Raw genomic sequence first — 112,590 nt, 5'->3', positions numbered from 1 at the left:
ATCGTGAAACTGTCACCCAAGCTGGAGCTCGCAGGCGTCTCCCTGCGCGAGATGACCCAAGCTGATGTCCCTGCAGTTGAAGCCCTGGAACGGCGATTGTTCCCGGTGGACGCCTGGCCCTTGCAGATGTTCTTCGACGAGCTGTCCCAGCCGGAGACACGCCGCTACGTGGTGGCCGAGATCGGGGGCCAGATCGTGGCGTACGCGGGCTTGATGTGCATTGAGCCAATCGCGGACGTCCAGACAATCGCCGTCGTTCCCGAATTCGAAGGCAAGGGCATCGGTTCTGCCATCCTGACCGAACTGATCGAGGAGGCGCGGCGGCGCCGCGCGGCGGATGTCCTCCTGGAGGTGCGCGCGGACAACCCCCGTGCACAGCAGCTGTATCTGCGTTTTGGATTCGAACAGATCCATGTCCGGCCGCGGTATTACCGGGACGGTACGGACGCGTTGATCATGCGCCTGCCCCTGAACACATGACACTGAACGAGCCACATTCCACAGAAGGAGCCCACGTGAGCGGCCCTTATTCAGACCAGCCGAAGCAGCCGTTGGTGCTGGGCATCGAATCGTCCTGCGACGAAACCGGAGTGGGGATTGTCCGCGGCACAACGCTGCTGACCAATACGGTGTCCTCCTCCATGGACGAGCACGTGCGCTTTGGCGGCGTCATCCCGGAGATCGCCTCGCGTGCGCACCTTGATGCCTTTGTCCCCACGCTCCAGGAATCGCTGCATGAAGCAGGAGTCACACTGGATGACATCGACGCCATTGCCGTCACCTCAGGTCCCGGTCTGGCTGGCGCACTCATGGTTGGCGTCTGCGCGGCCAAGGCCCTGGCTGTCGCTACGGGCAAGCCGCTTTACGCGATCAACCACCTCGTGGCGCACGTTGGAGTGGGGCTACTGGATTCAGGGCCCGACGCCGGTGCTTCCGCCGGCTTGGGTGCGGGCAAGCTGCCGGAGAACCTCGGTGCATTGCTGGTTTCCGGGGGCCACACGGAGATTTTGCGTATCCGCAGCATCACAGACGACGTGGAGCTCCTTGGTTCTACCATCGATGACGCCGCTGGCGAGGCCTACGACAAAGTAGCCCGGATCCTGGGCCTCGGCTACCCAGGTGGCCCAGCGATCGACAAGCTGGCACGCCAAGGCAACCCGAAGTCCATCCGCTTTCCCCGTGGACTTACGCAGCCCAAGTACATGGGGACCGCAGAGGAGAAGGGTCCGCACCGCTATGACTGGTCCTTCAGCGGACTGAAAACCGCGGTGGCCCGGTGCGTGGAGCAATTTGAAGCCCGCGGTGAGGAAGTACCTGTGGCCGATATCGCCGCAGCATTCCAGGAAGCCGTGGTGGACGTCATTAGTTCCAAGGCGGTGCTGGCCTGCAAGGAGTACGGCATTACTGACGTGCTGCTTGGAGGTGGCGTTGCTGCCAACTCACGGCTGCGGGAACTGACCGGACAACGGTGCGTCTCGGCGGGCATCAAGCTTCACGTGCCGCCGCTGGGGCTCTGCACGGACAATGGTGCCATGGTGGCCGCGCTGGGCGCCCAGTTGATCATGGCCGGAATCGGCCCAAGCGGGGTAGCCTTCGCACCGGATTCCTCCATGCCCGTGACCACGGTATCGGTGCCTGCGTAGCCTAAGACCCCCGTCGGGACCCATGTATCGGGACCTGTGCGTCAGGACCTACGCGTCCGGGCCTTTGCGCATCTGCTGTACGAGGTCCATGACCACTGCCTGCAGGTCGCCGTTGTGTTCGGCGGCAACGCGGCGCTGGCGCTGGTAGCTGGCGCCGCGTTCGATGATCTTCATGACATCGGCAAGTTCATCAGAGCAGCCGAGCTTGGCTGCCACAGGCTTCAAACGTGCCACTGTTTCTGCGAGGTGCTCGGTGACCAATTGCTCGTTGCCCTTGGCATCCAGGATGATGATGGCTTCCATGCCGTAGCGTGCTGCACGCCACTTGTTCTCCTGGACGTGCCAGGGCGGCATGGTGGGGATGCTGCCGCCGGCATCGAGGATAGAGGAGAACTCGTCCACAAGGCATTGTGTCAGCGCTGCGATAGCGCCCACTTCCTCAAGGGTGGCCAGGCCATCGCAAATGCGCATTTCGATGGTGCCCAGGTTTGAAACAGGCCGGATGTCCCAGCGGATCTCAGAGATGGCATCGATGACACCGGTCGTGAACATATCCTGGACATAGGACTCGTAGGCTTCCCACGTTTCGAACTGGAACGGCAGGCCAGCGGTGGGGAGTTGCTGGAACATGAGGGCGCGCTGGGATGCGTAGCCGGTTTCCTCGCCGGCCCAGAAGGGGCTGGAAGCGGAGAGGGCCTGGAAGTGCGGGAAGTAGTTCACCAAGCCGTCCAGGATGGGGAGTACTTTGTCCCGGCGGTCAATGCCCACGTGGACGTGGACGCCGTAGATGACCATTTGGCGTCCCCACCATTGGGTTCGCTCGATCAGCTTGGCGTAACGCTCTTTGTCGGTGACGGGCTGGAGCAGGGGAGGGCTGAACGGGTGGCTGCCTGCGCAGAACACCTCCACTCCCATGGGATCGGTGACCTCGCGGACCGCCGCAAGGGAACGGCTGAGGTCCTCCTTGGCTTCGCGGACCGTTTCGCAGATTCCGGTAACGAGTTCCACCGTGTTGAGGAGAAGTTCGCGCTTGATGTGGGGGTGTTCGTCGTCTTCGTTGAGGTCCGGGTGGTTCGCGGCGACACCCTTGAGGACGTCGTTCGCGACTGAGACCAGTTCCCCGGTGCGTGCATTGACGAGCGCCAACTCCCATTCCACACCCAGTGTCGATTGCCTGGATGGCGCAAACTCAATCTGCACGTAGTCCCCTCGTTGTGTCGTTTTTTACCTGGACGCAACCCGCTGCGGGGCCGTCAGCGGTCGGCTCAAGTCTAGTGCAGCCGAAGCATCGGTGATTGCGGACCGGAGGAAGTTAAGCGCGGTCACGGGACTGAAGGTTATTGAAAAGAGTTGCTAATGAGAATTATTTGCAACTAGAATCTTGCCATGCACCTCACCGTTGTCAGTTCCCTGGACAGTCAATGCCGCGAAGCGGCCACCACCCGGCTTGGCCGAACCCACACCAACTCCGTAGTAGTCCTCCACGACCTCCTGGACGGTTCCTTGGTTCTGCGGCGCGTCTACAGGGGAGGCCAGCTGTTCGAGCGCGAAACAACCATCCTGGAGCACGGATGCCTGAGCTGTACGGTCAGGTTGGATGTAGTGCCGACGGCGGAACGTCTCGCCGCTTGCGGGTTCGACCATGTGGTTCTGGGCCTACCTCCTGGCGTCGCAGCAGGGATGGCAGTCGCGGAACTCCGGCGCGGCCTCACCCAGCCGGCCCTCATGGACAACGCCATCCTGGCTTTGGACCCCGTGGATCTTGAGGATCACATCTGGGACCGTCACACCCTTTTTGAATCCGGCTTCACCTCGATGCCGGAGGATGACCGGACCAGTGGCGAATTCCTGATCGGCGAGTTCGGGCAAGTGGACACCGTCATGTTGCACCCCGGGCTGGGGGCGGAACTGTCGGGAAATCCTCGTGTGGGATCCGAAGAGTGGGTGACCGGCGTGGAGTTGCTGCGGCAGCTGGCACCCCACGCTGCAGCAATCGGTGCAGCCGATGACTTCAGATCGGGCTGCTTCGACGACGCCGAAGCGGCCGCACGTACCCGGCCCGGCGTGGTCCGCCTACCCTTGGACGATTCGCCCGGTTCCTTCCGCACGGTCCTCCACAAGGCCGGGAGGCCCCTGCATCCAGGTCGTTTCCGTGAAGCACTTCCCCAACTCGCGGCCGGAACCCACTGGCTCCGCGGACGTTTGTGGATCGCCTCGGCCGCCAAGACGCGGATTGCGGTACAGGGAATTGGGCCGCGCGTCTGGCTTGAGAGCACCGGGACATGGCTGGCGGACGCACCTACCGCGGGCGGCAACCCCAAGGTGGGGGCCGACGTCGACGCCGTCCTCGACTGGCACCCGCACTACGGCGACCGCGGTACGGTCCTGGCCATGACCGGACGTTCCGGGGACATCGACCCCCAGGAAATCCGCAGTCTCCTGGAGGGCTGCCAATTGACCGAGGCCGAGATGGAACTCGACTTTGGCGTCTGGGAGGACCCTCTGGAACTTAGCGAAGCACTGTAACCAGCCACCCGAAAAGCCAATCCACCAACAAGAAGGAGAATAACCATGAAGGTCAGGAACTCACTGCGTGCCCTCAAGAAGATTCCGGGTGCACAGATCGTCCGGCGGCGTGGGCGCACTTTCGTCATCAACAAAAACAACCCGCGCATGAAGGCCCGCCAGGGCTAACCCGACGGCAGTGTAAAAGGCCGTTGTTTAATGGGTGAATGCCAATCCTGAACAAAGACATGTCCCTGTGCATTTCGCTCGCGGCCCGGCCCAGCAACATCGGGACCCGGTTCCACAATTATCTGTATGACCTGCTCGGACTGAACTTTGTCTACAAGGCATTCGCCCCGGCGGACATCACTCTTGCAGTGGCTGGCATCCGCGGCCTCCCCATCAGGGGCGCCGCGGTGTCCATGCCCTATAAGGAAGCCGTCATCCCGCTTGTGGACGTGATGGATCCGTCGGCAAAGGCCATCGACTCGGTCAACACGATTGTTAACAACGATGGCGTCCTGACCGCGTACAACACCGATTACATCGCCATCGCGCGCCTCCTGAAGGACCACAAAGTTCCCAGCAGCCACACCGTGCTTCTTCGTGGAGCCGGCGGAATGGCGAAAGCGGTGGCTGCAGCTCTCAGGGACGCCGGATTTACGTCCGTGACCATCGTGGCCCGGAACGAAACTACTGGGCGTGCGCTCGCGGACCTTTACGGTTTCGGCTGGCAGGACGACGTCAACGGCTCCACGGCCGATCTCATCATCAACGTCACGCCCTTGGGCATGGCGGGTGCCGATGAGCAAGCCCAGTCCTTCGACGACGCAACTATTGCCGCCGCGAAGATAGTGTTCGACGTCGTGGCACTTCCCTCCGAGACGCCGCTCATCACAGCTGCCCGCGAGGCAGGTAAGCCGGTGATCACGGGAGCCGAAGTCATCGCCATCCAGGCCGAAGAGCAGTTCGTCCTGTACACCGGCGTGCGCCCAAGCGCTGACCAGGTCCGCGAAGCCTCGGAATTCTCCCGCCGCTGACGTGGCCTAGAACGTCACGGGTTCCACGACTACGGCCACTCTCTCCTCGCCGATCCTGGTGAGGACCAGGGTGGCCGTTTTTGCGGGCTTGGTGTCGCGCTTGGATGGAAGCAGTTGTTTCCGCAGTTCTTCGGGAGTGACTGCCGTGCCGCGCTTCTTGATGTCCAGTACCGTGATGCCATTCGTTTTGACCCAGGCTTTGAGGGCTTTGACGTTGTAAGGCATTACCTCCAGCACCCTGTAAGCCTTGGCAAACGGCGAGTCATGAAGTTCCGGAGCGCAGATGTAGGCGATATGTTCGTCCACCAGGTGCCCGCCCAGGCGTTCTGCGACGTCGGCCACCAAGCCTGCGCGGATGACAGCACCGTCCGGTTCGTAGAGGAACCCTTCAACAGGCCCGACGGCGGCCACCGGACCGCCGTCGAAATCCTCGCCGCTGGTGAGCTCAGCAGCGCCCTGGGAACCGATGACAAGTGCCGCGCGCCGGATCCCGGGGCGGGCCACCGCGTTGAACCACAGGGTGACCTCCGTGACGTCACCACCTACGGAGACCCACTGCGCTTCACAGTTCGCTGGAACCGAGTCGTGCGGCATGCCGGGACCCATCTTGACTCCCACCGCACGGCCGGCTGCGGCCAGGCCTTCAACGAATGACAATGGGGGAGAGAACGCTTCCGGATCCCAGATCCGTTTTGTCCCGGACGTTGAGGTTGTGCGTCGTGCGGGATCCAGCCACACGCCGTCGATCCCGTCCAGTTCTACTGACATGGCATCCGAGTGCACCACTGTGGCGTGCGGGAAGGGCATGAGGTTGATGGTGGCGCAGGCAGCGGTGGTTTCATCCATCTCCACTGCGGTCACGGCAATGTCCATCGAGGCCAAGGCCATGGAGTCGGCTCCAAGGCCGCAGCCCAGGTCTGCTACGTGGGAAATGCCGGCCTTGGCGAAACGCTCGGCGTGCCGGGCCGCGACATTGAGGCGGGTCGCCTGCTCAAGTCCTGCCTGGGTAAACAGCATCTGCCGGGCAAACTCACCGAACTTGGCCTCCGCGCGGGTCCGAAGCCGGGACTGCGTCAACACCGCGGCCACCAGCTCAGGGGAGTGGCCTGCTTTGCGGAGGTCGGCGTTGACACTGAACGCATCCGCTTCGCGGTAGGGTCCCAGCGAGGCAAGGAGTTCCCATCCTTCAGTGGTGAGCAAGGGTGCGATCTGTTCCTGCGGTGCGTGAGACATGGGATCAAGCCTAATGGCGCGCGCCTTGACGCCGTGAGTTCGGAACCAGCCCGATAGGGTTGTTTTCATGGAAGACAACGCAGCTCCGCAGCCCTCCGACACGAACAACCCGGGTGGGAACCATTCCCCTGCCCCAGGAGCCGCAGAGCATTCCTCCGGCCGTTCCCTTGTGGCATACGCCCGTCCTGCCTTGATCGTGGGCGCCGTGATCGTTGTCATCTGCGTTGCCCTGCTGATCGTCATCTTCGCCTTGGATTCATTCAACGCGGCGGCCTACTCCGTGACGGGCAAGAGCGTGAATGACGCTACTGACGAAGCCCGCGATATACGGGAGCTGTACAGCGGGGCCCGCATTGGCGGGATCATCGCCTTGGTGATCTCCGGCGTCGTTGCCCTCGCGGCCGCCGTCGTTCTGTATGTGAATCGCGGATCTGCGGCTGTGGATGAAGACGACGACGGTGAAGACTACGATCTCGATGACCTCACCGGGCGGTAACGGGAGTTCACCAACGACGAAATTCTGGCACTCACCTTGACCGAGTGCTAACGCTTACATAGAGTCTTGTTAGCACTCTCCCTCGGAGGGTGCTAATCACGCCAGGCGTCCACCGGCACCGCGACGACGGTTGCACGCCACGGCACCCTAGTTCTTAGTCCATGAATCAGCTCATGAAAAGGAGAGTCCGAGTGTCGGTCTCGATTAAGCCTCTTGAGGATCGTATTGTTGTTCGCCCGCTCGAAGCAGAGCAGACCACGGCTTCCGGCCTGGTAATTCCGGACTCCGCACAGGAGAAGCCGCAGGAAGGCGAAGTTGTTGCAATCGGCCCCGGCCGCTTCGATGACAACGGCAACCGCGTGCCGGTTGACGTAGCTGTTGGCGACGTCGTTATCTACTCCAAGTACGGTGGAACCGAAGTCAAGACCGGCGGCAACGAGTACCTCGTTCTGTCCGCCCGCGACGTCCTTGCGATCGTCGTAAAGTAACTTCCTGGAGCCCCGCACCGCAGCCGCGTTGGAATCATTCCGACCTTCTGCGGTGCGGGTTTTCTGTCTTGAAAGGACACAACCATGGCAAAGCAGCTTGCTTTTAACGATGCTGCCCGCCGGTCTCTTGAGGCCGGTATCGACAAGCTCGCCAACACTGTCAAGGTGACGCTTGGCCCGCGCGGCCGCAACGTCGTGCTGGACAAGAAGTGGGGCGCTCCCACGATCACCAACGATGGCGTGACGATCGCCCGCGAAGTTGAGCTTGACGACCCCTACGAGAACCTTGGCGCGCAGCTGGCCAAGGAAGTAGCCACCAAGACCAACGACGTCGCCGGCGACGGCACCACCACCGCTACGGTCCTGGCTCAGGCACTGGTCAAGGAAGGCCTGCGCAACGTTGCCGCAGGTGCCGCTCCTGGCGAGATTAAGCGTGGCATCGAGGTTTCCATTGAAGCCATCGCAGCCCGCCTCCTGGAGAACGCAAGCGAAGTGCAGGGCACCCAGGTTGCCAACGTTGCTGCTATCTCCGCCCAGAGCGACGAAATTGGCGAGCTGCTCGCCGAGGCGTTCGGCAAGGTGGGCAAAGATGGCGTTATCACCATCGAAGAATCCTCCACCACCCAAACCGAACTCGTCCTCACTGAAGGCATGCAGTTCGACAAGGGCTACCTCTCCCCGTACTTCGTCACCGACGCAGAACGCCAGGAAGCCGTCCTCGAAGACGCCCTGATCCTGATCAACCAGGGCAAGATCTCCTCGCTGCAGGAATTCCTGCCGTTGCTGGAGAAGGCGCTGCAGGCGTCCAAGCCACTGTTCATCATCGCCGAAGACATCGAAGGCGAAGCCCTGTCCACGCTGATCGTCAACCGCATCCGCGGCACGCTGAACGTTGTGGCCGTCAAGGCTCCGGGCTTCGGCGACCGCCGCAAGGCCATGCTCCAGGACATCGCTACGCTCACGGGCGCCCAGGTTGTTTCCCCGGACCTTGGACTTTCGCTGGACACTGTTGGCCTCGAGGTACTGGGTACGGCACGCCGCATCACGGTCACCAAGGACAACACCACCATCGTCGATGGCGCCGGAACCGAGCAGGACGTTGCCGACCGCGTGGCCCAGCTGCGTGCCGAGCTCACCCGCACGGACTCCGACTGGGACCGCGAGAAGCTGCAGGAGCGCCTTGCCAAGCTGGCTGGCGGCATCGGTGTCATCAAGGTTGGCGCAGCCACCGAGGTTGAGCTGAAGGAAAAGAAGCACCGTATCGAGGACGCCGTTTCCTCCACGCGTGCGGCCCTTGAAGAGGGCATCGTTTCCGGTGGCGGTTCCGCCCTCATCCACGCCCTCAAGGCACTGGACGAGTCGCCCGCCGTCAAGGCCCTGGAAGGGGACGCGGCAGCTGCTGTTGGCATCGTCCGCCGTGCCTTGATCCAGCCGCTGCGCTGGATCGCCCAGAACGCTGGCTTCGACGGCTTCGTCGTCGTTTCCAAGGTCTCCGAACTCGAAGCCAACCACGGCTTCAACGCCAAGTCCGGCGAGTACGAGGACCTGATCGCTGCTGGCGTGATCGACCCCGTCAAGGTCACCCGCTCCGCACTCCGCAACGCCGCTTCCATCGCTGCCCTGGTTCTCACCACCGAGACCCTGGTTGCCGAGAAGCCGGCCGAGGAAGAAGACGCACACGCAGGCCACAAGCACTAATCGCACGTTCGAAAAAGCCCTGGTCACCTTCGCGTGGCCAGGGCTTTTTTCTGCCCTGAACACGCCCCACGCAACCCAAAGAGGGTGAAAACAGGGGTCTGCGAACTAAGGAAGGTCAGGAACCCGCACGGTTCCTCACGGACGCGGGGACCTATTGTGGGACTTACGACGGCGGCGGTACCCTGACGCTAATACGGCGGCTTGGGTGCGCCAACCGGGTAGCTCCCGGTCGCGGAATGAGTGTTCACTATGTCGGTCACAGCCTTGGATCTGGGACGCTCGGCGTTCTCCGAGCATCGCTGGAGCGATGCGCTGGACTGCCTTGCCCGGGCCGATTCCGAAGGTGGCTTGCCTGCCCGGGACATGGAACTGGTGGCATCCGTGGCAATGCTGCTGGGCCATGACGATGACGGAGTGAAATACCTGACGCGGGCCCACGAGGAATTCCTGACACTGGGCGACATGGCCGGTGCGGCGCGCTGTGCGGCGTGGCTGGTGCTGTTCCTCATGGACATCGGGGAACCCGCGCGAAGTTCCGGTTGGATGTCACGCGCCCAGCATCTGATTGCCGAAATGGAAGAGCCCACAGAAGCGGAGGGCTACCTCCTCATCCCATCCGCCCTTGGTTCACTGTACGGAGGAAACCCCGCGGCCAGCCACGAGCTGTTTGGCCGGGCCTTTGAAGTGGGCCAGCGTTTCCACGACCGGGATCTCATGGCGTTGGGCCGGCTGGGCTTGGGCACGGCTACGATTACCCTCGGCTCACCGGACGAGGGATTGCAGCTCCTCGATGAAGTGATGTTGTCCGTCACCGCCGGCGAGGTCTCGCCCATACCTTCCGGGATCATCTACTGTGCGGTGATTGGAAGCTGCAGGCTGGCCTTGGATGTCCACCGCGCCCAGGAATGGACGGCAGCCTTGGAACGATGGTGCGGGGACCGGCCGGACATGGTGATGTTCAGTGGGCAATGCCAATCGCACCGCGCAGAGCTGTTCATCCTGCATGGCGCCTGGAACGATGCCTTGGCCGCGGCCCGCATTGCCCAGGACCGTTCACGTCGGGGCGATCCGGAAGCGGCCTGGGGAGCTTGGTACCAACAAGCTGAAGTCCTCCGCCTCAGGGGCAGGCTCGACGAGGCCGACGCAGCCTACGCCAAGGCAGGGGAGACCGGTTACGAGCCATTGCCCGGCCTTGCGCTTCTACGCATGGCCCAGAACAAAACGTCCCAAGCGCAGGCCATGTTGCACCGTGCAATGTCCGGAGCGGATCCGGCCAACCGGTGCAGGCTGCTTCCGGCCGTGGTCCAGGTGGAGCTTGCCGCGGGGGACCTCGTCGCAGCCAGGGCGGCGGCGGATGAACTCGCAGCGCCGCTCCACGAAGCCAGCCGCCCCTTGGAACGGGCGCTATCAGCGCAGGCCGAAGCCAGCGTTCTCTTGGCCGAGGGGAGTGCCGAGGCCGCACTGATGTCCGCCCGGAAGGCCTGGCGGCTTTGGTACAGCCTCGAGGCTCCATACGAGGCCGCCCGGTGCCGGGTGTTGGCTGGTCGTGCCTGCGTCGGGTTGGGCGATCCCGACTCTGCGGACATGGAATTCGAAGCCGCCACAGCCGAGTTCGCTGAACTCGAAGCAGTGCCGGCCATGACCGAGGTGCTCGGGCTCAGTGCGGGAGCCGGCACGGTGAGTGGCGGCGGCGATGGTTCCATGCTCACTGCCCGTGAGCTTGAAGTCCTGCGGCTCGTAGCTGACGGAAAAGCCAACAAGTCGATTGCGCGGGAACTGTACCTCAGCGAAAAGACCGTTGCCCGGCATGTCAGCAACATCCTCAACAAACTCTCCCTGCCATCCAGGGTCGCTGCGACCAAATATGCCTTCGAACAGCATTTGATCAAGTGATGTTCTCTTACATCCCACAGCTTTTCTCCCGATGTTCTCTCACATCCTGCGGGGTTTTCCCTGGATGCTCTATCACTTCCCGGGCATGCGCATTAATACCCATGCCCCATCCAACGGAATGCGTCATTTGGCCGACGCGGCGGAGGGCACCGGACTCATAGCTTGGGCTTATGAACATTCCACTGCTCGCCGGCACCGTATCCACCGTGCTCTTTGCATCCAGCATGCTGCCCATGTTGGTGAAGGCAGTCCGAACCAAGGATCTGGCCTCCTACAGTTTGAGCAACATCACCCTGACCAACATCGCCAACGCCGTGCATTCCTTCTACGTCTTCGACCTTCCGGCCGGACCCGTGTGGCTGCTTCACTCCTTCTATGTGGTGACGTCGGCCTTGATGTTGGTGTGGTGCCTGCGGTACGGGAAGGTTCCCGCTGAAACCCCAGCAACTGAAACCCCGGCAACGCGGGATCATCCAAGGCCCATGGCGGCTGCCGCCATCGCCCACGAGTGACTTCGCGTTGGATCAATAACGAGACAGGAACAGTCATGAAGAAAGAGAGTGACCCACAGTTCGATACCGTCATCGTGGGCGGCGGCCAAGCCGGCTTGGCCCTCGGCTATTGGCTGGCCCAACGGCACCACAACTTTGTCATCCTTGACGAGAATGCGAGGACTGGCGATGCGTGGCGCCAACGGTGGGATTCGCTTCGGCTCTTTACGCCGGCCAAGTATGACGGTTTGCCGGGCGCACCTTTTCCGGGAGACCCCTTGGCGTTTCCCAGCAAGGATGAGTTGGCGGACTACCTTGAAAAATATGCACGGCGCTTCAGTCTTCCCCTGGTTCACGGAGTCCGTGTTGACGAGGTGCGGGAGCATGGCGGCCGTTTCCTTGTGAGCTCTGGCGATCGGTCCTGGACTGCCAGCAACGTAGTGGTAGCTACCGGTGGATATCGCGTTCCCAAGCAGCCGGCATTCGCCAATGAGCTGGATCCGGGCACCGTCCAGCTTCACTCACAGGACTACAAGAATCCCGGACAACTCCAACCAGGGCCGGTCCTCGTCGTAGGACTCGGCAATTCCGGCGCGGAGATTGCCCTTGAGGCCAGCAGGACACACACCACGTTGCTGGCGGGCAAAGCCAGTGGGGAACTTCCTGTTCGCCATGGACGCGCTGCAGCCCGGTTTGTCCTGCCTGTGGTCCGTTTCGCAGGACTGCACGTCCTGACGCTGAACACTCCGGTTGGCCGGAAGGTGGCGCCGGCATTCAAGACCATGGCGGCACCTTTGATCCGGACGCGCACCAAGGAACTGCGTGGCGCGAAGGTGGAACTGCTGCCAAGGATAGCCGGGGTAAAGCAAGGCAAACCGGTGCTTGAAGAGGGCCGGCCATTGGACGTCGCGAACGTTATTTGGTGTACCGGATACCGTGAGGACTACTCGTGGCTGAAGCTCCCGTACCAGGACGGGGATGGAGCTCCGGCCCACAAGAGGGGAGTGGTGGAATCTGTGCCCGGACTCTACTTCATCGGCCAGGAGTTCCTGTTCGCGGCAGTCTCGGCAACACTTCCGGGAGTGGGCCGCGATGCCCGCTATTTGGCACAGCGGATCACAGCGGAACAGCCGCTGGCAGCAGAGCCTCGCCCGGCTTTGGCCTAGTTCCCCGGGGTTCAAACAGACCTGCCCGAGCACAGGCCACGCACAGTTTCATCTTTGCAAATGCATAGTCCAACTTGAGCTAATGGACACTCGTAAGGCGGTTCCACAGGCTGGCCCGACTGGGGCGGGCGCCCGGAACGGCGTATGATGGATGCTTTGTGCAATAGCCTTGAGGAACTGCCTAACGTGACTACATCAACGATCCGACCGCCCGCCCGTCCCAACAGGCGGGCTACCGGTCCCGTTGTAAAGTCCACTTTCCGACCCGAAATCCAGGGCCTCCGCTCGCTCGCTGTCCTCATGGTGGTGAGCTACCACATCTGGATTGGGCGGGTATCAGGCGGGGTGGATGTCTTCCTGCTGATCTCGGCATTCCTCATGACGCTCCAGTTCACGAGCCGCTTCAAACAGCGGCGCCCGATGGACTTGTTGCGGCATTGGCTGCACCTGTTCAGGCGCCTGCTGCCCGCAGTGGTTGTTGTCCTCCTGGGAACACTGGCTGCCACCTTTGCTTTCCTGCCTCCCACCCGCTGGGTGGAAGTGGTCCACCAGGCCTGGGCTTCACTGTTCTACTACGAGAATTGGCTCCTGCAGACCCTGGCGGTCAACTACTACGCCACCGACCACAGCCTCGCCAGTCCCGTGCAGCACTTCTGGTCGCTTTCCATCCAGGGCCAGGTCTTCATTCTCTGGCCAGTGATCTTCGCCGTGATAGCGGTCATCTGCCGCAAATTCGATCTCCGATACCGGGCCTCGCTCGCTTACGTATTTGCGCTGATCTTCGTCGTGTCCCTGACGTACTCCACTATTTTTACGGCCAACAACCAGGCGGTGGCCTACTTCGACACCTTTGCCCGGCTTTGGGAGTTTGCGCTCGGAACCCTTGTTGCCTTGATCCTGCCTGCCCTGGACTTTTCCAAACCCGTCCGTGTGGTGATGGGGTGGATCGGCGTGGCTGCCATGCTCAGCTGCGGCATTCTGCTGCAGGTCCAGACGGCGTTTCCTGGCTTTATAGCGCTCTGGCCCACTCTGGCTGCGGTTGCTGTGATCGCTGCGGGTCAGACCGGTAGCCGCTTCGGAGTGGATCGTATCCTGAGCTCCAAATTCCTGGTCAGGCTTGGCGATAACTCCTATGCCCTCTATCTCTGGCACTGGCCCATTCTGGTCATCGCCTTGGCCTGGAGTGGCAAGGACCATGCCGGCTGGCTTTCCGGCACCGCCATCGTGGCGTTGGCACTGGTCCTGGCGTTCCTGACTACCAAGTACGTGGAGAAGCCCTTCCGGGAGTGGAAGTGGCCCGAAGTGAAACGCCGCCGCGCAGCCATTTCCATCGCTGTTTGCCTGGCCTTGGCGTGCACGCCGTTGCTTGGCTTCGAGTACAAGCAATATCTGGACCAGAAGGCCGCCGAAACGCAGGCGTTCAATGACAACCCAGGAGCGCATGCACTCCTTCCCGGGTACGTGGACCAGGTCAGCAAGGATGCCAAGACGCTGCCTACGGCAGAGCAGCTACCTGAGGATTGGGCACACCTGGGTGGGACGTGTGAGGGTGATTCCCGGCCGGAGGACAAGTCGCTGCAGGAGAATTGCCAGCAGAACGGCGTGGGGGACGACGCCACCAAGAGCATCATTGTCTTGGGCGATTCCCATGCCCAGCAATGGCTGGCCGCACTGGGCCCCCTCGCTGAGGCTGAGCATTGGAAAGTCACGGCTCTCCTGCTGGGCGGATGCCCCTTCATGCCGGACAACGCCGACGCTGACCAACACTGCAACGATTTCAACTCGGCCGCTTCCAAGTACGTGGCAGCCCACACGCCGGATTCCGTGTTCATGGTGGGCACCAAGGCGGCCCCATCATCTCCGGATGAGGAGTTGGTGTACGGCTTTGAACAGACCGTCACCAACTTCAACGACCTCGGCATCCAGGTGGTTGCCATCCGTGACAACCCACGGTTTGACCACAACGTCACCGAATGTGCGCTGTCCAGGGGCGTGGACAGCAGCGAGTGCAAGTCTGACCAGCATGACGTCCTGGCCGCGGAGAGCCCCTTTGCAGCTGTACAGGGAAAGTTCGGCAATGCCGCATTCCTGGATATGACGGATCTCCTGTGCGACGGTGTCCAGTGTCCCAGCGTCATAGGAAATGTGTTCGTCTACTTGGACGATAATCACCTGTCGAAGACCTACGTCACCAGCATGGGTGAAATGTTCGACGAAAGGTGGTTTGCCGCGACGGGGTGGACGCGATGAGCAACAACATGGAACGCACGACGGCGGAACGCGGCTTCCGCCCTGAGGTCCAGGGCCTGCGCGCCCTGGCTGTACTGATGGTGGCTGCGTACCACATTTGGCTCGGCCGGGTATCCGGTGGAGTCGACGTCTTCCTGCTCATCTCGGCTTTCCTGCTTACCCTGTCGTTTACACGGAAGCTCGAAAACCACAAGCCCCTGAGCCTCCTGCGGCATTGGCTCCACGTGTTCAAGCGGCTGCTGCCCGCCGTCGTCGTTGTCTTGTTGGCAGTCCTGACCGCCACGTGGGCCTTCGTCCCGCAAAGCCGGTGGCCGGACGTGCTTGCCGAGGCCTGGGCCTCGTTGCTTTACAGGCAGAACTGGCAGCTAGCTGACTCTGCCGTTGATTACTATGCCCAGGACCACTCCGGAGCCAGTCCTCTGCAGCACTTTTGGTCCTTGTCCGTCCAAGGCCAGGTGTTTATCCTGTGGCCGCTGATTTTCGCGGCCGTGGCCCTGCTGCAGCCGCAACTGGCAAAAATGTTCCCGGGGCGCAAGGCCTTGGCCCACCGGCAGCTGCTGTTCGTGGCGTTCGGCGTGGTCTTCGTGGCTTCGCTGGTGTATTCCATCGACCAGACGGCCCACAACCAGGCGTATGCCTACTTCGATACCCGTGCGAGGCTGTGGGAATTCGCGCTGGGGTCCCTGCTGGCATTGGCTCTCCCGTACCTCAAACCGGGACGCTGGCTTCGGGTAGTCCTGGGTTGGGCCGGTCTGGCCGCCATGCTTTCGTGTGGACTGATCCTCACTGTCGACCGCTCCTTCCCAGGCTTCGTGGCCTTGTGGCCGACCCTCGCGGCAGCGGCGGTTATCGCCGCCGGCCAGAGCAACAGCCGCCTGGGTGCGGACCGCGTGCTCAGCTCAAAGCCCTTGGTCCTGGTGGGAAACAATTCCTACGCCTTGTACTTGTGGCATTGGCCTGTCCTGGTGTTCTTCCTGCTCCTTACGGACACCACGAGCCCCAACCTCCTGCAGGGCCTGGGCATCATGGCCGTATCCATGGTGCTGGCTATCGCCACCACACGGTATGTCGAGATGCCGATGCGCCGCTGGGAGTGGCCGGACGCCCGGTCCTGGCGGGCCGCCGTCGTGATTGTTTCCTGTGGTGCGTTGCTGGCGCTGCCGGTAACTGCCTGGCAGGGTGCCATCGCCGCGGAAAGCGTGGCGATAGCCGACCAGCCCAGGGAACTTACGCCCGGTGCTGCGGCACTTTCGCCTGAGAACGCGGGGCAACCGACGCCTGAGGCAATGATCATTCCCGCACCGGCCGCCATGAAAGATGAATGGGCTGACATCGACGGGCTGTGCACAGGCGCCAACGTCCCAACGGATCCGTTGCTGCAGGGTTGCCTCCAGAACGATGAACCCGAGGTAGTGACCAAGAGGATCGTGGTGCTCGGTGATTCGCATGCCCAGCAGTACATGGCCGCCCTCGGTCCGATCGCCAAGGAGCACGGTTGGGAAGTGGTCACACTGCTGAAGGGGAATTGCCGGTTCGGTGCCGAATCTCCCGAGCGGGCTGGCGACTGCAACGACTTCAACAAGGCAAGTGCCGCTTACGTCATGGAACATAAACCCGATGCTGTGTTCACCGTGGCGTCATTGACCCACGTCACGGCCCCGTTCGAGACCGAGGTGCCCGGCTATTTGGAAGGCATCAAACCCTTTACGGATGCAGGAATCGACGTCGTCGGCGTGCGGGACAACCCGCGGTTCAGCATTAACATGCCGGAGTGCGTGCAGAAGAAGGGCCCCGAATCGCCTGACTGCAACCCTCCCTTGGAGGATTCCCTGGCTGCTTCCTCGCCTTTGGACGATTACGTGGGCAAGGTGGATCGGTTGTACCTGATGGACATGAGCGACTTCATCTGTGAAAAGGGCACGTGTCCGGCAGTGGTTGGGAATGTGTACGTCTACAAGGACGACAACCACCTCACCAAGACCTACGTGCAGAGCATGATTCCGATGTTCGAGGAGCGGCTCCTCGCCGCGACGGGCTGGTCAGAGCGCTAGCAGCTGCCCGCGGGAGCATGGAACGCACGACGTCGGCCTGCCGCCAGTGCCGTTGCTCACACTCAGGCGTCGCGGAATATGGCGATCGCCGCGGAGGTTCTACTATTTATTCAATACCCGAAGCACCTTTGCCTTGCAGTACCTCATGCACAGGCCAGTACTTTATGCACAGGCCAGTCCCGTAATGACGGGCTGGTCATCAGTTGCAACCCCTACCAGTTATAGCCCCCGGAACCCAGGTAAGAGGCCGCACTCATGACCCAGCCCGAACACGATCCCTTTGGCTTCGTAGGCCTGACCTACGACGACGTCCTGCTCCTCCCCGGGCACACTGACGTCATCCCCTCTGACGCGGACACGTCCTCCCGCATTTCCAAGCGGATCACGGTGCAGACGCCGTTGCTGTCTGCTGCCATGGACACCGTGACTGAGTCCCGCATGGCCATCGCGATGGCCCGCCAGGGTGGCCTGGGCGTGGTGCACCGCAACCTGTCCATCGATGACCAGGCTGAGCATGTGGACCGCGTCAAGCGCAGCGAATCGGGCATGATCACCAACCCGCTGACCATTGGCCCGCAGGCCACGTTGCAGGAGCTGGACGAGCTGTGTTCCCGCTACCGTGTCTCCGGCCTTCCCGTGGTGGACACGGACGGACGCCTGCTGGGCATCGTGACCAACCGCGACACCCGGTTCATTCCGGAATCGGAATTCCCGCTGCGCAGCGTCAGCGATGCCATGACAAAGATGCCGCTCATTACCGGGCATGTGGGCATCAGCCGCGAGGAAGCCTCGCACAAGCTGGCCACCAACAAGATCGAGAAGCTCCCTCTCGTTGACGAGCAGGGCCGCCTCAAGGGCCTCATCACCACCAAGGACTTCACCAAGGCAGAGCAGTACCCGCTGGCCACCAAGGACGACGAAGGCCGCCTGCGCGTAGGTGCTGCCATCGGCTTCTTCGGTGATGGCTGGGAACGCGCCATGAAACTCATCGACGCCGGCGTGGACGCCCTGTTTGTGGATACCGCCAACGGCCACTCCCAAGGTGTGCTGGACATGATCCGTCGCCTGAAGTCGGATCCGATTGCTGCCCACGTGGACATCATCGGTGGCCAGGCTGCAACCCGCGAAGGTGCCCAGGCACTGATCGATGCCGGTGCCGACGGCATCAAGGTAGGTGTGGGCCCGGGCTCTATCTGCACCACCCGTGTCGTCGCCGGTGTAGGCGTTCCGCAGATCACCGCCATCTACGAATCCGCCAAGGCTGCCATCCCGGCGGGCGTGCCGCTGATTGCCGACGGCGGGCTGCAGTACTCCGGCGATATCGGCAAGGCCTTGGTCGCCGGTGCTGACACCGTGATGCTGGGCTCGCTCCTGGCTGGTTGCGAGGAGTCCCCGGGCGAACTCATCTTCGTCAACGGCAAGCAGTTCAAGAGCTACCGTGGCATGGGCTCCCTTGGTGCCATGCAGTCCCGTGGAAAGAACACGTCCTACTCCAAGGACCGCTACTTCCAGGCCGACGTTTCCGGCGATGACAAGCTCATCCCGGAAGGCATCGAAGGCCGCGTGGCGTTCCGCGGACCGCTGGCTTCGGTGGCCTACCAGCTTGTGGGCGGCCTTCGTCAGACCATGTTCTACACCGGCGCTCCCACCATTGCCGAGCTCAAGGCACGCGGCAAGTTCGTCCGTATCACTCCGGCTGGCCTGAAGGAATCGCACCCGCACGATATCCAGATGACCGTAGAGGCGCCGAACTACGGTTCCCGCTGACCACTCCTGTTCCCCGCGGACGTTTCCGCGGGGAACAACTGTTTAAGGGCGGCAACGGAATGTCTGCGGGGAGGAATAGGCTGGGGACATGTCCGAAAAGCCCGCACAACCGCGGCACCCGGAGTCGGTCCGCCTGAACTCAGTCCAACCCGGCAAAGCGCCCCGCAAGCTTGCGCTCCGGCCGTACGCCCGCGCCGTCGGGCAGGTTCTGAAGGTGAGCTTCAAGGCATCACCCGTGGCGGTCATCATGAAAGTGGCCGGGTCACTGATTTCGGCCACGTTGCCGCTGGTTACCACCTACTTCGCCGCGTTGACCACCACTGCGTTGGCCGCCGGTTATGCGGGGGATCCCGACGCCGGTCCGCGGGCGGTCCTGTACGTCATCATTACGGCAGCGCTGGGGCTGTTCTGGGGCGCCTTCAGCAGCGTCGACCGGTACATCCAGCAGTTGATGAGCTTCAAAGTGGGCGCGATCGTTGGCGACATGATGTATGAGCGCTTCCTGGCACTGGAGTTTTGGCGCTATGACGACAAGGAAACGGTGGACCTCTACGATCGCGCCAAGCGATTCTCCGATTCCTATGCGCGGGTCCTGGACCGGATCGCTGCGATTTTTACTCAGTTGGTTTCAGTCATCCTGGCAGTGGGGGCGCTGCTGCTGGTCAGTTGGTGGATCGCGGTCATTGTCCTCATTGCGATCGTCCCGAGCGTCTACCTGCAGTTCAAACTCTCGCGCGAGCAAATAGCCCACTGGAATACCCAGGTGGATTCGCGCCGGCAACGGCGCATGATCGAGACCAACCTCCTGCGGCCCCAGCACATTGCCGAGATGCGGCTCTATGGAATCGTAGGCTATCTGATGGGCCTGCGTTCGCGGCTTCGCGACGCTGACGAGCGCCGGCGCCTGGACTTCCAAAAGCGCTACATCCCCAAGCAGCTCGCAGCGGACGCCCTGCAGTACGGGGCCGAGGTTGTTTCGTTGATCTGGGTGGTGGGACAAATCATTGCCAGGGCGCAACCCGTAGGGCAGTTCCTCTATATCCAACAGATCGTCAGCCGGGCCCTTTCCACCGCCAACAACCTGGTTTCGTCGCTGAGTTCCATTGACGAAGACCTTGCCAACCTCAAAGATTACGAGCTGTTCATGGCACTTCCCGTGCCCAGCGGCCATGAGCCTCCTTTGGTGAAGTCGCCTTCCGTTGTGGAAATGCGGGACATCCGCTTCAGCTATACCGGGAGTGACATTGAGGTTATCAAGGGCATTTCCCTGACCATCAGGGCAGGCCAGCACATTGTAATCGTTGGTGAGAATGGTGCAGGAAAGTCCACGCTGATCCGGATCCTGGCAGGCCTGTACCGGCCGGATTCAGGCCAGGTATTGCTTGACGGCGTCGATCTAGCCGGAATCGACGTGACCAGTTGGCACCGGCACTTGGCGGTCCTGAGCCAGGAATTCCTGAAGTATGAATTCGCCACTGCCGCGGAGAACATCTACCTGGGCGATGTCCGCCAACCGCGGGACGATTCCCGCATTCGGCGTGCCGCATCAGATGCCGAGGCCATGGAGTTCATCAACAAGCTGCCCAACGGCCTGGAAAACCATGTGAGCAACTGGATGGAGGATCCCAGGGGACGCAAGGGGAGCGGCCTCTCGGGTGGGCAATGGCAGCGACTGGCCATGGCGCGTAACTTCTACCGGGATGCTTCCTTCATGGTCATGGACGAACCGACCTCGGCCATAGATGCTTTGGCGGAGCACCGGATCTTCACGCGGCTTTTCGCGGACCGGAACAGCACCATCATTGCCATCAGCCACCGGCTGGCCACCATCGAGAAGGCAGATGTTGTGTACATGCTCGAAGATGGCCGGATCGCCGAACAAGGGACACACAAGGAGCTTGTGGCTTTGAGGGGCCGCTACTTCCGGATGTTCGAGTCCCAGCTCACCGTGGAAGAGACCAGCCAGAACACCCCCTAATAGCCGGTTGGAAACAGAAACCTGGTAGGCGGTTGGAAACAAAACCCGGGAGCCGGTTGGAACAAAACGGTTGCTTGGTTTTGGTGGGATAAACTCGAGCAGTGACTTATGAGATTGAGATTGGCCGTGGCAAGCGTGGGCGTCGTGCCTACTCCCTGGATGACATCGCGATCGTTCCGAATCGTCGGACGCGCGACCCGAAGGACGTCTCTGTCTCCTGGCAGATCGACGCCTATAAGTTCGATATGCCGGTGATTGCCGCTCCCATGGACTCCGTGATGTCGCCGGATACCGCCATTACTTTGGGCCGGTTGGGTGGTCTCGGCGTCTTGGACCTTGAAGGCCTCTGGACCCGGTACGAGAACCCACAGAAGGTGCTCGACGAGATCGCCGGCCTGGCCAACGAAACCAGCAGCCCGGCAGTCACCCGCCGGATGCAGGACCTGTACCAGGCGCCCATACAGCCGGAACTCATCAGCTCCCGCTTGGCCGAGATCCGTGCCGCAGGCGTCACTGTGGCGGGCTCCCTGACCCCGCAGCGCACCCAGGAACACTACAAGACCGTGGTGGCCGCCGGCGTCGACATCTTCGTCATCCGCGGAACAACGGTCTCCGCTGAGCACGTATCCAAAAACCACGAACCGCTGAACCTTAAGCAGTTCATCTACGAACTCGATGTCCCTGTGATCGTCGGTGGAGCAGCTGGTTACACGCCGGCCCTGCACCTCATGCGCACGGGTGCCGCAGGCGTCCTCGTTGGCTTCGGCGGAGGTGCTACCACCACCACGCGCCGTGCACTCGGCATTCATTCGCCCATGGCGTCGGCCATCTCGGACGTCACTGCCGCCCGGCGCGACTACATGGATGAGTCCGGTGGGCGTTATGTCCATGTGATTGCCGACGGCGGCATGGGCAGGTCGGGCGACATCGTCAAGGCCATAGCGATGGGAGCGGACGCCGTCATGCTGGGCAGCGCCCTGGCACGTGCCGAGGAAGCTCCGGGCCGCGGCTGGCACTGGGGGCCGGAAGCGCACCACCTCGAATCGCCCCGCGGCGACCGCGTCAACGTCGGCACAGTTGGCCCCCTTGAGGAAGTCCTCTTTGGGCCCGGGCACCACACGGACGGCACGTCCAACCTTATTGGCGCCCTGCGCCGGTCCATGGCAACCACCGGGTACTCGGACCTCAAGGAGTTCCAGCGTGTGGATGTCGTAGTGTCCCCTTACGCAGGCAATTAGGACTCCTGCCAATCGGGCCGAGCAACAAGTAGGGTAGGGGACTACCAGCTGTTGCGTTTGAGGAGGGGTCCGATGAGCAATGTCGTAGGCGGTCCGCAGGTGAATTCGCCGGGAGCATTGAGCCCGGAATCGCGTGCCGCGTCGATTGAAGTCCTGAAAGCCACTGCCGAACCCGGCAAACAGCTGGACATCCTGATTGTCGGCGGAGGCGTGGTGGGGGCTGGCGCAGCCCTGGACGCAGTGACCCGTGGCCTCACAGTCGGCATAGTTGAAGCCAGGGACTGGGCCTCAGGGACGTCATCGCGCTCGTCCAAACTCATCCATGGTGGCCTCCGGTACCTTGAGATGCTCGATTTCGGACTAGTCCAGGAGGCGCTCCAGGAACGCGGGTTGCTGATCCAGCAGATCGCACCCCATCTGGTGCGCCCTGTCCCTTTCCTCTACCCGCTGACCCGTAGGTTCTGGGAGCGCCCCTACGTGGGCGCGGGCATCATGCTTTATGACACATTGGGCCTCACCTCGGGGCACAGCCGGGGCGTTCCCATGCACAAGCACCTCTTCAGGCGTGGCACCCTCAGGGCGGCTCCGAGCCTGAAGGACGATGCTTTCGTTGGCTCCATCCGCTACTACGATGCCCAAGTGGACGACGCCCGTTTGGTGGTGAACGTTGTGCGGACGGCCGCGCACTACGGTGCCCACGCCGTGAACAGGGTGCGCGTGGTGGACTTCCTCAGGGAAGGTGAACGCGTGGTGGGCGCCAAGCTGGAAAACCAGGAAGACGGCAGCGTCTTTGAGGTCCGCGCCAAGCAGGTGGTGAATGCCACAGGCGTTTGGACGGACGAAACCCAAGCCATGGTTACCGACCGGGGCCAGCTCAAAGTCAGGGCATCCAAGGGCATCCACCTTGTGGTGCCGCGGGACAGGTTCCAGTCCACTGTTGGGTTGATCCTGCGCACGGAAAAGTCTGTGCTCTTCGTGATCCCCTGGGGCCGCCACTGGATCATCGGTACTACGGACACAGACTGGAAGCTGGACAAGGCGCACCCCGCAGCGTCCAGCAAAGACATCGACTACGTCCTGGAGCACGTCAACAAGGTCCTTAAGCGGCCACTCACCCGGGAGGACGTCGAAGGCGTTTACGCAGGGCTCCGCCCCCTTCTTGCAGGCGAAAACGACTCCACTGCCAAACTTTCCCGCGAACACGTCGTGGCCCACCCGGTGCCAGGCCTGGTGGTGGTGGCCGGCGGTAAATTCACCACTTACCGTGTCATGGCGAAGGATGCGGTGGATGAGGCCACCCGGGCGATGGATGAACGGGTTCCCTCCAGCTGTACTGAAACGATCCCGTTGCTCGGTGCGGAGGGGTTCAAAGCCGCCTGGAACCGCCGGGCCCGCTCCGCAGAAGAGGCCGGCGTGCACGTGGCCCGCGTGGAACACCTGCTCAACCGCTACGGCTCCATGGCGTCGGAAGTGCTGGATCTCATCGCTGGGCAACCCGAACTCGGGGAACCGCTTCCCGGTGCGGACGATTACCTTGCCGCCGAGGTGGTCTATGCGACCACCCATGAGGGCGCCCGTCATGTTCACGACGTTTTGACGCGCCGTACCCGGATCTCGATCGAAGCGTGGGACCGGGGTGTGTCAGCAGTGCCTGTAGTGGCTAAGCTGATGGGAGAAATCCTTGGCTGGAGCGAGACGCAGCGGGAAAGCGAGATTAAGCACTATTTGGCGCGGGTGGAAGCTGAGCGGCTCAGCCAGCAACAACCCGATGACGAATCAGCTGACGCCGCGCGCATGGGAGTCGATGACATCGTTCCCCTTCGCTGAGCAACACAGGACCTGCGGCCGGAAGGCCACACTGGAGGGAACACGACTTGGCTGAACCACTTGACCGGTATGACGCCGAACTGACTACGCCGGAAACCGTCATCCTGGAACTCGTTGCCGAGGACAAAATCGATGCTGCGGCACAGTTGGCGGAACGCCTTCACGCGGCCGGCCGGATCTCCAACCTCGAAGGCTTCCTTGAACAGGTCCATTCCAGGGAACACCAACTGGCCACCGGTCTTCCCGGAGGTATTGGGCTGCCGCACGCACGCAGTGAATTCGTGGACAGGATTTCCATTGCCGTGGGCGTCACCAAGTTCGGTCACGCCTTGGATTTCGGTGCCACAGATGGCCCGGCCACATTGATCCTGCTCATTGCCACACCGGCCAGTTCCTTCTCGGACCATTTGGAAGTCCTCGCTACTTTGGCGCGTTCGCTCTCCAAGGAGTCATTCCGCGAGTCCCTGCGCCGCGCGCACGATACCGAAGTCATTTCCGAACTCATCAACTCAAGCCTGGTGTTCTTCGACCATTGAGTCCGGGCGTCGGGCCGGTCCCAAAGCCCAGCTTCTTACCGTTCGTTTCGTTGTTCTACAGCGTGACGAAGTACGGTTAAGGGGTGTTGAAAACCGCGCTGAAACCCCGCTGGATCGCAGGACTCGTCTTTGCGCTTCTCCTGTCCGCGGTGTTTGTGCTGCTTAGCCAGTGGCAGCTTAGCCGGTCCACCCAGCACGAAGCCCCGGTGTCGTCCAGCATTGAAGAGGTCAAGCCGCTGGTGGACGTTCTGCAGCCGGGGCAGTTTTTCCCCGGCTCTGTTTCGGACCAGATGGTCAGCGCCACCGGGACGTACGATCCCGCCAAGCAGGTGCTCGTCGAGGGCCGCCTATATAACGGCCAGAAGGGATTCTGGATTGTCTCGGCCTTCGCGGTGGACAACGCTCCGAAACTGAGCGGTGTTGCGGCCTCGCCCAAGACTTGGATTCCAGTAGCCCGGGGTTGGGTGGCCGATGCCGCGCAAGCCGGCCCTCCGCCGTCGGGCACCCTGACGGTGACCGGCCGCCTGCTGCCGTCCGAAGCGCCGGTGCCAAATGTCGACGCCGGTCCAGGCCGGGCGTCTGCAGTGGCCGTTGCCGAACTCATCAACACGTGGGAGATCTCCAGCTACCAGGGCTTCGTTGCCGCGACATCCGAGGTTGCCGACGGCGTTCCCGTAGCCGCCGACGAGGGGGTGAAGGCCCTCAACATCCCAGCACAGCCGCCCGCACAACAGGTTAACTGGCTGAACCTCTTCTATTCCGTGGAGTGGGTGGTCTTTGCAGGATTCGCGCTGTACATCTGGTGGCGGATGGTGGCGGACGACTACCGTCGCGACCTCGAAGGCGACGAATACGACGCACACGACGAATACGACCACGAAGACGGACTCGACGAAGACAAAGACGAGCCCAACAAACCGACAAGCCCTGAAACCCAGCAACCTGGGCCAGAACAAAAGGTGCAGCAATGATTGAGCCCAAACCGGCCATCCAGCCAGAGCAATCCGGACCCAAGCCCAAGAAGCGCAGGTTTGGCGGAACGGAAGCCCAAATCCGTTCCGCGCTGAAGTTCTACAAGGTCATGGCCTACCTGACTGGTGCCATGCTCCTGCTGCTCTGCGCTGAGCTGATTGCGCGCTACGGTTTTGGCGTATCGCTCTTTGCCGGTGGAACGAACGCCGTTACCGGTCAGCCGTTCGGCTTCGGATTCGCCGAGTCTGAGCCCAAGGGCGTGATCGGTGGCTTCAATATCTCCACCACTGTGTTGATCGTCCACGGTTGGATGTACGTGGTCTACCTGGTCTCCGACTTCCGCTTGTGGTCGCTCATGCGCTGGCCGTTCTCCAAGCTGGTCCTGCTGGCCCTGGGCGGCGTAGTGCCGCTGATGTCGTTCATCGTGGAGAAGAAGTTCCACGCACAGGTTGAAGCGGAACTGGCAGCCAACCCGCAGGCCTCAAAGCGCTACTAGTCGCGACGGGGGCAGGCGAGGCAGGTGCAGCGGTGTGAGATGCCTAACGACTTGCCCGTAATTGACCCCTTCGGGCCCTTGCCAACGTGCACCGGGGCGGCCCGGCAAAGTAGTCTTGGTGGGTGACTACTCCCACCGCACCCCAGACTTCCCAGAAGCCGGTGCTGGTTGTTGACTACGGTGCCCAGTACGCGCAGCTGATTGCACGCCGCGTCCGTGAAGCGAATGTGTATTCGGAAATTGTTCCGCATACCTTCACCACCGAGCAGCTTCTGGCCAAGAACCCGGCAGCCATCATCCTTTCCGGCGGACCTTCCAGCGTCTACGCAGAGGGAGCTCCGCGGGTCGGCGCGGACCTTTTTGAAGCCGGTGTGCCCGTTTTTGGTATCTGCTACGGCTTCCAGGCCATGGCCAACGCGCTTGGCGGCAAGGTGGCCCAGACGGGCCTCCGGGAGTACGGCGCAACCGAAGCACTGGTGGTTGGCGACGCCCGCTCGATTCTTGACGGTGTGCCCTCCTCGCAGAACACCTGGATGAGCCACGGCGACTCCGTCCATGAAGCTCCTGAGGGTTTCGAGGTGCTTGCCACCACGGCAGGAGCGCCGGTAGCCGCCTTTGCCAACGAGGAAAAGCGCCTCTACGGTGTGCAGTGGCACCCGGAGGTCAAGCACTCCGTGCACGGCCAGCACGTCCTGGAGAACTTCCTGTTCAAGGGCGCGGGCCTGAGCCCCAACTGGACCACCGGCAATATCCTCGAAGAGCAGGTAGACCGGATCCGCCAGCAGATCGGCGATTCCAAGGTCATCTGCGGTCTCTCCGGCGGTGTGGATTCGGCTGTTGCTGCTGCTCTTGTCCAGCGGGCCGTTGGAGACCAGTTGACGTGTGTCTTCGTGGACCACGGCCTCCTGCGCGAAGGTGAAGCCGAGCAGGTTGAACGCGACTTCGTGGCTGCCACCGGGGTCAACCTGTATGTTGCCAACGAGCAAGAGCGCTTCCAGTCTGCTTTGGCCGGAGTCAGCGATCCCGAGACGAAGCGCAAGATCATTGGCCGGGAATTCATCCGTGCCTTCGAGGAAGCAGAGAGGGCGATCATCGCCCAGGCCGCTGCCGAGGGCGAGAAGATCAAGTTCCTGGTCCAGGGCACGCTTTACCCGGACGTCGTCGAGTCCGGCGGTGGCGAAGGCGCTGCGAACATCAAGAGCCACCACAACGTGGGTGGACTTCCTGAAGACCTGCAGTTCGAACTGGTCGAGCCGCTCCGCGCCCTGTTCAAGGACGAAGTCCGCGCCGTTGGTGCCCAACTTGGCCTGCCGCAGGAAATTGTTGGCCGCCAGCCGTTCCCCGGCCCGGGCTTGGGTATCCGCATCGTCGGCGAAGTTACCAAGGAACGCCTTGACCTGCTCCGCAAGGCCGACGCCATTGCCCGTGCAGAGCTGACCGCTGCTGGCCTGGACAATGATGTTTGGCAGATGCCGGTGGTCCTGCTGGCTGATGTCCGTAGCGTCGGGGTCCAGGGCGATGGCCGCACTTACGGCCACCCGATCGTCCTCCGCCCGGTATCGTCCGAGGATGCCATGACGGCTGATTGGTCGCGTTTGCCGTATGACCTCCTGGCCCGCATCTCCAACCGCATTACCAACGAAGTGGATGGAGTCAACCGCGTAGTGCTGGACGTCACCAGCAAGCCGCCTGGAACCATCGAGTGGGAATAGCATTTTGAGTGGCCGGCCTCCTTTGGGAGGCCGGCCACTGTTCTTCCAGCTGTGAAATGACGGCGAATTTCGTATTGCCACTGTGTTGCGGAGCGGGCTAAAGGCGTATTCCCGCTACCCTCGAAAGTATGCCGGTATGGTCCAAGGCGTCTAAAGCTAGTACAGAAAAGAAGGCAGCAGTTGTGTCATTAGGTCAAGGCCAGGAAGAGGGCTCCGAAGAGCTCCGGAAATGGCTGTCCGGACTTAAGCCCGTTACCGGGGCGGACACGATGCTGCGTTTCGTCAAGACGCCCGAAGGCGCCATCGACCTCAGCAACGCGCATCCCTCGGGACTGGCGCAGTTGCTGGCAGGGCGCAGAACGCGGTTGTCCACCCTTATCCGCGACCGGCAGCAATATCTGGTGGCGGCCCGGGCGGCACGCAACATCCGGTCCAAAATTTTCGAACTCAGTAATGATCGCGGTATTGAGGCCGGGTACCTCTCTGCCGGCACGGTGGTGTGGACGTCAGCCGTGGGTGGCAAGCCCCAGCGGGTCTCTGCTCCTGTCATGCTGACCTCGATTGTCCTGACCGTGCGCCCGGGCGAGGACGACTTCGAGCTGCAGCTCACCGAGCAAGCGCGCATGAACCCGGCTTTGGTGCGCCACCTGAAGACCGTCCATGGCATCGTCTTCGACGTCAATGCAGTTGCCCGCATGGCCTACAACACGGCCAGGCTCGACCCCCAGCCGGTCCTTGATCGCCTGGCTACGCTCGTTCAGCCCATCCATGGGGCCGAGGTTGAATTCAACTTGCTCGTGACCACGTTGGCTGATCTCTCGGGAAACCTCGATGACCCGTGGATCAACATGAACAACCCCACCGTGGCTGCCCTGGCTACTGCTGCCAACGGTGGCGACATTGAGCCCGAACCCATCAAGGCGGGCAGGTTCCCCAGCCTGGATGAACGTGATCCGGCGGACGAACTCCTCCTGCTCGACGCCGACACTGACCAGCAGTATGTAGTGGATGCTGTTCGCGCAGGAGATTCGCTTGTTGTCAGCACTCCACCGGGTAGCGGCCAGACGCAGACGGCCATCAACGCCATTGGCGCGTTGGTCAGCGAAGGAAAATCTGTCCTGGTAGTGGGGGACCGGCAGTCCAGCCTTGCAGGGCTTTCTGCACACCTGGAATCGCTGGGCCTTGATTCAATGTTGTTCCGTCCGGGCAACGGCACCACACCACAGCAACTCAAGGGCCAGTTGGTCCGGGCCATTATGCGCAATGAAAAGGCCCTGGAACCGCAGCTCGGGAATCTCCACCAGACGCTGACCGGACACCGGCACGCGCTGATGGACCACGTTGCGTCACTCCACAACGTCCGCGAACGCTGGGGCTGCTCGCCCTACCAGGCAATGCAGTCGTTGGCGGAATTGACCTCCATCCATCCGGCGCCGTCCACCACAGTGCGCCTGAAGCGCAGCGTGCTGGACAACATCAAGGACCGTGAGGAGCTCGCCGGCCGTTTGCGTCGGGCTGCTGAGCTGGGCAGTTTCAGCCGGGCTTCCACCTCCAGCCCCTGGTATGGAGCCCGGCTCGTAACCCGCAAGGAGACCGAAGAGGCCCAACAGCTGGCCCGCATTGCCGAGGAGAAGCTCCCCATCCTTCGTGAGCGCATGAAGGAGGTATCGGATCACGCTGAGATCCGTTTGGCGGACACCTTCACGGAGTGGGGCGCCCAGCTTGAACTGCTGATTGCCGTGCGCGAAAGCCTGGACAAGTTCACTCCGGACATCTTCGATCGCCCTGTCCATGACCTCATCTCGGCAACGGCAAGCTCCGCGTGGCGCCGGGAGCGCAATCTGGAGATGCCGTCCATGCAGCGCTCCAGGCTGCGGCGTGTGGCCAAAGAGTACGTGCGGCCCGGTGTCCACATCGCGGACCTCCACAGCTCCCTGGTCCTCGTCCAAGAGCAGCGTGCCCTGTGGGCCGGCTACGCCACCACGCAACGCCACCCGGCCGTGCCGTCCGGGCTCGCAGACCTCGGTGCCTTGTACCGTGAACTGGACGCCGAGCTTCGCCGCCTGGGTGAGGCTCTCAAGCACACTTCTGCCGGCGGTTCGCTGCACCAGACTCCGTACCTGGAACTCATGGAGCGGCTTGAACGACTCGTAGCGGACACAGCCACGCTTGAAACACTTCCCGAGCGCACTCTCCTGATTGAAGAGATGCGCGAGCATGGACTCGGGGAGCTCCTGGCTGACCTTGCTGCGCGTGAAGTCCCCGCAGCGTCGGTGGCAGCCGAGCTGGATCTTGCCTGGTGGCAGTCTGCCCTGGAAGCAATGATCAGCGGTGACGACTACCTCGCCATGTCCGACGGCGACTCCCTCCGCCGCCTCGAAGCTGAGTACCGCCTCGCGGACCAGGCCCACATTGCCAGTGGTGCTGCCCGTCTGCGGTGGCAGTTGGCCCGGAAGTGGGGCCAGGGGATAGTGGAGCATCCCCGGCAGGCAGAGTTGCTTCGTGCCCTGCTCAAGGATGGTCGGGTGACCCTCCCCGCCTTGAGCGCCCAGGCACCTGACCTCGTGCCCATGCTGGTTCCGGTGTGGTCCGTCAGCCCTTACCTGCTGACGGGTGTTCTTCCCGCGGAGCAGAAGTTTGACGCCGTGGTTATCATCGACGCCGAATCGACGTCGCTCCAGGCCGTCCTTCCGGCGATTGCCCGAGCCCGGCAAGTCGTTGCCTTCGGTGATGCGAAGATCGCCAATGCCCGCACCTTCAGCGTGGCCGTGGAACCTCCCGTGGCCGGAGTCTCCAGCCACGAGACCGTGGACAGTGCCTACAAGGCACTGGCACGCGTGCTGCCGACGTGGCAGCTGAACTGGGTCTACCGGGCTGTCGACGAGGACCTGATCCTGCAGCTGAGCAAGAACTACTACGACGGCGGCCTCCGGCGCCTGCCTGATGGCAGCTCTGTGACGGGCTTGGACCGTTCGATCCTGGTGGAGTACATCCCCGATGGAACCGGCCTCCCGGGTGCCGACCACGAGGGTGTGGAGTCCGTTACGGCAGAGGTCAACCGTGTGGTGGACCTTGTCTTCGAACATGCCAGACTCCGGCCCCGTACGTCGTTGGCTGTGGTCACTGCCAGCCTGCGCCACGCTGCGCGGATCGGTGAGGCTATCCGGCTTCAATTGCCCAACCACCCCTTGTTGTCCGCCTTCTTCGGCGCGGGCCCGGAGTCCTTCCGCGTGGTGGACCTCGAGCGTGCACAGGGGCTGGTGCGTGACCATGTCATTTTCTCCCTGGGCTACGGCCGGACTCCGCATGGCCGTGCTTTGCATTCGTTCGGGCCATTGTCCACCGAGGGCGGGCGGAACCGCTTTGCTTTGGCGATGACCCGCGCCCGCCGCTCCATGCATGTCCTGAGCTGCTTCCGTCCGGAAGATCTGGACCTGGATCGCTTGGCGCACGGCGCTGTGGACTTTTACGAGCTGCTGGACCGGGAACTGTCCGGGAACAGCAACCTTGGAACTCCCGCCTCGCGTGCAGTTGCCAGTGAACAAGCCTTGGGTGAGGATCCCTTGGTTGCCGATCTGGGCGAGCGGTTGCGAGCCAGGGGCGCCCGCGTGTGGCACCTTTACGACGGTGTCCTGGACATTGCTGCAGCTGCCGACCCCGTCCACACCATCGGACGGGAAGGGGCCGAAATTCCCACTCCAGTGGCAATCGAATCCGATGGCACGGAACGGTACCGGCGCATGAGTGTCCGTGAACGGAGCCGTCTGCGTCCCCAACTGCTGGAACGCATGGGATGGCGTTACATGTCCCTGTGGACGATTGAAGTGTTTACGGATCCCTCGTCCTGCGCAGATCGAATCGGTTCCTATTTGGGGCTTGAGAACCATGTTCCGCAATCCGTCCAGGCCTCGCAGCATGGCTTCCTGGACATGGATGTTGAACAATTGAATCTGGACAATGCAAGGTCGTCGTATGGCAGCTCCTCCGAAGCCCGGGCTTCGCATCGGCAGGGTTTCGGCGCTGAGCAGGCAAGTGTGTACAAGCAGAGTGCATCGGCTGGCCAACCACGCAATGCAGACGCCAGTAATGCAGACACCACCGATCCAGAGGATGGGACTGAAGTACCAGTGATTGAACAGGGAACCGGCAACGGAAGCGGCTCCGAAGAAGAGACCGGAACTGTGGGCGCCGAAAACACGGATCATCCAGCGGAGCCAAAGGCACCAGCGGCCAAGCCAGGCTCCGGTGGCATCCTGCCTACCAAAGCCGCTGAAGACGATCCCCGGCGTTGGGGCGACGAAGGCAGCTATGACCATGAGCAGTGGTTGAAGGAGCAGAAGCCTCCGCATTGGGGCTGAATGGATCCACGAACACAAGCCCTGCACAGGGTTTGACCAAAAACCTAGGGATTGACCAAAACGAAGAAAAGCTTGCCTTGCGTGGATGCGCCGGCAAGCTTTTCTGCTTGCCGGGGATCTGCAGCTACCACCATCAAGCCGTCGGTGTCGCTGGTTCCGAGCCACTGGCCGGGCTTACCCCCTTGGGCGGACGTCCAGAGTACGGGTACGGAGGCAGCCAGGACTTCGGTTTGCCTGGACTCATCGTATGATCCTGCGGCCGTGAGGACTACATTCACTAACTGTCCTGGCGACAGAAGCTGGATGGATGATGGGTCAGCCATGCGAAGGGGGACCGCAGCTGACCCTACGGGTGCACCAGTGAGGAGTCCCGGCCCCAGAAGATTTGATTCCGTGGGAATCTGCCCTTTCGTCAAAGGCGAAGCAAGCTGGCGGCCCACCAAGGAAGCGTGATCCTCCAAGGCTCCGGAAATTGCGACGTCCGGCGGCACCCCAACACTGGTGAAATCGGCGTCGGTAAGGCTGGTGCCTGCTGCAAGGTCATGGGCTGCGACGAGAATGCTGACGCGCTGCTCGGTTGCAGGCGTTAGTTGTTGAACAGTAATGCCGGTGGCCAGACACAACAGGAGCGCCACGGTCAGCCTACGGTTCCGGGAGATCCAGAGATTCAGGCTCTGCCTTGGGGCCAGCCTCACCAGTCGATGTGGCCCTTGGTTCCGGGGAAGCAGCGGGCCAGCCGACGCAGTGGGGTTGATCCGTGAGCGACCATAACGGCTGGCAGGCGGAGCGGAATGTCCGCGGCGGGGGAGGAAGGAAGCAGGTGTCTTTTGTGGCATGACGCCACGCTAGCCACCGGGCCCGGCCGCCCAACAGCGGCCGAATGCCCTATGTGGATAAAAGCTGGTTAGCTGGCTGCAGCCGCGGGTGCTGGCGTGGCGGCCGGGGCTGGAGTCGCCGGGGCAGAGGGTGCAGCTGAGACGGTGCTGCCCTTGGAGTCGCGCGAATCCGTGCGGTAGAAGCCCGAGCCCTTGAAAACAACACCGACGCTGTTGAACTTCTTGCGGAGCGCACCCCGGCATTCAGGGCACTCCGTCAGGGAGCTGTCAGAGAAGGACTGGACGATGTCAAAGGCATGGTCACAGTCTTTGCAGGCGTACGCGTATGTGGGCACTGATTTCCTCCTTCAGGACAAAGTTCAGGTCCTGTGGAGCCGTGGCGGAGAATCTCCGCATTAGCAGTCGCAGGGCCTGAGTGCCAATTCTATCATCCGCTTCCCGCTCACCTGCTATCTGCCAACTCCACGGACGAGCGGGACTTCACCCAGGCGGTGGGCCGCTCAGTTCCCGCGCCCCAGCTTAACGATTCCGGAGGGCGTTAGCGCGTCAGGCACCGGGCGGTCAAAGGGCTCCGCGGGGATAGCTCCGGACGGCAAGACGTCGTCGTCGTACACCACCGCGATGGTGGGCGGCCGCCCGCCGGAAGCATCCAGATATTGGAGAAGGCGATCGTAGTAGCCACCGCCCTGCCCGATGCGGTTGCCGTCGAGGTCCACAGCGGTAGCAGGCATGAAGATACCAGCAACGGCGCTCACCACCGCACTGTCCAAACGTTCGCCTTCCGGTTCGTCAATAGGTGCGTATTCGGACCGCACGAAGGCCGTTTCCGGTGTCCAGTACACCCAGCTCAACCGGCGACCGGGTTCGCAAACGGGAAGCAGAACCTGATGGCCGGAGTTGTGGAGCCCCGCAATCAGGGGCATGGTTGGGGGTTCGTGGGAGACGCCCACGTAGATAGCGAACGCGGCGTTGGAGCCGCCCGAGACTTGCGCGGCCCAGTCCAGGCCGTGCCGCACAATCGACTCGCCGGCTTGCGCGACTTGCTCCGTGGTGAGGCCGCGCCTGTACAAGCGCCGGCTGCTGCGGATGTCTTCCTTCGATGCCATTATTGTCCGATCATGAGATTCGCGGGCCCCGGGAAGCAGCAAATCCGCTCCAGTTTCAAGGCTGTTTCTGCGTCCTGCCACGGCGGGGGTTTACCTGTTGGTGTATTCCTTCCGTTACATTAGTCCGGTGACTCTCGATAACAATGCTGTCCGTAAGGCCGTCATCCCCGCAGCGGGTCTTGGTACCAGATTCCTCCCCGCCACCAAGGCGATGCCGAAGGAAATGCTGCCCGTGGTTGACAAGCCAGCCATCCAGTACGTCGTCGAAGAAGCGGTGAAGGTTGGCCTGCACGACATCCTGATGATCACCGGGCGCAGCAAGCGCGCCCTGGAAGATCACTTTGACCGTGTGCCGGCGCTGGAAGCGACGCTGGCAGAGAAGGGTGATACTGCCAAGCTTGAAGCCATCCAGTCCGCCACCAACCTGGGCGACATCCATTACGTCCGCCAGGGCGACCCCAACGGCCTTGGCCACGCGGTCCTGCGTGCAAAGCAGCACGTCGGGTACGAGCCATTCGCCGTATTGCTTGGCGATGACCTGATCGATCCCCGTGAAGACCTGCTGAGCGAAATGATCGCCGTCCAGCAGAAAACCGGCGGCTCCGTCGTTGCCCTCATCGAAGTTGAGCCTTCCAAGATCAGCGCCTATGGTTGCGCGGACATCGAGGAAAACGATGACGACGGCTACGTCCGCATTAAGCAACTGGTGGAAAAACCGTCGCCCGAAGAAGCCCCATCCAACCTTGCCGTGATCGGGCGCTACGTTCTCCACCCGGCGGTGTTTGATGTCCTGGAGAAGACTGCTCCCGGGCGCGGCGGTGAAATCCAACTGACGGATGCCCTCGAGGTTCTGGCTGCCGGGGAAGGTGAGGGCTACGGCGTTTATGGCGTTGTGTTCCGTGGCCGCCGCTATGACACGGGAGACAAGCTGAGCTACCTGAAAGCCTGCATCGAGTTGGCATGCGAACGCGACGACCTCGGGCCCGAGCTCCGCGAGTGGCTGCCGACCTTCACTGCCGCTCTTCCCAAGTAACACCGGTGTACGGCTCTGCGATCTGGCCGGTAACGCTGGAAAGCGGAGCCTTGGTGCTCCGGCCAATCCGTTACCGCGATAAGCGGGAGTGGTCTGAAGTCCGTTCGCGGAACAGTGAATGGCTTGCACCCTGGGAGGCGTCCAACCCTGCCCCGGGTGGCCGCCTTCCCAGTTACCGACAAATGGTGGCATCGCTGAACGCGCAAGCCCGGCAAGCCACGGCTTTGCCATTTCTCATCACGGAGCGGACCGAGGGATTCCGCGAGCCGCAAATTGTGGGCCAGCTGACTGTCTCGTCCATCGTGTGGGGTTCAGCGATGATGGCTACCCTGGGCTATTGGGTTGATAAGGAACGTGCCGGGCAAGGCATCGCACCCACCGCAGTTGCCATGGCTACCGACCACTGCTTCCGGACCCTGGGCCTGCACAGGATGGAGATCAATATCCGGCCTGAGAACGCGCCGAGCCTCCGGGTCGTGGAGAAGCTTGGATTCCGGGACGAGGGGTACCGTCTGAGATACTTGCATATCAATGGCGAGTGGGCAGACCATCGCTCCTTCGCGCTGACATCGGAGGAAGTTCCGCAGGGACTCCTCGATGCATGGCTCAGAGGAAGAAGCGGCAGGTCATAGCCCCTTTTGAGCCGTATCTCCATTCATTTGCGGACTCGCCGACGACACACCGACCGCAATGCCGCCGCCCCTGATGATTTGCTTCTACGGTTTTGAATGTGGACTTCCCTCTCAGCAGCTCAGTGATACTCGTGGTCACTGTTGCGCTTTGGATGGTATGGGTCGCTCCCTACGTTCTTCGAAACAGACGGCAGCAGGTCCAGGCGGCCACTGTTTCAGCAGAGGCATTTGACGACGAACCAGACGAAACGCAGGCAGGGGTGGTACTGACTTTGGCACCCCGGCAGGAGAAACCGATGGAGACCATGCACAGCAAAGCACCGGCGTCGCCCCAGGAATCCCGCGTGGCTGAGTCGTCCGCCAAGCAGGCGCCCACAACTCCCTTTACGATCCGATACGCCCGGCTCACCTTGGCGTTGTCCGGCCTTGCTTTGCTGCTGACTGCCATTGTTTCGGGGGCGCTGCGGCTGTTCGGCACCGGTACCGTCTGGCTGCCATTGGTGTCGTTCATCGGCGCAGTACTCGCCGTGGTGACGCTGCGGCGGCTCGCCCTGCGGGATCTCCGCGAACGGCGGGCGCGCCGGGCTGCGCCGGTGGTGCCCATCCAGACCCCCGCGCGGTACCTGCCAAAGGAACCGCCCGCCGAAGCCAAGGAAACACCGGTTTTTGACGCCGAGGCCGGAAAGTCCGAGGCCGCACGCCTCTCTGCCGTGGAGCTTCGCCAGGCTGCCTTGGCTGTTGCGTTGGCAGCTGGTGACAAATCAGCTGCAGCCGGGTCTGGTTCCGAGGATGCCGGTTGGGAGCCGGTTGAGGTTCCCAAGCCCACGTACGTTGGTGCCGCAAAGGCGCCCCGGCCCGCTCCGGAACCGCTGGACCTTCCGGAGGCCCCGAAGCCTGTGGGCAAACCGGTGCTTAAGCAGAGTGTTGAGCAGGCAGAGGCCGCTGCGGCTGCGCAGGTGCGTACTGCCGCCAAGGGGCAGAGCGCCCTGAGCAACCTGGACGATGTCCTGCAGCGCCGCCGCGCCTAGGCCGGCATGACCACTCTCTGTGTTGCAGGCGGCACCGGCCAGGTAGGCCGTGAGGTTGTTCGTCAGGGGCTCGAGGCCGGGCACACGGTATCTGTGCTGAGCCGCCACGTGCCGACTCCCGGTTCGGAGAAGCACCACGACGGCGCCACCTACTTTGCGGGCGACGTCACCACAGGTGATGGTCTGGCAGCCGCGGTGGCGGGTGCCGACGTCGTCATTGATTGCCTTGAGGGACGGCTCGGCAAAGCACAAAAGCAATTTGCCGGCGGCGGTGCCCGGCTTCTTTCCGCGGCCCGTCAGGCAGGTGTGCGCAAGGCTGTGGCGTTGTCGATTATCAACTGCGACCAGAGCAACTATTCCTTCTATGTCTCCAAGGCAGACAAGGAACGCATCTATGCGAGGGCGGACATCGAAACGGTGGTTGTCCGGGCCACGCAATTCCACAGCCTTGTGGAGATGGTCTTTCGTACAGGTGCGAAGGCGCGCCTAATTCCGGCATTCAAGGGCGTGCGGTTCCAATCGATTTCACCCACTGACGCTGCAGCTGCGTTGCTCGAAGCCGCGCTGGAAGCGCCTTCTCCAGAGCGGCACCGTGTCAGGACCATTGGCGGGCCCGAGGTACTGGCCATGAAGGACATGGCTGAGTCGTGGAAAGCAATCACGGGTGCGCGAGGCAGGGTTGTAGAGGTCCCTTTGCCCGGCGCGATGGGCGCCTACCTGCGTGCGGGGCTCAACCTCGTGCCGGAGCAAAGGTACGGCGCTGAAACGTTCGTGTCGTGGTTGGAAAAGCGCCGGGAAACTTTGTAGCCTAGGGACACTGGTCCGGCTCCAATCGCCGCGCCAAGGGGCTATAGCTCAGTTGGTAGAGCGCTTCGTTCGCATCGAAGAGGTCAGGAGTTCGAATCTCCTTAGCTCCACAGATTTAGGCATGTACAACGAAACCGGCCAGACAATATTTGCCTGGCCGGTTTCTTGTCGAGAGTCTAGAGGGGCTGGATGTTCTCCGCCTGAGGTCCCTTGGGGCCCTGGGTGATGTCGAACTGGACCTTCTGGTTCTCGTCCAAGGAACGGTATCCGCTGGACGTGATTGCTGAATAGTGGGCGAATACATCCGGTCCACCGTCGTCCGGGGCGATAAATCCGAAGCCCTTTTCAGCGTTGAACCATTTCACTGTGCCTGTAGCCATGCTTGTTTTCCTTCACGGGTAGCTGGTCGGTACCGCTTGTCGGATCACCGTCCCCGCCACTCACATTATTGAGCCTATGTGTCGATCTGACATGGGGCAACAGGTTCTGCCATGCCTTCGTGATGTCGTAGTGCAGTGCACGCTATCTGGCCGTAGTTGGTGGGGAGCCTTAATGCGGTGGTTGCCCCTCTAGAATTACCCTGTGAACGACTCCCTGCCTCCGTGCCCCGAATGCTCCAGTGAATACGCCTATGAGATGGGCGTGCTGCTTGTCTGCCCTGAGTGCGCCCACGAATGGTCACCGGCGAACGGGAGCGACGAGCAGGAGAATGTCATCAAAGACGCGGTCGGCAATGTCCTGAGTGACGGCGACACCGTCACGGTCGTCAAGGACCTCAAGGTCAAGGGCAGTTCCACGGCCATCAAGGTCGGCACCAAAGTGCGGAACATCCGGCTGGTCGATGGCGTGGGGGACCACGATATTGACTGCAAAGTGGATGGCTTCGGCCCTATGCAGCTCAAGTCCAGTGTTGTGAAGAAAGTCTGACGGGAGGCTTCACGATGACCGGAACCTCAGTACCCAAAGGCCTCATCGGCCCCATCCTGGTAGGCGTCATGCCCGGGCAGCGTCCGGTCGTTGTGGAGCGCGCCGCCGAGGTGGCGCTTAGCGCTGGGCTGCCACTGGTGTGCGCCTTCGTTGATGTGACCGTTTATCCCGTGGATGGAACCACGGGCGGGCCGTCTGCTCCGATTGATCCCGACGGCGTGGACGATGACGCCGAGAACGCCCCGGATTCCTTGCGGGCAGCGATTGCCGCCCAGCTGGCCGAAGCTGACCTGAGCTGGTCCATCGTTTCCCTGGCAGGGGAGCCGGCGCGGGCGTTGGCCCATGAGGCCGAAGATATCGGCGCGTCCATGATTGTGGTGGGTTCCAGGGACCGCAAGCTTGGGTCGGCCATCAAAGAGCTCACTGCTGGTTCCATTGCCAGGCAGCTCTTTCACCGGCAGGACCGCCCGGTGCTTGTGGTACCTGTGGAGCCGCGGGTGCCGGTGGATGATGACGACTGACGCCAGGCGTCCCGTCCATCTTCACTGGGGGTTCATCGGAATTGTGGCCGCGGGTGGCGTGTTCGGGGCACTCGCCCGCTACGGCCTCGGACTTATGATTCCTGCGCCAGGATCCTGGCCGTTGCCCACCCTTGTGATCAACCTTTCCGGCGCTTTGGCGCTTGGCGCCTTGCTGGAGGGACTCTCCAGGCGGGGGCCCGACGTCGGAAGTCGCCGGCTCTGGCGCCTGGCCTTGGGAACGGGGTTCCTGGGTGCGTACACCACCTACAGCACGCTCGCTCTGGACGCGGTGCACCTGTTCACTGCCGGCGACACGCCTGCTGCGATGGGTTATCTCGGCGTGAGCCTGCTGGGTGGGGCGGTGGCAACCACGGCCGGAATCTGGCTCGCTGCGTGGCATCACGGACGTGCGAAGTGACCGTCATCCTGCTGGCCCTGGCGGGGGGATTGGGTGCGGCTGCCAGGTTCGTGATGGACGGGCTCATTCGGGCACGGCTTCGCACTGCCCTGCCGTGGGCCACCATCATCATCAATGTTTCCGGTTCCTTGCTCCTCGGATTCCTAGCGGGCCTGGCGCTGCGGGGGCTGGCGAGCGAGTCCCTTCAACTCATCCTCGGCACTGGTTTCCTCGGCGGCTACACCACTTTCAGTACGGCAAGCCTGGAGACCATAAGGCTCGTGCAGAGTGGCCGGGTGGGGCTGGCGCTCGTTAACGGGCTGGGGTCCATGGCCGTTAGCGTCGGTGCGGCCGCTGCAGGCGTTTGGTTCGCTCTGCTGCTGGCTTAAGAGATGACTGCCTGAGGGTCTTTGCCCGGCTGTAGGATCGGTGCCATGGCTAAGAAGACATTCAATGAGCTGTTGTCCGCCCAGGTCGCCAATGAGTTTGCGGCCTCCCAGCAATACATTGCAGTAGCCGTGTATTTTGACGGCCAAGACTTGCCGCAGCTTGCCCGGCACTTCTACCGCCAGGCCCTTGAGGAGCGGAATCACGCCATGATGATGGTCCAGTACATGCTGGACCGCAACGTGCACGTCGAGATCCCCGGCATCGCCCCGGTTCGCAACAACTTCACCAATGCCAAGGAACCCATCGCCTTGGCCCTGGAGCAGGAAAAGGAAGTCACGCGCAACATTGAGGAGATGTTCCGCGCCGCTCGTGCCGAGGGCGACGCCTTGGGCGAGCAGTTCATGCTGTGGTTCCTGAAGGAACAGGTTGAGGAAGTGGCTTCCATGACCACGCTTTTGAACATCACGGAACGGGCGGAGAACCTCTTCGACATCGAAAATTACGTTGCCCGTGAGAGCGTCGGCGATGGCGGGCGCGATACCAGCGCTCCGTCCGCTGCCGGCGGTGTTATCTAGGGGGCAAACTCCCGAGGTGAAACCAGAGGCCGCCCGAAGCTCAGCTTCCGGCGGCCTCTTCGATTGCCAGGGCATCGTCGCGGTCGGACCGGCCCAACAGGGACAGTCGGCTGGCAATACGGGCCAGATCCGTGGGCAGGACGCTGCCGGAAGGTTCTGCATCCCAGTCCAGTGGTCCCGTACCGATCAGGAACAAGGTGATGTCCTGATCGTGAAGCACATCCACGGCATTGCTGAACCGCTGCCACGCGGGCGCGGAATTCGGGTCCATCAGGGCAGGGGAGGGAACGTCGTCGACGACCCAGGTCTTGAAACTGTCCGCCAAGGCGAGAAAATCAGCGGTGGAGGTCAGGCCTCCGCACAATTCCGGGAAGCCCACCCAGAGCAGGTCCGGGTCTGCGTTCTTGACCACGATGGGTTGTGTTGTTGGCGTCAGGACACGGCTTTGGGAAGCGGTGGGCCTGAACAGCCCCAGCCGTCCCAGCTGCTTGGGCGTGCCCGGCGTAATGATCCTGCCCGAGCGGAACGCCTGGGTGCCGGCGTCGGGAGTTTTATGTGCCGCAGGAAACCGCCGGAAGTCGGCGGGGCCGTTGATCTCCACAATCTCCATCATCTCCTTGATGGCCTCGATGGTCGGCGCAAAATGATCGTGCCACAAGGGGTTGGGCAGCAAATCGTCCGGAGCGTAGTTGGACGTCACCACCAAGGGAATCCTGCGTTGCGCCGCGGAACGCAACAACCGGGCGATGAACATTCCATCCCCGACGTCGTGGACGTGAAATTCGTCGAAGAACAGGACGTCGATGTCCGCCAGGAGCGCATCCACTGAGTGCTGGATGGCTGTTCCATCGGCGGAAGCTGAACGGTGCGTTCCCGCGTGCAACTTGCGGAAGAAATCATGAAAGTGGACGCGACGTTTCCGGGCCGGAAGCCTGTCGTGGAAACTGTCCATGAGCCACGTTTTGCCGCGGCCCACAGGTCCGTGAAGATAGATGCTTCGCGGCGTCCTCTGCGGGAGTGCACGACGGCGGGCGGTTACGACTGCACCAAAGGCGGCCAGCCGCTGGGCTGCTTCCTGCTGGCTGGGCTCAAGCTGGAAACCCGACCGTCCGGCGTCGTGCGTGATGCCCTGCATGAGCGCAAGGGCAGCGCCCCGGCCTCCCTGCTTTCCTCGTGGTGGGAGGAGCGACGGCGTCACAGCCAGCCTTTCCGCTTGAAAATGAGATACATGAGGACCGCTGCTCCAAACATGAGCCCGATGGCCATCGGATAGCCGAAGTCCCAGTGCAGCTCCGGCATATGGTCGAAGTTCATGCCGTACACCCCGGCCACAAACGAGGGTGCGAACAGGATGGCGGCCCAAGAGGAGATCTTCTTGACTTGTTCGTTCTGGGCAGCGCTCGCCTCATTCTGGCGGTTCGCCGTCAGTGTGCCGTCAAGGGTCAGGGCGTTCTGCAGGAGATCCCTGAAGGAGTTCACCCTGGAGATGACGCGCTGAACGTGGTCCTCCACGTCACGGAGGGAGCGCTGGAGTTCGATGTCCACCCCGTACTTCTCGAAGCCCTTCTCAAGCAGCACCATGATGTCCGGTAGAGGCTGGATTGCCCTTTGGAATTGGATGACTTCACGTGCAAGCTCATAAATCCGCCGTGAAACTGCGGTGTCGCCGCTGAAGAGCTGGTCTTCAATTTCATCGATGTCGTTCTCGAGCCCTGCCACCACAGGCGCGTAATCGTCCACCACCTGGTCCAGGAGGGCGTACAGCACCGCTTCCGGTCCATGCCGCAGGAGATCCGGGCGCTGCTCCAAACGGTGGCGGACACGCGCAACTCCACCGGTTTCAGCATGGCGGATGGTCACCACGAAGTTGGGACCGGTGAAGATATGCAGCTCGCCGAACTCCACCGTCTCGGTGGCATCCAGGTACCGGGCGGGCCGCAGGACCGTGAAGAGGTTGTTGTCGTAGCGCTCCAGCTTTGGCCGCTGGTGCGCTGAAACGGCGTCCTCCACAGCGAGTTCGTGGAGGCCGAACTCGTGGGCGACAGCGGTCATCTCGTCCCGGGTGGGCCTGTAAAGCCCGATCCACGCCATGCCACCTTGCTCCGAGAGTGTCTCGAAAGTCTTCTCCAGGTTATGTGGGGTGGCTGTGCGTACGCCTTCTACATAGACGGCGTTATCAATGATGGTCACGAGTGAACGCTACTGCATGGCACCGATGATGGCGCCCGCAATGGTCATGGCGAGGATATCGTGCCCCGCATCAATAACGGTTACTTCAGAGGGGCGCCCGGCGAAACCATTGTGGATGATGTGTCCTCCGGCGCGGAAAACCAGGGCCAGGACCAGGGCGAAGAAGCCTCCGGCCAGGAAGGTGTTGAGCTCCAGGGCACTGATCAGGATGGCCAGGAGAATGCTGGTGAGTGCCGAGGCAAGCATCATGGGAATCCAGATACCGGCGCCGCCGTCGATGTTTTTGAGGTCCTCCTCGGTTTTGCCGATCGCTTGCATCCACCGCCGACCCAGGACGGCCGGCATGTACCAAACGAACCCGATCACCATGCTTGAGATGAACGCCAGAAGGACAGCGAGCCAGTTGATCTGCGAAATGTGTGAGAGCCAATCCATGGTCAAAAGCCTAGTAGGGCGGACCACTGGAGCCGGTGTTCAAGCGTTCACGCTGACCGCGTGTTGGTAGTTCCGGCCAACCTTTCCATCAAAGGCTCGGTTCGGTAGGGGATATGCGTATGAAGGGCCAGGACGGTTTCCGTTCGGATGACACCTTTGGTCCGCAGGACGGACCTCAGCGCGGATTGCAGGTTATGGGTGTCCGTTGCCACCACGCGGCACCAGAGATCTCCGCGTCCGGAGATTTCATGGACCTCCAGCACCTGTGGAATGAGCCGCAAGGCTCCGATGACACCATCGAGTTCGCGGTGCGTTACTTCGATGGTGATGAAAGCGACGACGTCGTACCCCACCTTTTCAAGGTCCACTTCTCGGCCCGCTGCCTGAAGGACCCCGGAACGGAGCAGCCGTTTTAGACGGCTTTGGGCAGTGTTGCGGGCAATGCCCAGTGAGTCGCTGAGTTCAGCGATATGGATACGAGGGTCCTTGATGAGTTCCAGCAGGATCTTCAAGTCCATGGGGTCCAAGGTATTCAAATGGTCACTCCGGCTCACGTAGACGTCACTACTTTGATTATTTCGCTCAATTTTCCCACCATTCTGCTCCATTGAGCGCAGTAATGCGGCATCCTGTTGCCACCGAAACATGGCCGTGCTGCCATCCCACAAGGAGCCCGCGCACTGCCCCGAACCTAAGGCACGGAAATGACTGTCTTGAGCGAACTCCGCATGCGTCCGGCCACCGCCGGCCGCTGGGGTTGGGATGCCACTACGACGGCAAGGCTGGTCCTGGCCGGCATAGTGATCTTCACGCTGCTGGTGGGCGCAAACCTGGCCACGCCGCTGTATCCCTTGCTGCAGGCCAGATTGGGCATGTCCTCCTTGGACGTTACGGTGGCTTTCGCCAGCTACGTCCTGGCCCTTGTGGTGGTCCTGATGGTGGCGGGGCACTGGTCGGACCACATTGGAAGACGGGCGGCGCTGGTGCTGGCCGTCCTTATGGGCCTGCTGGGCGGCACAATCTTCGCGAATGCCGACAGCCTTGGCATGCTGTCGCTGGGCAGGGCTTTCCAAGGAGTGGCAGTAGGTCTGGCTACCGGTGCAAGCTCCGCGGCACTACGTGAACTGTTGCCCCGTAGGCCCGAGTGGGCTTCCCGCTTCACGTTGCTGTCTTCGGCTGGTGGTGTGGCTGCCGGGCCTGCGATCGGTGGCCTCCTCTCGCTGCTTCCGGACCCGACGCGAACCCCCTACTATGTCCACTCCGGGGTGCTGTTGGCTGCGCTCGTTCCGCTGTGGCTCCTCAAAGCAAGGCCTGCGATTGCGCCCGCTGCAGGAAAACCGGTGTTCAAGGTTCTCGCTCCGCGTAGACCTGCCGTTTCGAGTCACGCACGCGGCGCCTTTTGGATGGCGTCTGCAGTGGGGTTCCTGAGCTTCGCGGTCTTCGGGTTCTGCCTTTCACTGGCGCCCGGATATTTCGCAGCCGTGGTCCATGCAGATTCCAGACCCGTCATCGGGCTGCTGGCTGGGGTCACTTTGGGTGCATCGGCGCTCAGCCAGCTTGTGGGAGTGCGTGGACGATACATGGTCCCGGTTGCCCTGGCAGTGTTGGGCGTCTCGGTGGTCCTGGTTGGAGCTGCCGCGGCTTGGTCGAGCCCCTTGTTGCTGGTGGCAACCAGCATCACTGCGGGGGCAGGTCAGGGAATCGCGTTCCGTCAGGTGTTCAACGATGTTGCCGGGAAAGTGGAGGCAGCCCGGCATGCGCAAGTCATCAGCACGGTTTATGTCATCACCTATATGGGAAGCGCTGTTCCGGTGATTGGCCTGGGATTGGCTGTCTCGGCACTTGGCCTGGAGGCCGCCGTCGTTGGTTTTACCGTGCTGTGCGGGGTTGCGGCCCTGGCCCTCGCCGCGGTGTCGCTCCACGGTGCCCGCCGGGGCTGAACAGGGTTACTCCGGAAGCGGGCCGCGGTTGCCCGGTATGTGCTGGAAGACCATCGTGGTCTCCGTGTGTCCTACCACCGGATCTGTCGCGAGGTTATCGAGCAGCCAGTTGCGGAGGTCGTCGGTGTTGGCGACGGCAATGTGCAGGAGGTAGTCCACGGAACCTGTGGTGTGGAACGTGGAGATCACTGCAGGCAGCTTGGGGACGCGTGCCGTGAAGCGGTCGATCTGGTCCCGATCATGTGCACGGAGACGGACGGCAATGAGCGCCTGCACCGAGCGGCCGATGGCTGGCAGGCTAAGGACAGCCTCGAAGCCCTCGATAATCCCCCGTTCGGACAGGGCCCTTGTGCGCATCAGCGCGGTGGAGGGCGCGATTCCCACGAGTTCTGCCAACTGCTTGTTGGAGATACGTGCGTCCTCCACCAGGGCCGCCAGGATTCGTTCGTCAATAGCGTCCAGCGGCTCGGCGCTGCCTGAATTTGGCCGAACATTCTTCGCGGGGTTGCTCACGGATCCTCCTGAAATTGCCTTTCATTCATCATAATCGCTGAATTCATGGCAATCCATTCGTTCCTACTCCACAATCCCGAATATTTGCCCGCATGGGTACCGGTACAGCGTGGATTATTCTTGCGCAGGGTCCAAGCTTTATGGCTCGCTGAGCACCATCAGGAACAGTGGAAGGGTGAGCGATGAACGACGGCGGTGACTACCGCCGTCGTGATGGCAAGCGCCATGACGCTCCACGCCAAAGCCGGCCACCCGAACTCCTGGAAGGCCAGGCCCCCGGCCCACCCGATAACGCTGGACCCGAGATAGTACGAAAGGTTGTAGAGCGAGGCGGCTTGGGCACGGCCTGTTGTGGCGATGGCGCCGGTCCAACCGGAACCCACGCTGTGGGCAGCGAAGAAGCCGCCGGTAAACACCATGAGGCCTAGCAAGGTGGCCACGAGGTTCTCTGCCAACGTGAGTGCGAGTCCCGCGGACATCAAGCCAACTCCAACGAGCAGCACGTTGCGCCGCCCAAAGCGGGTTGTAAGTCCGGCCGCCCAACGGGAACTCACGGTACCGGACAGGTAGGCCAGGAAAATGAGGCTTACCAGTGTGGTGGGAAGCCCGAACGGTTCAGCGTGGAGACGGAACCCGAGGTAGTTATAGACCGCCACAAATCCGCCCATGAGCAGGAAGGCCTGTAGGTAGAGCGATACCAGCTTGGGGTTGCTGGAATGGCTGCCCAGTGTGCGCAAGGCGCCGCGGAATCCCCTGGGAGGTGCGGGCATGAAGCGTCGCTGTTTGGGAACCAGCACCACAAACAGGACCGCGGACACCGTGGCCAGCAGGGACACTGCCAGCGCGGCTGCCCTCCAGCCCCACAGTTCACCCACTGGACCCGCCACCAGGCGTCCCGCGAGTCCGCCGAGCGTGGTTCCAGCAACATAGCTTCCGGCCGCCAGTGCCGTGTGGATCCTGGTCACTTCCTCGTTGAGGTATGCGATGGCTATGGCTGGGATTCCGCCGAGGGCCATGCCTTCGAGAGTGCGGAGTCCCAGGATCAGTGGAACGGTTGGTGCCAGCGGAACCAGCAGCCCCAGCACTGTTGCTGCTCCAATGCCGATGGCCATGGCACGAACCCGGCCAATCCTGTCTGCCACGAAGGACCACGGCAGGACGCTGACGGCGAGTCCCACGGTTGCCAGGGAGATACTCAGTGCTGCTTCTGCTGCGGAGATGTGGAGGTCGGCCGCCATGAGCGGCAGCACCGCTTGTGTGGAGTACAACTGGGCAAAAGTCGCAACCCCGGCCAAAGCCAATGCGGCAAGCACGCGCCGGTAGCCAGGGGATCCCTTGGCGTGCCCATCCCATTGCGTAACGCCCACGGCTGCTCTAGTCACTTGCCCAGATTAGGCTCCCCGAACTGTGCGTTCCAATGCATGATTCGCTTATGATTCATCCAGGAATGCATGATTTCCTTCTAATGCCTGGAACTTCCTGATGGCTGGATCGGAGCGGCGGCGCGTGGAACCGGATCACCAACAGCTTGTGCAGCTCCTGCCGCTGCTTCCCGTGCTGGCAGAGTTGGGCCGGACGGAGCATATGACGGAGACCGCTGAGCTCCTTGGCGTTCCCCAGTCGACCGTGAGCCGGGCAGTCGCCAGGGCAAGCGCCATTGTGGGGATGGACCTTCTGGTCCGTGATGGGCGTGGCATCCGCCTGACTCCAGCGGCAAGGACTTTGCTGCCCTACATCGAAGCCGCCTTGGAAGACTTCCAGGCAGGATTGGACAGGGTGAGGCACGAGTCCGACGTGGTCAGGGGGCGCATCGGCATCTCGTTCCAGCACACGTTCGGCGAAGCGACGCTGCCCCTGCTCATCAGCGCGTTTCGTAGCCGCCATCCGCAGCCCGTCTTCGAGCTCCGCCAGGGTCCACGCGACGACTGCCTGGAGGAACTGGCAAAGGGCGATACAGATTTCGCCCTCACAGCACCGATCGCGGCGGAAGGCCGGGGCATCCAGGCGCTGCCGCTCTACAGGGAGCCGCTGCGCGTAGTGCTGCATTATCGGCACCCCCTCGCCGGCCGGCCGAGCGTGCACCTGTCCGAGTTGCGGCATGACCCGTATGTGACGCTGCCGCCCGGCGTCGGACTCCGGGCCCTGGGCGAGGCGCTTTTGCGCGAAGCAGGTTTCCGTCCCCGGACTGCCTTTGAAGTCCAGGAATCCACCACTGCCCGGGGCCTGGTCTCGGCCGGTTTGGGTTTCAGTATCCTTCCGCCCGCAGGGCCTGGCTCCGGCACTGGCCAGTTCCTGCCGGGGGCGGAGTTGGGACTTGTGGAAGTACGCATCGAATCCGACCTTGCCTTCCGGCAGATCGGCATTGCTTGGCGGGAGCGCACCTTCGAACCCGACGCCGTCAGGCTGTTCCGTGAGCTGGTGGCCAGGGAAGGCGAAGCATTGCTGGCCGAGCTTGTCAGAGCCCGCTCAGGAAATCCCTGACAACATCCTCCGCAGATCCTTCCTTCGCTGACCGCCAACCAGTGCCTGCCCACAGATTGAGGCGGTCAGAATCACCTGCCGCCGACGCTGCCGCCCGAATCGGCGCCGTCAGGTGATGGATTGCCGGATAACCCTCCGGTGCGTCCTGGTGATCGCGGACGAACTCGTTTACCAGCGAGCGGGCGAATCTTCCGGTAAAGGCCCGGGTCATGGCCGTCCCGGTGTAGCGCGGATCGCCGAGGGCATCCTTGTGTGGTTGCCGGGCTCCGCTTTCCTCCGTGCGTACCAACGCTGTACCCACCTGGGCGGCGGCCGCACCAGCAGCCAGGACTTCGCGAAGCGCGGAACTGTCCATGATCGCGCCTGCCGCAATCAGCGGAAGGTCGACGGCGGTACGCACCTGGGCGACGAGTCCCGCCGTCGTACTTGTTGACCGGGTCCCGCTTCCGGGTCCTCCGGCGTCGCCAGCGAGGAACGCTGCCGTGTGTCCTCCTGCGGAACTGTGCTGCACGGCGAGGGCGTCCGGGCCTTCTTCCGCGGCTGCCAGGGCCTCGGCAACACTTGTCACGCTGGAAATGACGGCGGTTCCGGCCTTCTGTAGGGCTTTGATCACAGACCGGCCCGGCAGCCCAAAGGCGAAGCTGACGAATTCCACAGGATCGGAAGTCAAGGCGTCGATCTTGTCCTGCCAGGCGTCGTCGTCGTCAAAGCGGAGGGCTGGCACTGCCACGCCGTAGCGGCCTGCCTCAGCTTCAAGTTCCGTCCGGTACTCCTCCAGCCTGGCGCGCGCCGCGGAAGAGGGCGAGAGCTCTGCCAGGTCCGGTACAAAAACGTTCATTCCGAACCGGATACCCATTGCACGCGCAGCCGCGATCTCGGCCGCCATGGCCGCCGGGCTTTTATACCCCGCGGCGAGAAAACCCAAACCACCGCCGGATTGCACCGCCTGCACAAGTGCGGGAGTGGACGTTCCGCCAGCCATTGGCGCTGCCATGAACGGTGTATCAAACAGGGAATGCGTCATGTGCGGTTTCTCCTCGGTGCGCTCCAAGCTAGTCTTTCACGGTGAACAATCGTGACTCTGCCAAGCATTCCCACGCGTCCCCCGAAGCCCTCCGCGGTACCGTGATCGGGCTGGATATCGGCGGTACAAAAACGCGGGGCGTGCGGTTCGAAGACGGCGTTCCAGTCCTTGACGAAAGCGCCGGAAGCGCCAACGTCCAGAACGTGAGCCGGGAGCAGGCCATGGCAAACCTTGCCGAACTTTTCGCGAAGATCGGCGGCGGCGACGTTGACGAGGTTTACGCAGGCGCCGGTGGAATTGATACCGACGAGGACGCTCAGGCGCTCGCCGACCTGATTTCTCCGCACGTCCCCGGGGCACGCATCACCGTGGTTCACGATTCCAGGCTGCTCCTGGCCGCGGGAGGAGCGAGCACAGGCGTCGCCGTGATTGCAGGCACCGGTTCTGCCGCCTGGGGTAGGAACGCCGCTGGTGAGGAAGCCCGGGCCGGAGGCTGGGGCTACCTTCTGGGCGATGAGGGAAGCGGCTACTGGCTGGGCCGCGAAGCCGTGCGCCACAGCTTGCGGCGCATGAACCAGGGCCTGGAACCGGACACGCTGAGCCGTGCCCTGCTGGACTCCTGCGGAGTGGAAGAGCCGGGCAAATTGATCGCCCTGTTCCATTCCCCGGAAACGGGTCGCCGTTACTGGGCACAACGGGCACGGCTCGTCGTAGAGGCTGCGGACGCCGACGACGAAACCAGCGCCCGGCTGGTGGACCAAGCCGGCAAGGACCTCGCTGACCTTGCCGAGCAGGCCGTTCGCCAGCTCGGCTTGGACGGGCCGGTCATCCTGGGCAGCGGGCTGGGCATGAACGTCCGCCGCCTGCAGGAATCATTCAAGGCACGGCTGGCCGAGCGGGGCATCATCGACGTCCGGATTCTCCAGCAGGACCCCGTGTTCGGCGTCCCCCGGCTGGTGGCCGAGCAGCGGGCCTAGCGCCTTGGACTCAGCCCCGCGTACGGGGGCGGAGCCTGACACCCGGAAGCGGCGGAGCTGGGATGCGCCCGGCTTCGGGCCCTGCGTCAGGGCCATGGCCCTGGACGAATCCGAAGCGTGAGGCGGCGGCAGCGTCGTCGTCGAGCAGGCCTTCGGCTTCCCACTCCAGACGCGCTTTTTCCACTTCCTCATGCGTACGTCCCACAAAGTTCCACCACATCAAGACGTCTTCCCCGAACGGTTCGCCACCCAAAAGCATGAAACGGGTCTCCGGCTGGGCCTCCACTATCAGGCCCTGCCTGCCGGCACCCAGGTAGGCAAGCGGGCCGGGCTGGATCTCTTCGCCATCGATAACCAGATGCCCATCCAGCACCAAAACTGCATGTTCAAACTCCGGGCGGAGCGGAAGCTGGAGCATCCCTGTGCCGGTGATGTCCGCACCAACGATGGGACTGAACATAGTGGCTGGTGAGCGCTGACCGGCGAATTCACCCACCATTACGGTTGCTGTGTAGCCTTCGCCAACAGCCACGGGAAGCTCACGGTGTTGCTCAAAGGAGGGTTCGCGGTGCCGGTGTTCGTCGGGGAGTGCAACCCACAGTTGGAGTCCCCGTGACATAGGAATCTCGTCATCCGTTCCGGCCACCGTAGCCGCAGGCAGGACCGAGAATTCCGAGTGGGAGATCCCGTGGCCGGCGGTCATAATGTTGAGTTCACCTGGTTTGACCACAACGTCGCTGCCCACGCTGTCGCGGTGCCGCACGGCACCCTCCAGTGGCCATGTCACGGTTTGGAGGCCGCAGTGGGGGTGGGGGAGAACGCTCATTGCCACGCGGTCTGGACCAAAACTGTCCAGGAAGCACCAAGCTCCAACAGTCGGCAATCCGCGCTGCGGCAAGGTGCGGAACACGTTCATGGCACGGACGCCGCCGAGGGGAACTTCACGCTCCGGCCATAGCTGGACGCACGGGCCCTGTCCTTCATGGGCGGCGGGGCAGACTTGTTCCGCGGGCGAAGTATCCAGATTGGTCATGTGTTCATCACCTGTGCATAAATGTTGGAAGTTGAGCTAATCTGTTCCGTGTGAACAACGCCCTTTTGAGCTACCACGACGCCGTCCTCTACCGTTCGGGTGAACCGTATCGCATCCTTGCGGGAGCCATCCACTACTTCCGCGTCCACCCCGATTTGTGGCAGGACCGGCTGCGTCGACTCAAGGCCATGGGTGCCAACACAGTTGACACCTACGTTGCTTGGAACTTCCACCAGCCTACGCGCGAGGAGGCGCCGGACTTTACCGGCTGGCGGGACGTTGGCCGTTTCATCGACCTCGCCGCGGGGGAAGGGCTGGACGTCATTGTCCGTCCGGGGCCCTACATCTGCGCCGAGTGGGATAACGGCGGCTTTCCGGCCTGGCTCACCGGAATTCCCGGCATTGGCCTGCGGTGCATGGATCCACAATTTACCGCTGCGATTGAGGATTGGTTCGACCACCTGCTTCCGATTGTCGCCTCCCGGCAGGCATCGCTAGGCGGTCCCGTGGTTGCCGTGCAGATTGAGAACGAATATGGCAGCTACGGCGACGATCACGACTACATCCGCTGGAATCGCCGTGCCTTGGAGGAGCGCGGGATCACGGAGATGCTCTTCACAGCCGACGGCGGCACGGACTATTTCCTCGACGGCGGCTCAGTCGAGGGAACATGGGCGACTGCCACCTTGGGAAGCCGCGGTGACGAAGCGATCGCAACATGGAAGAGGCGCCGGCCGGACGAGCCCTTCTTCAATGTCGAGTTCTGGGGTGGTTGGTTTGACCACTGGGGCGAACACCACCATCGGCGTGGCGCCGATGACGCTGCTGCGGAAGCGCGGAAGATGCTCGATGCCGGTGGATCCGTGTGCGTCTACATGGCACACGGCGGCACCAACTTCGGCCTGGGATCGGGCAGCAACCACGATGGCACCATGCTCCAGCCAACGGTCACCAGCTACGACTCCGATGCCCCCATTGCGGAGAACGGGGCTTTGACGCCTAAATTCCATGCCTTCCGGAAGGAGTTCTACCGCGCCCGGGGCATCGAGGAGCTTCCTGAACTGCCCGCGGAGCTGCTGGCTGATGCTCCGGTCCTTCCGGCGCAGTCCCTGGCCCTGACGGGAGGCCGGGACCTGTTGGAGCTCGTCCGTGTATCAGGCAAGCCCGTAAACAGCGTCAAACCGCTCACCTTTGAAGAGTTGGGTCTCGACGCCGGCATGGTCCTTTATGGGGCCGAAGCCGTCCTCCCGGGACGACCCGAGGCTCCCGCGGAGAGCCGCCTCAAAATCGCAGGGTTGAATGACCGCGCCTACATCTGGATCGATGGACAATACGCCGGGGTCCTTGACGATACAGACGGGGCCGAAGGGTTGGCCGTCAGCGGAACCGGTGTCCCTGCCAAGCTGGAGATCCTGGTGGAGAACCTGGGCCGCATCAACTACGGCCCGCTGACCGGCCAGGGCAAAGGAATCCTGGGTGGCGTCCTGATCAACCAGCGCTACACCTTCCATTGGACGCAGACGCCTCTGGCTTTGGCTGATTGGGCTTCCGAGGACCTTGAGGGACTATCCGGAGCGGAGTTCGAGGTTGCGGAACCGGCGGATACATATATTGCACTCCCTGATTCCGGAAAGGGCTTCGTCTGGCTCAACGGCTTCCTCTTGGGCCGATACTGGGACAAGGGGCCACAGGTTACTTTGTACGCCCCGGCGCCACTGTTAAAGGCTGGCCTCAACAGCATCAAGGTCCTGGAGCTCGCCAAGGCGGGGAGCGTCGTCGAACTCCGCGAAGGCCCGGATCTCGGCCCGGAAGAGGCGGGGCCGATAGCCGCAGCCGAGCTGCCGTAATGCCGTTGCCAACCATGCTGTTGCCAACGACGCCGTTGCCAATCAACTGACAAGCAGCCGCCAACTAAGCTGGCACCATGACCCTGGATTTCGACACCCGCCCTGCCGCTTACGCCGTCATCATTCAGGAGGCCCGGATCCTTTTGGCCTACTGGAAGCAGGACGGCAAGGAAGGCTGGACGCTGCCGGGCGGGGGACTGGACCTCGCGGAGCATCCCGTGGACGGATGCCGCCGCGAGGTCTATGAAGAAACCGGTTACGAGGCCCGCATCGATGGCATGCTGGGCATCGACGTCGGACACTGGCCCGCGGAGGCCGGACAGGACGGTACGCTGCGGGACTTCCAGGCGCTCCGGCTGGTCTACGAAGCTACGATCGTCGGGGGTGAGTTGACGCACGAGGTGGATGGCAGTACCACGCACGCGGCGTGGATTCCCCTGGACGATGTGGGCAAGCTGAACCGGGTCTCCTTGGTGGACGTGGCGCTGCGGCTACACAGTGAGCGGCCTGCCGATGGGAAGCTCAACTAGGTACTCAGTCAAAGAGGCCTAGCCAAAGCCAAGTGCCTTGGCTACGCTGTAGAACGTTGCCGGCCCACCAGCCGCCGGCCCGGATGCCGAGGAGGTGGATTTTGATGATTGCCATAGTTTCGCGCGCCCTGCACTCGTTTGCGGCGCTCCGTCATCACACCACCATCCACGTCCCGGCATCAGCCTGCCAACACTAGGCGGCCGGGCCTCAGCAGAGGCTAACCCTTGAACACTTACGCTTCTTCAAGCGACCCAAAAATCAGTTTCAGCAGCGCTGGCGACGGCAACCGCATGGAAGGCCCAGCAGATTACGGCTTTACCGAAAATACGGCGGAACTCTTCCGCGCCAACCCAGTTACCGGTGGGGACAACAGCGACAACACTCCTGGTCGGGTAGTCCGGCTGGACAGGAACCGCGTCCTCGTAGCGTCGGAGAGCGGCCTGCTGCATTTGGCCTATCCCGGGCATGGCCCGGTTCCCGCCACCGGGGACTGGGTGTGGCTGGGGCATAACCGCGCCGGTGAGCCGTCCGTCGTCGAGGTTCTTCCGCGGCATTCGGCACTCAGCCGCAAACGCGCTTTCGAGGCATCCTCCGAAGAACAAATCCTGGGCAGCAACATCGACATCGTGGCGGTCGTGGTGCCTGTGGACAGGCCCCTCACCCATAACCGCCTGGAGCGTACGCTCGTCGCCGCTTGGGATTCCGGCGCGACCCCACTTGTAGTCATTACCAAAGCCGATCTCGCTGACCTTGCGGACGACGTCATAGGAGAAGTCATTCTCCAAGCAGCTGGAGTAGAGGTGGTTACTACATCCGCCGAGCAGGGTGACGGCCTTGAGGAGCTCATGCAGCACATTCCGAAAGGGGCAACCCTGGTTCTGCTAGGCCCCTCGGGTGCTGGCAAGTCGACACTCATCAACGCCCTGGCCGGAGGCAATCTCCAACAAACAGGTGAGGTGCGAACCGGCGATGGGAAGGGACGGCACACCACTACATCCCGGGAACTGGTGCCGCTGGGAGGCGGCACAGTACTCATGGACACTCCAGGTGTCCGCGGGTTCGGGCTGTTCGATGCCGAGGAGGGAATGGAGGAGATGTTCGGTGACCTTGAGGAGTTGTCAGCCCGCTGCCGCTTCGCCGATTGCTGCCACCAGGCCGAGCCGGGGTGTGCCGTGCAGGCGGCGCTCGCCGACGGAACCCTGGACGCTCGACGGTGGGGAAGCTACCTCAAACTGCAACGCGAACTGGCGGCCCTCAACCGGAAACACGATGCCGCAGCCCGCCGTGCCTATCAGCGCGAATGGCATCAAAAGGTGATGTCGGCGGACAGGGGACAGCGCGCCGTGGAGCGGCACCGGCACGATCAAGCCGAGGAACGCGCAGCAAAGGGCGCAAAACGACGTAAACGCTGAACATTGCCGATTCATTACGGAATACGTGGCGTCGCTGACATCGTCGGTGGCGCTGGCTACGCTGGGTGAAGATTGTCCGCCAAAGATAGGCCCGGGTATGGCTGAAGCCATGATTGAGTTCCAGAGCGTGACTAAGCGATATCAAGGCGGCCAGCCGGCCGTCGACAACCTGACCATGTCCATCGACAAAGGAGCCATCACTGTCCTGGTGGGTCCCTCGGGCTGTGGCAAGACGACATCCCTGCGCATGATCAACCGGATGGTGGAGCCGAGCTCAGGAACCATCACTGTGGCGGGCAAGGATGTCTCGCAGGTGCCGGCAGCGCAGCTTCGTCGCTCCATGGGCTACGTCATGCAGTCTTCCGGGCTCCTCCCGCACCGGTCCGTGCTGGATAACATCGCCACGGTCCCGCGGCTCAACGGCGTATCGAAAGCAGACGCGCGGAAACGCGCGGCGGAACTCCTCGACGTCGTTGGGCTGGCTTCCGTTCTTGGCAAACGGTATCCCTCGCAACTGTCCGGCGGTCAGCAGCAACGCGTCGGCGTGGCGCGCGCGCTCGCCGCCGATCCGCCGGTCCTTCTGATGGACGAGCCGTTCAGTGCCGTGGATCCCGTGGTGCGCGATGAACTCCAGCAGGAACTCCTGCGCCTGCAGCGCGAGCTCGCCAAAACCATCGTGTTTGTCACGCATGATATTGACGAGGCAACAGTGTTGGGTGACAAAGTGGCAGTTTTTGCCGTTGGCGGCAAACTTGCCCAGTACGCGGCCCCGGAAGAAATCCTGCGGGCACCGGTCAATGATTTTGTGGCCTCCTTCGTGGGCCGGGACCGTGGCTTTCGCCACCTCGCCTTCGACGTCGCCGATTCCTTGAGGCTCCACCCCGTCACCATGGTGGGCCAGACTGAGGGTCAAAACGCCGGGCGCCGGACGGGGGAGTGGGCCTTGGTCATCGACGAAGAATCACGTCCTCTCGGGTGGTCCTCACCCCGGGACGGTGCCGGGCTGATCCCGGGCGGCTCACTCTTCCATAAGGGGGACACCCTGCGCCGCGCGCTGGATGCGGCGTTGTCTTCGCCGTCGGGCCTGGGCGTTGCGGTGGACGACGACGGCAGGGTTGCCGGGGTCTTGAGGGCGCCGGAAGTCCTTGCCCTGATCGAAGAAGTCCGCCGCCACAGGGAGGACGCCACCTGATGGAGTGGTTCCTGGCGAACATTGGCCTGGTCCTCGGCTTGGCTGGCCAGCACCTTGTGCTCGCCATCATCCCGATGCTCCTTGGGCTGCTGATCTCAATTCCCTTGGCGGAGCTTGCCCGGCGCAACAGTACGCTGAGGTCCGTGGTGGCGACGGGTACGTCGTTGCTCTACACCATTCCGTCCCTGGCGCTCTTCATCATCCTGCCCACCATCCTGGGCACGCGGATCCTGGATCCCCTCAACGTCGTGGTCGCGCTGACGATCTATGCGGTGGCCTTGCTGGTGCGTGCGGCAATGGATGCCTTTGACTCCGTTGACGACGACCTCCGCAATGCTGCCGTGGCCATGGGCTTCAAGCCCTCGGCCCGGTTCTTCCAGGTGGATCTTCCTCTCTCCCTTCCGGTTCTCTTCGCCGGGCTCCGCGTTGTGTCAGTCAGCAACATCTCGCTGGTCAGCGTTGCTGCCCTGCTGGGAGTTGGCAACCTCGGAATCCTTTTCACCGATGGCTTGCAGAGGACCTTCGTTACCGAAGTGGTGGTTGGCATCATCGCCATCCTTGTCCTGGCCTTGCTGATGGATGCAGTCCTTGTGGTACTGGAGCGTGTCCTGACTCCGTGGACACGTGCGGCAGGTGGCGACAGGGGCGAACACAAGAACGGCACCGCTTTGCTCACTGAACCGAAAACCGTACCGCGCTTGCCCCACACCCCAGTTCAGCCGGATCCGGGTGCATCGGCATGAGCAACGTTTTTACGGACACCATCGCCTGGTTGACGGATCCCATTCATTGGACGGGAAGCGGAGGCATCCCCATGCGGTTGGCCGAGCACCTGCAGTACAGCGGGCTGGTGCTCCTCATTGCCGCAGCCATCGCTGTTCCTGTGGGTCTTTACATTGGCCATACCGGACGCGGCAGGGTGGTTGCGGTGGCCCTGGCGGGCGCCCTGCGGGCCCTTCCTACCTTGGGACTCCTGGTCCTCTTCGCCTTGTTGGCGGGCAGCGGGCTGATGCCGCCGGTGTGGGCACTGGTGATCCTCACGGTTCCACCGCTGCTTGCCGGGACCTATGCGGGCATCTCCAGCGTGGATTCCTCCGTGGTGGACGGAGCCCGGGCCATGGGCATGACCGAGCTTCAGATTCTGTTCCGGGTTGAGCTCCCCAATGGTCTCCAGGTGATGTTCGGTGGCATCCGGACTGCCGTTCTTCAGGTGATTGCCACCGTTTCGGTAGTTGCCTATTTGCCCCTGGGCGGCCTGGGCCGGTATTTGTTCGATGGCCTGGTCCTGCAGGACTTTCCGCGGATGCTTGGTGGATCACTCCTGATCGCTGCCCTCGCCATCGCCGTGGACCTTGTTCTGACCGCTTTGCAGAGGCTGGTCCTCTCGCCCGGCCTCACCCTCGACTCAAGCGGACGCCACAAGGCGATCGACAATCCCACAGCCACAGCTCCCGCCGGGGCTGCCGTTCAAGGAGGTACACCATGAAAAACCCCGTTCCCATGACCCTTACGCGCCGTGGACTCGGCGGCCTGGCGGCCGGCGTCGGTGTGGCCCTGGCACTGAGCGCGTGCGGGGGCAGCCCTTTGGCCACCCCATCCACTTCTGCCCCCGGCGGATCCAGCGGGTCCGGTGGCTCGCTTGTAGTTGGGTCAGCAGACTTTCCGGAGAGCCAGGTGATCGCCGAGGTTTACGCAGGCGCCCTGAATGCTGCTGGCGTTACTGCCACTACCAAGCCGAACATCGGCTCGCGCGAAATCTACTTCAAGGCTGTCCAGGACGGATCCGTGGACCTCGTCCCGGACTACTCCGGAAACCTGCTCTCCTACGTCGATACGGAGGCCACCGAGGTCTCGGCTGAGGATGTGTACAAGGCGCTCCCTGGCAAGCTTCCGGACGGACTGGCCGTGCTTGATCCGGCAAAGGCGGAGTCCAAGGATGCCATGGTGGTCACCAAGGCCACTGCCGAGAAGTACCAGCTCAAGTCCATTGAGGACCTCGCCAAGGTCTGCAAGGACTTCACGATGGCAGCCCCCGCAACATTCGAGACACGTGCTTATGGCTTCCCGGGGCTGAAGAAGAACTACAACTGCGAGCTCAAGGGCCTGCAGCCGTTCAACGACGGCGGCGGGAACCTCACGCTCCAGGCGCTGTTGGAGGACAAGGTCCAGGTGGCTGACATCTATACCACCACCCCGTCGATCGCTGACAATGACCTCGTGGTCCTGGAAGACCCCAAAAACAACTTCAAGGCCCAGCAGGTATTGCCGCTCTACAACAAGGCCAAAATGACGGACAAAGCCAAGGACGCACTCAACAACGTCTCCAAGATACTGACCACGGATGATTTGGTGGACCTCAACCGGGCAGTCAGCGGCGACCAGAAGCAAAGCCCCAAGGACGCCGCAGCCGCATGGCTGAAAGACAAGGGCATCGTTAAGTAGCGCTTGACGCAAACCGCGTACGACGGCGGTGACGGACCCGTGTGGGTCTGTCACCGCCGTCGCCGTATGTGTGAGTTAAGTCTCAGCTGAAGTCCATCACCGGTGTGGCATATTTGATGAATGGCGAATTTCAAGCAGTCCACCAAGCTTCATAATGTCCTTTACGACATCCGTGGACCGATTCTTCAGGCCGCCCAGCAGATGGAGGCAGAGGGTCACCGGATCCTCAAACTGAACATCGGAAACCCGGCTCCTTTTGGCTTTGAAGCGCCTGACGCCATTTTGGTGGACATGATCCGCCACCTGCCCAATGCCCAGGGCTACAGCGACTCCCGCGGTATTTTCTCGGCCCGAACGGCCGTCTCGCAGTACTACCAGACCCGCGGAATCCAGAACATCCACGTTGATGACATCTACCTCGGCAATGGGGTCAGCGAGCTCATCACCATGTCCCTCATGGCCCTGCTTGAAGATGGCGATGAAGTCCTGATCCCCACGCCGGACTATCCGCTGTGGACGGCTTCCGTTGCCTTGGCCGGTGGCCGGCCCGTGCACTACCTCTGTGATGAGGAGTGGGGTTGGCAACCTGATCTTGCGGACCTGGAGTCCAGGATCACGCCGCGGACCAAGGGCATCGTCGTGATCAATCCGAACAACCCCACGGGAGCCGTGTACCCCGAAGACACGCTCAAACAGATTGTTGCTTTGGCTGAAAAGCACGGCCTGGTCCTGTTTGCCGATGAAATTTACGAGAAGATCCTTTACGAAGACGCCGTCCACGTCAACCTTGCCGGACTGACCGGGGACGACGTTCTATGCCTGACGTTCAGTGGACTGTCCAAGGCCTACCGTGTTTGCGGCTACCGCGCTGGCTGGATGGCCATTTCGGGTCCCAAGAAGGATGCTGCCGACTACCTTGAGGGCATCAACCTGCTGGCCAATATGCGGTTGTGCGCAAACGTCCCGGCGCAGCATGCCATCCAGACGGCGCTGGGGGGCTACCAGAGCATCAACGATCTCATCCTCCCCGGTGGCAGGCTCCTTGAGCAGCGCAACAAGGCATACGATCTCCTGAACGCTATTCCGGGTGTCAGCACGCAGCAGGCCAGGGGTGCCCTCTACCTGTTCCCCAAACTGGATCCAGAGGTTTACCACATCCGGGACGATGAGAAGTTCGTCCTGGACCTGCTGAAGGAGCAGAAGATCCTGGTCTCCCACGGACGTGCCTTCAACTGGGTGCGGCCGGACCACTTCCGGATGGTGACGCTGCCCAACGTCAAGGATATTGAAGAGGCAATTGGCCGCATGGCGGACTTCCTGTCGAGGTACCCCGGGAACTAGCCTGTGGTCCATGGCCGCGTCACGAGGTCGCGTCAGGCAGAAAGGCAAGCCATGCCCGTTGCAGTTGAGTTCGCCGAGAGTCCAGCCAAGGTGCTGAAGGTTGGGCCAGGTTTTTCGTTGGCCAGCGTTGATCCCCAAGCCACGCCTGGCTACGCCGGAGCCAAGGCCGACGGCAAGTCATTGCTGGCTGAACAGGACGCCAGGCTCGCCGAACTGCAGGAAAAGCTCTTTGCAGAGGGGAAGTTCGGGAGCAACAAGCGGCTGCTGCTGATTCTTCAGGCCATGGACACTGCCGGCAAGGGTGGCATCGTCAGCCACGTTGTGGGGGCAATGGATCCGCAGGGCGTGCAGCTGAAGGCATTCAAGGCACCCACTGAGGAGGAAAAGTCGCACGACTTTCTGTGGCGGATCGAGAAAGAGTCACCTGCCGCTGGGATGGTGGGAGTCTTCGACCGCTCACACTATGAGGACGTCCTGATCCACCGCGTCCACGCATGGGCGGACGCCGCGGAATTGGAACGGCGCTACACCGCTATCAACGACTTCGAGTCCAGGCTGGCCCAGCAGGGAACCACCATCGTTAAGGTCATGCTCAACATCAGCCAGGATGAGCAGAAGAAGCGTCTCCTTGCGCGGCTTGATGATCCCAGCAAACACTGGAAATACAGCCGGGGCGATCTCGCGGAGCGGGCGTTCTGGGATGACTACATGGATGCCTACAACACGGCCTTTGAGAAGACATCCACGGACGTCGCCCCGTGGCACGTTGTTCCGGCGAACAAGAAGTGGTACGCCCGGATCGCCGTCCAGCAGTTGCTGTTGGACGCCTTGGAGGGCTTGTTCCTGGACTGGCCAAAGGCGGAGTTCGACGTCGCTGCGGAACGTGCCCTTGTTGAGGAATCCTGAGGTTGAGGAATCCTGAGCTTTAGCGCAACGAGCGGTAGGGGAGTCCTGGGCCGTTGAGGAATCCCTGGCGGTAAGGGCATGCTGGGCGGCGTAGCCGCCGTTGATCGTTGTGGGGTCCGTCAACGAGGCTAGTCTGTGCCGGCGGCAGCTCCGGCGTCGTTGGCGCCCCGGGCTGTTGCCAGGCGTTTGCGGGCGCCCTCAAGCCAGTCTTCGCAACGCTTTGCCAATGCCTCGCCGCGCTCCCATAGCGCCAGCGATTCCTCAAGGCTGGCGCCGCCTGCTTCCAATCGGCCCACCACCGCCACCAGTTGTTCCCGGGCTTCCTCGTAACTGAGGGAATCCAAGGATTCCGGTGAAGATGCTGCGGGAGTGTTCTCGGTCATGGTGGTCCTTCGCATTCGATGGTGAGTATATGTGCCGTGTAGATGCTGCTGCGAAATCAGTGCTCGGCGAGTTGTGCCTGGCCGGTGGAGACAGCCCTGAACCGGCCTTCTGCCACTCGGATGGCCAGCGTCGTGCCCTCCGGAGTCTGTTCCGGACTGCTGACTACCGTGTGTCCAGCTTGGTCTTCCCCGACGATCTGGACCACCGCGTAGCCGCGGTCCAAGGTCTTCTGCGGAGACAATGCCCGCACTTGGGCGCGCAGGTGGTGGACTTGGTCAAGCGCCCGGACCACTGCAGTACTGACGGCGGCATGAGACCTCCGCTGAAGGCGGGTGATGTCCTCGGACCGGGCTGCGACCATGGTGTCGGGTGTGGCAAGGACGGGCCGCGACCTCAAGGCATGGAGCCGGTCCGTCTCCCTGTCCACCATCCGGCCGATGCTTCGGCGAAGATGGTCCCGGGCCTGGCGGACCATGGCAAGTTCCTCGCTGACATCGGGGACTATGCGTTTCGCGGCGTCGGTGGGTGTCGAAGCCCTCAGGTCAGCCACGTCGTCCAGGATTGGACGATCTGCTTCGTGGCCAATGGCGCTAACCACTGGTGTTGTTGCTGAGGCCACAGCCCTGATCAGGTCCTCATTGCTGAACGGCAGAAGATCTTCCAACGCGCCACCACCCCTGGCAAGGACGATGACGTCCACGTGCGGGTCGGCATCCAAAGACCTGAGCGCGGCAATGATCTGGGCAACTGCCGTGTTGCCCTGGACGGCTACCTCGCGAACGTCGAACTCAACAGCCGGCCAGCGTAATGCCGCGTTACGGAGGACGTCCTTCTTGGCATCCGAGTCACGCCCGGTGATGAGTCCAATCCGGTGTGGGAGCAGTGGCAGCTTCCGTTTCCGGGAATCAGCGAACAGGCCTTCTGCGGCCAGGGCCTGACGCAGCCGCTCGATCCTGGCGAGGAGATCACCCAGGCCCACGGGCCGGATGTCCTTGACGGACATATTGAGGCGTCCGGTTTTGACCCAGAAGTCGGCCTTGACCAGGGCGACCACCCGGGAACCACGCTCAATGGGTACCTTCTGGCGATCGAGGACTGTGGACCATACGGATGCCGGCAATGAAATCTCAGCATCGACGTCCCGTAGCGTCAGGAAAGCATTTCCGCCTCGGCGGTTGAACTCAATGACCTGGCCTTCGATCCACGCCGCGGGCGCGCGCTCAATGTGGGCCTTCAGCTTCCGGGACAGCAACTGCAACGGCCAGGGATTATCCGGGCTGGTCTCCGCAGCGGTTCCTGGCAGCGTCGATTCCGGGGTCGCGTCAGCTGCCATGGGTGGTCCGTGCTTTTACCTGCATGTGTATATCCTCGCTAGCTGTGCGGCCGGGGGTCGAGGCCACTCGGTCCGTGCCACTCGGTCCGTGCCACTCGATCCGTGCCACTCGATCTTTGGGCCGGCCTTCCAACTCTATCCATAGCTTTAGCACTGGACCCGGACATTTTTCCTATCCTGTGGACAGACCTAGGATGGTGGCACTGGCCCCTTACCCCGAGGATGACTTTTGCGCAGTTTCATTTCCGCGGTGGCAGTGGTCCTTGCCTTGTTGCTCACGGCCGCCGCAGTTCCGGCTGCTTGGGCGGACGTCAACGTGGTCAAAGAGGACGGTTTCGTCCAGATGGCTGGCGCGTTGGGCAAAGATCCAGAGTTCCAAAGCCGCCTTGCTACAGCCGCAGTGGGGAACTTTGAGTCCTCCGTAGATCTTCCGGAGCCGCTCAAGTCGGTGGCTGCGGATGTCCTCAGAGGAGCTGCTTCCGGAATGCAGTCATGGCCCGAATACCCCAAAGCATGGGAGGAAACGGCCCGGAACAGTCATAGGTTGAACTTCGGAGGCGGTAAGCAGTCGGAGGAGACGGTATCGCATACAGCCCTGCTCCTGGACATCGGCCCCCTTGTCAGGCTCATCCGCGACCATTTGTCCTCAGCCAGCGGGCTACAGATTGAGGTCCCGGCGGAAAGCCTCGTGACCATGGGCGAGCCCTCGCAGAAGCTGCTCGTGGAACGGGTGGCGGCCTTCGCGCCGCTTTGGTGGCTCGCCGCCCTGGGTGCAATGGTGTCGGTGCTGTTGGCCGTCGCTGCAGCGCGTCGCCGCTCGATAGTATTTGTCTTCCTCGGACTCGGCGGTTTGGTGCTGGCTGCGCTGTGGTCGGCGATGGTTGACTGGGCTGGCGGACTGATGGGAAGCCTCTCCAGCGCCAATGGTGTTGCAGAGCTGTTCAAGCAGGAGTTCTTTTCGGCAGCCCGGACAGGCTTTGGTGATTGGATTGGTATCGCTGCTGTGGTGTCCGGTGGGTACCTGGCATTGGGTGTCATCGCTTGGATCCTGTCCGCGAGACGGCGGTCACCTTCTGCCAGCGACCAGGTGCCGGGCCGGTAGCATGGAGGGATGACCAGCACAGCAGTTTCCATTCCGATGCCCACGGTGCCCCGCAGACGGCGATCACCGGAAGAGGTTCAGGCGGCGGCCCCGGTTACTGGACCCAAGAAGGTTCTGCTGGCGGCTCCGCGTGGCTATTGTGCCGGCGTGGACAGGGCCGTCATTGCTGTCGAGAAAGCCTTGGAACATTACGGACCGCCCGTCTACGTCCGCAAGCAGATCGTCCACAACGTCCATGTCGTAAGCTCCCTCGAAGAGCAAGGCGCCATTTTCGTAGAAGAAACTGATGAGGTTCCTGAAGGCGCCTTGGTGATCTTCTCGGCCCACGGCGTTTCCCCTGCCGTAGTCCAGTCCGCCGAAGACCGCGGTCTTCGCACCATTGACGCTACCTGCCCGCTTGTCACCAAGGTCCACCGTGAAGCGGTGCGCTTCGCCAAGGAGGACTACGACATCCTGCTCATTGGCCACGAGGGCCATGAGGAAGTCGAAGGAACAGCCGGCGAGGCCCCGGAACACATTCAGATCATCAACGGCCCGCACGAGGTAGACAAAGTCACCGTGCGGAACCCGGAGAAGACCATCTGGCTCTCCCAGACCACGCTGAGCGTGGACGAGACCATGGAGACCGTCCGCCTGCTCAAGGACCGGTTCCCCACGTTGCAGGATCCGCCCAGCGACGATATCTGCTATGCCACCACCAACCGGCAGGTGGCCATTAAGAAAATCGCTCCGCAGGCTGACCTGGTCATTGTGGTGGGTTCGGCCAACTCGTCCAACTCGGTGCGCCTGGTTGAAGTGGCTCTCGAGTATGGGGCACGCACCTCGTACCGCGTGGACTTCGCGAATGAGGTGGATGAAAGTTGGTTCGAGGGCGTGGCAACAGTTGGTGTCACCTCCGGAGCTTCCGTCCCCGAAGTACTCGTCCAGGACGTTCTCCGGCTTTTGGCGGACTACGGCTATGGCGAAGTCCAGGAAGTTGTCACGGCCGAGGAAGACCTTCTCTTCTCTTTGCCGAAGGAACTACGGGCAACCCTGAAGAAGGCTGGCGACGTGACCCGGGCCCTCGGTGGCCGTGGGAACCGGCCTGCGTCCTAGACGTACTTGTCCTAGATGTGTTTAGCAGGCCCGCTGTGGCAGCCACCCGTTTGGGAAGCTCTCACAGCGGGCCTGTCCTGTTAAGGCGCAGATCCCTACGGCCGTAGGGATGTCTTAGGCCGTGGTCGTCTCCTAAGCCGCATCTCTTAAGCTGCAGACTCCTCGGAGTCCACTGCGAGCAGCTCGGGCGCGGCCAGAGCCCGGGGGACTGCTTCGACGGACATGGGCGTGGCCAGTCCGGCGTCGTCCATGGTGTTAAGTTTGCGGGCGGTGGGGAGTACCCGTGCCTCCAGCGTGCCGACCATCGCGTTATAGCGATCCACTGATGTCTTCAAGGAGCTTCCGAGCTTCCCGACATTCTCGCCCAGCGTGCCCATGCGTTCGTAAAGCTGTTTGGCCAGTTCGAAGAGTTCGTGTGCGCTGTCCGTCAAGACATCCTGCCGCCATGTGAAGGCCACCGACTTGAGTACGGCCAGCAGTGTTCCCGGCGAGGCCAGGACGACGTTGCGGGAAAGGGCATGCTCCAGCAACGCCGGATCGGCTTCAAGGGCTGAGGCCAAAATCGACTCCGCGGGAAGGAAACAGATAACGAGCTCCGGGGAGTTGCCGGGAATGTCCCAGTACTTCTTGGCCGCCAGGGCATCGATGTGGGCTTTGAGTGCCTTGGCATGCTGTGCCAGGAGGGTCTTGGAATCATGGTTGGCCGTTGACATGACCGTTTCACCCATCGAGCCTTCACCGTGCAGCTGTTCCTGCGCCGCCAAATATGAAGCCAGGGGGACCTTGGCATCCACTACGAGTTGCTTGCCGCCCGGTAATTGCACCACAAGGTCCGGACGCAGCGTGTTCTCGTTCCGGCCTGAGTGCACTTGCTCATGGAAATCCACGTGGCGGAGCATTCCGGAGGCTTCGACAACCCTGCGCAACTGAACCTCGCCCCATTGGCCGCGGGCGCTGTTGGACCGTAGTGCCGAAGCAAGGGCATGCGTGGACCGCAGAAGCTGTTCGTCGGACAGCTTGGCGTCCTGAAGTTGCTGGGCAAGTTGACCATATTGCTCGACCCGGTCGCGTTCAAGGAGCGAGACCTGCTGCTGTACGGCAGTGAGCTTTTCGGCCACGGGACCCAAGGCGCGCAGCACGCTGCCGTCTGAGGTCCTTGATTCACTCAGCTCACGGTTCTGTGCGAACAGAAGCCGGCGTTCGGCGTCGGCGGCTGCGAGCTGGGCGGTCACCTCCGAAAGGCGCGACGAAACGGCGTCGAAGTCCTGTTCCAAGCCGGCCGCCCGGCGTCGGAAGACTACATATGCCGTACTGAGTCCCACTGCCGCTCCGATCAGCAGCATGAGCAAAGCCAAAACCAATCCAAATCCATCCATGTGGCAACCCTGTCACAGGGGTACGACAGTTTTAGCCGACAGGGCCGTTGACGGCGTACTCTTGCGGTGCGAACAAGCGTGGGCATGGTTGCAACGGGTAGAATAAATGCTCGTGGCTCTTACTATTGGCATCGTCGGACTGCCCAACGTCGGCAAATCAACTCTTTTCAACGCACTGACCCGCAATCAGGTGCTTGCTGCGAACTATCCGTTCGCAACGATCGAACCGAACGTCGGTGTCGTTAACCTGCCGGATCCCCGGCTGGCCAAGCTGGCGGAGATCTTTGGTTCCCAGAAGCTGCTTCCCGCTCCTGTGTCCTTTGTGGACATCGCCGGCATCGTGAAGGGCGCCTCCGAGGGCGAAGGCCTGGGCAACAAGTTCCTGGCCAACATCCGCGAGGCACAGGCCATCGCTCAGGTCGTCCGCGTATTTGATGACCCCGACGTTATCCACGTCGACGGCAAGGTTGATCCGCGCTCCGACATGGAGACCATCAACACCGAGCTGATCCTGGCAGACCTTCAGACCATCGAAAACGCGATCCCTCGCATCGAAAAAGAAGTCAAGATCAAGAAGCGCGAAGCAGCCGAGCTCGTTGCCATCAAGGCGGCCCAGGCAGTTCTGGAACGCGGCGACACGATTTTCAGCTCGATCAAGAGCGACAAACTGGAGATGGAGCACCTCAAGGAGCTCGGACTTCTCACCGCGAAGCCCTTTATCTACGTCTTCAACGCCGATGAAGGCATTCTTGGCGATCCGGCAAAGCAGGAAGAATTGCGCGCCCTGGTTGCTCCTGCTGACGCAGTATTCCTGGACGCAAAGCTCGAATCCGACCTCGTGGAACTGGACGAGGAAGAAGCCCGCGAGATGCTGGAAATGAACGGCCAGAGCGAGTCCGGCCTGGACCAGCTGGCCCGCGTTGGATTCCACACCCTTGGCCTGCAGACCTACCTCACCGCCGGTCCCAAGGAAACCCGGGCCTGGACCATTCGCCAGGGCGACACCGCGCCCCAAGCCGCTGGCGTGATCCACTCTGACTTCCAGCGTGGCTTCATCAAGGCCGAGGTTGTCTCCTTCGATGACCTGATCGACGCCGGTTCCATGGCTGAGGCAAAGTCCCGAGGCAAGGTCCGCATCGAAGGCAAAGAGTACGTCATGGCCGACGGCGATGTGGTGGAGTTCCGGTTTAACGTCTAAAACCAGGACGCTGCCCGGCTAGCGAGATTCTCAAGGGCCCCGGTTCAGAACATGAACCGGGGCTCTTTTTTTGCGCCTAAAACGGCTTGTCCTGCTGTCAGACAGCGAATATTACCACCGAGTAGCTTTTGACTTGAAATTCCCGCCAGTTTAGGCATCTGGAGGTTGCGGAACGGTTACAGTTTGGCCAGCGAGTCCCAACATCTGGACACAATGTGGGTAGGCTTACACACACATGTAGGCAACGTCACAGTAGGAAAGCTGTGTCCGCGCCTGGGGGTCATCACAAATTACCCCTGATCAACTCCACGACTCATAGGAGGCGGAATGCGTTTCTCGCGCACTTCCAAAGCTCTAGGCGTAGCGGCAATAATCGCCCTCGCAGTGACCGGTTGCGGCGGTGGCTCCGGCAGCAACACGAACAGCTCTGCCGCAGCCGACCCCAACAAGGTCATCACCGCATACAGCAACGAACCGCAGCACCCGCTGCTTCCCGCAAACACCAACGAGGTGTACGGCGGCCGCGTTGTCGAGCTGCTGTTCGAAGGCCTCCGCGCCTACGATGCCAGCGGCAAGCCGGTCAACGCGCTGGCCGAATCCATTGACACCACGGACTCGCAGAACTGGACCATCAAAGTTAAGTCCGGTGCCAAGTTCACGAATGGCGAGGAAATCACAGCCAAGACGTTCGTTGACTCCTGGAACTTTGCAGCGCTGAGCACCAACCTCCAGAACAACGGCTTCTTCTTCGAGTCCATCGAAGGCTATGCCGATGTCAGCGCCGTGAATGAAACCACCGGGGCCGACGGCAAGAAGACCTCCACTCCAGCACCGAAGGCTCAGACGATGTCCGGTCTGGCAGCCAAAGACGACCAGACTATTACGGTGAAGCTGTCCCAGCCTGAGGCTGACTGGTCACTGCGTCTGGGCTACTCCGCCTTCTACCCGCTGCCCTCCGCTGCTCTCAAAGACCCGAAGACTTTCGGTGAAAACCCGGTTGGCAACGGCCCCTACAAGTTCGCCAAGGATGGTTCCTGGGTACACGACCAGTCAATCTCGCTGGTCAAGAACCCTGACTACAACGGTCCGCGAGCTGCCAAGAACGGTGGCGTGACCTTCAAGTTCTACACGGACCCGGGTCCCGCTTACACGGATCTCCAGGCGGACAACCTTGACGTCACCGACGTCCTGCCATCGAACGCACTGAAGACGTACACCACGGACTTTCAGGATCGTAACTCCACCAAGCCGGTTGCCAACAACTCCACCCTGAACATTCCGGGTTACAACCCGAACTTCCAGGGCGAAGCAGGCAAGCTGCGCCGCCAGGCGCTGTCCCACGCCATCAACCGTGAGGAGATCACCAAGGTCATCTTCAACGGCACCCGCACCCCTGCCACTGAATTCACGGCACCCGTGCTGGATGGCTACAGCGACAAGATCCCGGGCAACGATGTTCTGAAGTTCGATGTCCAGAAGGCTAAAGACCTTTGGGCGCAGGCTGAAAAGATCCAGCCATACGATGCTTCCAAGCCGCTCCAGATTGCTTCCAACACCGATGGTGGCAACAAGGAATGGATCGACGCCGTGGCCAACGGCTTCAAGAACAACCTCGGAATCCAAGCCGAAATCCAGCCGTTCGCGAAGTTCGCTGAAGTCCTGGACCTGCGCAAGTCCCAGTCACTCCCGGGCCTGACCCGCTCTGGCTGGCAGGGTGACTACCCGTCGCTCTATAACTTCCTTGGACCGGTGTGGGCAACCAACGCATCGTCGAACTACGAGAAGTACTCGAACCCGGAGTTCGACAAACTGCTCAAGGAAGGCCTTGCGGCCAAGACGCCTCAAGACGCCAATACCAAGTTCAACAAGGCACAGGAAATCCTGTTCCAGGATCTCCCCGGCCTGCCCCTGTGGTACCTGAACCGTCCGATTGTGTGGAGCAACAACGTTGTGAAGGCCGAGACCGGCTGGAACGGCGGAATCCTCTACTACAACATCGAGGCCAAGTAGTCCTCAGGATCTGAACTTGCCGTGAGGCATGGGGGCCCGGCCATCGTGCCGGGCCCCCAATTGCTTGCTTCGGCAGGAAGGCAAACATGACACACCTACAACCGTCCATAGAGAGCGGGGTGAACCGTGGTCCGCTACATTCTGCGTAGGCTCCTCCAGGTGATTCCCGTCTTCCTGGGAACCACACTCCTTGTCTACTACATGGTGTTCGCCCTTCCCGGTGACCCCATCGCAGCGCTCTTCGGCGATCGCCAACCTCCTCAGAGCGTCATCGACGCACTGAGGAACCAGTACAACCTTGACCAGCCGTTCTGGGTGCAGTACGGGATCTTCCTGAAGAACCTGTTCACCTTCAACCTCGGCGTTGACTTTACGCAACAACCCATTGCAGCTTCGCTTGCAAGGGCATTCCCGGTGACCGCGATGCTCGCTGTTGAAGCACTTATTATCCAGGCCGTCTTCGGCATCGCGTTCGGCGTTTTCGCCGGTCTGCGCAAGGGTAAGCTCTTTGACTCCACCGTCCTGGTCGCCTCACTGGTGGTCATTGCTGTTCCCACGTTCGTCCTCGGCTTTGTCTTCCAGCTCGTGTTCGGTGTCCAGCTTGGCTGGGCAAAACCGACCGTTGGGGCCAACGCCGACTGGGGCAACCTGATCCTGCCCGCAGTGGTCCTGGGCCTGGTCTCGTTCGCGTACGTGCTGCGCCTGACCCGTGCATCAGTCAGCGAAAACATGAACGCCGACTATGTGCGGACTGCAACGGCCAAGGGACTTTCCCGCCCGCGCGTCGTGATGGCGCACATTCTGAGGAACTCGCTGATTCCAGTGGTGACCTATCTCGGTGCGAACCTCGGTGGCCTCATGGGCGGTGCAATTGTCACCGAAGGTATCTTCAACGTCCCGGGAGTTGGCAACAAGCTTTTCCAAGCCATTCAGCGCAGCGAAGGCCCCACCATCGTTGTGATCGTCAGTGTCCTTGTTCTTGTCTTTGTTGTCACCAATCTCCTGGTTGACCTCCTGTACGCCTGGCTTGACCCGAGGATCCGCTATGACCAGTAACACCGAACACTTCGTCGCCCCAATCGATGAGACTCCGCTGCAGGCCACGGACACCGTCAAGCTTGAACAGGCGCCCCTCAGCCTTTGGGCCGATGCCTGGCGCAAGCTGCGCCGGCGCCCGCTGTTCATTATCTCTGCGCTGCTGATCCTTCTGTTGACGACCGTCGCACTTTTCCCGGGCCTGTTTACGAGCGTTGCGCCCGACAACGACTGTCAGTTGGCCAACTCGGAGGCAGGACCCACTTCCGGACACCCGCTCGGTTTCACGCTGCAAGGCTGTGACGTCTATTCGCGTGTCATCCATGGCACGCAAGCTTCACTGTCCGTGGGTGTCCTGTCTGTGCTCTGCGTGATCGTCATCGGTGTGACCCTGGGTGCACTGGCCGGATACTACGGCGGCTGGCTCGATGCTGTACTGGCCCGTTTGGGTGACATCTTTTTCGCCCTCCCCATCATCTTGGGCGCCCTCGTCATCACGCAGCTGCCGTTCTTCCGGGAAAACAGGGGCGTCTGGACCGTCGTCATCACCATATCCATGCTGGCGTGGCCCCAGATGGCACGAATCACCAGAGGGGCCGTCATCGAGGTACGCAACGCGGACTTCGTTACGGCGGCCCGGTCTCTCGGTGTTTCCAAATTCGGGGCGCTGGTCAAGCACGCCTTGCCAAATGCCCTGGCTCCGGTAATTGTTCTGGCCACGCTGGAACTTGGCGTATTCATCGTCCTGGAAGCGACATTGTCCTTCCTTGGCGTCGGGCTGCCTACCAGCGTGATGTCGTGGGGTAACGACATTTCAGCGGCCAATGCCTCTATTCGAACCAACCCCGGAATCCTGCTCTATCCGGCAGCCGCCCTGTCCATCACCGTCCTGAGCTTCATCATGCTTGGCGACGCCGTTCGCGATGCTCTTGATCCCAAGAGCCGTCAGCGCTAAGGAGGCGAACATGGCTTCTGCCAACGTAAGAATCAATGAAGTCACGGCACAGGTACGGCCAATCCTGGAAATCAAGGATCTGGCCATCACCTTCAAGACTGGCTCGGGTGAAGTGAAGGCCGTCAAAAACGCCCACTTAACCATCATGCCCGGCGAAACCGTCGCGATTGTCGGGGAGTCCGGTTCAGGAAAGTCGACGACGGCCCTGGCTGCCATCGGCTTGTTGCCGAACAATGGACGCGTCTCGGGTGGGCAGATTCTGCTGGATGGCGAGGATATCTCCCATGCACCTGAAAGGCGCATGATTGAGCTCCGCGGTAGCCACATCGGTATGGTTCCCCAGGACCCAATGTCCAACCTCAATCCCGTATGGAAGATCGGTTACCAGGTTCGCGAGACCCTCAAGGCCAACGGTCGTCCGGACGGACCCGAAGACGTCGCCCGCGTTTTGGCGGAGGCGGGTCTTCCGGATGCTGCGCGGCGAGCCAAGCAGTATCCGCACGAGTTCTCCGGCGGTATGCGGCAGCGGGCTCTTATCGCTATCGGTCTGAGTTGCCAGCCCAAGCTCTTGATTGCGGATGAGCCTACCTCGGCATTGGACGTCACCGTCCAGCGCAAAATCCTGGATCACTTGGACAAAATGACTACAGAGCTCGGTACATCGGTGCTGCTCATCACGCACGACCTCGGCCTTGCTGCCGAGCGCGCGGACAAAGTAGTCGTGATGTACCAGGGCAACGTTGTGGAGGCGGGTCCTTCACTGGAACTGCTGCAAAACCCGCAGCACCCCTACACGAAGCGCCTCGTGGAATCGGCGCCCTCGCTCGCCTCCCGCCGCATTCAGGTAGCGAAGGAGCTGGGCGTGGAGGCCAGCGACCTCTTGGCGCCTGTCGCGGCAATTAAGAAGCATGCAACGGACGAGGTCCTCCAGATCCGGAACCTGCGCAAGATCTACAAGCTCCGGCAGGGCCTGGGCAAGACCTCGGACTTCGCTGCTGTGGACGACATCAGCTTCAGCGTCAAACGCGGAACCACCACGGCGATCGTGGGGGAGTCGGGTTCAGGTAAATCCACCGTGGCCAAGATGGTCCTTCAACTTGAGAAGCCCACCGAGGGCCAGATTGTGTTCGACGGCGTCGACACGGCTGGACTCAAAGGTAAGGACCTCTTCAAGTTCCGGCGCCGCGTCCAGCCGATTTTCCAGGATCCCTACGGCTCCCTGGACCCGATGTACAACATCTTCCGAACCATCGAAGAGCCTCTGCGGGTACACAAGATCGGAAATGCGGCTAGCCGCGAGAAGAAGGTTCGCGAGCTGTTGGACCAAGTGGCTTTGCCGCAGTCCATGATGCAGAGGTATCCGAATGAGCTCTCTGGTGGGCAGCGCCAGCGTATTGCCATTGCCCGTGCGTTGGCCCTGGACCCCGAAGTGATCATCTGTGATGAGGCCGTTTCGGCCTTGGACGTCCTGGTCCAGGCCCAGGTGCTGAACCTTCTGGCGGATCTCCAGGACAACCTCGGCTTGACGTATTTGTTCATCACCCACGACCTCGCCGTCGTGCGCCAGATCGCTGACCACGTCTGCGTCATGGAAAAGGGCCAGCTCGTGGAAACGGGCAGCACGGACGATGTCTTCGACAACCCGCGCGAGGCCTACACGCAGGCCCTGTTGGATGCCATTCCTGGCGGTTCGCTGCTGCTGCCGCCCGCGGTGGCCTGATCGGCGTCGTCTCTCTGCTGACGAGACACCGTAAGAGCCGGTGGTTCCCACATGTGGGAACCACCGGCTCTTGCCGTTAAGCACTCGTTGTTAGGGCTGCTCTGCGTGCCAAATCACCCATAAAGGGCGCAAAGCAGGCCCCGCAACGGTCGTTATTGGGGTGAAACAGACGAATCCTTGTCCGGGCGGGCTGTGAGGCCAAGTGCGGTCAACTCCCGCGCCAGAACGCTGCCCAGCTTCGCGTGTCCGGAGGGCTTCATATGGACGCCGTCCTGTAGGTCGGCAACGGCATCGTAACGGGTCAACCAATCGCCCGTGCTGACAAATGGAATGGCGTGCTTGGCGGCGATGCGGCCCAAAAGTGCGTCCACCTCTGAACGGCGGCCACCACCGTTGTCGGCTCCGCGGGCCAACGTTCCGATCATTGCGAGCCCGGCGCCGGGATAGCGTTTCTTGAGCGCGGCGAGGAGGCGGTCGGCGTTACTGGTGATTTGGGCGTCTGTGGCCTTTTGGGTGGCGTCATTGCCGCCACCCTGGACCACGATCAGCGGCGGATCACCGTAGGGGAGCAGCCAGTCCCCCCGCTGCAGGGCGTCGATATAATTCCCTGTCTTGCCGTTGGAGGCCACAAAGCCCGTGCCACCCATGCCGACCACGTGCAATTTGTACCCAAGCGCCGAGATTCCCCTTTGCGGCCATGAGTCTTTTGGCATGGCCTGGGAGTCGCCAATCAACACGGCCGTGTGGCGCACATCGGCAAGGACCACTTCGTCGCGGCCGTTCGCGGGATTCCTGTAAAGCGAGCCCACTGGCAGGTCCAGGGCGCTCGGAGCGGGTGCCACCCGTAGGGGTTTGTCTGCCGCTGACGTCTCCGCAGGCACGGGCGCGGCTGAGCGCGAGGGGGCGGATTGTGGGGTTGCTTGGTTTGGTCCGCAGCCGACCACCAGAACGCCAACGGCGATCAAGGGTGCGAGCAGGCGGAACGCGGCCGAGGCTTTGCGCATCGTTGGTCTCCGTATGGCACTGGTTCTGCAGCAATCATGGGGCACAGGGAGCAGAAAATCCAGCATCTGGACTGCCGGTTACTAAAGCGTGATGTGCTGTGATCGACGCCACAACCGAGGGTTAAATGGCTTGCTTTTTAGGCTGATAAATGCAACTGCGTTTAGACTTGCTGTAGGTGCCCTGTGTCCCGGGGTCTTTTCGTTGTGTGTTCCGATCACGTGATCAGGTATGCGCGCGGATAAAAACAACTGACTTCACCACTGAAACGAGTCATAAACGCATGTCTGAAACCATCACCAACACTGCGTCGCGGAGCGATCTGCGCAACGTCGCGATCGTCGCACACGTTGACCACGGTAAGACCACCCTGGTCGACGCCATGCTCAAGCAGACCAACTCCTTCGCTTCCCACGGTGAGGTTGAGGACCGCGTCATGGACTCCGGTGACCTGGAGCGCGAAAAGGGCATTACGATCCTCGCCAAAAACACCACGGTTGCCTACAACGGCCCGTCGTCCAACGGCGAAACCATCACCATCAACGTCATCGACACCCCCGGCCACGCCGACTTCGGTGGCGAGGTTGAGCGCGGTCTTTCCATGGTCGACGGCGTTGTCCTGCTGGTCGACTCCTCCGAAGGCCCGCTTCCCCAGACCCGTTTCGTGTTGCGCAAGGCCCTTGCTGCGCACCTTCCGGTGATCCTCCTGGTCAACAAGACGGACCGTCCCGACGCCCGCATCGACGAAGTTGTCCACGAGTCCATGGACCTGCTCCTGGGCCTGGCTTCGGACCTCGCAGACGAAGTTCCGGACCTGGACCTGGACAAGGTCCTTGAGGTTCCGGTTGTCTACGCTGCTGCCAAGGTTGGCCGCGCCTCCCTGGACCAGCCGGACAACGGCTCCGCCCCGGAGAACGAGGACCTTGAGCCGCTTTTCAAGACCATCATCGAGCACATCCCGGCTCCCACATACAACCCGGATGGCGTGCTTCAGGCACACGTGACCAACCTGGACGCCTCGCCGTTCCTTGGCCGCCTCGCCCTGCTCCGGATCTACAACGGCACGCTCCGCAAGGGCCAGACCGTAGCCTGGGCCCGCGCCAACGGTGAACTCAAGAACGTCAAGATCACCGAACTCCTGGCCACCAAGGCACTGACCCGCGTTCCTACCGAGTCGGCCGGTCCGGGTGAGATTGTTGCCGTAGCAGGTATCGAGGAAATCACCATCGGTGAAACCCTTACGGACGCCGAGAACCCGCAGCCGCTGCCGCTGATCACTGTGGATGATCCTGCGATCTCCATGACCATCGGTATCAACACCTCGCCCCTGGCTGGTAAGGTCAAGGGCGCCAAGGTTACTGCCCGCCAGGTGAAGGATCGCCTGGACAAGGAACTGATCGGTAACGTCTCCATCAAGGTTCTGCCCACCGAGCGTCCCGACGCTTGGGAAGTACAGGGCCGTGGCGAGCTCGCCCTGGCGATCCTCGTTGAGCAGATGCGCCGCGAAGGCTTCGAACTGACCGTTGGCAAGCCGCAGGTAGTCACCAAGACCATCGACGGCAAGATCCACGAGCCGATGGAACACATGACCATCGACGTCCCCGAAGAGTACCTCGGTGCCGTGACGCAGCTAATGGCCGCCCGCAAGGGCCGCATGACCAACATGGCCAACCACGGCACAGGCTGGTGCCGCATGGAATTCATCGTTCCGGCCCGTGGCCTGATCGGTTTCCGCACCAAGTTCCTCACCGACACCCGCGGTGCCGGTATCGCGGCCTCCATCTCCGAGGGCTACGAGCCGTGGGCCGGTCCCATCGAATACCGCACCAACGGTTCGATGGTTGCCGACCGCGCGGGCGTCGTCACGCCGTTCGCCATGATCAACCTGCAGGAGCGCGGTTCCTTCTTCGTGAAGCCCACCTCCGAGGTTTACGAAGGCATGATCGTGGGCGAGAACTCACGCGCCGACGACATGGACGTCAACATCACCAAGGAAAAGAAGCTCACCAACATGCGTGCTGCTTCCTCGGACACCTTCGAGAACCTGACGCCGCCGCGCGATCTGACGCTTGAGGAGTCCCTCGAATTCGCCCGTGAAGACGAGTGTGTTGAGGTGACGCCGGAGGACATCCGTATCCGCAAGGTCATCCTCGATTCCAACGAGCGTGCCAAGGCCAACCGCGCCCGCGCCAAGGCATAGTCCCGCCCGGTCGAATCCGGCTGGACCAGCGGCATGAACAAGGGAGTCGTCAGTACGGCCCGTGGCATCGCCACGGCCGTGCCGGCGGCTCTTTTTGTTGCTGCGGCAGGCACGGCATTGCACCGGCAAGCGGTGGTGCTGTCCGGCGTCGACGTCCCCTGGGGCGTCGGGGCAGCGCTCTTGATGCTTGCGTCGGTCCAGTTGTGGCTGGCGGCGTGGTCGGCTTCAGTTATTCCGACGGCGGTAGCTGGCGTAGTGGCATACGCCGGCGTCGGTGCGTTGTCGTCCGGGGGACCCAGCAAACAGTTGTTGCTGGGCGACGCCGTGGGCAACATCTGGGTATTTGGCATTGCAGTGGTCACGTTGATCATGCTTGTGGTAGCCAGTCGGCTACGGATGCGCTGGCGGAGCGCTTTTCAAGTCGCAGCTGCTAACGCTGCCCGCGCCGGGGCGGCGGAGGAGGAACTTCCTTCGCCGCGATGACCAACTCAAGCGGAATTTCGACGTCGGATGCCCGGGTGCGTACGGTGCAGCTGCTTTCCGTGGTGGTCACGAGATACCCCAGCGCGTCTGTCAGACCGTCCTGAATCCTGTAGCGGACCACCACCCGAATGCCCGGTTGGGCTTTGAGCAGGAATTCTCGAGGTGGCAAATACGGGGGAGTCACCGTTTCATACTAAGACGCGAGCTAGGTTGGCGTCATAGCACTGTTGGATAATAGGCTGAGAAGTTGAGTGTCCGGCATGCTGCCGGTCGTATTACCCCGGCCAAGACCGGGACAAACCGTGGAGAGGTCTGGGACGTGACGTACGTAATCGCGCAGCCGTGTGTAGATGTCAAGGACAAGGCATGTATCGAAGAATGCCCTGTTGACTGCATTTACGAAGGTGAGCGTTCCCTCTACATCCACCCCGATGAATGCGTCGACTGTGGTGCCTGCGAACCCGTATGCCCTGTGGAAGCCATCTACTACGAGGATGACACCCCGGAAGAGTGGGCCGACTACTACAAGGCCAACGTCGAATTCTTTGACGACCTCGGTTCGCCGGGTGGCGCTGCGAAGATCGGCAACACCGGCAAGGACCACCCGTTCATTGCCGCGCTGCCCCCGCAGAACCAAGACCACTAAGGGCGGTTGCTTCCTTGATTTCCGCGGCACCGGCCTTTGGCCTTAACCTGCCCGACTACCCGTGGGAGGCAATGGCGCCGTATGTCGCCACAGCCGCCAAGCACCCCGGGGGAGTGGTTAACCTGTCCATTGGGACGCCGGTCGACCCCACTCCCGGACTGATCCGGGACGCGCTGGCTTCGGCGTCGGATGCCCACGGCTACCCAACTGTGCATGGCACCGAAGCCTTGCGGCAGGCTGTCGTGGATTGGTTTGCCGCCCGCCGCGGCGTCATGGGCTTGAATCCTCGGGACGTCATGCCCACAGTTGGTTCCAAGGAATTGGTGGCCTGGTTGCCCTTCCTTCTCGGACTGGGCTCCGGTGATGTGGTGGTACGGCCGACCGTTGCCTACCCCACCTATGACATCGGCGCGATGCTGGCAGGAGCCACAGCCGTAGCGGCGGATAGCTTGGACGAATTGGATGCCGCCACGCGGGCCAGGGTTCGCCTGGTGTGGATCAACTCGCCAGGCAATCCCACGGGCAGCGTCCGGAGCGTCGAATCGCTGCGGGACATCGTCAGCCAGGCACGCGAAGTCGGCGCCGTTGTGGCCTCCGACGAATGTTATGCGGAGCTGGGCTGGGGCGAGTGGGATGTCCAGCGCGGGGGAGAAGCTGTTCCGAGCATCCTGGACCCGCGGGTCTCCGGTGGTTCTACCGATGGCCTGCTCTGTGTCTACTCCCTGAGTAAGCAGTCAAACCTCGCTGGCTATCGCGCCGCGTTTGTTGCTGGTGACTCCGCAATTATGGCCAACCTCGTGAACAGCCGGAAGCACGCAGGGATGATCGTGCCCTATCCTGTGCAGGAGGCGATGCGCGTCGCCTTGGGCGATTCGGGCCACGTAGTTGCCCAGAAGGATCTCTATCGCGGGCGCCGCGAGAGGATCGTTCCGGCCCTTGAGAAGTTCGGATTGCAGATCCATGAGTCCAAGGCCGGCCTTTATCTATGGTCCACGGCCGGTGAAGCTACGTGGGACACGGTGGCCCGTTTTGCTGAGCTTGGGATCGTCGTGGGTCCTGGCGTCTTCTACGGCGATGCCGGCAACGGCTTCGTCCGGGTGGCACTTACCGGCAGCGATGAACGCATTGACGCAGCCGTGGAGAGGTTAAGCGCAAGCTCATAACAATGCTGTGACTTGTGCCACAAGTCGCGTCATTCCGCCAGTAACCGGACGGAACGGATTAGTTCCGGAGGGTTACTGGCGGTAGCTTTTTAACTGACTATCAATGGTGGCCTTCAATAAGAAAGCACTGCGGTCGTTGGAGCCCTGCAACAGTGGGGCCGAAGACGGCGTCACCAGAAGTTGGTTGGACAAGCGTTCTATAGAGGCCCAGAGGCCTCATGAAGGGGACTCCATGACTGAGACCACCAGCGCGACACTGCGCCATGCCGGCGGCGAACTCGAACTGCCGCGCATCCAGGTTGTAGAAGGAAACGAAGGTTATGACGTTTCCAAGCTGCTGAAGCAGACGGGCGCCGTTGCCTATGACCCCGGCTTCATGAACACAGCGGCCACTACCTCGGCCATCACGTACATCGACGGCGACGCAGGCATCCTGCGCTACCGCGGGTACCCGATCGAGCAGCTCGCCCAGCACTCGAGCTTCCTTGAAGTTTCCTACCTGCTGATCTACGGCAACCTCCCTACTCCCACGGAGCTGGAAGAGTTCGATCAGCGCATCCGGCGCCACACGCTCCTGCACGAGGAACTGAAGGGCTTCTTCGGCGGATTCCCGCGCGACGCCCACCCTATGCCGGTGCTTTCCTCGGCGGTTTCGGCGTTGTCCACGTTCTACCAGGACTCGTTGGATCCCTTCAACGCGGAGCACGTGGAAGTTTCCACCATCCGCCTCATGGCCAAGCTGCCGGTTATTGCCGCTTACGCCCACAAGAAGTCCATCGGCCAGCCGATGCTCTACCCGGACAACTCCATGAACCTCGTGGAAAACTTCCTGCGCCTGAGCTTCGGCCTCCCGGCCGAGCAGTACGAGCTGGACCCCGTTGTGGTCAAGGCATTGGACCTGCTGCTGATCCTGCACGCTGACCACGAGCAGAACTGTTCCACCTCCACCGTCCGCTTGGTAGGTTCCTCCAACGCGAACCTCTTTGCCTCGGTGTCTGCTGGCATCAACGCCCTCTTCGGTCCCGCCCACGGTGGCGCCAACGAGGCCGTCCTGAAGATGCTCCGCCAGATCCAGGCCGACGGCATCAAGCCCGAGGACTACATGGAGAAGGTCAAGAACAAGGAAGACGGCGTCCGCCTCATGGGCTTCGGGCACCGCGTCTACAAAAACTACGATCCCCGGGCCAAGATCATCAAGGCAACGGCCCACGAGGTCCTCGGCAAGCTCGGCGGCAACGACGAACTGCTGGACATCGCCATGCGCCTTGAAGAGAAGGCCCTCGCCGACGACTACTTCATCCAGCGCAAGCTGTACCCGAACGTCGACTTCTACACCGGCCTCATCTACAAGGCCATGGGCTTCCCGGAGAAGATGTTCACCGTCCTCTTCGCCATCGGCCGCCTCCCGGGCTGGATTGCCCAGTGGCGCGAAATGATCAACGATCCCCAGACCAAGATCGGCCGCCCGCGGCAGCTCTACACAGGGGAGCCGGAGCGCAACTACCCGGCCAACTAACAACCGGCCAAATATCGACGGCGGCCGCCCACCTCGCGCGAGGTGGCGGCCGCCGTCGTTGGTCGCGTGGCTTCTTTGCCGACTAGGCGTTGCCAGCCGTTGCGGGTTCCGCGGCGTTGTACCCGTAAGGGTTATTCTTCTGCCAGCGCCAGTGGTCCTCGCACATCTGGTCCACAGTCTTCGTGGTGGACCACCCCAGGTCCGCGAGGGCAGACGAGGCGTCGGCCCAGAAAGCGGGAAGATCGCCGGCACGGCGGCCCGTGATCTCGTAGGGCAGTTCATGTCCCACGGCCTTTTCGAAGGACCGCAGTACCTCCAGGACGGAGGAGCCCTTGCCGGAGCCAAGATTCCAACGGCGGACCCCCGCGCGCTCTGCAATGAAGTTCAGCGCGGCCACGTGGCCTTCTGCGAGATCCACCACGTGGATGTAGTCGCGCTGCGCCGTTCCATCGGGAGTGTCATAGTCGCCACCGAAAACCATCAGCTTCTCGCGGCGCCCCACGGCAACCTGGGCGATGAACGGAACGAGGTTGTTGGGGATGCCCTGTGGGTCCTCACCGATGCGGCCGGACGGGTGGGCCCCAACCGGGTTGAAGTAGCGCAGCAGTGCGATATGCCAGCGATCGTCAGCGTTGCCAAGATCCGAGAGGATGTCCTCGATCTGTTCCTTGGTGCGGCCGTAAGGGTTGTTGGCACCGATTTCCATCTTCTCGATGTACGGAATCGGATTGTGCTCGCCATAAACCGTGGCGGAGGAGCTAAAGACGATGGAACGGACGTTGTGCTTGTCCATGGCGCGGAGCAGGTTCAGGGTGCCCACGATGTTGTTGTAGTAGTACGCCAAGGGCTCCTGGACGGATTCGCCCACGGCCTTGAGTCCCGCGAAGTGGATCACGGCGTCGATCTGGTGCTGGTCGAACACCGCCTCGACGGCGGGTTCGTCCACCAGGTCCACCTTGTGGAAGGCTGCTGTCTTGCCAGTGAGCTCGGAAACCCTCCGCAGGGATTCTTCGCTGGAGTTCACGAGGTTATCGAGCACGACGACGTCATGGCCGGCTTCCTGAAGGGACAGAACGGTGTGCGAACCGATATAGCCGGTGCCACCCGTGACAAGAATTTTCATGATGTCTACGCTATCGGAAATCGGAGCCACGCCGCTCAGTGTTGAGTGGTGTTGAAGCACGTTCGTGCTAAAAAATACTGGTGCCCAAAATTGTTGATGCCGAAGCCCGGCGCCAGGAAGTTGTTCAAGCCGTCTTCAGGATCATCGCAAGCGACGGTTTGGAGCGGGCATCTCTTCGCGAAGTAGCTGATGAAGCAGGGCTGGCAGTGGGTTCGGTACGGCACTACTTTGCCAGCAGCGACGAGCTCTTGACCTTCTCCTTTGCTGCCGTGATCGACCGTATCAGTGGCCGGCTCGAATCAGCCTTGCTCGCAGTGGAGGACGAAGCCCCCGGCAGCCCGGAACAGCACTCTGCAGTCTTGAACCTCCTGGGCCAGTTCCTTCCTTTGGATGAGGAACTCGCTGTGGATGCCTGCGTTTGGATGGCCTTCCGCCACGCTGCCCGGATTAATCCCGTCTTGGCTGCCGAGGCCGAGCGCAGCCACCGCGCAGTGGCTGCCATTGTGGGACGCCTCATCGTCCTGTTGAGCCCCGGCGAAGCCGAAGTGCGGCAAAGCCTCGTCACGGAGGCTGAAAGGCTCCTGGCCACCATGGACGGGCTTTGCATGCACGCCCTGCTCCAGCCTGAGTGGATGACTGCCGAGATGTGCAGCGACGTCCTCACAGCGCACCTCGCCGCCTTCGAACCGATGCAGGCCGCGCGATAGGGGGTCCCTGCCCGCCATCGTCGGCCCGGCAAGCAGTGCCTCCCGCACCGTTACCGTAGGAAGCCAACGGGAATAGACTGGGACATGTCGGGAACCTGCCAAGGGAGGAAATCGGATGCATGAGTCAGGCGGCCCGGGATGGCGCATTACCATGGACACGTCCGGGCCGATGCTCATCGCCCTGTACTTGCGCGACGTAGCTGGACTCGACGGTGCCGGAAAACCGTTACTTTCGCACGCTGCTCCCAAGGTCCGCCAAGCCGACCATAGCCACCTCACTTCGGATGTCGGTGGGATTCAGGCCCTCAAAACCGAGTGGGAGGCCTGGTGGGAGAAGCTCGTGAAGACTTATCCCAACCCTGCGCTTGAGCTCGCGCCACCCAGTTTCAAGGCGTTCGGCAATTCCCCTGCCCTCCAACGCGTCCTGCAGGCACACTTTGGCTCCGCCTTGGGGTGGGCAACGGACAGGATCGACGAATACGCGAAGATCGAGGCAGAGCGCGAAGCCAATGGGATCACGGAAGTCCTGAACGAGATGGTGGAGGACAGGCTCCTTGAAGTCGGCCGCAGCTCCAGGGACTTTGATCTCACCATCATCGAGTTGCCGCTCAACGAACCGCGCGCATGGTACTTGGAGCCCAGCACCATGATCATGAGCCACAGACTGCTTTCCGAGCCTGATGTCTTCCGCAGTTACGTCCAGCCTGTAGTGGAGATGCTCGCCTGAAGAGGCCAAACGGCAGAAACGGTCGCCGACGTCAGGTCGCGGGTGCCGAGACCGTGATGGTCAACGACTCCGACGGCGCCGCGGAAGCGATCCAGCCGTTGCGTTTTTCCCTGTTCCACGTCTGTCCGCCGACATCCACTTGCGTGATGGAGAGGGACTTGGCGTTTGCCACTGCCCAATGGGCAATTGCCCAGGCTTGCGTGCCAGTCATATCCAGGTGCACCGAGCGGCCCTGAACAGTGGCTGGCTGGGTGCCAAACGCCGTCGTCAGTTCCTCCACGACGGCGGCAGGGTCACCGGCTGCTTCAGGCATCCGGAGTTCGCAGGTCAGCGCCGATTCGGAATGACCGGTGAGGGCCGAAGCGAAGGCGCGGCCCATGTTCTCGTGCTGGGCGTACGCCCGGGGGAAGGCCGAGCGCTGGACCTGCTGCGCTGCCTGGGTGATTTCCATGGTCTCGTAGCCTGGAATTTTGATGAGGCCGTTATAGAAGGCGTTCGTCGCATAAACGGGGTCCATGACCTGTGCCTCGCTTCCCCAGCCTTGGGATGGCCTTTGTTGGAACAACCCGCGGGAATCAGGTCCTGCTTCGTCGCCGTAGTTGATGTTCCGCAGTCTTGATTCCTGCATGGCAGTGGCCAGGGCGATGCTTGCCGCCCTCGGCGGAAGTCCGCGCTGGACCGAAATGGCAGTGATGAGAGAGGCGTTCGCTGCTTGGTCGGTAGCCAACTCGTAGCTTTCGGACCCCATGACTGCGACGCAGCGCTCCGAGACCAGGGTCTCGGAGCGCTGCAGTATGGCAACTATCCCATAGATAGCTCCAGCCACGAGGGCCAGGGCCAGCACCGCAACGATGGCGCGGCGGAACCGGCGCATTGCTTGTCTCCTGCTAGTTGGCGTGGAGTGCCTCGTTCAATTCCACGGTCTGGCCCTTGCGGGGCAGGACTTCCACGCCACCGGTGGTGGAGTTGCGGCGGAACAGCAGGTTGGGAACACCGGAAAGCTCCACGGCCTTGATGATCTTGCTGGTGTCTTCGCCGTTTTCGTCCTTGGGACCAGGTACGCGAACTCGGGTACCCGCCGTGACGTAGAGGCCGGCTTCCACCACGGAATCGTCGCCGATGCTGATGCCCACGCCGGAGTTGGCGCCAAGCAGTACTCGCTCGCCCAACGCAATCTTTTCCTTGCCACCTCCGGAGAGCGTGCCCATGATCGAGGCGCCGCCGCCGACGTCCGTGCCGTCACCGGCCACGACTCCAGCGGAGATGCGGCCCTCCACCATGGACGTGCCAAGGGTTCCGGCATTGAAGTTCACAAAGCCTTCATGCATCACGGTGGTGCCCTCGGCAAGGTGCGCACCCAAGCGGACGCGGTCGGCGTCGGCGATCCGCACGCCACTGGGAACCACATAGTCAACCATGCGCGGGAATTTGTCCACGCCGTAAACCACTACGTTGCCGCGCCTACGAAGGCGCGCACGGGTCATTTCAAAACCCTCGACGGCGGCAGGACCGAAATTGGTCCATACAACGTTGGGGAGCTTGCCGAAGACGCCATCCAGGTTGATGCTGTTGGGCTTGACCAGACGGTGGGAAAGGAGGTGAAGACGGAGGTAGGCGTCGGCCGTATCCGCCGGAGCGGCGTCGAGGTCGATCTGTGCGAAGACTACTCTCTGCTCCGTGCCGCGATCGGCGTCTTTGCCGTCGTCAGCCAGCGCAGTGAGTGCAGGATCGGCGTTCTCAACGTCACGAAGGGTTTCAGCGGCTACGCCCAGGGCCGGTGCGGGGTACCAGACATCCAGCACGGTTGCTTCCCCGGAAGGCGAGGTGGCGATGGTGGCGAGGCCGAATCCGTAGGCTGATCGGTGGTTTGCGGGCACAGCAGAGGAAGCAGTTTCAGTCATGGCCCCAGTGTATCGAGCGCCCGTGGCACGGCTGAAACCCGTCTCACGTCGGGTAGGTCGCATTTGTTGCCTGAAACACAGCGGACCGGGGCGTTAAGGTGGAGTGGTGACCCTTAACCCTGCCCCCGCCCTACTGGACTTGCGCCAGGACGTTGCCTTGCTGACAGCCGCGCTCATCGATATCAACAGTGTCTCGGGCAACGAGACCCCACTCGCCGACGTCGTCGAGGCTGCCCTGCGCGCCATCCCCGAATACACGGTGGTGCGCGACGGCGACGCGATCATCGCCCGGACGGAGCTTGGCCGCGCCGAGCGCGTCATCCTGGCCGGGCATCTGGACACGGTGCCATTGCCTACGGTGGAAGGCTCGCTTGGCACCGTTCCGGCCACATGGGAGTCGGGCATCCCGGGGGAGGGTGTGCTTTATGGCCGGGGGACTACCGACATGAAGGGTGGCGTTGCCGTGCAGCTCGCCCTTGCTGCCACGCTGTTCGACGACGGCAGGGAGCCGGACAAGGACGTCACCTTTGTCTTCTACGACCATGAGGAAGTGGAGGCCGTCAAGAGTGGCTTGGGCAGGTTGGTCCGCAACCATGGTGACCTGCTCCTGGGCGACTTCGCCATTCTGCTGGAGCCCACACACGGCACAGTTGAAGGCGGCTGCAATGGAACCAGCCGGTTCGAGGCGACAACCATCGGTGAAGCGGCCCATTCGGCCCGCGCATGGATGGGCAGCAATGCCATACATGCGGCGGCACCCATCCTCGCCCGCCTCGCAGCCTACGAGCCCCGCACTATCAACGTGGACGGCCTCGACTACCGGGAAAGCCTCAACGCGGTGAGGATCAATGGCGGCACAGCCGGCAACGTCATCCCTGACCGCTGCGTGGTGGAGATTAATTACCGCTTCGCTCCCGATAAGACACCCGACCAGGCCGAGGCCCACGTGCGCGAACTCCTGGAAGGATTCGACGTCGTCCGGACAGACGCTGCTGCTGGCGCGCGGCCCGGACTGAACCACCCTGCAGCCGCGTCTTTCGTTGCCGCAGTCGGCGCGGAACCAAAGCCCAAATACGGTTGGACCGACGTCGCGCGTTTCAGCGAGCTGGGTATCCCGGCCGTGAACTTCGGACCCGGTGATCCATTGCTGGCGCACAAGGACAACGAACACGTCGACGCCGATGCCGTCCGTGAATGCCTTCGTGCACTGAGGACGTGGCTGGTTCGCTAAAGTCGAAAAGCACGTGAAAAAGAAGGTCCGCAGCCAGAGATGGCTGCGGACCTTCTTCGATGTAGCTGAAGCTGGACGGGAGATCCCTTATTTAGGGCCGCCGGCGTCCACCTGGAGGTCGACTGTCTTGATGGCCGAAGCCACCCCGCCGGCAGCCTTCTTGGAACCGCGGCGTTCGATCCAGATCGCGAGGCGGGACACCGACAAGTTGATCAGGATGTAGATCGCGGCACCAACGAAGAATGCAGAGAACAAAAGGCTGGGCTCGAGGTCGGAAATCAGCTTGACCTTTCGCAGCAGCTCCTCGTAGGCCACGATGTAGCCCAGCGAGGTGTCCTTGAGCAGGACTACCAACTGCGCAATGAGCGATGGGAGCATGCGGCGGATGGCCTGTGGGAATTCGATGCTCATCCGGGACTGGAAGCTCTGAAGACCGATCGCCAATCCGGCTTCGCGCTGTCCCTTCGGGAGGGACTGGATGCCTGCGCGAAGGATCTCGGCAAAGATCGCTGCGTTGTACAACACCAGGCCGCTTACAACTGCCACGAACGGGGTGGTGGCGAACACCAGCAGTACGAACAGGATCATCAGGACAACGGGCATACCGCGCAGGAACTCAAGCACCACCTGTGTGGGAACCCGAACCCACGAGATCAGGGAAATGCGGAGCAAACACAGTGCGACTCCGAGGGGGAAGGCAATGACGGCTGCAACGCCGGCGGCCTGCAGGGTGGCAAGAACGCCGTAACCGAGCTGCGTCCAAACATCCTTGGCAGATTCGTTAACAAAGACTTCCCAGCGGGAGGCATTGAAGATGCCCTGCGAAGACAGGATGACGATGGCTCCCACCACGCCACCGGCGATGATGATGGACCCGACAACCGAACCAATGAGGGAAACGCGGCGGGCCTTGGGGCCTGGTACGTCATAGAGAACCGAAGTCATCGGGCAATCGCCACCTTTTTCTCGACGAAGTGGGCCAACAAGCCCAGGGGCACGGTGATCAGCAGGTAGAAGAATGCCACACCGATCAAGATCCACATGACTGCGTCGCCATGGCTATTGGACAACTGCAGGCCATAGCCGAAGAGCTCCAGGACGAAGAATGCACCTGCGACCGATGAGTTCTTGACCAAGGCAATCATGATGTTGATCAGCGGGGGTACTACGGTGCGAACAGCCTGTGGAAGGACCACAAGGCCCAAAACCTGCGTGAACGTCATGCCGATGCTGCGGGCTGCTTCGGCTTGTCCCACCGGGACGCTGTTGACGCCGGATCGCACGGCCTCGGCAACAAACGCTGCCGTGTAGCTGCTCAGTGCGATGATGGCGGCGACTTCAAACTGTTCGAACTTGACGCCGAGCCGGGGAAGCACGATTGCTGAGAAAAAGAAAATAATTGTGAGTGGGGTGTTTCTGGCGACTTCAACATAGAACGTGCTGAAGCCCCGTAAGGCTGCCACGGGCGAGACACGCATCGCGGCGAGGAGGGTACCTGCTGCCAGTGCAATCACGCCGGAAACGACGGCTAGAAACAGGGTTCGGAGAAATCCGTCCCAGTATTGGGGGAGGCTTTCGAAGATGGCGTCCATTGGCTTCCTTCGGCTGCTGCGGAAAGGTAGAGAGTCCTCAAGGTCGGTGGCTGCCACCCTTCCCGCAAGGGGACGGCGGCAGCCACCGGTTTCCGGCTAGTAACGGTCGATGGCGGGCAGCTCGGGAGCGGTCTTGATGACCTTTCCTGCTGTTGCTTCCCAAGCCTTCTTGTACGTGCCGTCCTTGGCGAATGCCTCAAGCTGGTCATTGATCCAGTTGCGGAACACCGTGTCATCCTTCTTCAGGCCAATGCCATACGGCTCCTTCGTGAACGTTTGGTCAGAAGCGAGCTTGAAGGCGTCCGGTTCCTTGTCAACGTAACCGGCAAGGATCACGTTGTCCGTGGTGACGGCCACAACCTGCTTGTTACGCAACGGCTCAAGGCAAGCGGTGTAGTTTGCTGCCGGAACGAGCTCGGCACCGTACTTTTCGACGATGGTCTTTGCCGGTGTCGAACCTGTGACAGAGCAGACCTTCTTGCCCTTCACGTCCTCGGGCTTGGTGATGGAGTTGTCGTCCTTGTTCACCAGCAGGGCCTGGCCGGCTTCGTAATACGGGCCTGCGAATGAGACCTTTTCCTTGCGGGCGGCATTGATGGTGTAAGTGGCGATGACGATGTCAACGCGGCCCTGTTCGATGAACGGTTCACGGTTGGCGGAAACTGTTTCCACCCACTCGATCTTGTCGGGTTCAATGCCGAGCTTGGCGGCGATTGCCTTGCCGATTTCGACGTCGAAGCCAACAGGCTTGCCGTCCAGGCCCTTCTGGCCGAACAGCGGCTGGTCAAATTTGGTACCAATGGTGATCTTCTTGGCCTGGTTCAGCTTCGCCATCGTGGTGCCGGCCTCGAAGCTCGCCGAGGCGACGGGGGGAGTGGTGGTGCCACTGCCTCCACCGCAGGCGCTCAGCGAGAGGGCCAGTGCAGCCGAAGCGGCCACCAGGAGAGATTTCCTCCGGGTAATAAAAGCCTTCTTCATGACATTCCTTTCATTGGTTGGCCGGCGTAGGGCCTGGGTGCGGTCCGTGCGGGCCTGGATGCGGGTCAGCAGGGAGCTAGTGGGTCAAAAGCTTGGACAGGAAGTCCTTGGCGCGGGTGCTCTTCGGGTTGGTGAAGAATTCCTCGGGTGTTGAATCCTCCACGATCTGGCCATCGGCCATGAATACCACCCGGTCGGCGGCCTTGCGGGCAAAGCCCATCTCGTGGGTGACCACGATCATGGTCATGCCTTCCTTTGCCAGCTGGATCATGACGTCCAGGACCTCGTTGATCATTTCGGGGTCCAGAGCCGACGTGGGCTCGTCGAACAACATCACCTTCGGCTTCATGGCAAGCGCGCGGGCAATGGCCACACGCTGTTGCTGGCCACCGGAAAGCTGGGCGGGAAGCTTGGGAGCCTGGTGGCCGACGCCGACGCGTTCCAGGAGGGCCATGGCCTCCCGTTCCGCCGTGCCTTTGGCGACGCCCTTCACCTTGATCGGTCCCAGCGTGACGTTCTCAAGGATCGTCTTGTGGGCGAACAGGTTGAAGGACTGGAAGACCATACCGACGTCTGCACGCAGGTGGGCGAGTTCCTTGCCTTCTTCCGGGAGCTTCTTCCCGTCGATCGCGATGTCGCCGTCATCGATCGTTTCCAAACGGTTGATGGCACGGCACAACGTGGACTTTCCGGAGCCGGACGGCCCGATGACCACGACGACTTCACCCTTCCGAACCTGGAGGTTGATGTCTTTGAGGACGTGCAATTGACCGTAGTGTTTGTTGACGCTGTTCAGGGAGACGAGCGCATCGCCGGACACTTGAGTAGTCATAGGACGAATCTAGCGAACAAAGACACAATTATGACCACGGTCACGGCAAGTTCCTCCAGATCGTGACTGAACAGAAACCTGCCCTCCAGCGATATACCAGACTGCAATGCAAGAACCGCGTCGTAGCGTCTGCGCTGGCATTTATCCGCGCTAGCCTTGGGCAATGAGCATTAGCCAGCACCCGATTCCCAGCCCGGACGCGAATGGTCGCGTCGCGGGCGTCCCCGTGCCCCTGCCCTCGGAGATTGCACCGGCCAAGCACAAGGGCCCCTTGGAGCTGCGGCGCAAACAGGCGGACACGGGAATGTCCGATCAGCACTTGCTGGACACGAGTGGTGCCGGGCAGTTCATCCACACCGACCCCTGGCGCGTCCTGAGGATTCAGAGCGAATTCGTTGAAGGTTTTGGTGCGTTGGCTGACATTGGTCCTGCCGTCAGTGTTTTCGGTTCAGCCCGGACCAAGCCGGGAACCGAGTACTACGAGATGGCAGTCGATGTAGGACGCAAGCTGGCTGAAGCCGGCGTTGCCGTGATTACCGGGGGCGGTCCGGGCTCCATGGAAGCGGCCAACAAGGGCGCTGTGGAGGGCAACGGCGTGTCCGTCGGGCTGGGTATTGAGTTGCCGTTCGAACAGGGGCTGAACCAATGGGTGGACCTGGGCATCAACTTCCGGTACTTCTTCGCCCGGAAGACCATGTTCGTGAAATATGCCCAGGGCTTCGTCGTGTTGCCCGGCGGGCTTGGCACCTTGGATGAGTTGTTCGAGGCCATGGTCCTGGTACAAACACGCAAAGTGACCTCGTTCCCCATTGTTCTGTTGGGCGTTCGCTTCTGGGGCCCAATGATTGAGTGGATCCGGGACACTCTGGTCGCCGAAGGAATGGTTTCCGAAAAGGACCTGGACCTGATCCAACTGGTGGATGACCCTGCCGATGCTGTCCACCGCGTATTGCACGGTGCCCCGCTTCCAGCCACCACCAATGGAAACCAGCGCCCGGAGTAGGCGGCGGCTGTTTCTGGCACGATGGTGGCTGTGAGCTTTTTCCTGGTGTTTGTCGCGATTGTACTCATTGGTGCCGCATTGTATTTTGGGGCAGGCATCATCCGGGGCGCTTCCATGGGGGCGGGCCTGGACGACGCCCTGCCCAACCTGCCTCCGGTGCTGCTCCAGGAGAAGGCCGGGGCGGCCGACATAGACGCCCTGCGCTTTGCCGTAGGGCTGCGCGGCTATCGCATGGACCAGGTAGATCAGGTCCTTGACGAGCTACGGGACCAGTTGGTGGCCAAGGACCGTGAGATCGAGAGACTCAGCGCCTTGGTCCAACCAAAGCTTGAGGACGGCGACGCCAAGCGGACCACACCGTGAGCACACCTGCCCCTACCCGTGTTGGCGGGGAGGGGCCCACTGCGCGCCTTTCGCGGGGTATTTCCGCCGCGGGGGCACGCATGTCGCGCTGGCCGTGGTGGCTGCAGGTTTCCCTGGTTTTTGTGGTGGCCCGGGTGGTCAGCGCCTGCATCTTCATGGCTGCCGCCGTTCACCAGGGAGTGAATCCATGGTTCCCGCCCGGGCCGGACTACTGGAACTTCATCACCATCTGGGATGGACGCTGGTATTCGCAGGCGGCGGACAACGGCTACCCCTCCGTGCTCCCGGTCGATGCCAACGGGGTAGTCAAGGAGAACGCCTGGGCCTTTTATGCGCTGTTCCCGTTCCTGGGGCGGGGACTCACTGCCATCACGGGCCTCGGGACCCTGCAGTCCCTCACCGCAATAGCCATGGTTGCGGGCCTTGGTGCTGCTTTGGTGATCTTCAAGCTGTTCAGGGAAGCGGCCAGCCGGCGCGCTGCCATGTGGGGCGTTATCTTCGTGTCCACTTTCCCGGTATCGCCGATTCTCCAGGTGCCCTATGCAGAGTCCTTAAACCTGTTGTTGCTGTCCGGCTCGCTGCTCCTGGTGGTCAGGCGACATTACCTGGCAGCTGTACCGGTAGTGCTGTTGATGTGTCTTTCCAGGCCCACCGGTGTTCCGTTCGCGGCCATGCTGGGCATCCTTTTGGCGTGGCGGCTCTGGCAGCGGTTCAGGCCAGGCCCGGCTACCCAGCCCGGGGCCACTGCTTCGGCCACGCCAGAACTGCTGTCCTTGGGTGCATTGGTGCTGGCCACCGGACTTGGAGCACTTGCGTGGCCCGCAATCGCTTGGGCAGTGACCGGGGATCCCAGCGCCTACACGCGGACGGAAACCGCATGGCGCGGACATGACCTGGTGCCCTTCAAACCGTGGTTCGATACCGGAAGGATGCTGTTCGGTCCGGTTCTTGGCGTGCTGGCGCCCTTTATTTTCGTCGGCCTGTTCGTGCTGCTGATGGTCTCAAAGCCTGTCCGGGCGCTGGGAACGGAAATGCGCCTTTGGTGTGCCTCCTACATGGGCTACTTGCTTGTGTTCCTGCATCCCCAGACCAGTACTTTCCGTATGCTCCTCCCGCTCTTCCCGCTTGCGCTGGCCGCGGCGCTGCTCTCCAAATCCAAGGCGTACCGGGGGACGGTCGTGGTCATGTTTGTCCTCCTCCAGATCGTCTGGGTCGTGTGGCTTTGGGCCTGGGCCCCATTGCCCGGGGGCGGTGACTATCCCCCATAACCCCACAGGCCGCCGTCGGGAAGTGTCTTTGTTGCGTGTCGCGGCAATTAGTCCATTGATTCGCTACGGACGGGTAAGTACGGGATAATGGAATACGAGCAAGGACAAAAGCACCTAAAAGTGCCCGGCCAAGGCGGCCTCCCAAGCGGTGCCGCCGGCTGCAATTGCGAAGCGGATCCAGCCCGGCCGGGTTGGGCGTGACTTGGGACAAATGGAGGGGATTTTCCTAATGGCGGCTATGAAACCACGTACTGGCGACGGCCCTATGGAAGTAACCAAAGAGGGACGCAGCCTGATCATGCGTGTGCCGCTCGAAGGCGGAGGGCGTCTTGTTGTCGAGCTCAATGCCGCGGAGGCGGAGAACCTCAAGGAATGCCTTGTGGGCGTTACCGAATAGATTCATAGGCAGGCTGGATTCAAAAGACCAGGGCCCGGCGAGAGCCGGAGCCCTGCTTTTGTTTAAGCAGTAGCGTCTTTCTTAGGGGGCGGTTCTTTTAAGAAATGTCCGCTAAAGGGCAATTGACTATTTTTTGACAGCCACCAGAAGCCCGTCGCCGGTGGGAAGCATTGCAGAGGCCAGGCGGTCGTCGTCGCGAATGGATTTGCCGACTTGCCTAAGAACCACAGTGGTGGAGTCGCGGGCAGCTGGGTTTGAGACGCGGTCTTTGTCCAGGGCATCGTTGATCACCAAGGTGCCACCGGACTTGAGTAACCGGATAGCCTGTTCAACGTAGCGGGGGAAGTTCGGCTTGTCGGCGTCGATGAAGACCAGGTCATACGCGGAGTCCGTGAGGCGTGGAAGGACATCGGCGGCCCTGCCGGAGATAGTCCGGGTCCGGTTGGCAGGGCTGCCGGACTCAAGGAAGGCTTCCCGGGCGGCCTTGAGATGTTCGACGTCGACGTCGATAGTTGTCAGAACGGCCTGGGGGCCCAGGCCCCGCAAAAGACAAACACCCGAGACTCCCGCGCCGGAACCAACCTCGACTACTGTCTGTGCCTTGGAAGCCGCGGCAAGGACGGTCAGCACCGCACCAACACCGGGGCTGATGGGCTTGACCCCCAGCTCGAAGGACCTCTCACGGGCCCGCAACAAGACGTCGTCCTCAGCAGGCAGATCTTCTGCATAGGACCAGCTGGTTGACTTGTCGGCACTCATGAAGGGTTCGCTTTCCGCGCGTAGGGGTGTCTGTACCAGCGTACTGTGTCCGGCGCCGCAAACCCGGTGTTCTCCAGTCGTCCGGGACTGTGTCTGTGGCCGGATTTCGCCTTGCGTGGAATTTGTGCGTTAGTCAGGAAATTCCCAGACAAACTTGGGATGATATTGATCCGGTCATCCACGCGGTGGGCGGCACCGGAGGAGTTCGGTGAACCACAGTTTGAGGGGAGTGGACGATGCCGGCATCGCATGCTGCGCCAGTCCAGACAACAGAGAGCCTTGAGGCCGCTACGGACTGGGTCATGCCCAGCTGGGAGGACGTGGTCGCCAACCACTCCGCCAAGGTATACCGCCTCGCCTATCGCCTGACCGGAAATAAGTTCGACGCCGAGGACCTCACCCAGGAGGTGTTCGTCAGGGTCTTCCGTTCCCTTGAAAACTTCAAGCCGGGGACTTTGGACGGTTGGCTGCACCGCATCACCACCAACCTGTTCCTGGACCAGGCGCGTCGTAAGAGCCGAATCCGCTTTGACGCCCTTGCCGAGGACGCCGAGTCACGCCTGCCGGGCCGTGAGCCAGGTCCCGAGCAGAGTTTTGAGCACAACAACCTGGACCTTGACGTTCAGCGCGCGTTGGAAGAATTGCCACCGGATTTCAGGGCCGCCGTTGTTTTGTGCGATCTTGAAGGATTGTCCTACGACGAAGTGGCGGAAGCGCTGGGCGTGAAGCTGGGGACAGTCAGGTCCCGTATCCACCGTGGCCGCACCATGCTCCGGGAGAAGCTTGCCCACCGTGACCCACGCCCGGCTGACGCCCGTAAGCCCCGCCTGAAGATGCCTCGCATCGCAAGCATTCTTTAGGTAGTCGATGCCTCGACGCGATCTTCGTCCGGGTGCACTGCCACGTCGCAAACTGACTGCACATCGCAAACTGGCTGCCCTGCGCCACACCCGGAATCCAGAGCACCTGCGGCATTGCCCGGAGTGCCGTGCTGCCCTGAACAGGGAGCGGCAGTATCTTGAACGGCTTCGCGGAGCAGCCGTGCCCGAAGCGAGCCAGGACCTGACGGCGCGTTTGATTCAGCACACACAACGGCTCGCCAATGAGCCGGCAGCGCCCGTCCGTAATGCGAGGGCCCAGGCTGCAGCGTGGCGGGGCCTTCGGATAGCCGGCCTGGCCGCTGGCACTCTCACGGTGAGTGCGGGCGCCCTGGCCGTTGCGGCGTACGCGGTGGCAGGAGATGCCACGCCGCAGGCTCGTATCGGTGGAGGCAACGACGCCGCATCCGTTTCCAGCGCGCTCACCGGTGGGCCTGCGGCACTGATGGTGACGCCAGAACCCGCTTCGACGCCGGACTTTCGTCCCACTTCACCCGTCACATTGAGTGCGGAACAGTTGGATGCCTTGCGGGACCAAGGTTGGGCATGCCCTGAACTTGGCGGTATGGGCTTCCACGTGGTCTCAGCCCAGGCCACCATGCACAGCGGTCACCCGGCCGTAGAACTCCGGCTGGAAAGCAACGGCCATTACGCCACTATCGTGGAAGAGCACCTGCAGGCCCCAGACCTGGCCGGCGCCGGCCAATCTGCATCGGCGCAGCTCTCCGTCACCCAGGGGACGCCGTGGGAGGCCGTATACCGGACCTCGGCGGCAGTCCTCAGTTATGCATCGGACCTGCCAGCAGACCTGGCCGACGACGCCGTTCCCGAGTTGGTTCGTGCAGGCGATTCCATGGTTGGCATGAAAACTTCGCAAGCCTCCGAGACGTGGTCCGAACGGATGATTCGCGGCCTCCGGACATTGCTCCGTCCCGCTGGTTTATGACCGGCACCATAGACAAGGTAATCTTCGTAGCGTGTTTGGAATCAACGGCCCGGAGTTCATACTCCTTCTGATTATCGGCGTACTCGTCATCGGTCCCAGCCGTTTGCCCGAATACACTCAAAAGCTCGCCAACCTGGTGAAGGAAGTCCGCCGGATGGCCTCTGGCGCACGCGAGCAGATCAAGGAAGAAGTCGGCATCGACATCGATGAGGTCGACTGGAAGAAGTACGATCCCCGCCAGTACGATCCGCGGCGCATCATCAAGGATGCCTTGCTTGATGACGATTCCAAGCCCGTCAACGCCGGCGCACCAGCCGCTGCCGCAACAGTTGCGTCCGCAGCAGTAGACACCAAGCCCAAGGCTCCAGCCCGGATTATTGAGCGGCTGGCCGAGGGCGAGGCTGCGCCCTTCGACACGGAAGCTACTTAGCCTTCCAAGGCCGTTTCGAATCCCAGCGCGTTCAGCGCGGCTGGATTCCCAGCGGCATGCCGGATAATCCCCGCGGCCGCGTCGCCAACATCCCGGCAATCCCTTCCAGCGCCTTCGCGGCGGCAGTTTCGCTTGCGCCAAGGACCACGGGCTTCCCCGCATCCCCGCCCTCACGCAGCCGGATGTCCAACGGAATCTGGCCGAGAAGGGGCACATCGCTGCCCACGGCAGCACTCAACCGCTCAGCCAGGACGGCACCGCCGCCAGTTCCGAACAATTCCATGCGGCCGCCGTCGGGCATTTCCAGGAAGGACATGTTCTCGATGACGCCGGCCACCTTCTGGCCCGTTTGGGTGGCGATGGTTCCGGCGCGTTCGGCAACATCCGCAGCGGCTGCCTGCGGGGTGGTCACCACGAGGATTTCGGCGTTCGGGAGGAGCTGGGCCACGGAGATGGCGATATCGCCTGTTCCGGGAGGCAGGTCCAGGAAAAGGGCATCCAGGTCACCAAAGTACACGTCCGTGAGGAACTGTTCCAAGGCGCGGTGCAGCATGGGACCACGCCATGCCACCGGCTGGTTTCCCGCAACGAACATGCCAATGGATATGACTTTCACCCCGTAGGCCACCGGAGGCAGGATCATGTCGTCCACCTGGGTGGGTTTCTGCGTGATGCCCATAAGCCCGGGCACTGAGAAACCGTGCACGTCGGCATCCACGATGCCGACTCGGAGGCCCTGTGCGGCCAGCGCGCAGGCAAGATTGACAGTGACGGAAGACTTGCCCACGCCGCCCTTGCCACTCGCCACGGCGTAGACCTTCGTCAGGGAACCGGGCTTGGCGAAGGGGATGCCCCGTTGACCGCCGGGACCGCGGAGTTGTTCCTTCAATGCCTCGCGCTGGGCGGGGGTCATGACCTTCAGCTCCACGTCAACGCCCGTGACACCTGCCACGCCGGAGAGGGCGGTTGTCGCATCCTCCGTAATCGTTTCGCGCAAGGGGCAGCCCGCGATCGTCAGCAGCACCGCCAAGTGGACGGTGCCGTCGTCGTTGGCTGCCACGGACTCCACCATGCCGAGTTCGGTGATGGGACGCCGCAACTCGGGGTCAATGACGGTTGCCAGGGCAGCGTGAAGTGCCTCGGCGGATGGAGTGGTCATCGGTTACGCTCGGCTTTCGGGGTTTTCGGGTGGGGCCGGTTTCGCGCTGGAGTGCTGAGGCCCTGTGGCCCGCGGAGGCCGGACCTTCGGAATTTGCTGCGTGCGTGGGCCACGCGACTTGTCCCGCTTCTCCTTCAGTTTCTCCTTGACTTTATCGGCTGGGGACTCGCTTCCCTCTGCCGCTGCTTCGCTCTCCCGCAGTTCCTCCTGGGCATCGATGATGTCTTCCAGCAGGCTGCGGAGTTCGGCGCGGACGTAGTCGCGTGTGGCGACCTCACGCAGTGCGATGCGCAGGGAAGCCAATTCGCGGGTCAAGTATTCCGTGTCTGACAGGTTCCGCTCAGCGCGCTGGCGATCCTGCTGAAGCGAAACGCGGTCCCGGTCGTCCTGACGGTTTTGGGCCAGCAGCAGGAGCGGCGCGGCGTAGGAAGCCTGGAGCGACAACATGAGTGTCAAGAGCGTGAAGCCAAGCTCCACACGGTCGAACTGCCACTCCGTGGGCGCAAACGTATTCCAGGCAAGCCAGAAGAGACAGAAAATCGTCATGTAGACGAGGAACTGCGGCGTACCCATGAACCGGGCGAAGCCCTCCGTGGCATTGCCGAACGCGTCCGGGTTGGGGGAGAACTTAGGCAGTATGCGTTGACGCCCGCTGAGGGGCGTGTCGAGGCTCCCCGGATTGTTTGCGCGTCCAGTGGACCTGGGGGATCGGGTGGCGTGGTTATCAGCCAATGCGGCCTCCGAGTTTCCTTACAGGGGCGTCGTCCTCGTGAGCGCGCCAGTCATCGGGCAACAGGTGATCCAACACGTCATCAACAGTCACCGCCCCCACAAGGCGGCCGTCGTCGTCGACGACGGGAAGCGAGTTGAGGTTGTACGTGGCCAGCGTTCGGGCTACTTCGCTGATATGCGCCTGGTCCGAGAGCGGTTCAAGGTTCTTGTCAACGAGGTTGCCCAGCGGTTCGGGAGGAGGGAAGCGCAAGAGTTGTTGTATATGTACGACGCCCAGGAAGCGGCCGGTGGGCGTTTCCAAGGGAGGACGCGCGATGAAGATGGATGACGCCAGGGCGGGGGAGAGTTCCTCACGGCGCACGTGGGCCAGGGCTTCGGCCACTGTGGCTTCAGGTGGAAGGATGACGGGCACCGGTGTCATCAGGCCACCTGCAGTGTCTTCGTCGTACTCCAGAAGACGCCGTACGTCTTCGGCCTCCTGGGGCTCCATAAGCTGCAGCAGTTCTTCAGCTTGCGCGGAGGGGAGTTCGGCGAGAAGGTCGGCGGCGTCGTCGGGATCCATTTCCTCCAGGACGTCGGCGGCCCGTTCCACGTCCAGCGCGGAGAGGATCTCCACCTGGTCGTCTTCGGGAAGCTCCTGGAGGACGTCCGCCAAGCGCTCGTCCTGAAGTTCGCTTGCTACTTCAAAGCGGCGCTTGTCGCTCATCTCCTGCAGGGCCTCGGCGAAGTCGGCAGGTTTGAGGTCCTCGTGCGTGGCAACGAACTGTGTGGCCGCCTGCGGCTCGTTGTGGCCGCCGGTTTGGGCGTCGGCCCAGTCGATGATCAGGGTCTCATTGCGACGCAGCCTGCTCAGTGGCGACAACGAATGTCCGCGACGGACGAAGAGTTTGCTGACGAACCAGTCCTTGGACCGGTGCTGGTCCATGGCGATGTCCTCAATTGTGGCGTCTCCGCTGCCGTCGGCCAGGGTGACCCTGCGATCAAACATCTCTGCTACAACCAGCGTTTCAGCACCCCGTTGTTCGAAACGACGCAGGTTTACCAGGCCAGTGCAGATGATCTGCGTCTGGTCGATGGAGGTGATCCGGGTCATGGGTACGAAGACCCGCTTTTTGCCAGGTACTTCCACCACGATGCCCACCACATGCGGGGCTCCGCGGGACCCCCGGGAGAGCACGACGACGTCGCGGAGCCGGCCCAAACGATCGCCCAGGGGGTCGAAGACGTCCAAGCCGAGCAGGCGCGCGACAAAGACGCGTGAGGGATGTGTGCTCATGTTTACAGGCTACCGAGTCTGCTCTCTTTTAGCTGAATTCCAGCCGCTTCACATCTACATGCGACACAATGGGGCTATGTCTAACATTTTTGGTGCTCCAAAAGCCGTTGAGGAATCCCGCAGCGTACCCCAAGGTGACACTGTTGGCTCGTACACCTCATATTTGGATGCCCAAAAGGCGGTGGACTACCTCGCGGACCAGCAGTTCCCCGTCCAGTTGGTATCGATCGTGGGCAACGACCTCAAAATGGTGGAACGGGTAACCGGCCGCCTAAGCTATCCGCGCGTGGCACTTTCGGGTGCTTTGAGCGGCATGTGGTTCGGCCTCTTCGTCGGCGTCATGCTCTCCTTCTTCACGCCGGCAGGTGGCACGTTCTCCATCATCACCTCTGTGCTCATGGGCGCGGCTTTCTTCATGCTGTTCGGGATCGCCACGTACGCCACGCAGCGGGGCAAGCGCGACTTCACGTCCACCAGCCAGGTGGTTGCCACCAACTACGACGTCATTGTTGCCATCGAGGCAGCCCACGAAGCCCGCCGGTTGCTCCAGCAACTGCCCATGAACGCCTCCCAGGCCGCGTCTGGGCAGGCGCGGAATTACAATGCGCAGAACGCGCCATTCCAGCAGCCGGGCCAGGCGCCCGACCGTCCTGCCACCTGGAACGATCCTTATGGCCAGCGCGGACCGGAGCCTACCGAATCCGGTGCTTCCGGCGCCCAGGCTCCCGCTGCACAGCCTGCACCAAACCCGACGCCATCACCTGTGCGCTACCCGGATCTGCCGGATGGCCGCCCCCAGTACGGTGTCCGTGTCACCGAGGGCCAGAATGCACCCCGGCACGAGGAACAACAGCCTGGGAACGACGACCCGCACAAGCAGTAGTTCCCGCAAGCAGCCCAAATCAATAAAGCAGGACAAAGGAAAGGCCACCGGAATATCCATCCGGTGGCCTTTCCTTTGTGCTGCTTTTGCCCTGGGGTCTAGCCCGCAACTTCCTGGTAGATGCCAGCCATCCAGGATTCGACGTCGTCGGCCTTGCGTGGCAAGGCAGCGCTCAGGTTCACGGGGCCCTCTGCCGTCATGAGGATGTCGTCCTCGATGCGGACGCCGATGCCACGGTATTCGGCAGGAATGGCCAGGTCTTCGTTCTTGAAGTACAGGCCGGGTTCGATCGTGAATACCATACCCTCCGTGAGGATTCCGTCCAGGTAGAGCTCACGCTTGGCTTGGGCACAGTCGTGGACGTCCAGGCCGAGGTGGTGGCTGGTGCCATGCGGCATCCAGCGACGGTGCTGCTGGCCTTCGGGGCTGATGGCTTCCTCAACAGAAACCGGCAGTAAACCCCACTCGGCGAGGCGCTCAGCAAGGACCGTGGTGGCTGCCGTGTGGATGTCCCGGAATTTCACGCCCGGCCGTGCGGCGGCAAATCCCGCGTCAGCGGCGTCCAGGACAGCTTCGTAGACCTTGCGCTGCACATCGGTGAACGTGCCGTTTGCGGGCAGGGTCCGCGTGACATCCGCCGTGTATAGCGAATCAGCCTCCACTCCTGCATCCAGCAGCAGGAGTTCACCAGCGTTGACGGCTCCCGAGTTGCGGGTCCAGTGCAGCACTGTGGCGTTGTTGCCGGAGGCCGCGATGGTGTCGTAGCCGAGCTCGTTGCCTTCCTCGCGGGCACGGGCAAAGAATGCGCCTTCAACAACGCGTTCGCCGCGCTTGTGCGTCAAAGCGCGCGGGAGGGCCCGCACGACGTCGGCGAAGCCTTCAACGGTGGCGGCAACGGCGATCTTCATCTGCTCGATCTCCCACTCGTCCTTGATCAGGCGGAGTTCGGAGAGTGCTTCGCTGAGCTTTTCGTCCAGGGCGTCGAGTTCGCCCAGGTCAAGGTTCTCGGGATCCTTGGCCGTGTTGTAACGGGCAGTGTCCACCAAAGCATCGATGTTGTCATCTACCTTGCGGACCAGGCGGATGGAGATACCACCGATTTCCGGGGCGCCAACGTTCTTGGTGATGGCCAGTTCAAGTTCGGAAATGTGTGCAGTGGGCAAGCCCAGGCGGGCTTTGAATTCTGCCAGTGTGGGTCGCGCCCCAATCCAGAATTCACCGGCCCGGGAGTCGGCGTAGAACTGTTCGGTGTCGCGGCCGGCCAAGGGGCGGAAGTACAGCGTCGCAGTGTGGTGACCGCCGTCGTCGCCCTTTCCTTCACCCGCCGGCTCCAGGATCAAAACGGCATCCGGCTCGTGGTCCAGGCCCAAACCTGTGAGGTGGGCGAATCCGGAGTGGGGGCGGAAGCGGTAGTCGCAGTCGTTTGAGCGGACCTTCAGCGGACCGGCCGGGATAACGAGCCGTTCGCCCTTGAACAGTTCGGAAATGGCACGACGGCGGCGGGCAGCGTGGTCTGCAACGGCATCACGAGCGGGGGTTACCTGCGGGGCGGGCGCCCAGTTGCTGGCCATGAATGCCTTAAAGGCATCGGATGTTGGCCGCTGCGAACGGTTGTTGACGCGTTCTTGCAGGGGCTGGGAATCTGTGGATTCCGCGTACGGGGTGTTTTCGGCATCATTCACCGTTACATCGTCCCACCAGTTTCGTGAGGAGGCCAACGGCGCAACACTCCAAGCCGCTCCCTATCCCATAGGCTGGGAAAGTGAGGATAGACCTGCATACGCACTCGAATGTTTCCGACGGAACCGAGACACCCGCCGGGGTGATCATTTCGGCCGCCGCTGCAGGCCTGGACGTTGTTGCGTTAACGGATCACGACTCCACTGATGGATGGGAACTGGCTGCTGCCGCGGCCAAGGAGCACGGTGTCGCTTTTGTTCCTGGCATGGAGATCTCCTGCCGGACGGAACAGGGCATCAGCGTTCACCTGTTGAGCTATTTACATGATCCCTCCCACCCAGGGCTCCTTGAAGAGATCACCAAGTCAAAGGACGCCAGGCTGACGCGCGCTGAGCGCATGGTCACGCTGTTGTCCGAGGATTACCCCCTGACGTGGGACGACGTCATCCACCATGTGGCCCCTGGAGCGACAGTAGGGCGTCCGCATATTGCCGATGCGTTGGTTGCTGCGGGCGTGGTCGCGGACCGCTCCGAAGCCTTCACGTCCATCCTCACCTCTCATTCGCGATACTTCGTGCAGCACTACGCGCCCGAACCCGCTTTCGCCGTCGGGCTTGTCCGTGCGGCTGGCGGAGTTCCGGTCTTCGCACATCCCGTGGCTTCGGCGAGGGGACGGATCGTGGGGGAGCGGACGTACCGGGAGATGATCGATGCCGGCCTGCTGGGCCTGGAAATTGAACACCGCGACAACCCTGAAGAAGGGCGTGGGTTCCTGCGGAACATGGCATCCGAACACGGGCTGCTCATCACCGGATCATCCGACTACCACGGAGCAGGCAAGCCGAATCTGTTGGGAGAGAACCTGACATCCCCCGATGTCCTGGCAAAAATCGAGGAACTCGCAACCGGCAGCACGGTTGTTCGCTGATTGATCGCCGATGCCGTTCAGGCGTTGGTGACGGGCGCTGCCTGCTCGAGGGTGCCTTCGGGCAAAGACCCGCTGCGGTGGAAGACAGCCTTGGTGCCAAGGCGCTTTCGCATGACCTCGATGGCTTGCTCGTTCTGGTCCACGCAGACGAAGTTGCGGCCCAGTTTGGCGGCAACAGCGCCGAGGGTTCCTGATCCAGCAAAGAAGTCCAGGCACCAATCGCCCTCGCGGCTTGAAGCGGAGACGATCCTGCGCACCAGGCCTTCGGGTTTTTGGGTTGGGTAGCCCGTCTTTTCCCTGCCTGTGGGCGAGACAATGGTGTGCCACCAAACGTCCGTGGGGAGTTTGCCGCGCTCGCGTTTGGCAGGGGTGACCAGGCCTGGGGCCATGTAGGGTTCGCGGTCCACTTCAGCGTTGTCGAAGTGATACTTCGCGGGGTTCTTTACGTACACCAGGATGTTGTCGTGCTTGGTGGGCCACCGGTTCTTGGCGCGGGCGCCGTAGTCGTAGGCCCAAATGATCTCGTTGAGGAAGCACTCGCGGCCAAAGATGGCGTCCAGCATCACCTTGGCGTAGTGCACCTCGCGGTAATCCAGGTGCAGGTACAGCGTGCCGTCGTCGGCAAGGAGCCGCCAGGCCTCTACGAGCTTGGGTTCCAGGAAGGACCAGTAGTCGCTGAAGGCGTCATCATAGCTGTGCAGGGCGCCCTTGATGGTGTCGTAGGAGCGTCCCTTGAACCCGACGCGGTCGCCGTCGCCGTCCTCGTTGCGGACCATGCGCGTTTCCTGGCGGCGTTGGACCCGTCCTGTGTTGAACGGCGGATCCACGTAAATGAGTGTGAAGGCACCGTCCGGCAGCGTCGGGAGGAATTCCGCGTTGTCCGCGTGTACCACCAGATTGCCGCCGTCCGGCGCCCAAACAGTTTCAGTCATTGAGGATTTTAGGCCTCGGAGTTGCCGGACTGGGCGCCAGCGGTCCCACCGGAAACCACTTCGCCGTTACGGCGGCGCGTGCGGGTACGCCGCGTGCGGGCCGGCTTCTCGGCGTTCTCGCCCGTGGCGGTGCGGGTTTCGGAGGAACCGGCACCGGGGGCCGCGTCGGCTTCGGATGTACGACGGCGGCGCGTACGGTTGCGGCCGCCATCGCCGTTGGATTCAGAGTTGGCTTCGTTGGACTTGCCAGCGTTGACACGGCCGCGGCCGTCCCTGCCACGGCCGCCATCGCGTCCACCGTCACGGGCTGAACCGGCGGAACGGGAGTTCTTCTTGCCCGTTTCGCCCAGGTCCTCAAGGACCTCGGCGTCGACTCCGGCAAGCGTGCGCTTGTTGCGCGGGAGGCGGCCCTTGGTGCCCTCGGGAATGTCGAGGTCACTGTAGAGGTGGGGCGAAGAGGAATAGGTTTCAACCGGCTCCGGAACGCTGAGCCCCAATGCCTTGTTGATCAAGCCCCAGCGAGGCATGTCGTCCCAGTCAACGAAGGTCACCGCTGTTCCCTTGTTGCCGGCGCGGCCCGTACGGCCCACGCGGTGCAGATAGATCTTTTCGTCCTCCACGCACTGGTAGTTGATGACATGCGTGACGTCATCCACGTCGATGCCACGGGCGGCAACGTCCGTGGCAACCAGGACGTCCACCTTGTTGTTGCGGAAGGCGCGAAGGGCCTGCTCGCGTGCACCCTGGCCGAGGTCGCCGTGAATGGCTGCCGCAGCGAATCCGCGGTCAACGAGCTCCTCAGCTACCTTGGCCGCGGTGCGCTTGGTCTTGGTGAAGATAATGGTGCGGCCACGTCCGCGGGCCTGCAGGATGCGGGCCACAACCTCGGTCTTGTCCATGCTGTGGGCACGGTAGATGAGCTGGCGGATGTCGCGCTTGGTGAGGCCTTCATCGTTCGGATCGGCTGCCCGGATGTGGGTAGGCTGCGTCATGTAGCGGCGGGCCATCGCGATGACCGGTCCGGGCATTGTGGCGGAGAAGAGCAAAGTCTGACGAACGGCCGGCGTACCTGCAATGAGTGTTTCGACGTCCGGCAGGAAGCCCAGGTCCAGCATTTCGTCGGCCTCGTCCAGGATCACCATTTTGACGTTCTTCAGGCTGAGGTGCTTCTGCTTGTAAAGGTCGATCAAACGCCCGGGGGTGCCGACCACTACCTCGACGCCCTTCTGGAGGGCGTCAATCTGCGGCTCATAGGCGCGGCCACCGTAGATGGTGGCGATGCGGGCGTTGCGCTTGCGGGATGCCGTCTGAAGATCGTTGGCCACCTGTACCGCAAGCTCGCGGGTGGGCACGATGACCAGGGCCTGCGGCGCACCGGGAACGGCCAGCTTTGCGTAGCCAGGGTCATCCCGGCCTTCCACGCGCTGCAATGCCGGGATGCCGAAACCGAGGGTCTTACCGGTACCGGTCTTGGCCTGGCCGATGATGTCGTGGCCGCTGAGGGCTACCGGCAGCGTCATGGCCTGGATGGGGAAGGGGTGCGTAATTCCGGCGTCAGCGAGGGACTCGACGATGTCGGGGCGGACGTTGTAGTCAGCGAACGATTTTTCTTCGATCTCGTGGGGCGTCTCATCGGAGATGATCGTTTCCTCGGGTTCGATGGATTCGGTTCCGGTGGCGTCCGTCAGGACTTCATGGGTGTGCAATTCACTCACAGGGAGTTTCCTTATTCATTTGGGCATTGGCGCTGCATGCTCAACGGGGTGGCGGAGCCGTACCGGAGCACGAACGGGCGCGCAAGCTAATCCAGTGGAAGCCGATCGCGGGCTATCTAAGTACTGGCACTGGTGACCAGCGGGCACATCTCAAGATCGCGTAGGGGCGGGCTTGTTGATTTCAAAAATTAACTGAATCAACGACCGGGCATCCATTACTACAGGGTCAGTCTATCCTCTGGGAGCCCTAAAGCCCGGATCGGTGCCCGTTTGCGTCCCCCGGGCCTCAGGGGAGCAGGGTAAAGCGGATCTCGCGGCTGGCAATATCTGCCTTCAGGAGCTGCACCCGGACCTTGGTGCCTGATTCCAATTCGCCGTCACATCGGGCGGTCACCGCGGGTTCCGCGATCTGGATGATGCCAAACGGCCCGTTTCCGTTTCCATTTCCCTTTCCGTTGCCATTTGCCGCTCCGTTGGACGGCTTGGAACCGGAGATGACCACCGCGTCGAACTCCTCGCCGATGTGGTTCGCCACGAGTGCTGCTTCCACGGTGTCCATAGCCAGGCGCTCAAGCCGCCCTGCCAGTTGGTCGGAGGACGCCATGATCTCAGGCAGGGATGGCAGTGCTTCCCGCGCCCACGCCGGTATTGGGTGGCCGTTGCTGAGAGCCTCGCAGATCACCAGGACAAAGCGGTCGATGAGGCGACGCAAAGGGGCAGTGGTGTGCGCATAAGGTGCGCCGATGGCTGACTGGATGACATTGGGGGGAAGTTCGCCATCGAAAGGCGTGTATCCAGCACCGCGGAAGAGCGTGCCTGCGGAGTGGAGGATGGCTAGCTGTTTGGGATCCGAAGCGTCCAGGGTCCGGAGGTACTCGCCGTAGGTAATCTCGCCGTCCCATGGTTTCCCAAGAGCCTTTGTCTGGCGTTTGAAGTGGAGCAGCGAGCGTTCATCGGGCGCGGGCATGGTGCGCAGAATGCCCACTTTTCCGTCGAGCATCAATTGGGCCGCTGCCATACCGGTCATGAGGGATATCTGCGCGTTCCAATCCTCCACAGGTAAGGAGGGTGCGGCGACAATCCTGTAGCCTCCGCCACCGGTTGCCTGCACAATCTCCTGCTCGGGCATGTTCAGGTTTGCGCCACCGCGCAGGCGTTCCAGTTCCACCCGCTTCAGGCCAACCTCCTTGAGGAGCCCAAGGACCGGTGGGGCTGTGCCGGCATCGATCTGCTCCTGGGCACCTCTGTAACTCAGCTTGGCGCGGCTACGGACAGTTCCGCGGGACACGGACATGGCGGATACTTCGGCATTGTGGTCCAGCTCGAAGTCCCACACGAAGGCGCTGCAGTCCTGATCAGCCAACAGGCTGCCGGCGTTCTCGCTGATAACTTCCGGATGCAGCGGGATCCTCCCGTCAGGAGCGTAGAACGTTTGCCCCCGGTGCCGGGTTTCTGCATCCAACGCCCCGCCTGGAGCAACAAAGGATGGCACGTCGGCGATTGCATAGAGGACTCTGTAACCGTCACCGGCACGTTCAATGAACACCGCCTGGTCCAGGTCAGTGGACGTGGCTGGATCAATGGTCACGAACGGAATGTCCCGGAGGTCACGTTCCGGCAGTGTATGGTTTTCTACCGCCTTCCGGGCTTCCGCTACGGCCTCGGCCGGGTATTCACCAGGGAGCTCCAGCTCGGTCCGGAGGGCAGCAAATGCCTCGGCGAGCTGGTCCGACGAGTCGTCGACGTTGGGCGAAATCCGATGATGTGACACGAAAATCAGGTTAGCCCGAAATCGCTGGATAGTCTTGGACCATGAGCACTTCCCCGGACGACAATGCTCGCGTCCAGCGCCTCGCCTCCGAGCTGCTGGGAGCCATGGCCTATGGCGAGCTCTCGGCGTTTGGCCGGCTGTCTTTCGACTCCCGGTACGCTCCCACCCTGCATGACAGGGCAGTGCTGGCAAAGATCGCAGTTGGCGCATACGGAAACTTTGCCTTGATCAGCACGCGGTTATCGGAGATGGGACTCGATGCCGAGGATGCCATGCTTCCGTTCCAGCGCTCCTTTGACCACTTCCACGAGCGAACAAAGCCAGCGGACTGGTTTGAATCAGTCATGAAGGCCTATGTGATCGACACAGTGTCGTCGGACTTCTACCGGATGGTGGCTTCGTTCCTTGACGCCGGGACGCAACTCTTTGTCCAGAAGGTTGCCTCCGCCGACCAAGCCACGGAAGTACTCCGCGTCCTCCTGCGCCGGGCGCTGGCTGATGACCCGCGCCTCGCGTCGCGACTCGCTTTGTGGGGCCGGCGCCTCGTCGGAGAAGCGCTGACCCAAGCCCAACGTGTCGGCCTGGAACATCCTCACTTGGGCCCAATGCTCAAGGGCGAAGGGGATTCGCGGGCGGCAGTCAAGGCGCTCACCGCCGAGCTTGCCGAACGGCACGGACGGCGGATGTCCGGGCTCGGGCTCACGGCTTAGGCATATTTCGCTTTCGCGCCGCGGCCAACCGGGTGCCGATACCTAAGCGGCGTCGAGCGCTTCCAGCAGCGTCTTGGCCGCCGCCGTCGGGTCCTGCGCCTCGGTGATGGCCCGCACGACGACGATCCGGCTCGCTCCCGCGGCAACCACCTGTTCAACGTTGGTGAGGTCGATGCCGCCGATAGCGAACCAGGGGAGGAGCACGCCACCCACAGTCTCCTCGTCTGCGCGCTTTACGGCTTCCGCGGCATATGTGACCAGATCCAGCCCGACTGCTTCGCGGCCTGGCTTCGTGGGTGTCGCCCATACTGGACCAACGCAGAAATAATCCAGCCCACTGCGGCCCGGGGAGGCCTCTATGGCCGCGTCAACCTGGTCCGGTGTGTGGGTGGACAGGCCGATGACGGTCTGGTCGTGGAGGAGGTGCCGTGCTGCGCGTAATGGGATGTCTTTTTGGCCGATATGGAACACAGGAGCCCCGGAAATACTGGCAACATCGGCACGGTCGTTGACGGCCCACAGCCTTCCGTGCCGGCGGGCAACGTTGTGCAGGACCTCCAGGACCTCCAGCTCCTCGGCGGCCTCGAGCGTCTTGTCGCGAAGCTGGATGATGTCGACGCCGCCCTCAAACGCGGCGTCGACGAAGTCTTCAAAATCGCCCTGCCGCTTGCGGGCATCGGTGCACAAATAGAGACGGGCAGTGGTGTGGACATCATGCTGGGTCATGGAAACCAGAGTAGTTCCTCTAAACTGGGCACGTACTGCGGGAGCCGTGACAGCGTCATATGACCGTCCGGCTGAGAGGGCTTCAGCGCCGACCGCTTGACCTGATCCGGCTAATACCGGCGTAGGGAAGGAAACGCATGGCAGAATCCGGCCAAAACCCTCTGCAGGCGGATGTTGCGGTCATCGGTGGCGGCATCATTGGCCTTGGCATCGCCCACGAAGCCCGCCGACACGGCCGCTCGGTGGTCCTTATTGATCCCGCACCGGCAGCGGGCGCGACGTTCGCCGCTGCCGGGATGCTCGCTCCTGTGAGTGAACTTCACTACCAGGAGGAAGACCTCCTGGAACTCATGCTGGAGTCCTCTCATTTGTGGCCGGCTTTTGTCCGGAGCCTGCCCGGCGACGAATCAGCCACCGGATACCGCACGACGTCGACAATCGCCGTTGGCGCCGATGCTGCCGACCGCCGCGCGCTGGCAGACCTCCGCACAGTCCAGCAGGCCGCAGGGCTTCAGGTAGAGCCTTTGTCCTTGCGGCAAGCGCGCGAGCGTGAGCCCCTGCTCAGCCCACAGATTTCCAGCGCCTTCGACATCCCGGCGGACCATCAAGTGGACCCACGGATGCTTGCACGATGCCTCATGGAAGGGCTGGCAGGCCACAGTCGAAGTGACGCAACGTGGGTTTCCGGAGCGGAGGACGGTTTCGCGCTGCCGTTCCCAGCGTCCCGTTTGCTGTGGGACGGGGACCGCGTCTGCGGAGTCGAGCTCGATCCGGGCGCCGGATCCGGCGACGGGCGCGTCGTTTTGGCGTCAGAGACCGTGGTCGCCTGCGGGCTGGATGCGGCAAGGCTAGGCAATCTCCCCGAGGGTCTCAGCCTGCCCGTGCGGCCGGTCTATGGCGACATCCTCAGGCTGCGCGTTCCCGAACACCTCCAGCCGCTCCTCACATCCACCATCCGGGGCATGGTGCGCGGAGTGCCGGTGTACATCGTCCCCCGGGCCGACGGAACGGTGGTGATTGGAGCTACCCAGCGCGAGGACGGACTATCCGCGTCCACCAACGCAGTGTCCGCCGGAGGCGTCTATCAACTCCTGCGTGATGCCCAAGTGTTGGTTCCTGCCGTGGCGGAGCTGGAACTGTTGGAAGCCACAGCCCGCGCACGGCCCGGCACTCCGGACAACGCACCGCTCCTTGGACGCGTCGCTGGACCCAGCGGCAACATCGAGGGTTTGGTGATCGCAACCGGCTTCTTCCGCCATGGCGTTCTATTGACGCCCATCGCCGCAAAGATCGTGGGCGGGCTGATAACCGGTTCCTCCGATCCACGCTGGTCAATCTTCCGGCCCGACCGCTTTGCGGCGAACGCAGGCCAACGGACTCCAACCCCCGCAGCTGCACAATCTCCCACCAAGGAAACAGTATGAATATCAAACTCAACGGCTCCGATCATGCCGTGGCGGACGATGCATCCGTCAGCACGCTCGTCAGCGCCATTACAGGCCGCACCCTGGACCACCGCGGACAGGCAGCCGACGGCGGCAAGCTGGGTGTCGCCGTCGCACGTAATTCGGAGGTTGTGCCGCGCAGCCAATGGGCCGCGACGGCGCTCGCCGATGGAGACGAACTCGAACTCGTAACAGCAGTCCAGGGAGGCTGAAGACATGACAGCAGCAAAAACTGACATTCGCACAGACGGCTTGGTGATCGACGGCGTCGAAATCGGCTCCCGCCTGATCATGGGTACAGGTGGTGCGCCGAGCCTGGACGGCTTGGGAGCAGCTCTTCTGGCCTCAGGAACGGAACTGACAACTGTGGCAATGCGCCGGTACTCGCCAGCCGAGACAGGGTCGTTGTTCCAGCTCCTGGTGGACCACAACATCCGGGTCCTGCCCAACACGGCTGGCTGTTTTACTGCCAAAGACGCTGTGATGACCGCGGAGCTCGCCCGGGAGGCGCTGGAGACAGACTGGGTGAAGTTGGAAGTCATTGCCGATGAACACACGCTTCTTCCGGACGCGGTGGAACTCGTGGAGGCAACCGAACAGCTGGTGAACCGCGGCTTCAAGGTTTTCGCCTACACCAATGACGACCCCGTCCTGGCGCTGCGCTTGGAAAACCTGGGTGCCACAGCAGTCATGCCCCTCGGCTCGCCTATTGGAACGGGGCTTGGCATCCTGAACCCGCATAACATCGAACTGATCGTGTCCCGGGCTTCTGTTCCGGTAGTGCTCGACGCCGGCATTGGAACTGCCTCGGATGCCGCGCTTGCCATGGAGTTGGGCTGCGACGCTGTCCTGCTGGCGACGGCAGTGACCCGTGCGCAGAACCCGGTCCAGATGGGCGAGGCCTTCAAACACGCAGTGATCGCCGGTAGGCTTGCCAAACAGTCCGGCCGGATTCCGCGGCGGGAGCATGCGCTCGCGTCCTCGGCGATGGAAGGCCGGGCAGAGTTCCTCTAGGCAAGGGAGCAGTTATGGCCGGCAAGGAAGGGCAATTGCCTCAAGCCGAGGTGGAAGCCGCCCTCAAGGACCTCCCCGGCTGGAAGTACCAGGACGGTCTGGTGACCGTCTTCAAAACCTCGACGGCAGCCGACGCCTTGGCGCTTATCGCCGCGGTGGGCCGGATCGCCGAAGAACAGAACCACCATCCGGACTTGGAATGGCGCTACAACCGCGTCTTTCTCCGCTACGTCTCCCACGATGCCGGCGACAGCGTGACGGAACGCGACGTCGCCGCTGCCGCTGCCGTGAGCGAGGCAGCAGCCGCGTCCGGTGCCCTGGCGCAGCCGGATCGCTACCCGGAAGCTTGAACGAGCTGGAAAGTTAAACGGCGCTGGTCGTCACCTATGGGTGACGACCAGTGCCGTATAAGAGCGGGGAGCGTCTAGAGCCTCAGAGCTTTGGTGAGGGCGGCGGTGTCATGCTGGGTGCGCTTACGGCCCAGATAGACCACAACGGCAATCGCGATGGCCGTCCCCAAAACGATAGGGAGGATCCACGGGATCCAGGTGAGCCCGGGCTGGTAACCGAACCCAGCCATGATGAAAGCTATCCAGCCCAGCACGCCGACGGTCGCCGAGACGCCCGCTGGCAATGCAATGCCGTACTTACCGTGTCGCTTGTCATTTGCCCACACGATGAATCCTGTAGCGATGGTGGCAAGCACCACCACAACGAGTGAAAGCATGGAGACTCCTTAGCGGCCGCTGCCAGTGGGAACGCTAGAGGGCGCCGAAACCGACGCGGCGGACTTCCTCGGCACCAATTTCAACGTAGCCCAGCGCATTTCCGGGAACGATGATCTGGCGGCCCTTCTCATCCGTGAACCGCAGATCCGAACCCTTGGAGATGGCCTCTCCGACGATCTTGGCTACAGCATCAGCATCGAGTGCGGATTCGAACACGATTTCACGGCCAACATTCTGAATGCCGATCTTTACTTCCACAGCAAGGCCTCCAAGCCAATCAAGTTTTAAGTCAGTCCTCTATTTGTAGCCTAGGACTCTTTGGGGAATCGACTGATTCCGCGCCAAGCTAAACGATAGATCAGATCACTGGCTACATCGAGGTCGAGATTTCCATCGGTTTCGAGCCAGTAGCGGGCGCTGACCTGCGCCATTCCTGCCAGTCCGCGGCCTAGGAGCTGTGCTTCCAAAGGGGGAAGCTTGGTGTCCTCGGCGATGACGTGGGCCACTGCGTCGGCGAACGTTTTGTTGAAAGTCTCCAAGCGCGAGCTGACATCGGGGTCGTTAATGAGGTCAGACTCGAAAACCAGGCGGTGGGCTTGGTCGTCGTCGGCTATGAACCTGTAGTAGGCCCGCATGACTGCCTTCACGCGCTCTTTATTGTCCGTGGTGGAATTCAGGGCATTGAGCATCAAATCGGTCAGCGTCGCCAGATGGCTGTCCAGCAACGCCATGTAGAGCTCGCGTTTGGAAGGGAAATGCTGATACAGGACCGGCTTGCTCACATGCGCGGTCTCGGCGATTTCGTCCATGGCGGCACCATGGAAGCCGTTGGATACGAAAACCTCCAAAGCGGCGTTTAGCAACTGTGCGCGGCGCTCGTCTCGCGGCAACCTTGCTGAACGCGTTGAACCAGTCCGTTCTTGCTTCGCTGGTGCCCCATCGTTTGCCCGTGTGCCGTCAGCCACAGTCTGCCGCCTTTCCTTTGCAGTTATGACCACTGTACCGGTGGGTAATATGACCGGGCGGCATCGGCAGGCATACATTGGGGTATGGCCTCAATTCTTGCTGCCCACCCCGCGCCCGCTGTCCTGCCACCCCTCGTTGAACCGGCCGCCGCACTAACGCCGGCCGAGGTGGAACGGTACTCCCGGCATCTCATCATTCCGGAAATCGGCGCTCTGGGCCAACGCAGGCTTAAGAATGCGAAAGTTCTTGTCATAGGCGCTGGCGGCCTGGGATCCCCAGCTTTGTTGTACCTCGCCGCGGCCGGCGTAGGAACTCTCGGCATAGTCGATGACGACGACGTTGATCTCAGCAACCTGCAGCGGCAGGTCATCCATGGCGTCAAGGACGTTGGCACCCCGAAAATCGAATCTGCGCGGAACGCCATTGCGGAGCTCAACCCGTTGGTGAACGTGGTCCTGCACAACGTCCGCCTTGACTCCTCGAATGCCTTGGAACTGTTTGCCGATTACGATCTCATCCTGGACGGCGCGGACAACTTTGCTACCCGCTACCTGGTCAACGACGCCGCCGCGATTCTCGGCAAGCCGTACGTTTGGGGCTCAATCTTCCGCTTCGACGGGCAGGTCAGCGTCTTCTGGGCCGAGCACGGCCCCACATACCGTGATCTCTACCCGGAAGCCCCGCCAGCCGGCTCAGTGCCCTCATGCGGTGAGGGCGGAGTCTTTGGCATGTTGTGCGCCGCCGTTGGATCCCTCATGGTGACGGAGGCAGTCAAGTTGATTACCGGCGTCGGCCGTTCCTTGCTTGGCCGCGTAGCGCTGTTCGACGCCCTGGGCGGCAGCTGGCGCGAGATCAAGGTCTCCAAGGATCCGGAAGCGGAGCCCATCACGGAACTCGTGGATTACGAGGCATTCTGCGGTGTGACTCCGGCTGCGGCCACTGACCAGGAGCACACGGTCACTGCCAAGGACCTTGCACGGATGTTGGCCGAGCGGGAGTCGGGTGAACGCGACTTTGAATTGGTGGATGTCCGCGAGTCCGGCGAGCACAGCATCGTGAATATCGATGGTTCGGTCCTCATCCCGCAGGGGAGGATTCTCTCAGGCGAGGCCTGGGTCGAGTTGCCGCAGGACAAGGACATAGTCTTCCACTGCAAGGCTGGTACGCGCTCTGCTGCGGTCCTGGAGGCCGCACAGAAGGCGGGCTACACACGCGTCA

111 protein-coding genes, 1 tRNA gene and 1 riboswitch (1 of these 113 running past the window's edge) are annotated in these 112,590 nt (G+C 62.1%); of the genes, 74 read left to right on the top strand and 38 right to left on the bottom strand.

Annotated elements, in window-relative coordinates:
* Positions 1-3: 3 nt before the first annotated feature.
* Positions 4-480, top strand: a complete 477-nt coding sequence (gene rimI, locus ACZ5G6_RS16995; protein WP_498686747.1) for a ribosomal protein S18-alanine N-acetyltransferase — start codon at positions 4-6, stop codon at positions 478-480.
* 35 nt (positions 481-515) lie between these two features.
* Positions 516-1,643, top strand: a complete 1,128-nt coding sequence (gene tsaD / locus ACZ5G6_RS16990; RefSeq protein WP_223933882.1) for a tRNA (adenosine(37)-N6)-threonylcarbamoyltransferase complex transferase subunit TsaD — start codon at positions 516-518, stop codon at positions 1,641-1,643.
* 48 nt (positions 1,644-1,691) lie between these two features.
* On the opposite strand, the gene ACZ5G6_RS16985 is transcribed toward tsaD, so the two are convergent.
* Positions 1,692-2,843, bottom strand: coding sequence for a glutamate--cysteine ligase (locus ACZ5G6_RS16985; protein ID WP_223933880.1), 1,152 nt, complete (start codon positions 2,841-2,843; stop codon positions 1,692-1,694).
* A gap of 186 nt (positions 2,844-3,029) precedes the next feature.
* On the opposite strand from ACZ5G6_RS16985, the gene ACZ5G6_RS16980 reads away from it, so the two are divergent.
* The 3 genes from ACZ5G6_RS16980 to ACZ5G6_RS16970 are packed head-to-tail and all read left to right on the top strand — an operon-like array spanning position 3,030 to position 5,188.
* On the top strand, positions 3,030-4,169 hold the full coding sequence (locus ACZ5G6_RS16980; protein ID WP_498686743.1) for a GTP-binding protein: 1,140 nt from the start codon (positions 3,030-3,032) through the stop codon (positions 4,167-4,169).
* A gap of 45 nt (positions 4,170-4,214) precedes the next feature.
* The gene (gene ykgO, locus ACZ5G6_RS16975) at positions 4,215-4,337 is read left to right on the top strand and encodes a type B 50S ribosomal protein L36 (protein WP_011775528.1); all 123 of its coding nucleotides are present in this window, start codon (positions 4,215-4,217) and stop codon (positions 4,335-4,337) included.
* Positions 4,338-4,375: 38 nt separating this feature from the next.
* Positions 4,376-5,188 carry a shikimate 5-dehydrogenase gene (locus tag ACZ5G6_RS16970; protein WP_498686741.1) on the top strand — a complete coding sequence of 271 codons (813 nt, stop codon included), beginning with the start codon at positions 4,376-4,378 and terminating at the stop codon, positions 5,186-5,188.
* Positions 5,189-5,194: 6 nt separating this feature from the next.
* Here ACZ5G6_RS16970 and ACZ5G6_RS16965 read toward each other — a convergent pair whose 3' ends face one another.
* Complete coding sequence (locus ACZ5G6_RS16965) at positions 5,195-6,421, bottom strand: THUMP-like domain-containing protein (RefSeq protein ID WP_498686740.1); 1,227 nt, start codon at positions 6,419-6,421, stop codon at positions 5,195-5,197.
* Between the two features lie 67 nt (positions 6,422-6,488).
* Between ACZ5G6_RS16965 and ACZ5G6_RS16960 the strand changes: the two genes are divergently transcribed.
* The 17 genes from ACZ5G6_RS16960 to ACZ5G6_RS16880 all read left to right on the top strand — a co-directional run bounded on the left by ACZ5G6_RS16960 (position 6,489) and on the right by ACZ5G6_RS16880 (position 31,838).
* Positions 6,489-6,917: a hypothetical protein gene (locus ACZ5G6_RS16960; protein ID WP_223933872.1), complete on the top strand. Its 429-nt coding sequence runs from the start codon at positions 6,489-6,491 to the stop codon at positions 6,915-6,917.
* A 191-nt stretch (positions 6,918-7,108) separates the two neighbouring features.
* Positions 7,109-7,405, top strand: a complete 297-nt coding sequence (groES, locus tag ACZ5G6_RS16955; RefSeq protein ID WP_011775524.1) for a co-chaperone GroES — start codon at positions 7,109-7,111, stop codon at positions 7,403-7,405.
* Positions 7,406-7,489: 84 nt separating this feature from the next.
* Positions 7,490-9,103 carry a chaperonin GroEL gene (gene groL, locus ACZ5G6_RS16950; RefSeq protein ID WP_223933870.1) on the top strand — a complete coding sequence of 538 codons (1,614 nt, stop codon included), beginning with the start codon at positions 7,490-7,492 and terminating at the stop codon, positions 9,101-9,103.
* A gap of 249 nt (positions 9,104-9,352) precedes the next feature.
* Positions 9,353-10,996: a LuxR C-terminal-related transcriptional regulator gene (locus ACZ5G6_RS16945; protein ID WP_498686737.1), complete on the top strand. Its 1,644-nt coding sequence runs from the start codon at positions 9,353-9,355 to the stop codon at positions 10,994-10,996.
* Positions 10,997-11,166: 170 nt separating this feature from the next.
* Positions 11,167-11,508, top strand: a complete 342-nt coding sequence (locus tag ACZ5G6_RS16940; protein ID WP_223933866.1) for a hypothetical protein — start codon at positions 11,167-11,169, stop codon at positions 11,506-11,508.
* A 35-nt stretch (positions 11,509-11,543) separates the two neighbouring features.
* Positions 11,544-12,653, top strand: a complete 1,110-nt coding sequence (locus tag ACZ5G6_RS16935; protein ID WP_223933864.1) for a flavin-containing monooxygenase — start codon at positions 11,544-11,546, stop codon at positions 12,651-12,653.
* A gap of 147 nt (positions 12,654-12,800) precedes the next feature.
* Complete coding sequence (locus tag ACZ5G6_RS16930) at positions 12,801-14,903, top strand: acyltransferase family protein (RefSeq protein ID WP_498691930.1); 2,103 nt, start codon at positions 12,801-12,803, stop codon at positions 14,901-14,903.
* On the top strand, positions 14,900-16,954 hold the full coding sequence (locus tag ACZ5G6_RS16925; protein ID WP_498686734.1) for an acyltransferase family protein: 2,055 nt from the start codon (positions 14,900-14,902) through the stop codon (positions 16,952-16,954). The genes ACZ5G6_RS16930 and ACZ5G6_RS16925 overlap by 4 nt, the downstream gene beginning before the upstream one ends.
* 255 nt (positions 16,955-17,209) lie before the next feature.
* Positions 17,210-18,721, top strand: coding sequence for an IMP dehydrogenase (gene guaB, locus ACZ5G6_RS16920; protein ID WP_223933862.1), 1,512 nt, complete (start codon positions 17,210-17,212; stop codon positions 18,719-18,721).
* 88 nt (positions 18,722-18,809) lie between these two features.
* Entirely contained in the window at positions 18,810-20,699 is a 1,890-nt protein-coding gene (locus ACZ5G6_RS16915; protein ID WP_498686731.1) for an ABC transporter ATP-binding protein, read from the top strand.
* A 101-nt stretch (positions 20,700-20,800) separates the two neighbouring features.
* The gene (locus ACZ5G6_RS16910; protein ID WP_223933859.1) at positions 20,801-21,937 is read left to right on the top strand and encodes a GuaB3 family IMP dehydrogenase-related protein; all 1,137 of its coding nucleotides are present in this window, start codon (positions 20,801-20,803) and stop codon (positions 21,935-21,937) included.
* Positions 21,938-22,009: 72 nt separating this feature from the next.
* Positions 22,010-23,764 carry a glycerol-3-phosphate dehydrogenase/oxidase gene (locus tag ACZ5G6_RS16905; RefSeq protein WP_498686729.1) on the top strand — a complete coding sequence of 585 codons (1,755 nt, stop codon included), beginning with the start codon at positions 22,010-22,012 and terminating at the stop codon, positions 23,762-23,764.
* A 47-nt stretch (positions 23,765-23,811) separates the two neighbouring features.
* Positions 23,812-24,300 (top strand): PTS sugar transporter subunit IIA, encoded by a 489-nt coding sequence (locus ACZ5G6_RS16900; RefSeq protein WP_223933855.1) that lies wholly within the window; start codon positions 23,812-23,814, stop codon positions 24,298-24,300.
* A gap of 83 nt (positions 24,301-24,383) precedes the next feature.
* Entirely contained in the window at positions 24,384-25,271 is an 888-nt protein-coding gene (locus ACZ5G6_RS16895; protein WP_498686727.1) for an SURF1 family protein, read from the top strand.
* Positions 25,268-25,768: a DUF3817 domain-containing protein gene (locus tag ACZ5G6_RS16890; RefSeq protein ID WP_223933852.1), complete on the top strand. Its 501-nt coding sequence runs from the start codon at positions 25,268-25,270 to the stop codon at positions 25,766-25,768. Before ACZ5G6_RS16895 ends, ACZ5G6_RS16890 begins: the two co-directional genes overlap by 4 nt.
* Before the next feature lie 122 nt (positions 25,769-25,890).
* On the top strand, positions 25,891-27,480 hold the full coding sequence (guaA, locus tag ACZ5G6_RS16885) for a glutamine-hydrolyzing GMP synthase (protein ID WP_223933851.1): 1,590 nt from the start codon (positions 25,891-25,893) through the stop codon (positions 27,478-27,480).
* A gap of 128 nt (positions 27,481-27,608) precedes the next feature.
* Complete coding sequence (locus ACZ5G6_RS16880) at positions 27,609-31,838, top strand: AAA family ATPase (RefSeq protein WP_498686724.1); 4,230 nt, start codon at positions 27,609-27,611, stop codon at positions 31,836-31,838.
* A 44-nt stretch (positions 31,839-31,882) separates the two neighbouring features.
* Here the strand turns inward: ACZ5G6_RS16880 and cpaB are convergent, their stop codons facing one another.
* The 3 genes from cpaB to ACZ5G6_RS16865 form a co-directional block, all read right to left on the bottom strand.
* A complete protein-coding gene (cpaB, locus tag ACZ5G6_RS16875) occupies positions 31,883-32,674 on the bottom strand; it encodes a Flp pilus assembly protein CpaB (protein ID WP_498686722.1) in 792 nt (263 codons plus the stop codon).
* A gap of 68 nt (positions 32,675-32,742) precedes the next feature.
* Positions 32,743-33,009: an FmdB family zinc ribbon protein gene (locus ACZ5G6_RS16870; RefSeq protein ID WP_223933845.1), complete on the bottom strand. Its 267-nt coding sequence runs from the start codon at positions 33,007-33,009 to the stop codon at positions 32,743-32,745.
* Positions 33,010-33,174: 165 nt separating this feature from the next.
* Positions 33,175-33,780 (bottom strand): 5-formyltetrahydrofolate cyclo-ligase, encoded by a 606-nt coding sequence (locus tag ACZ5G6_RS16865; protein WP_498686720.1) that lies wholly within the window; start codon positions 33,778-33,780, stop codon positions 33,175-33,177.
* A 127-nt stretch (positions 33,781-33,907) separates the two neighbouring features.
* Here ACZ5G6_RS16865 and galU point away from each other — a divergent pair, with 127 nt between their 5' ends.
* From galU to ACZ5G6_RS16840, 5 genes are all read left to right on the top strand, one after another.
* A complete protein-coding gene (gene galU / locus ACZ5G6_RS16860; protein WP_498686719.1) occupies positions 33,908-34,813 on the top strand; it encodes a UTP--glucose-1-phosphate uridylyltransferase GalU in 906 nt (301 codons plus the stop codon).
* A gap of 5 nt (positions 34,814-34,818) precedes the next feature.
* On the top strand, positions 34,819-35,445 hold the full coding sequence (locus ACZ5G6_RS16855) for a GNAT family N-acetyltransferase (RefSeq protein ID WP_223933839.1): 627 nt from the start codon (positions 34,819-34,821) through the stop codon (positions 35,443-35,445).
* 131 nt (positions 35,446-35,576) lie between these two features.
* A complete protein-coding gene (locus tag ACZ5G6_RS16850; protein ID WP_498691928.1) occupies positions 35,577-36,473 on the top strand; it encodes a hypothetical protein in 897 nt (298 codons plus the stop codon).
* Positions 36,474-36,479: 6 nt separating this feature from the next.
* Positions 36,480-37,280 (top strand): SDR family oxidoreductase, encoded by an 801-nt coding sequence (locus tag ACZ5G6_RS16845; RefSeq protein ID WP_498686714.1) that lies wholly within the window; start codon positions 36,480-36,482, stop codon positions 37,278-37,280.
* A 37-nt stretch (positions 37,281-37,317) separates the two neighbouring features.
* A tRNA-Ala gene (locus ACZ5G6_RS16840) sits at positions 37,318-37,390 on the top strand.
* 66 nt (positions 37,391-37,456) lie between these two features.
* On the opposite strand, the gene ACZ5G6_RS16835 is transcribed toward ACZ5G6_RS16840, so the two are convergent.
* Complete coding sequence (locus tag ACZ5G6_RS16835) at positions 37,457-37,660, bottom strand: cold-shock protein (RefSeq protein ID WP_144648155.1); 204 nt, start codon at positions 37,658-37,660, stop codon at positions 37,457-37,459.
* 202 nt (positions 37,661-37,862) lie between these two features.
* On the opposite strand from ACZ5G6_RS16835, the gene ACZ5G6_RS16830 reads away from it, so the two are divergent.
* Genes ACZ5G6_RS16830 through ACZ5G6_RS16810 form a run of 5 tightly spaced genes read left to right on the top strand, consistent with a single transcriptional unit; the run spans position 37,863 to position 40,090 of the window.
* Positions 37,863-38,207: a zinc ribbon domain-containing protein YjdM gene (locus ACZ5G6_RS16830; protein ID WP_223933836.1), complete on the top strand. Its 345-nt coding sequence runs from the start codon at positions 37,863-37,865 to the stop codon at positions 38,205-38,207.
* A 14-nt stretch (positions 38,208-38,221) separates the two neighbouring features.
* Entirely contained in the window at positions 38,222-38,728 is a 507-nt protein-coding gene (locus ACZ5G6_RS16825) for a universal stress protein (protein ID WP_223933834.1), read from the top strand.
* Positions 38,715-39,146, top strand: a complete 432-nt coding sequence (locus ACZ5G6_RS16820; protein WP_498686711.1) for a fluoride efflux transporter FluC — start codon at positions 38,715-38,717, stop codon at positions 39,144-39,146. The genes ACZ5G6_RS16825 and ACZ5G6_RS16820 overlap by 14 nt, the downstream gene beginning before the upstream one ends.
* Positions 39,143-39,514 (top strand): fluoride efflux transporter CrcB, encoded by a 372-nt coding sequence (gene crcB, locus ACZ5G6_RS16815; protein ID WP_223933830.1) that lies wholly within the window; start codon positions 39,143-39,145, stop codon positions 39,512-39,514. Before ACZ5G6_RS16820 ends, crcB begins: the two co-directional genes overlap by 4 nt.
* 45 nt (positions 39,515-39,559) lie before the next feature.
* Positions 39,560-40,090, top strand: coding sequence for a ferritin (locus ACZ5G6_RS16810; protein WP_223933828.1), 531 nt, complete (start codon positions 39,560-39,562; stop codon positions 40,088-40,090).
* A 40-nt stretch (positions 40,091-40,130) separates the two neighbouring features.
* On the opposite strand, the gene zapE is transcribed toward ACZ5G6_RS16810, so the two are convergent.
* Genes zapE through ACZ5G6_RS16790 form a run of 4 tightly spaced genes read right to left on the bottom strand, consistent with a single transcriptional unit; the run spans position 40,131 to position 43,233 of the window.
* Positions 40,131-41,288, bottom strand: a complete 1,158-nt coding sequence (zapE, locus tag ACZ5G6_RS16805; protein WP_498686704.1) for a cell division protein ZapE — start codon at positions 41,286-41,288, stop codon at positions 40,131-40,133.
* On the bottom strand, positions 41,285-42,280 hold the full coding sequence (gene corA / locus ACZ5G6_RS16800) for a magnesium/cobalt transporter CorA (protein ID WP_223933824.1): 996 nt from the start codon (positions 42,278-42,280) through the stop codon (positions 41,285-41,287). Before corA ends, zapE begins: the two co-directional genes overlap by 4 nt.
* 9 nt (positions 42,281-42,289) lie before the next feature.
* On the bottom strand, positions 42,290-42,715 hold the full coding sequence (locus ACZ5G6_RS16795) for a DUF1761 domain-containing protein (protein WP_498686703.1): 426 nt from the start codon (positions 42,713-42,715) through the stop codon (positions 42,290-42,292).
* Positions 42,716-42,762: 47 nt separating this feature from the next.
* Positions 42,763-43,233 carry an Lrp/AsnC family transcriptional regulator gene (locus tag ACZ5G6_RS16790; RefSeq protein ID WP_223937619.1) on the bottom strand — a complete coding sequence of 157 codons (471 nt, stop codon included), beginning with the start codon at positions 43,231-43,233 and terminating at the stop codon, positions 42,763-42,765.
* Positions 43,234-43,419: 186 nt separating this feature from the next.
* Between ACZ5G6_RS16790 and ACZ5G6_RS16785 the strand changes: the two genes are divergently transcribed.
* Positions 43,420-44,655 carry an MFS transporter gene (locus ACZ5G6_RS16785; RefSeq protein WP_498686701.1) on the top strand — a complete coding sequence of 412 codons (1,236 nt, stop codon included), beginning with the start codon at positions 43,420-43,422 and terminating at the stop codon, positions 44,653-44,655.
* A 6-nt stretch (positions 44,656-44,661) separates the two neighbouring features.
* Here ACZ5G6_RS16785 and ACZ5G6_RS16780 read toward each other — a convergent pair whose 3' ends face one another.
* Positions 44,662-45,168, bottom strand: a complete 507-nt coding sequence (locus ACZ5G6_RS16780) for an Lrp/AsnC family transcriptional regulator (RefSeq protein ID WP_223933819.1) — start codon at positions 45,166-45,168, stop codon at positions 44,662-44,664.
* A 158-nt stretch (positions 45,169-45,326) separates the two neighbouring features.
* On the bottom strand, positions 45,327-46,550 hold the full coding sequence (locus ACZ5G6_RS16775) for an MFS transporter (RefSeq protein WP_498686699.1): 1,224 nt from the start codon (positions 46,548-46,550) through the stop codon (positions 45,327-45,329).
* A 100-nt stretch (positions 46,551-46,650) separates the two neighbouring features.
* Between ACZ5G6_RS16775 and ACZ5G6_RS16770 the strand changes: the two genes are divergently transcribed.
* Positions 46,651-47,649 (top strand): LysR family transcriptional regulator, encoded by a 999-nt coding sequence (locus tag ACZ5G6_RS16770; protein WP_498686697.1) that lies wholly within the window; start codon positions 46,651-46,653, stop codon positions 47,647-47,649.
* On the opposite strand, the gene ACZ5G6_RS16765 is transcribed toward ACZ5G6_RS16770, so the two are convergent.
* On the bottom strand, positions 47,624-48,673 hold the full coding sequence (locus tag ACZ5G6_RS16765) for a nitronate monooxygenase (protein WP_498686695.1): 1,050 nt from the start codon (positions 48,671-48,673) through the stop codon (positions 47,624-47,626). The two genes, ACZ5G6_RS16770 and ACZ5G6_RS16765, sit on opposite strands and share 26 nt — an antisense overlap.
* Before the next feature lie 41 nt (positions 48,674-48,714).
* On the opposite strand from ACZ5G6_RS16765, the gene ACZ5G6_RS16760 reads away from it, so the two are divergent.
* A complete protein-coding gene (locus ACZ5G6_RS16760; RefSeq protein ID WP_498686693.1) occupies positions 48,715-49,650 on the top strand; it encodes an N-acetylglucosamine kinase in 936 nt (311 codons plus the stop codon).
* 10 nt (positions 49,651-49,660) lie between these two features.
* Here ACZ5G6_RS16760 and ACZ5G6_RS16755 read toward each other — a convergent pair whose 3' ends face one another.
* Positions 49,661-50,683 carry a pirin family protein gene (locus ACZ5G6_RS16755; RefSeq protein ID WP_498686691.1) on the bottom strand — a complete coding sequence of 341 codons (1,023 nt, stop codon included), beginning with the start codon at positions 50,681-50,683 and terminating at the stop codon, positions 49,661-49,663.
* A 50-nt stretch (positions 50,684-50,733) separates the two neighbouring features.
* Between ACZ5G6_RS16755 and ACZ5G6_RS16750 the strand changes: the two genes are divergently transcribed.
* The 9 genes from ACZ5G6_RS16750 to ACZ5G6_RS16710 all read left to right on the top strand — a co-directional run bounded on the left by ACZ5G6_RS16750 (position 50,734) and on the right by ACZ5G6_RS16710 (position 60,354).
* Positions 50,734-52,530 (top strand): glycoside hydrolase family 35 protein, encoded by a 1,797-nt coding sequence (locus ACZ5G6_RS16750; protein WP_498686690.1) that lies wholly within the window; start codon positions 50,734-50,736, stop codon positions 52,528-52,530.
* Positions 52,531-52,607: 77 nt separating this feature from the next.
* Positions 52,608-53,060, top strand: coding sequence for an NUDIX hydrolase (locus tag ACZ5G6_RS16745; protein WP_498686686.1), 453 nt, complete (start codon positions 52,608-52,610; stop codon positions 53,058-53,060).
* Positions 53,061-53,285: 225 nt separating this feature from the next.
* On the top strand, positions 53,286-54,473 hold the full coding sequence (rsgA, locus tag ACZ5G6_RS16740; RefSeq protein WP_498686684.1) for a ribosome small subunit-dependent GTPase A: 1,188 nt from the start codon (positions 53,286-53,288) through the stop codon (positions 54,471-54,473).
* Positions 54,474-54,570: 97 nt separating this feature from the next.
* Positions 54,571-55,665: an ABC transporter ATP-binding protein gene (locus tag ACZ5G6_RS16735; RefSeq protein ID WP_498686682.1), complete on the top strand. Its 1,095-nt coding sequence runs from the start codon at positions 54,571-54,573 to the stop codon at positions 55,663-55,665.
* Entirely contained in the window at positions 55,665-56,408 is a 744-nt protein-coding gene (locus ACZ5G6_RS16730; protein ID WP_498686680.1) for an ABC transporter permease, read from the top strand. The genes ACZ5G6_RS16735 and ACZ5G6_RS16730 overlap by 1 nt, the downstream gene beginning before the upstream one ends.
* Positions 56,405-57,151 (top strand): ABC transporter permease, encoded by a 747-nt coding sequence (locus tag ACZ5G6_RS16725; protein WP_498686679.1) that lies wholly within the window; start codon positions 56,405-56,407, stop codon positions 57,149-57,151. The genes ACZ5G6_RS16730 and ACZ5G6_RS16725 overlap by 4 nt, the downstream gene beginning before the upstream one ends.
* Positions 57,148-58,107 (top strand): ABC transporter substrate-binding protein, encoded by a 960-nt coding sequence (locus ACZ5G6_RS16720; RefSeq protein WP_223933803.1) that lies wholly within the window; start codon positions 57,148-57,150, stop codon positions 58,105-58,107. Before ACZ5G6_RS16725 ends, ACZ5G6_RS16720 begins: the two co-directional genes overlap by 4 nt.
* A gap of 120 nt (positions 58,108-58,227) precedes the next feature.
* Positions 58,228-59,448 (top strand): pyridoxal phosphate-dependent aminotransferase, encoded by a 1,221-nt coding sequence (locus ACZ5G6_RS16715; RefSeq protein ID WP_498686676.1) that lies wholly within the window; start codon positions 58,228-58,230, stop codon positions 59,446-59,448.
* Between the two features lie 51 nt (positions 59,449-59,499).
* A complete protein-coding gene (locus tag ACZ5G6_RS16710; protein WP_498686674.1) occupies positions 59,500-60,354 on the top strand; it encodes a polyphosphate kinase 2 family protein in 855 nt (284 codons plus the stop codon).
* A gap of 128 nt (positions 60,355-60,482) precedes the next feature.
* Here ACZ5G6_RS16710 and ACZ5G6_RS16705 read toward each other — a convergent pair whose 3' ends face one another.
* Together ACZ5G6_RS16705 and xseA are read right to left on the bottom strand one after the other, a co-directional pair.
* Entirely contained in the window at positions 60,483-60,737 is a 255-nt protein-coding gene (locus tag ACZ5G6_RS16705) for an exodeoxyribonuclease VII small subunit (RefSeq protein ID WP_498686672.1), read from the bottom strand.
* A 56-nt stretch (positions 60,738-60,793) separates the two neighbouring features.
* On the bottom strand, positions 60,794-62,071 hold the full coding sequence (gene xseA / locus ACZ5G6_RS16700; protein ID WP_498686671.1) for an exodeoxyribonuclease VII large subunit: 1,278 nt from the start codon (positions 62,069-62,071) through the stop codon (positions 60,794-60,796).
* A gap of 229 nt (positions 62,072-62,300) precedes the next feature.
* On the opposite strand from xseA, the gene ACZ5G6_RS16695 reads away from it, so the two are divergent.
* Complete coding sequence (locus tag ACZ5G6_RS16695) at positions 62,301-63,173, top strand: hypothetical protein (RefSeq protein ID WP_498686668.1); 873 nt, start codon at positions 62,301-62,303, stop codon at positions 63,171-63,173.
* Between the two features lie 9 nt (positions 63,174-63,182).
* Positions 63,183-64,268: a 4-hydroxy-3-methylbut-2-enyl diphosphate reductase gene (locus tag ACZ5G6_RS16690; RefSeq protein ID WP_223933792.1), complete on the top strand. Its 1,086-nt coding sequence runs from the start codon at positions 63,183-63,185 to the stop codon at positions 64,266-64,268.
* Positions 64,269-64,414: 146 nt separating this feature from the next.
* Here ACZ5G6_RS16690 and ACZ5G6_RS16685 read toward each other — a convergent pair whose 3' ends face one another.
* Entirely contained in the window at positions 64,415-65,644 is a 1,230-nt protein-coding gene (locus ACZ5G6_RS16685) for a DNA recombination protein RmuC (protein ID WP_223933790.1), read from the bottom strand.
* A gap of 112 nt (positions 65,645-65,756) precedes the next feature.
* Between ACZ5G6_RS16685 and ychF the strand changes: the two genes are divergently transcribed.
* From ychF to ACZ5G6_RS16660, 5 genes are all read left to right on the top strand, one after another.
* A complete protein-coding gene (gene ychF, locus ACZ5G6_RS16680; protein WP_223933788.1) occupies positions 65,757-66,842 on the top strand; it encodes a redox-regulated ATPase YchF in 1,086 nt (361 codons plus the stop codon).
* A 327-nt stretch (positions 66,843-67,169) separates the two neighbouring features.
* On the top strand, positions 67,170-68,852 hold the full coding sequence (locus tag ACZ5G6_RS16675; RefSeq protein ID WP_223933787.1) for a peptide ABC transporter substrate-binding protein: 1,683 nt from the start codon (positions 67,170-67,172) through the stop codon (positions 68,850-68,852).
* A gap of 126 nt (positions 68,853-68,978) precedes the next feature.
* Positions 68,979-69,908, top strand: a complete 930-nt coding sequence (locus ACZ5G6_RS16670) for an ABC transporter permease (RefSeq protein ID WP_216925185.1) — start codon at positions 68,979-68,981, stop codon at positions 69,906-69,908.
* Positions 69,898-70,842 (top strand): ABC transporter permease, encoded by a 945-nt coding sequence (locus tag ACZ5G6_RS16665; RefSeq protein ID WP_223933785.1) that lies wholly within the window; start codon positions 69,898-69,900, stop codon positions 70,840-70,842. The genes ACZ5G6_RS16670 and ACZ5G6_RS16665 overlap by 11 nt, the downstream gene beginning before the upstream one ends.
* Before the next feature lie 10 nt (positions 70,843-70,852).
* Complete coding sequence (locus ACZ5G6_RS16660) at positions 70,853-72,562, top strand: ABC transporter ATP-binding protein (RefSeq protein ID WP_223933783.1); 1,710 nt, start codon at positions 70,853-70,855, stop codon at positions 72,560-72,562.
* A gap of 152 nt (positions 72,563-72,714) precedes the next feature.
* On the opposite strand, the gene ACZ5G6_RS16655 is transcribed toward ACZ5G6_RS16660, so the two are convergent.
* Entirely contained in the window at positions 72,715-73,566 is an 852-nt protein-coding gene (locus ACZ5G6_RS16655) for an SGNH/GDSL hydrolase family protein (RefSeq protein ID WP_498686663.1), read from the bottom strand.
* 281 nt (positions 73,567-73,847) lie between these two features.
* Here ACZ5G6_RS16655 and typA point away from each other — a divergent pair, with 281 nt between their 5' ends.
* Both typA and ACZ5G6_RS16645 read left to right on the top strand, forming a co-directional pair.
* On the top strand, positions 73,848-75,764 hold the full coding sequence (gene typA, locus ACZ5G6_RS16650; protein WP_223933779.1) for a translational GTPase TypA: 1,917 nt from the start codon (positions 73,848-73,850) through the stop codon (positions 75,762-75,764).
* 33 nt (positions 75,765-75,797) lie between these two features.
* A complete protein-coding gene (locus ACZ5G6_RS16645; RefSeq protein ID WP_498686662.1) occupies positions 75,798-76,247 on the top strand; it encodes a hypothetical protein in 450 nt (149 codons plus the stop codon).
* Here ACZ5G6_RS16645 and ACZ5G6_RS16640 read toward each other — a convergent pair.
* Positions 76,195-76,368 carry a putative acetyltransferase gene (locus ACZ5G6_RS16640; protein WP_498691925.1) on the bottom strand — a complete coding sequence of 58 codons (174 nt, stop codon included), beginning with the start codon at positions 76,366-76,368 and terminating at the stop codon, positions 76,195-76,197. The two genes, ACZ5G6_RS16645 and ACZ5G6_RS16640, sit on opposite strands and share 53 nt — an antisense overlap.
* Before the next feature lie 198 nt (positions 76,369-76,566).
* On the opposite strand from ACZ5G6_RS16640, the gene fdxA reads away from it, so the two are divergent.
* The 3 genes from fdxA (at position 76,567) to ACZ5G6_RS16625 (ending at position 79,572) form a co-directional block, all read left to right on the top strand.
* Positions 76,567-76,893 carry a ferredoxin gene (gene fdxA, locus ACZ5G6_RS16635; RefSeq protein WP_018776555.1) on the top strand — a complete coding sequence of 109 codons (327 nt, stop codon included), beginning with the start codon at positions 76,567-76,569 and terminating at the stop codon, positions 76,891-76,893.
* Positions 76,894-76,907: 14 nt separating this feature from the next.
* Entirely contained in the window at positions 76,908-78,056 is a 1,149-nt protein-coding gene (dapC, locus tag ACZ5G6_RS16630) for a succinyldiaminopimelate transaminase (RefSeq protein WP_498686660.1), read from the top strand.
* 232 nt (positions 78,057-78,288) lie between these two features.
* Complete coding sequence (locus tag ACZ5G6_RS16625; RefSeq protein WP_223933774.1) at positions 78,289-79,572, top strand: citrate synthase; 1,284 nt, start codon at positions 78,289-78,291, stop codon at positions 79,570-79,572.
* A gap of 82 nt (positions 79,573-79,654) precedes the next feature.
* Here ACZ5G6_RS16625 and galE read toward each other — a convergent pair whose 3' ends face one another.
* Positions 79,655-80,695 (bottom strand): UDP-glucose 4-epimerase GalE, encoded by a 1,041-nt coding sequence (gene galE / locus ACZ5G6_RS16620; protein ID WP_498686656.1) that lies wholly within the window; start codon positions 80,693-80,695, stop codon positions 79,655-79,657.
* Between the two features lie 80 nt (positions 80,696-80,775).
* On the opposite strand from galE, the gene ACZ5G6_RS16615 reads away from it, so the two are divergent.
* The gene (locus ACZ5G6_RS16615; RefSeq protein ID WP_223933771.1) at positions 80,776-81,402 is read left to right on the top strand and encodes a TetR/AcrR family transcriptional regulator; all 627 of its coding nucleotides are present in this window, start codon (positions 80,776-80,778) and stop codon (positions 81,400-81,402) included.
* Positions 81,403-81,517: 115 nt separating this feature from the next.
* A complete protein-coding gene (locus tag ACZ5G6_RS16610) occupies positions 81,518-82,129 on the top strand; it encodes a hypothetical protein (protein ID WP_498686654.1) in 612 nt (203 codons plus the stop codon).
* A 31-nt stretch (positions 82,130-82,160) separates the two neighbouring features.
* Here the strand turns inward: ACZ5G6_RS16610 and ACZ5G6_RS16605 are convergent, their stop codons facing one another.
* A complete protein-coding gene (locus tag ACZ5G6_RS16605; protein ID WP_223933768.1) occupies positions 82,161-83,003 on the bottom strand; it encodes a hypothetical protein in 843 nt (280 codons plus the stop codon).
* A gap of 13 nt (positions 83,004-83,016) precedes the next feature.
* Positions 83,017-84,030 (bottom strand): 2,3,4,5-tetrahydropyridine-2,6-dicarboxylate N-succinyltransferase, encoded by a 1,014-nt coding sequence (gene dapD, locus ACZ5G6_RS16600; RefSeq protein WP_498686652.1) that lies wholly within the window; start codon positions 84,028-84,030, stop codon positions 83,017-83,019.
* Between the two features lie 106 nt (positions 84,031-84,136).
* On the opposite strand from dapD, the gene dapE reads away from it, so the two are divergent.
* Positions 84,137-85,261, top strand: coding sequence for a succinyl-diaminopimelate desuccinylase (gene dapE, locus ACZ5G6_RS16595; RefSeq protein ID WP_498686651.1), 1,125 nt, complete (start codon positions 84,137-84,139; stop codon positions 85,259-85,261).
* Positions 85,262-85,348: 87 nt separating this feature from the next.
* Here the strand turns inward: dapE and ACZ5G6_RS16590 are convergent, their stop codons facing one another.
* The 4 genes from ACZ5G6_RS16590 to ACZ5G6_RS16575 form a co-directional block, all read right to left on the bottom strand.
* Positions 85,349-86,206 carry an amino acid ABC transporter permease gene (locus tag ACZ5G6_RS16590; protein WP_223933762.1) on the bottom strand — a complete coding sequence of 286 codons (858 nt, stop codon included), beginning with the start codon at positions 86,204-86,206 and terminating at the stop codon, positions 85,349-85,351.
* Entirely contained in the window at positions 86,203-86,853 is a 651-nt protein-coding gene (locus ACZ5G6_RS16585; protein ID WP_223933760.1) for an amino acid ABC transporter permease, read from the bottom strand. Before ACZ5G6_RS16585 ends, ACZ5G6_RS16590 begins: the two co-directional genes overlap by 4 nt.
* Before the next feature lie 96 nt (positions 86,854-86,949).
* Positions 86,950-87,831, bottom strand: coding sequence for a glutamate ABC transporter substrate-binding protein (locus ACZ5G6_RS16580; protein ID WP_223933758.1), 882 nt, complete (start codon positions 87,829-87,831; stop codon positions 86,950-86,952).
* A 76-nt stretch (positions 87,832-87,907) separates the two neighbouring features.
* The gene (locus tag ACZ5G6_RS16575) at positions 87,908-88,663 is read right to left on the bottom strand and encodes an amino acid ABC transporter ATP-binding protein (RefSeq protein ID WP_223933757.1); all 756 of its coding nucleotides are present in this window, start codon (positions 88,661-88,663) and stop codon (positions 87,908-87,910) included.
* 163 nt (positions 88,664-88,826) lie between these two features.
* On the opposite strand from ACZ5G6_RS16575, the gene ACZ5G6_RS16570 reads away from it, so the two are divergent.
* The 4 genes from ACZ5G6_RS16570 (at position 88,827) to ACZ5G6_RS16555 (ending at position 91,694) form a co-directional block, all read left to right on the top strand.
* A complete protein-coding gene (locus ACZ5G6_RS16570; RefSeq protein ID WP_223933756.1) occupies positions 88,827-89,666 on the top strand; it encodes an LOG family protein in 840 nt (279 codons plus the stop codon).
* A 21-nt stretch (positions 89,667-89,687) separates the two neighbouring features.
* Positions 89,688-90,029 carry a DivIVA domain-containing protein gene (locus tag ACZ5G6_RS16565; RefSeq protein WP_498686648.1) on the top strand — a complete coding sequence of 114 codons (342 nt, stop codon included), beginning with the start codon at positions 89,688-89,690 and terminating at the stop codon, positions 90,027-90,029.
* Between the two features lie 80 nt (positions 90,030-90,109).
* Positions 90,110-91,297: a putative hexosyltransferase gene (locus ACZ5G6_RS16560; protein WP_498691922.1), complete on the top strand. Its 1,188-nt coding sequence runs from the start codon at positions 90,110-90,112 to the stop codon at positions 91,295-91,297.
* A gap of 229 nt (positions 91,298-91,526) precedes the next feature.
* Positions 91,527-91,694 (top strand): DUF3117 domain-containing protein, encoded by a 168-nt coding sequence (locus tag ACZ5G6_RS16555; RefSeq protein ID WP_064721643.1) that lies wholly within the window; start codon positions 91,527-91,529, stop codon positions 91,692-91,694.
* Positions 91,695-91,820: 126 nt separating this feature from the next.
* On the opposite strand, the gene ACZ5G6_RS16550 is transcribed toward ACZ5G6_RS16555, so the two are convergent.
* Entirely contained in the window at positions 91,821-92,453 is a 633-nt protein-coding gene (locus ACZ5G6_RS16550) for an O-methyltransferase (protein WP_223933752.1), read from the bottom strand.
* Positions 92,454-92,689: 236 nt separating this feature from the next.
* Between ACZ5G6_RS16550 and sigE the strand changes: the two genes are divergently transcribed.
* Genes sigE through ACZ5G6_RS16535 form a run of 3 tightly spaced genes read left to right on the top strand, consistent with a single transcriptional unit; the run spans position 92,690 to position 94,707 of the window.
* Positions 92,690-93,313: an RNA polymerase sigma factor SigE gene (sigE, locus tag ACZ5G6_RS16545; protein WP_223933751.1), complete on the top strand. Its 624-nt coding sequence runs from the start codon at positions 92,690-92,692 to the stop codon at positions 93,311-93,313.
* A gap of 7 nt (positions 93,314-93,320) precedes the next feature.
* Positions 93,321-94,277 (top strand): hypothetical protein, encoded by a 957-nt coding sequence (locus tag ACZ5G6_RS16540; RefSeq protein WP_498686644.1) that lies wholly within the window; start codon positions 93,321-93,323, stop codon positions 94,275-94,277.
* Positions 94,278-94,308: 31 nt separating this feature from the next.
* Entirely contained in the window at positions 94,309-94,707 is a 399-nt protein-coding gene (locus ACZ5G6_RS16535) for a twin-arginine translocase TatA/TatE family subunit (protein ID WP_223933748.1), read from the top strand.
* A gap of 31 nt (positions 94,708-94,738) precedes the next feature.
* On the opposite strand, the gene ACZ5G6_RS16530 is transcribed toward ACZ5G6_RS16535, so the two are convergent.
* Genes ACZ5G6_RS16530 through ACZ5G6_RS16520 form a run of 3 tightly spaced genes read right to left on the bottom strand, consistent with a single transcriptional unit; the run spans position 94,739 to position 97,874 of the window.
* A complete protein-coding gene (locus tag ACZ5G6_RS16530; RefSeq protein WP_498686641.1) occupies positions 94,739-95,866 on the bottom strand; it encodes an Mrp/NBP35 family ATP-binding protein in 1,128 nt (375 codons plus the stop codon).
* A 3-nt stretch (positions 95,867-95,869) separates the two neighbouring features.
* On the bottom strand, positions 95,870-96,598 hold the full coding sequence (locus tag ACZ5G6_RS16525; protein WP_223933745.1) for a DUF1003 domain-containing protein: 729 nt from the start codon (positions 96,596-96,598) through the stop codon (positions 95,870-95,872).
* Positions 96,591-97,874: a magnesium transporter MgtE N-terminal domain-containing protein gene (locus ACZ5G6_RS16520; protein ID WP_223933744.1), complete on the bottom strand. Its 1,284-nt coding sequence runs from the start codon at positions 97,872-97,874 to the stop codon at positions 96,591-96,593. Before ACZ5G6_RS16520 ends, ACZ5G6_RS16525 begins: the two co-directional genes overlap by 8 nt.
* Before the next feature lie 76 nt (positions 97,875-97,950).
* Here ACZ5G6_RS16520 and ACZ5G6_RS16515 point away from each other — a divergent pair, with 76 nt between their 5' ends.
* Positions 97,951-98,757, top strand: a complete 807-nt coding sequence (locus tag ACZ5G6_RS16515; protein WP_498686639.1) for a YflT domain-containing protein — start codon at positions 97,951-97,953, stop codon at positions 98,755-98,757.
* A gap of 98 nt (positions 98,758-98,855) precedes the next feature.
* On the opposite strand, the gene ACZ5G6_RS16510 is transcribed toward ACZ5G6_RS16515, so the two are convergent.
* Positions 98,856-100,439, bottom strand: coding sequence for an aminopeptidase P family protein (locus ACZ5G6_RS16510; protein WP_498686637.1), 1,584 nt, complete (start codon positions 100,437-100,439; stop codon positions 98,856-98,858).
* A gap of 80 nt (positions 100,440-100,519) precedes the next feature.
* Here ACZ5G6_RS16510 and ACZ5G6_RS16505 point away from each other — a divergent pair, with 80 nt between their 5' ends.
* Positions 100,520-101,365 carry a PHP domain-containing protein gene (locus ACZ5G6_RS16505; protein ID WP_498686635.1) on the top strand — a complete coding sequence of 282 codons (846 nt, stop codon included), beginning with the start codon at positions 100,520-100,522 and terminating at the stop codon, positions 101,363-101,365.
* 17 nt (positions 101,366-101,382) lie between these two features.
* On the opposite strand, the gene ACZ5G6_RS16500 is transcribed toward ACZ5G6_RS16505, so the two are convergent.
* The 3 genes from ACZ5G6_RS16500 to ACZ5G6_RS16490 all read right to left on the bottom strand — a co-directional run bounded on the left by ACZ5G6_RS16500 (position 101,383) and on the right by ACZ5G6_RS16490 (position 105,783).
* The gene (locus ACZ5G6_RS16500) at positions 101,383-102,297 is read right to left on the bottom strand and encodes a DNA-methyltransferase (RefSeq protein ID WP_498686634.1); all 915 of its coding nucleotides are present in this window, start codon (positions 102,295-102,297) and stop codon (positions 101,383-101,385) included.
* An 8-nt stretch (positions 102,298-102,305) separates the two neighbouring features.
* The gene (locus tag ACZ5G6_RS16495; protein WP_498686631.1) at positions 102,306-104,012 is read right to left on the bottom strand and encodes a DEAD/DEAH box helicase; all 1,707 of its coding nucleotides are present in this window, start codon (positions 104,010-104,012) and stop codon (positions 102,306-102,308) included.
* Positions 104,013-104,298: 286 nt separating this feature from the next.
* Positions 104,299-105,783 carry an RNB domain-containing ribonuclease gene (locus ACZ5G6_RS16490; RefSeq protein WP_223933731.1) on the bottom strand — a complete coding sequence of 495 codons (1,485 nt, stop codon included), beginning with the start codon at positions 105,781-105,783 and terminating at the stop codon, positions 104,299-104,301.
* A 41-nt stretch (positions 105,784-105,824) separates the two neighbouring features.
* On the opposite strand from ACZ5G6_RS16490, the gene ACZ5G6_RS16485 reads away from it, so the two are divergent.
* A complete protein-coding gene (locus tag ACZ5G6_RS16485) occupies positions 105,825-106,493 on the top strand; it encodes a ferritin-like fold-containing protein (RefSeq protein ID WP_498686627.1) in 669 nt (222 codons plus the stop codon).
* A 42-nt stretch (positions 106,494-106,535) separates the two neighbouring features.
* On the opposite strand, the gene thiE is transcribed toward ACZ5G6_RS16485, so the two are convergent.
* Positions 106,536-107,219: a thiamine phosphate synthase gene (gene thiE, locus ACZ5G6_RS16480; RefSeq protein ID WP_223933728.1), complete on the bottom strand. Its 684-nt coding sequence runs from the start codon at positions 107,217-107,219 to the stop codon at positions 106,536-106,538.
* A gap of 27 nt (positions 107,220-107,246) precedes the next feature.
* Positions 107,247-107,364, top strand: a riboswitch (TPP riboswitch).
* On the opposite strand from thiE, the gene ACZ5G6_RS16475 reads away from it, so the two are divergent.
* The 4 genes from ACZ5G6_RS16475 to ACZ5G6_RS16460 all read left to right on the top strand — a co-directional run bounded on the left by ACZ5G6_RS16475 (position 107,357) and on the right by ACZ5G6_RS16460 (position 110,028).
* Complete coding sequence (locus ACZ5G6_RS16475) at positions 107,357-108,643, top strand: FAD-dependent oxidoreductase (protein WP_498686625.1); 1,287 nt, start codon at positions 107,357-107,359, stop codon at positions 108,641-108,643. It overlaps the preceding riboswitch by 8 nt.
* Positions 108,640-108,876, top strand: a complete 237-nt coding sequence (thiS, locus tag ACZ5G6_RS16470) for a sulfur carrier protein ThiS (protein WP_223933725.1) — start codon at positions 108,640-108,642, stop codon at positions 108,874-108,876. Before ACZ5G6_RS16475 ends, thiS begins: the two co-directional genes overlap by 4 nt.
* Positions 108,877-108,880: 4 nt before the next feature.
* Positions 108,881-109,678 (top strand): thiazole synthase, encoded by a 798-nt coding sequence (locus ACZ5G6_RS16465; RefSeq protein ID WP_223933723.1) that lies wholly within the window; start codon positions 108,881-108,883, stop codon positions 109,676-109,678.
* A gap of 14 nt (positions 109,679-109,692) precedes the next feature.
* Positions 109,693-110,028 carry a 4a-hydroxytetrahydrobiopterin dehydratase gene (locus ACZ5G6_RS16460; RefSeq protein WP_498686622.1) on the top strand — a complete coding sequence of 112 codons (336 nt, stop codon included), beginning with the start codon at positions 109,693-109,695 and terminating at the stop codon, positions 110,026-110,028.
* Between the two features lie 74 nt (positions 110,029-110,102).
* On the opposite strand, the gene ACZ5G6_RS16455 is transcribed toward ACZ5G6_RS16460, so the two are convergent.
* The 3 genes from ACZ5G6_RS16455 to ACZ5G6_RS16445 are packed head-to-tail and all read right to left on the bottom strand — an operon-like array spanning position 110,103 to position 111,449.
* Entirely contained in the window at positions 110,103-110,405 is a 303-nt protein-coding gene (locus tag ACZ5G6_RS16455; RefSeq protein ID WP_223933720.1) for a cytochrome c-type biogenesis protein, read from the bottom strand.
* A gap of 34 nt (positions 110,406-110,439) precedes the next feature.
* Positions 110,440-110,664: a DUF3107 domain-containing protein gene (locus tag ACZ5G6_RS16450; RefSeq protein ID WP_223933719.1), complete on the bottom strand. Its 225-nt coding sequence runs from the start codon at positions 110,662-110,664 to the stop codon at positions 110,440-110,442.
* A 50-nt stretch (positions 110,665-110,714) separates the two neighbouring features.
* Entirely contained in the window at positions 110,715-111,449 is a 735-nt protein-coding gene (locus ACZ5G6_RS16445) for a TetR/AcrR family transcriptional regulator (RefSeq protein ID WP_223933717.1), read from the bottom strand.
* 6 nt (positions 111,450-111,455) lie between these two features.
* Between ACZ5G6_RS16445 and moeB the strand changes: the two genes are divergently transcribed.
* On the top strand, positions 111,456-112,590 hold the 5' portion of the coding sequence (moeB, locus tag ACZ5G6_RS16440) for a molybdopterin-synthase adenylyltransferase MoeB (protein WP_498686619.1). 65 nt of this gene lie beyond the right edge of the window; the window shows 1,135 of its 1,200 coding nt (coding positions 1-1,135); it begins with the start codon at positions 111,456-111,458; its stop codon lies beyond the right edge, outside the window.

The organism is Arthrobacter sp. TmtSoilC51 (genome assembly GCF_055388015.1).
This window is presented reverse-complemented; position numbering and strand designations above follow the sequence as displayed.

Excerpts from the sequence above, each read along its gene's own strand:
- ACZ5G6_RS16745 (WP_498686686.1), top strand. The coding sequence starts at position 52,608 with ATGACCCTGGATTTCGACACCCGCCCTGCCGCTTACGCCGTCATCATT.
- ACZ5G6_RS16890 (WP_223933852.1), top strand. The coding sequence starts at position 25,268 with ATGATTGAGCCCAAACCGGCCATCCAGCCAGAGCAATCCGGACCCAAG.
- ykgO (WP_011775528.1), top strand. The coding sequence starts at position 4,215 with ATGAAGGTCAGGAACTCACTGCGTGCCCTCAAGAAGATTCCGGGTGCA.
- ACZ5G6_RS16590 (WP_223933762.1), bottom strand. The coding sequence starts at position 86,206 with ATGACTTCGGTTCTCTATGACGTACCAGGCCCCAAGGCCCGCCGCGTT.
- ACZ5G6_RS16925 (WP_498686734.1), top strand. The coding sequence starts at position 14,900 with ATGAGCAACAACATGGAACGCACGACGGCGGAACGCGGCTTCCGCCCT.
- ACZ5G6_RS16655 (WP_498686663.1), bottom strand. The coding sequence starts at position 73,566 with ATGCGCAAAGCCTCGGCCGCGTTCCGCCTGCTCGCACCCTTGATCGCC.
- ACZ5G6_RS16585 (WP_223933760.1), bottom strand. The coding sequence starts at position 86,853 with ATGGACGCCATCTTCGAAAGCCTCCCCCAATACTGGGACGGATTTCTC.
- ACZ5G6_RS16540 (WP_498686644.1), top strand. The coding sequence starts at position 93,321 with ATGCCTCGACGCGATCTTCGTCCGGGTGCACTGCCACGTCGCAAACTG.
- ACZ5G6_RS16625 (WP_223933774.1), top strand. The coding sequence starts at position 78,289 with ATGACTGAGACCACCAGCGCGACACTGCGCCATGCCGGCGGCGAACTC.
- galE (WP_498686656.1), bottom strand. The coding sequence starts at position 80,695 with ATGAAAATTCTTGTCACGGGTGGCACCGGCTATATCGGTTCGCACACC.
- ACZ5G6_RS16930 (WP_498691930.1), top strand. The coding sequence starts at position 12,801 with ATGGATGCTTTGTGCAATAGCCTTGAGGAACTGCCTAACGTGACTACA.
- ACZ5G6_RS16980 (WP_498686743.1), top strand. The coding sequence starts at position 3,030 with ATGCACCTCACCGTTGTCAGTTCCCTGGACAGTCAATGCCGCGAAGCG.
- thiE (WP_223933728.1), bottom strand. The coding sequence starts at position 107,219 with ATGACCCAGCATGATGTCCACACCACTGCCCGTCTCTATTTGTGCACC.
- ACZ5G6_RS16500 (WP_498686634.1), bottom strand. The coding sequence starts at position 102,297 with ATGACTGAAACTGTTTGGGCGCCGGACGGCGGCAATCTGGTGGTACAC.
- ACZ5G6_RS16465 (WP_223933723.1), top strand. The coding sequence starts at position 108,881 with ATGACAGCAGCAAAAACTGACATTCGCACAGACGGCTTGGTGATCGAC.
- ACZ5G6_RS16730 (WP_498686680.1), top strand. The coding sequence starts at position 55,665 with ATGGAGTGGTTCCTGGCGAACATTGGCCTGGTCCTCGGCTTGGCTGGC.
- ACZ5G6_RS16755 (WP_498686691.1), bottom strand. The coding sequence starts at position 50,683 with ATGACCAATCTGGATACTTCGCCCGCGGAACAAGTCTGCCCCGCCGCC.
- ACZ5G6_RS16935 (WP_223933864.1), top strand. The coding sequence starts at position 11,544 with ATGAAGAAAGAGAGTGACCCACAGTTCGATACCGTCATCGTGGGCGGC.
- sigE (WP_223933751.1), top strand. The coding sequence starts at position 92,690 with ATGCCGGCATCGCATGCTGCGCCAGTCCAGACAACAGAGAGCCTTGAG.
- ACZ5G6_RS16960 (WP_223933872.1), top strand. The coding sequence starts at position 6,489 with ATGGAAGACAACGCAGCTCCGCAGCCCTCCGACACGAACAACCCGGGT.
- ACZ5G6_RS16580 (WP_223933758.1), bottom strand. The coding sequence starts at position 87,831 with ATGAAGAAGGCTTTTATTACCCGGAGGAAATCTCTCCTGGTGGCCGCT.
- ACZ5G6_RS16810 (WP_223933828.1), top strand. The coding sequence starts at position 39,560 with ATGGCTAAGAAGACATTCAATGAGCTGTTGTCCGCCCAGGTCGCCAAT.
- ACZ5G6_RS16940 (WP_223933866.1), top strand. The coding sequence starts at position 11,167 with ATGAACATTCCACTGCTCGCCGGCACCGTATCCACCGTGCTCTTTGCA.
- ACZ5G6_RS16835 (WP_144648155.1), bottom strand. The coding sequence starts at position 37,660 with ATGGCTACAGGCACAGTGAAATGGTTCAACGCTGAAAAGGGCTTCGGA.
- ACZ5G6_RS16675 (WP_223933787.1), top strand. The coding sequence starts at position 67,170 with ATGCGTTTCTCGCGCACTTCCAAAGCTCTAGGCGTAGCGGCAATAATC.
- ACZ5G6_RS16970 (WP_498686741.1), top strand. The coding sequence starts at position 4,376 with ATGCCAATCCTGAACAAAGACATGTCCCTGTGCATTTCGCTCGCGGCC.
- ACZ5G6_RS16965 (WP_498686740.1), bottom strand. The coding sequence starts at position 6,421 with ATGTCTCACGCACCGCAGGAACAGATCGCACCCTTGCTCACCACTGAA.
- ACZ5G6_RS16475 (WP_498686625.1), top strand. The coding sequence starts at position 107,357 with ATGGCAGAATCCGGCCAAAACCCTCTGCAGGCGGATGTTGCGGTCATC.
- ACZ5G6_RS16665 (WP_223933785.1), top strand. The coding sequence starts at position 69,898 with ATGACCAGTAACACCGAACACTTCGTCGCCCCAATCGATGAGACTCCG.
- ACZ5G6_RS16825 (WP_223933834.1), top strand. The coding sequence starts at position 38,222 with ATGACCGGAACCTCAGTACCCAAAGGCCTCATCGGCCCCATCCTGGTA.
- ACZ5G6_RS16575 (WP_223933757.1), bottom strand. The coding sequence starts at position 88,663 with ATGACTACTCAAGTGTCCGGCGATGCGCTCGTCTCCCTGAACAGCGTC.
- ACZ5G6_RS16515 (WP_498686639.1), top strand. The coding sequence starts at position 97,951 with ATGTCTAACATTTTTGGTGCTCCAAAAGCCGTTGAGGAATCCCGCAGC.
- ACZ5G6_RS16460 (WP_498686622.1), top strand. The coding sequence starts at position 109,693 with ATGGCCGGCAAGGAAGGGCAATTGCCTCAAGCCGAGGTGGAAGCCGCC.
- ACZ5G6_RS16560 (WP_498691922.1), top strand. The coding sequence starts at position 90,110 with ATGTCGCGCTGGCCGTGGTGGCTGCAGGTTTCCCTGGTTTTTGTGGTG.
- ACZ5G6_RS16790 (WP_223937619.1), bottom strand. The coding sequence starts at position 43,233 with ATGGACTTGAAGATCCTGCTGGAACTCATCAAGGACCCTCGTATCCAT.
- ACZ5G6_RS16715 (WP_498686676.1), top strand. The coding sequence starts at position 58,228 with ATGGCGAATTTCAAGCAGTCCACCAAGCTTCATAATGTCCTTTACGAC.
- ACZ5G6_RS16915 (WP_498686731.1), top strand. The coding sequence starts at position 18,810 with ATGTCCGAAAAGCCCGCACAACCGCGGCACCCGGAGTCGGTCCGCCTG.
- ACZ5G6_RS16485 (WP_498686627.1), top strand. The coding sequence starts at position 105,825 with ATGAGCACTTCCCCGGACGACAATGCTCGCGTCCAGCGCCTCGCCTCC.
- ACZ5G6_RS16720 (WP_223933803.1), top strand. The coding sequence starts at position 57,148 with ATGAAAAACCCCGTTCCCATGACCCTTACGCGCCGTGGACTCGGCGGC.
- ACZ5G6_RS16570 (WP_223933756.1), top strand. The coding sequence starts at position 88,827 with ATGAGCATTAGCCAGCACCCGATTCCCAGCCCGGACGCGAATGGTCGC.
- ACZ5G6_RS16660 (WP_223933783.1), top strand. The coding sequence starts at position 70,853 with ATGGCTTCTGCCAACGTAAGAATCAATGAAGTCACGGCACAGGTACGG.
- ACZ5G6_RS16820 (WP_498686711.1), top strand. The coding sequence starts at position 38,715 with ATGATGACGACTGACGCCAGGCGTCCCGTCCATCTTCACTGGGGGTTC.
- ACZ5G6_RS16845 (WP_498686714.1), top strand. The coding sequence starts at position 36,480 with ATGACCACTCTCTGTGTTGCAGGCGGCACCGGCCAGGTAGGCCGTGAG.
- ACZ5G6_RS16705 (WP_498686672.1), bottom strand. The coding sequence starts at position 60,737 with ATGACCGAGAACACTCCCGCAGCATCTTCACCGGAATCCTTGGATTCC.
- ACZ5G6_RS16945 (WP_498686737.1), top strand. The coding sequence starts at position 9,353 with ATGTCGGTCACAGCCTTGGATCTGGGACGCTCGGCGTTCTCCGAGCAT.
- cpaB (WP_498686722.1), bottom strand. The coding sequence starts at position 32,674 with ATGCCACAAAAGACACCTGCTTCCTTCCTCCCCCGCCGCGGACATTCC.
- ACZ5G6_RS16905 (WP_498686729.1), top strand. The coding sequence starts at position 22,010 with ATGAGCAATGTCGTAGGCGGTCCGCAGGTGAATTCGCCGGGAGCATTG.
- ACZ5G6_RS16690 (WP_223933792.1), top strand. The coding sequence starts at position 63,183 with ATGACCAGCACAGCAGTTTCCATTCCGATGCCCACGGTGCCCCGCAGA.
- ACZ5G6_RS16710 (WP_498686674.1), top strand. The coding sequence starts at position 59,500 with ATGCCCGTTGCAGTTGAGTTCGCCGAGAGTCCAGCCAAGGTGCTGAAG.
- ACZ5G6_RS16765 (WP_498686695.1), bottom strand. The coding sequence starts at position 48,673 with ATGACGCATTCCCTGTTTGATACACCGTTCATGGCAGCGCCAATGGCT.
- ACZ5G6_RS16645 (WP_498686662.1), top strand. The coding sequence starts at position 75,798 with ATGAACAAGGGAGTCGTCAGTACGGCCCGTGGCATCGCCACGGCCGTG.
- ACZ5G6_RS16555 (WP_064721643.1), top strand. The coding sequence starts at position 91,527 with ATGGCGGCTATGAAACCACGTACTGGCGACGGCCCTATGGAAGTAACC.
- ACZ5G6_RS16445 (WP_223933717.1), bottom strand. The coding sequence starts at position 111,449 with ATGTATGCCTGCCGATGCCGCCCGGTCATATTACCCACCGGTACAGTG.
- xseA (WP_498686671.1), bottom strand. The coding sequence starts at position 62,071 with ATGGCAGCTGACGCGACCCCGGAATCGACGCTGCCAGGAACCGCTGCG.
- groL (WP_223933870.1), top strand. The coding sequence starts at position 7,490 with ATGGCAAAGCAGCTTGCTTTTAACGATGCTGCCCGCCGGTCTCTTGAG.
- typA (WP_223933779.1), top strand. The coding sequence starts at position 73,848 with ATGTCTGAAACCATCACCAACACTGCGTCGCGGAGCGATCTGCGCAAC.
- ACZ5G6_RS16685 (WP_223933790.1), bottom strand. The coding sequence starts at position 65,644 with ATGGATGGATTTGGATTGGTTTTGGCTTTGCTCATGCTGCTGATCGGA.
- ACZ5G6_RS16725 (WP_498686679.1), top strand. The coding sequence starts at position 56,405 with ATGAGCAACGTTTTTACGGACACCATCGCCTGGTTGACGGATCCCATT.
- dapD (WP_498686652.1), bottom strand. The coding sequence starts at position 84,030 with ATGACTGAAACTGCTTCCTCTGCTGTGCCCGCAAACCACCGATCAGCC.
- ACZ5G6_RS16785 (WP_498686701.1), top strand. The coding sequence starts at position 43,420 with ATGACTGTCTTGAGCGAACTCCGCATGCGTCCGGCCACCGCCGGCCGC.
- ACZ5G6_RS16880 (WP_498686724.1), top strand. The coding sequence starts at position 27,609 with ATGCCGGTATGGTCCAAGGCGTCTAAAGCTAGTACAGAAAAGAAGGCA.
- ACZ5G6_RS16565 (WP_498686648.1), top strand. The coding sequence starts at position 89,688 with ATGGTGGCTGTGAGCTTTTTCCTGGTGTTTGTCGCGATTGTACTCATT.
- thiS (WP_223933725.1), top strand. The coding sequence starts at position 108,640 with ATGAATATCAAACTCAACGGCTCCGATCATGCCGTGGCGGACGATGCA.
- ACZ5G6_RS16735 (WP_498686682.1), top strand. The coding sequence starts at position 54,571 with ATGGCTGAAGCCATGATTGAGTTCCAGAGCGTGACTAAGCGATATCAA.
- ACZ5G6_RS16770 (WP_498686697.1), top strand. The coding sequence starts at position 46,651 with ATGGCTGGATCGGAGCGGCGGCGCGTGGAACCGGATCACCAACAGCTT.
- ACZ5G6_RS16530 (WP_498686641.1), bottom strand. The coding sequence starts at position 95,866 with ATGACCACTCCATCCGCCGAGGCACTTCACGCTGCCCTGGCAACCGTC.
- ACZ5G6_RS16795 (WP_498686703.1), bottom strand. The coding sequence starts at position 42,715 with ATGGATTGGCTCTCACACATTTCGCAGATCAACTGGCTCGCTGTCCTT.
- ACZ5G6_RS16550 (WP_223933752.1), bottom strand. The coding sequence starts at position 92,453 with ATGAGTGCCGACAAGTCAACCAGCTGGTCCTATGCAGAAGATCTGCCT.
- ACZ5G6_RS16865 (WP_498686720.1), bottom strand. The coding sequence starts at position 33,780 with ATGGCATCGAAGGAAGACATCCGCAGCAGCCGGCGCTTGTACAGGCGC.
- ACZ5G6_RS16610 (WP_498686654.1), top strand. The coding sequence starts at position 81,518 with ATGCATGAGTCAGGCGGCCCGGGATGGCGCATTACCATGGACACGTCC.
- guaB (WP_223933862.1), top strand. The coding sequence starts at position 17,210 with ATGACCCAGCCCGAACACGATCCCTTTGGCTTCGTAGGCCTGACCTAC.
- ACZ5G6_RS16455 (WP_223933720.1), bottom strand. The coding sequence starts at position 110,405 with ATGCTTTCACTCGTTGTGGTGGTGCTTGCCACCATCGCTACAGGATTC.
- ACZ5G6_RS16605 (WP_223933768.1), bottom strand. The coding sequence starts at position 83,003 with ATGCGCCGGTTCCGCCGCGCCATCGTTGCGGTGCTGGCCCTGGCCCTC.
- ACZ5G6_RS16520 (WP_223933744.1), bottom strand. The coding sequence starts at position 97,874 with ATGAGCACACATCCCTCACGCGTCTTTGTCGCGCGCCTGCTCGGCTTG.